Here is a 114,429-nt window from a genome sequence, read left to right as displayed (position 1 = left end):
GGGCGCAGGGCGACCACTTCGGAGCGGTAGCGGACCCGGTCGGCGAACGCGGCGGCCGTCCATTCGAGGTAGTCGTGGAACTCCACCCGGGTCGGGAACATCGTCTTGTGGTTGACGAAGTCGACGAGGCGGCCCCTGGCGTGCAGGTACGCCAGGAACGAGTACGGGCTGGCGGGGTTGCGCAGCGTCACCAGGTCCTTGAGGAAGTGGACCTGCATGGTGGCGCCGTCAATGAGCATGCCCCGGTGCCAGCCGAACTCCGGCTGCTTCTCGAAGAACACGGCGTCCGCGGGCGCGCCGTCCCCGCCGCCCGCGCCGTTGGCGCGGGCGGTGCGGGCCGCTTCGTCGAGCGCGACGGCGAGCGCCAGGTTGGACGGGCCGAACCCGATGCCCACCACGTCATGGACGGGGGTCTGCATGCGCTCCTCCGGCATCTGGCGGGCCTCAGGCGGGCTTGGCCGCGGCGGCCTTGGCGATCTTCGGCACGATCTGCTCGATGACGTACGGGACGGCCAGCGGGGTCGGGGTGCGCAGCGGCCAGAACGACTTCAGGTCGAGCGCCACGTACGAGCCGCGTTTGACGACGGCGAGGTCGGCGAACAGCTTGTTGCCCTCGATCTTCTTCTGCGTGGCCGGGTCGTCGTTGTAGTGGCTGAGCAGGACGTCCACGTCCAGGACGGAGACCTTCTCCATGCTCAGCTCCGCGGCGAAGCCCTCGCCCGGCAGCTTCTTCAGGGGCTCGGGCAGCACCATGCCGAACTGGCTGAGCAGCTTGACGCTGGTGTCGGTGGGGGCCTTCATCACGCCGATGTTCCCGTTCGGGAACACGCTGGTGAACGCGAACTCGGTGCCGTTGAGCTCGGGGTGCGCGGACTTGACCGCGGCGATCTTCTTCTCGACGTCGGCGACGAGCGCCGTCCCGGCCTCGGTGCGGCCGACGGCCTTGGCGACCTGGAGGGTGATCTGCTGCCAGGTGTCCTCGGCGGGCCCGGACTGGTAGGCGACTGTCGGGGCCAGCTTGGAGAGCTTGTCGTAGCCCTTGTCGATGTAGAAGTCGCCGGCGGCGAGGATGAGGTCGGGACGCAGCGCCGCGACCTCCTCCAGGTTGAACCCGGCCTCCCCGGCCTTGAGCAGCTTCGGCTTCTCACCGGTCAGCTTCGGAGCGGTCCAGGGGGTGAGGCCGTCGGGCTGGATGCCGGTCAGCTCCGCCATGGCGACGGGCTTGACGCCGAGGGCGAGCAGCGCGTCCTGGTCGATCTCGCCGAGGGCGACGATCCGCTTCGGCGCGGACTCGATCTTCGCGGTGCCGAGCTTGTGGGTGATCGTGACCGGGAACGCCCCGGCGCCCGCCTTGGCGCCCGAGGCGTCGTCCGCGGGTTCGTCGTCGCCGCACGCGGCGGCCATGCCCAGGGTCAGGACGAGCGCGGCGGTAACCGCCATTCGCCGCATTATGGTGCGCATTGAGGGACCGGTGTCCTTCCAGAATTCCAGGGGGTGATCGAGCGAAATCTTAGGTTAGGCTCACCTAACCATGCAATGGGTGTGCCCGTATGAGCCCCCTCACCGTCGGCGCGGTCAATAGGGCCGCGATCTTCACGGATTCGCATCCGGGCTCTTTCCTGATCCGCCGGACGAGTTTCATCGCGAGCAGCGAGTGGCCGCCGAGATCGAAGAAGTCGTCCTCCGGGCCGACCTCGGGGACGCCGAGCTCTTCGGCGAAGATGCGGCACAGGACCGCCTCCCGGTCGTCGCCGCCGCCGTCCCGGGCCGCGGTCCCGTCCGGGTCCGGGGCCGTCAGCGTCCGGGCGGCGGGCGTCCGCGGGGCGGGCAGCGCGCTCACCTTCACGCCGGGGTCGGCGGCGACGGCGTCCAGCAGCGCGATGAGCCCGTCGGCCAGCGCGGCGACCGTGCCCTCGTCGAACATGTCGGCGGAGTAGTCGACGATCAGCCGCAGGTCGTCCGCGCCCTCGCGGAAGATGAAGTCCAGGTCGAACTTCGCCGCGCCCGGCCCGAACAGCGCCTCCTGCTGCTCCAGGCCGGGGAAGCGCACGTCCCCTGCGCCCTGGTTCTCGTAGCCGACCATCACCTGGAACAGCGGGTTGCGTCCGGGCACGCGGCGCGGGCGAAGCGCCTCCACGACCGCCTCGAACGGCAGGTCCTGGTGGGCGAGCCCGGCGAGGTCGGCCTCCCGGACGCGGCCGAGCAGCTCCCCGAACGACGGGTCGCCGGACACGTCCGCGCGCAGCACGAGCGTGTTGACGAAGAAGCCGACGAGGTCCCGGGTGGCCTGCTCGGTGCGCCCGGCGACGGGGCTGCCGAGCGGGACGTCGTCGCCCGCGCCCGCACGGTGCAGCAGCGCGGCGACGGCGGACTGGCAGACCATGAACATGCTGGCGTTCGCGTCGCGCGCGACCTGGCGCAGCCGCCGCGTGAGGCCGGGCGGGAAGCCGGCGGTCAGCGTTCCGCCGCGCTGCCCGGCGGTGCCGGGACGCGGCCGGTCCGCCGGCAGCGGGATCTCCTCGGGGAGGCCGGCGAGGGCCCGCGCCCAGTGGTCGAGCTGCCGGGCGTGGACGCTGCCGGGGTCGAGCGGGTCGCCGAGCAGCTCGCGCTGCCAGAGGGCGTGGTCGGCGTACTGGACGGGCGGCGGCTCCCAGCCGGGGGCGCGGCCGTCCAGCCGCGCGGTGTAGGCCTCGGCGACGTCGCGCGCGAACGGCCCGAACGACCACTCGTCGAACGCGATGTGGTGGAACACGGCGAGCAGCAGATGCCGCCGCTCCCCTTCGGGGAACACCGCGACCCGCAGCGGGATGTCCTTGGCGAGGTCGAACGGCCGGGCGATGACGTCCTCGGGCGCGCAGGTCGCGACCTCCAGGACCGGGCGCGCCTCGTCCGGGGGAAGGATCCGCTGGTAGGGGACGCCGTCGTGCTCGCCGAAGACGGTGCGCAGGCTCTCGTGCCGGGCGATGACGTCGCCGATCGCCGCCTCGAGCGCGGCGCGGTCGAGGTCGCCGCGCAGCCGGACGGCGAGCGGCAGGTGGTAGGCGCCGCGCGGCCCGTCGTCCTCGCGGAGCAGCTGGTCGAGCATCCACAGGCGGGCCTGGGCGGACGACAGCGGAAGCCGCTCGGGCCGCTCCCTCGGTCCCAGGACGGGCCGGTCCCGCGCGGCGGCGCCGCGGTGCACGCGCTCGGCCAGCTCCGCGACGGTCGGCGCCTCGAACAGCTCGCGGATCGCCAGCTCCGCGCCGAGCGCCGCGCGGACGCGCCCGACGAGCCGCGTCGCGAGCAGCGAGTGGCCGCCGAGGTCGAAGAAGCCGTCGTCGACGCCGACGCCGGGGGCGTCCAGGATCTCGGCGAACAGCGTGCACAGGACCCGTTCGACGGGGGTGCGCGGCGGCCGTCCCGCCCGGCGCGGGCCGTCCCGCCCCGGGTCGGGGAGGGCGCGCCGGTCGAGCTTGCCGTTCACGGTCAGCGGCAGCGCGTCCAGCGTCATGATCGCGCTCGGCACCATGTAGCCGGGCAGCCTTCCCTTGAGCGATTCCCTGACGCGGGCCGCCAGCACGCCGTGGTCGCGGGCGGCGACCGGGTTGTTGGCGTAGGACGCGGGGACGCGTCCGGGCGCGGCGGCCAGGTTGGCGGCGCCGCCGCCGAACACCGCGTCGTAGCATCCGATCTGGTCAGAGGGGGTGAGCACCACGTCCGGGTACCGCGCGTACAGGCTTTCCGGCTCGACGCCTTCGGGCGGCGCGGCGAGGGCCGCGCGGGCCTCGTCCGGCGACGCCCCGTCGCGCAGCAGCCGCAGCGCCGCGACCTCGCCCGACAGCCTGGGGTCGGGGATGCGCCGCACCCGGAGGGGCCCCGTCGGCCTGCCGTCCAGGGTCTCCGGACCGCTCCAGTCGATGACGGGGGCGTCCGGGAGGGCGGGCTCGTCCTTCCACAGGACGACGTCGTAGCGGTGCCGGGTCAGCTCGTTGTGCTTCGTGCCGCGCTTGGCCAGGACGTCGACCCGCGCCGCCCCGTCCAGGGCGGTGAAGAACGCGGGGTCGAGCAGCATCTCCTTCTCCATGCGGACGGCACGTTCCACCGCCTTCAGGTCGCCGCCGCGGCCGAGCTGGACCGCGGCGTGCAGGCACGCCACCGTCCGCAGGTCGCGGACGTCGCCGATGAACAGCGCCCCGCCGGGCGCGAGCAGCCGCATCGCCTTGGTGACGACGTCCTGGAGGTAGGCGGGCCCAGGGAAGTGCTGCGTCACCGAGTTGATGACGATCGTGTCGAAGTGGTTCTCGGGCAGGCCGGTGGTGTCGTGCGCCGGCCGGCAGCTCAGCCGCACAGGCGAGTCGCTCCCGAGGTCGTGCTGCAGCTTGGCGATGACGGGCGCGGAGAAGTCGGTGCCCCAGAACTCCTCGACCTCGGGTGCGATGCGGGTGAGGATGAGCCCGGCGCCGACGCCGATCTCCAGGACGCGGCGGGGGCGGAGCCCGCGGATGCGGTCGAGCGTCGTCGCGCGCCATTCGCGCATGTGGTCCAGCGGGATCGGTGCGCCGTCGTAGCTGCTGTTCCAGCCGGCGAACTCCTCGGCGTGCACGACGGTGCCGATCTCGGTGTACTCGGCGTCGTAGATCTGGCGCCATTCGGCGAGCTGCTCGGCCACCGCGCCCTCGCGCGTCCCGTCCGGGACGATGTACCCGATCAGGCGCTTGACGCCGGGCACGCCGGTGGGGGCGGCGACGACCGCGGCCTGCCCGACGCCGGGCTCGGCCGCCAGGGCGTTCTCGATCTCGGCGGGCTCGACCCGGTAGCCGCGGATCTTGACCTGGTCGTCGGTGCGGCCGAGGAAGTCGATGTTCCCGTCCGCGCGGACCCGGACGAGGTCGCCCGTCCGGTACATGCGGGCGCCCGGCGGCCCCGACGGGTCGGCGACGAACCGCTCGGCGGTGAGGTCCGGACGGCCGAGGTAGCCGCGCGCCAGCCCCGCGCCCGCCAGGTACAGCTCGCCGGGCGCGCCTGGTGGGACGGGCCGCAGCGCGCCGTCCAGGACGTGGCCGCGCGTGTTCCAGATCGGCTTCCCGACGGTCGGGGTGGCGCTGTCGGTGGTGCCGCCGCCGAGCGCGTTGATCGTGTACTCGGTCGGCCCGTACAGGTTGTAGCCGAGGACGCCGTCGGCCTGCGCGAGCCGGTCCCACACCGAGGCGGGGACGGCCTCGCCGCCGAGAAGGACGAGCGGCGGCCGGTGCTCGCCGTCGAGTAGACCTTCGTCAAGCAGCTGCTGTGCGTAGGTCGGGGTCACGTTGATGACGTCGACGCGGTGCTCGGCCAGGTAGGCGGTGAGCGCTTCGGCGTCGCGGCGCAGGTCCTCGTCACAGACGTGCACCTCGTGGCCCTCGATGAGCCAGAGCAGCTCCTCCCACGACATGTCGAAGGAGAAGGACACGGTGTGCGCGATGCGGAGGCGGCGCCCCGCGGACTCCACGACGGGGTCGAAGATGTTGGCGCGGTGGTTGTACTGCATGTTGGTCAGGCCGCGATACGGGGTGACCACGCCCTTGGGACGTCCGGTGGAGCCCGAGGTGTAGATGACGTAGGCGGGATGGTCGAGGCGGCCGGGGGTGCCGGGGGCGAAGCCGGGCAGCTCGTCCGGGGTGAGGGCGGTGCCGGGGAGGGCGGCGAGCGTGCGCGCCGTGTCGGGGTCGTCCAGCGCGAGGGTCACGCCGGGGTGCGTCAGGCCTGAGGCGATGTCGCGGTGCGAGACGAGGCACGCGGGTGCGGCGTCGTCGAGCATGACGTCGAGCCGGTCGGCCGGATAGTCGAGTTCGAGGGGCAGGTAGGCGGCGCCCGTGCGCAGGACGGCGAACAGCGCGACGACCATCTGCGCGGACCGCGGCAGCGCCAGCGCGACGATCCGTTCCGGGCCCGCGCCGTGCGCGAGCAGCAGCCGCGCGAGGCGGTTGATCTCGGCGTCCAGCTCGCCGTAGGTGAGCCGGACGTCCGGCAGCGAGACCAGGGCCAGGTCACCGGGCCGTTCCGCCGCGCGCGCGGCGAGCAGCTCGGCCACCGTCTCCTCCGGGACGTGGTGCGTCGTCTGGTCGCGGTCGCGGCGCAGGCGGTCGTGCTCGTCTGGGAGGAGCAGGTCGAGGCGCTGGTAGAGCGTTTCCGGTGCTTCCGCGAGCGTCCGCAGTACCTGCACGTACCGGTCGGTGATGCGCTCGGCCTCGGCCTGGGTGAACGCGTCGCCCCGGTACATCACGCGCAGCCCGGCGCCCGGCTCGACCACCATGGTGAGCGGGTAGTGGGCGGCGTCGCGGATCTCGCGCCCGAGGACGCGCAGTGCGCCGTCCGGGCCGAAGTCGCGGCCGGTGGGCATGCCGGGGAAGTTCTGGAAGACGAACAGCGTGTCGAAGAGCGTGCCGAGGCCGGTGGCGCGCTGGATCTCGCCGAGCGCGACGAAGGAGTGGTCGAACAGGTCCAGCTGGGCGGCCTGGACGCGGTCGAGCACGGTCGTCAGCGCGTCCGCCGGCCCGGCCTGGACGCGGACGGGAACGGTGTTGAACAGGAGGCCGACCATCGCCTCGACGCCGTCCACGTCGGGGTGGCGGCCGGACACCGATTCGCCGAAGACGACGTCGTCGCGTCCGGTGAGGCCCATCAGGACCAGGCCCCACGCCGCCTTGAACACGGTGCCGGGCGTGACGCCGCGGTCGTGGGCGACGGCGTCCAGGCGCTCGGGGATCCCCGGCGGCAGCGCGCGGTGCAGCTCCGCCGCGGCGGCGCGTTCCGCCGGCCGGTCGACCAGGTCGGGGCGGACGAGCACCGGCTCGTCGAACCCGCCCAGAGCGCGCCGCCACGCCGCCACGGCGGCGCCGGTGTCACGGCCGGTCACCCAGTCCAGGAACGTGCGGAACGACGGGACCTGGCGGGCCGCCGCGGCGGCGGGGTCGGTGTAGGAGTCGAGCAGCGCGGCGACGAGGAGGCCGCCGGACCAGGCGTCCAGCAGGATCAGCTCGGAGGTGAGGATCAGGCGGTGGTCGTCGTCCGCGACGGTGGCGAGCGCGAACCGGATCAGCGGCGGCCGGCCCGGGTCGAACGGCTCGGCGCGCTGCGCGTCGATGAACGCGTCGAGGTCTTCCGGGGCGACGCGGGCGTGCGTCCAGGGGGTGTCGAAGTTCGCCGGGACGAACTGGACGGTGCGGTCGCCGTCCGTCCGGAACCCGGCCCGGAGGTTGGGGTACTTCTCCAGGACGGCGCGCACCGCGTCCGCCATCCGTGCCGGGTCGACCGGCCCGGACAGCGTCACCACGGCCTGCTGCACGTAGATGTCGTGGCCTTCCCCGGCCATCATCAGGTGGAAGAGGAGCCCTTCCTGGAGCGGCGAGAGCGGCAGCTCCCCCGTCTGCTCAGCGGCCTGCGACGGGGCGGCGACGGCGGGCGCGGCCGTCCGGGCCAGGGCCTCGACGGTGCGTTGCTTGAACACGTCGCGGACGGTGAGGGACAGCCCGGCGCGGCGGGCGCGGGCGACGAGGAGCGCGGCGCTGATGCTGTCGCCGCCGGTGCGGAAGAAGTCGTCGCCGGCGCCGACGGCGTCGCGTCCGAGGACGGTCGCGGCGAGCCGGGCGAGGACGCGTTCGGGCTCGGTGGCGGGCGCCCGTCCGGCGGCGGGGCGTCCCGGCTCGGGCAGCGCGCGCCGGTCGACCTTGCCGTTCGGGTTGAGGGGCAGCGCGTCCAGCACGACCAGCTCGGCCGGGACGAGGTAGCCGGGCAGCAGCGCGCGGAGCCGGTCGAGGAGGTTCTCGGCGTCGACGTCCCCGGTGACATAGCCGACGAGCCGTGACCCGTGCGCGGCGACGGCGGCCCGCCGGACCCCGGGCTGGGCGGCGAGCGCGGCCTCGACCTCGCCCGGCTCGATCCGGAAGCCGCGGATCTTGAGCTGCTCGTCGGCGCGGCCGAGGAAGTCGAGCCCGCCGTCCGGGCGGCGCCGCACGCGGTCGCCGGTCCGGTAGAGGCGGGAGCCGGGCGGCCCGAACGGGTCCGCGACGAACCGCTCGGCGGTGCGGCCCGGGTCGCCGAGGTAGCCGCGGGCGAGCCCGTCGCCCGCCAGGTACAGCTCGCCGACGGGGACCTCGCGGAGCGCGGAGTCCAGGACGTGCGCGCGGGTGTTGGCGATGGGGAACAGCCCGCCGCCCTCGTCGATGAGGCTGTCCCCCGCCGCCTCGGAGCAGCCGTAGAGGTTGACGAGCCGGGCCGGAACGCGCTCGGCGAGCGCCGCGGGCAGCGCCTCCCCGCTGCTGATCCACGTGGTGACCGAGGACGGCAGCCCGTTGTCGACCAGCGCGGCCAGCAGGCTCGGGACGAGCGTGACGAGCCGCGCGCCGTGCCGCTCGATGAGTTCGGCGAGCGCGACGGCGTCGGTGGCGGTCGCGTCGTCGGCGATGACGACCGTGTCCCCGGCGACGAGTCCGCCGAGCAGCTCGGTCGTGCCGTCGATGAACGCGGGCGAGCTCTTCGCGACGCGGATGCCGCCACCGGGCCCGGCGAGGTCTGCGCCCCAGGCGAGCCGGTTCGCGAGGGCGCGCTGCGTGCCCGCGACGGCCTTCGGTGTCCCGGTCGAGCCGGAGGTGAAGATGACGTACGACGGGTGCTCTGGGTGCAGGTCGGGCCGTTCGCGGGGCGGCGCGTCCAGGGGCGGCTCGTCCCGGCCGAGGACGAGGAGGGGGCGGACGGCGTCCAGCATCGCCTCCACGCGCGCGGGCGGATACGACAGGTCGATCGGCAGATACGCGGCGCCCGTCTTGAGGACGGCGAGCAGCGCGACCGCGAACTCGTCCGAGCGCGGCAGCGCCAGCGCCACGACCTGCTCGGGCCCGGCCCCGGCGGCGGCGAGCCGGTCGGCGAGCGCCTCCGCGCGGCGGTCGAGGTCGGCGTAGGTCAGGGCGGTGTCGCCGAAGATCACGGCGGTAGCGGCGGGCGTCCGCGCGACCTGCTCCTCGATGAGCGCGGCGACCGTCCGCACGGGGAACTCGCACGCCGTGTCGGGGTGCTCGACGGGTGCGCCCAGCGACGACAGTCTCCGGTGCGGGTCGGCGGTGACCTGGGTGAGGAGGTCGTCGAGCCCGTCCAGAAGCCGCTGGATGGTCGCGGCGTCGAAGAGGTCGGTGGCGTAGGCGGCGAACCCTTCGATCTCGTCGTCGCCTTCGGCGAAGTACACGTCGAGGTCGAACTTGACGCCGCCGGTCTCCGGCAGGAACGGCTCCGCGCGGACGCCCGGCAGCGCGAGGCGCACGTCGTCCAGCCGCTGGTGGACGATCATCACCTGGAACAGCGGGCTGCGGGCCAGGGAGCGTTCGGGCGCGAGCCGGTCCACGACCCGCTCGAACGGGACGTCGGCGTGGGAGAACGCGGCGAGGTCGGCGGCGCGGACCCGGTCGAGCAGCTCGGCGAACGTCGGGTCGCCGGACAGGTCGGTGCGCAGCACGAGCGGGTTGACGAACACGCCGACCAGGTCGGCGAGGTCCTCGTCGGCGCGTCCCGCGATGGGCGACCCGACGGCGACGTCGTCGCCCGCGCCGGACCGCTGGAGCAGCGCGGCGACGGCGGCGTGCAGCACCATGAACACGCTGGTCCCGGTGTCGCGGGCGAGCCGCCGCGCCCCGGCGGCGGGGAGCCGGAACGGGACGAGCCCGCCGCGGTGGCTCGCCTCCGCCGGACGCGGCCGGTCGAACGGCAGGACGGTCTCCTCCGGCAGCCCGGCCAGGGCCTCCTCCCAGTAGTCGAGCTGCGCGGACACGTCGGGCGCGCCGTCGCGCTGCCAGGCCGCGTAGTCGGCGTACTGGACGGGCAGCGGCTCCCAGCCGGGCGCGCGCCCGTCCCGCCGGGCCTCGTAGGCGCGCGCGAGATCGGCGAGCAGCGGTGTGAACGACCATTCGTCGGCGGCGGCGTGGTGCAGGAGGAGGATCAGCGACCAGTCCTCGTCGCCGTTCCGGATGAGGCTGCCGCGGATCGGGAGGTCGCGGCCGATGTCGAAGACGTGGCGGGTGGCCTCCCCTTCGGTGGCCGCGACGGTGAGGTGCACGGGGACGTCCGGTTCCAGGATGCGCTGGACGGGCAGCCCGTCCGGCCCCTCGACGAGCAGCGTGCGGAGCGCCTCGTGGCGGGCGACGACGTCGGCGAACGCGGCGTCGAGCGCGGTCTCGTCCAGCGGGCCGCGGAGCCGGAGGCCGAGTGGCAGCGCGTAGGAGGAGGACGGGCCGCGCAGCCGTTCCTCCAGCCACAGCCCGCGCTGCGCCGCCGACGCCGGGACGATCTCGGGCCGCGCGACGTCGCGGACGCGCACCGTCTCCGCCGTGACCAGCCGGGGCGCGAGCGCGGCGACGGTCGGCGCCTCGAACACGTCCGCGATGGACAGCGACCCGCCGAGGACCGCGCGGGCCTTGGCCGCCACTCGCGTGGCCAGCAGCGAGTGCCCGCCGAGCGCGAAGAAGTCGTCGTCGATGCCGATCCCGTCGACGCCGAGCAGCTCGGCGAAGATCGCGCAGAGCGCGGCCTCGCGGGGGTCGCGCGGGGCCCGTCCCGAGACCCCACCGGCCAGCGGGGCCTCGGGGGCGGGGAGCGCGGCGCGGTCGAGCTTGCCGTTGACGGTGCGGGGCAGCGCGTCCAGGGCGACGAGCGCGGACGGCACCATGTACTCGGGCAGCGCCCGCGCGAGCGCATCGCGCAGTGAAGCCTCGTCAACGGCGCCCTCGGGCACGTAGTACCCGATGAGCCTGTCGTCGCGGACCACGACGGCGGCCTGCGCGATGCCCGGCCGGGCCGCGAGCACCGCCTGCGCCTCCGCCGGTTCGATCCGGAACCCGCGGATCTTCACCTGGTCGTCGGTGCGGCCCAGGTACTCGATCGACCCGTCGCGGGCACGCCGCGCGAGGTCGCCCGTCCGGTACATGCGGGACCCGGGCGGACCGAACGGGTCGGCGGCGAACCGCTCCGCGGTCAGGTCGGGGCGGCCGGCGTAGCCGCGGGCGAGCTGCGCCCCCGCCAGGTACAGCTCGCCGGGAACGCCCGGCGGGACGGGACGCAGCGCCGCGTCCAGCACGTACGCCCGCGTGTTCCAGAACGGCCCGCCGATGCCGGACGCGGGCAGATCCGCGGACGTCGCCCAGACCGTCGCCTCCGTCGGCCCGTACATGTTGGTGGCGAGCGACGCCGACGCCTCCAGCGACTCGGCGAGGTCGGCGGGCAGCGCCTCCCCGCCGACGAGGACCCGCAGCCCCTTCAGCGCGGCCGGGTCGAGCGTGCCGAGCAGCGACGGGGTGCCCTGGACGGCGGTCGCGTCCGCCAGCAGCACGGCGAGCGCGGCCGGGTCGCGGACGTCCTTCCGCCCGGCGAGCACGACGGCCGCGCCGCTGATCAGCGGCGCGAACAGCTCCAGCGCCGCGATGTCGAACGCGATGGTCGTGACCGCGACGAGCCGGTCGGCGGCACCGAGGTTCAGCTGCGAGCGCGTCGCCAGCAGGAAGTTCGTGAGCGCACCGTGCGGGACGGCCACGCCTTTGGGGCGTCCGGTCGAGCCGGAGGTGTAGATGACGTAGGCGAGGTCGTCTTTCCGCGCCCGGTAGGACGGCACCGCCGGGACGTCCTCCAGCGGGCCGTCGAGCACGAGGAGGCTCGCGGTGCCGGGAAGCAGGTTCGCGGTCTCGGCCGTGACGATGGCGCAGAGGGGCCGGGCGTCGTCCAGCATGTAGGCGAGCCGGTCGGCCGGATGGTCGAGGTCGAGCGGCAGATAGGCGGCTCCCGACTTCAAGACGCCCAGCAGCGCGACAACGAGATCAGGCGTGCGCGGCAGCGCCAGCGCGACGACGGCCTCCGGCCCGGCACCCCGCGCCCTCAGGTGTGCGGCGAGCGCCGACGAGCGTGCGTCCAGCTCGGCATACGTGAGGGACCGGTCTCCCGCCTCAACGGCAGTGGCATCCGGGGTGCGCGCGGCCTGCTCCTCGAACAACGCGACGACATCGGTGTCCGGCAGGTCTCGACCGGTGGCGTTGGCGCGTTCGATCAGCGCGCGCTCGCCCGCGTCCATGAGCTCGAGCGCGCCGATCGGGCGGTCGGGATCGGCGAGCGCGTCCCCGAGGAGCGTCTCCAGGTGCCCGAGCAGCGCGTCGATGCGCGCGTCGTCGAACAGCTCGCGGCGGAACGTCGCCTCGACCGTCATGCCCTGCGGCCGGACGAACGCCTCCAGCGACAGGTCGAAGTGCGTGGTGCCGTTGTGGACGTGCGTCCAGCTCGACACGACGCCGGGCAGGTCCAGCTCGCCGATCTCCTGGGCGAGGAACAGCAGCATCGTGTCGAAGAACGCCGACCGCCCGCGCCCCCGCGCCGGTCGGAGTTCCTGCACGATGCGGTCGTAGGGCAGCGACTGGTGCGCGAAGCCTCCGGTGACCGTCCGGCCGACCCGGTGCAGCGCCTCCCGGAACGTCGGCGCGCCGGACAGGTCGGTCCGCATCACCAGCGTGTTGCCGAAGTTGCCGACGAGCCGCTCGACCTCCGCGTGCTCCCGGTTCATCACCGCCGACCCGATCGCCACATCGACGGCGCCCGTGTACCGGTGGAGCAGGACGGCGTATCCGGCCAGCATCACCATGTACGGGGTGAGGTTCTCCTCGGCGGCGAGCTTCCGCATCCCCTCGGTCACGGCGTCGTCGAAGCGCCGCGCCCGCCGCCCGCCGCGCTCGGACACGGCGGCGCCCCGCGCATGGTCGGCGGGCAGATCGAGCGGCGCCGGCGGTGGGTCGAGCCGCTCGCGCCAGTAGGCGAGGGCGTCCTCGTCGAGAGGGCGCCGCTGCTCCCATTCGGCGTAGTCGGCGTACTGGACGTCCAGCGGCGGCAGCCCGTCCGGCTCCCCCGTCACGGCCGCGCGGTAGAGGGCCGACAGGTCGCGCGACAGGGAGCCCCACGTCATGCCGTCCCACGCGATGTGGTGCACGACGAGGACCAGGGCGTGCTGGTCGTCGCCGTCCAGCTTCAGCAGTTCGAGCCGGATGGGCCGCTCACGCTCCAGCTCGAACGGCACGGCCGCCAGCTCCGCGGCCCGCGCGCCGGCATCCGCGCAGGCGACCGGCGTCAGCTCCAGCGCGTCGTCGTCGGTGACGACCTGCACGGGACCGTCGCCCGCGTCCGAGTACACCGAGCGCAGGACCGCGTGCCGCCGGATCAGCCCGCGCAGGGCCTCCCGCAGCGCACCCGCGTCGAGCGTCCCCGACATGCGGATCAGCAGGCAGACGTTGTAGGCGGGACTGTCCGGGAACGAGCGATGATGGAGCCACATGCTCTGCTGCGCGTAGGACAGGGGCGCCGGCCCGTCCGATCCCCGGGGGGCGAGTCCGGCGGTGTCCGGGCCGAGCCCGGCCTCCGCCATCATCCGCCGCATCAGCTCGCGTCGTCGTGCCGTCGTCGTCTGCTCGTGCACGCTCAACTCTCCGTCGTCGGCTTCGCTCGGCCTGGGTTAGGTTAGCCTTGCCTACTAAATTCTTACAAGGTTAGCCTTACCTAAGTTTGGGACCGTTCCCGGCCCGCGAAAGGGAGTTGGCTGCCTTGTCCTTCGCTGTGCGCACTGACACGATCCCCGCCGAGCTGGTCGTCGAGTACACCTCGGACCCGCTCGCGCTGATGGCCCGGCTGTCGGCATCGGGGCTGTACGGCGACTACGTCGTCTACGAGAGATCCGGATCGTGGACGTTCGCCGGCGGGCTGCTCGGCGAGGTCGTCCTCGACGCCGACCGGGTGCACGCCCACTGGCCCGGCCGCCCCCCGGTCACCAGGACCTGGACGGAGGGACGCCCCGCCGACGCGCTGCGCGAGGCGTTCGCCGACGTCCCCCTTCCGGCCTGGAACGCCTACGGCTGGATCGCGTTCGAGTTCGCCGCGTCCTCCCCCCGGGGACGGCTCGCGCACCTGATCGTCCCCCGCGTCGAGGTCCGCGCCGCGGACGGCCGCGCCCACATCACGGCCGTCGACGCACAGGAGGCCGAACAGGTCGCCAAGCTGCTCCTGGCCGAGACCACGGAGGACTCCCCCACCCCCGGCACGCCCTCACCGGTCGACGTCCGGGTCGGCGACGGCCCGTACCGCGCGCAGGTCGCCGACGCCGTCGCCGAGATCAAGGCCGGCCGCTACCAGAAGGTGATCGTCTCGCGGCGGCTGGAGGTGCCCTATCCCGTCGACATCGTCTCGACGTTCGTCCGTGGCCGCCGCGCGAACACCCCGGCGCGCTCGTTCCTGCTCGACATGGGCGGCTTCCAGGCCACCGGCTTCAGCCCCGAGGTCCTGGTGAGCGTGGACGCCGCCGGACACGTCCTGACCCAGCCCCTGGCCGGCACCCGCGCGTTCGGCCTCGGCACCGACGCCGACGCCCGCGGCCGCCGCGACCTGGAGACGGACCCGAAGGAGATCTACGAGCACGCCGTGTCCGTCCACACGTCCCAGCGCGAGCTGTACCGGGTGTGCGACCCGGAGACCGTCCAGGTGCGCGGGTTCATGACGGTCAAGGAGCGCGGCAGCGTGCAGCACCTCGGCTCCACCGTCACCGGCGTCCTCGCCCCCGGCTGCACGGCATGGGACGCCCTGGACGCCCTGTTCCCCGGCGTCACCGCGTCCGGCATCCCGAAGCCCGCCGCGATCGAGGCGATCACCCGCCTGGACAAGCACCGCGGCCTGTACTCCGGAGCCGTCCTCACGGTCTCCCACGACGGCGCGCTCGACTCGGCGCTCGTCCTCCGCGCCCTCTACAACCGCGACGGCCAGGCCTGGCTCCGCGCGGGCGCCGGAATCGTCGGCGCGTCCACCCCCGAACGCGAATACGAGGAGACCTGCGAAAAACTGACCAGCATCGCCCCTCACGTCGTCCCGCTCCCCTAAGGCCGGACTCCGCTGTCGGTGGCCCCGAATACGATCGGCGCCCTCAGCCCGCACCAAGGCTCAGGAGGACTGCCATGCCGCTGACCAACCAGAAGGTGCTAGCGCACGAGTTCCTCAAGGGAATGTACGACGACGGCTACTTCCCCGATCACCTCGTCGACAAGGGAAAAGCCATCCTGCTGAGATTGTGCGAACAGATCGAAACGGACCCACCGAACAGCCTTGAAGCCCTCTACCAGCTGACACACGCCGCGACCGAGGAATTCAACGACCTGGAGGAGGAATTCCTCGAAGCCGACAGCGAGCTAGAGACGGTAGCGCGCGAACTCATCGCAGAGGAGTTCTGGTTCATCGCCACCACCTACGGCTTCTCCGAAGCCGATATGGAGGAACTCGTCGCCACCCGAGACTGGTGACACCGGGCGTCCTCATGCCGGGGGTCAGCGTGTCCGCCTCCGCGTGAGGAGCGCCCTGACCCCCGCCCCGACCGCGAGCGGAATGGTGACCACGGCCGCGAAGAACGGCAGGGCCATGGACGCGGACGTGGAGGCGAGGAGGACCGCCGGTAAGACGGCGGCGGGTGCGACCAGCAACGCCGCGTATCGCCTGCCGACGGCAAGCAGCGCCACACCGCCAAGCCCGATCACACCGGACCAGGCATAGACGTACGGCCGCGCCTCCGCCGCCCGCCGCGCTTCCTCCTCGGTTCCAAAATCCACGAGCGGCGAGGCCCGGCCGATGGCGCCGTACAACTGGTACGCGCCGACGACGATGACGACGAGCGCCACCAGCACCACGGGGTCGACTTCTTTGATCCGGCGACGAATGCCCATAACCATCCCATCCTGACGCCCACAACACTGGCCGGGCTGGGCACTGCCCGGAAACTCGTTCCGCCACTAGAGGTTCCCGCGCCGAGCACTTGTGGGTCGGTACTCGGCGGCAGGGTGTCGGTGTCGCAAGGAGGCCACAAGATCATGGCGCCGGTGTGACGGTCGACGTTAGGACGTTGCCCGCCGCCCCGGACGGCGGCTCGGCCGGGCGGGCGGAGTGGATCGACGTCGACGACGGTCCCGGGACCATCACGGTCCACTGGTTCGCCTGAGCGGTGCACCGGTTCGCGCGTGCGCTCTGACGGGTCGTGTACGAGGCGTCCGGCGTGTGAACATCGCCGCACCATTCTCCACCGCACTGTCGGATTTATACGAGAAAGTGGGCATTTAATAATCCCTCTGATGGCCGCAGTCGGCCATTCGATCGGCAAGGAAATGGGATACACCTCCGCGAAAACCGGTGGGTGCGAAAATGACCCGATTCTTTGCTCTCCTGACTGTGATCACTAGGAGTCCGCAGTGGAACGCCCTCTGGGCAGCAAATACGTCCTTGAAGAGGTCCTCGGCCGCGGCGCCACGGGCGAGGTCTGGCGCGGACGCACCCATGAAGGGGAGAAGCTGGCGTTCAAGGTCCTGCACGACACCCTCGCCCGCGACCGGGAGACGGTGAACCGGTTCCTGCAGGAAGGGTCGATCCTCACCGACGTCGCGCATCCCCACCTGGTGCGGGTGCACGACCTCGTCGTCGAGGGCGACACGCTCGCGATCGCGATGGACCTGGTGACCGGGTCCGACCTGCGCAAGCCGCTGGCCGCGCACGGGGCGATGCGGCCCGCCGACGCGTGCACGGTCGCCGCCGAGACCGCCTCCGCGCTCGCCGCGATCCACGACGCCGGTGTCGTGCACCGCGACGTGAAACCGGAGAACGTCCTGCTCGACGACCGCCGGAGCCCGCCGGCCGTCCGGCTGACCGACTTCGGCATCGCCCGCATCGCCGAGCAGACCGGCAGCAAGTCCACCATGCTCGTCGGCACCGCGCCCTACATCGCGCCCGAACTCGCCGACGGGCAGCCGCCGACGCCCGCCAGCGACCTGTACGCGCTCGGCATCATGCTCTACGAGATGTGCTGCGGCGTCACCCCGTTCGCCGACCGGTCCACCCTGGTCATGTTGAAGCACCACGGCGGCAGCAGGCCGGGCCGTCCGCCGGGCGTCCCGGATCCCGTGTGGGAACTGATCGAAGCGCTGCTCGCCAAGGACCCCGAGGCCAGGCCGGGACCGGCGGGACGGGTGGCGATCCTGCTGGAGGCGCTGGCGCGCGACCTGGACCAGTTGCCCGCCGCCACCACCCTGACCGAGCCGCCGGAACCGGTCCCCGTCGTGCGCGACGCCGCGACCGAGATGTCCATCCGCAACCCGCACCGCGACCCGGCGGGCGGCACGGGCGGCGCTGGTAAGCGCCGCGGCCGCGGGCGCCGGCGCGCGATCGTGTTCACCGCCGGATGCCTCGTCGTGGCCTGCGCGGTGGCCGGCGGCGCGTACGCCGCGACGCGGTCCGGCGATCCGGAGCGGAAGGGTGCGGCCGCGGCCACGCCGCCGCCGAGCGGGGAGTTCTCTCCGGCGCCCAGCCCCGGGCAGAGCAGCGCCCGGCCCTCCTACGGCCCGGGCCTGGTTCCCGCCCTCGTGGGGCTGCCCGAGCAGCAGGCGAGGGCGCTTCTTCCGCCGACGGTCGGCGTGCAGATCCGCAGGGAACAGGCGCCGCCCAACTCCCCGGACGGCGTGGTCCTCGCCCAGGAGCCCCAGCCGGGCGCCGACATGCCCGCCACGATCGCGCTGACCATCTCGTCCAAGCAGGCGATCCAGTACCTCGCCGACATCGAACCCAGCTCCGGCGACGGCACCATCACCGGCACCAACGCCACGAACTACCGGCTGTCCGGGCACGTCCAGGTGCACGCGATCGGCGTCGAGGGGTCGCCGTGCGGCAACGAGGCCGGTGGCGTCGAGTACGACCCCGGGCAGCACTACACGCAGTTGCAGGGCCTCGCCGGCGTCGACGACAACTCGGCGTCCGCCAAGACGCAGGTCACCGTGGAGTTCTACGGCGACGCCCGCAAGCTGAAGTCGATCACGGTGACGCTCGGGAAGGCCAAGGACCTGGACGTGGACGTCCGCGGCGTCCTGCGGCTCAGCATCCGCTGGGCGTTCAGCCACGGCGACGCCTCCCGGTGCGACGGCGGCACCCTTGTCCTCGGCGACGCCCAGCTCGTCGCCGCCGCCGGGTACACGCCGCCGCCCGGCGGGTCCCCGAGCGCGCCGGTGCCGGGCGGGTGAGCGAGCCCGGCGCCGGGCCCGGCGGGCTTACCGTGACCGCCGGCGGGACGGCCCGCGCGTTCCGTCCCGGCGACCGGGTACTGGTCGGCCGCGGCGCCGAATGCGACATCGTGCTCGACGACGCCCGGGTGTCCCGCCGGCACCTGGAGCTCGCGTTCGACGACGGCTGGGTGCTCCGCGATCTGGACACCGCGAACGGCACCTGGCACGAGGAGACCGCGCTCAGCGCGCGGCCGGTGGGCGCGGGGCTCGCCGTCCGCGTCGGCGACCCGCTCGACGGGCCCATCGTCGAACTCGTCGCCGTGTCCGCCCTGCCCGGGGCCACCGGCGGCCACGGTGCGGGCGCGCTCCCCGATCCGGTGCCGCTGGGCCGGTACCTGACGATCGGGCGCGGCCGGGGCAACACCGTCGTGCTGGACGATCCGCTCGTCTCCCGCAAACACGCGCGGATCGTTCTCGGGGCGCGGGGACACGTCGTCCAGGACCTCGGCAGCGCCAACCTCACGTTCGTCAACGGCGACTGCGCGACCCGCGCGGCGCTGCGGGACGGGGACGTGCTGACCTGCGGCCGGACCCGGCTGGTCCGGATCGCCGACCGGCTGCACTTCCTGCCCGGCACCGCCGACACCGGGCTGGAGGCCGACGGCCTCGCGGTGGCCCCGGCGGCGGCCGGGGAGCCGTTCGCGCCGACGCTGACGCTGCGGCTGGCGGGTGGCTCGCTGCTGGCGGTCGTCGGCCCGTCCGGCTGCGGCAAGTCGACGCTGCTGCGGCTGCTCGCCGGACGGCTGCGCCCGTCGGCGGGCCGCGTCCGCTACGAAAGCCAGGACGTGCACGCCAACGCCGAGGTCCGCACCAGGATCGGGCTCGTGCCGCACGAACCCGCGGGCCACCCGCGGCTGACGGTCGGGCAGGCGCTGTCCTACACCGCGGAGCTGCGCCGGCCCCGCGACATCGGCCCCGCCCAGCGGACCGCGGCGGTGCGCGGCGTGCTCACCGAGACCGGGCTCGCCGACGCCGCCGGGCGCCGGGTGGCGGCCCTGGACGAGGATCGGCGCCGCCGCCTCGGCATCGCCGCCGAGCTGATCACCGACCCGTCGCTGCTGCTGGTGGACGAGCCGCTCGCGGGCCTCGACCCGGGACGGGCGCGCGAGATGATGCGGTTGCTGCGCCGCCTCGCCGACGCCGGACGGCAGGTGCTGATCACCACCAGGGAGCCGTCCGAACTCGACCTGTGCGACTCGGTGCTGGTGCTGGCGCCCGGCGCGTACGAGGCCTACCTCGGCCCGCCGTCCGGGCTGCGCCGCCGGTTCGTCTCCACCTCCTGGGCCGACGTGTTCGACGATCTGGCCCGGGTCGCCGCCGCCAGGTCCGGTCTCGCGGGCACGCCGGAGACCGGTCCGTCGAGCGGGGCTCGTCCGTTGAACGGCGGCGGGCGGGACGGCCCGGTCCCCCGTGAGGAGGGAACCCCCGCGCCCGCCGGGGCGGTGGTCCGAGACCCGGCCGTCCGGCGGCGCGTCCTGCGCGACGCCGGTGTGCTCGCGCGGCGCCGGGTCCGGCTGCTGATCGCCGACCCGGCCGAGGCGGCGCTGCTGGTCCTCGTCGTGCCGCTGCTCGTGCTGCTCGGGGTCGCCGTCGCCGACTCGTCCGGGCTGGCCGTTCCCGACGGCGGCGCCCGCCGTGTCCTCGTCGTGCTCGTGCTCGGCGTCGCGGCCGCCGCGGCGCTGCCACCGGCGCGGGACCTGGCGAAAGAACGCGCGCTCTACGGGCACGAGCGGGCGGCCGGGCTGCTGCCCGAGGCGTACCTGCTGGCCAAGACCGCGGTTTTCGGCGGACTGGCGGCCGTCCAGGCGGTGCTCGCCGTGCTGCTGCTGCGCGCCGTGCGGCCGGGACCGGCGGACGCGGTCCTGCTCGGCCTGCCGACCGTGGAGGTCGCCGCCGGGCTGGCCGTGACCGCGGTCGTGTGCGCGCTGCTCGGCATGGCGGTCTCCGCGCATGTCCCCGGCTCCGAGTGGGCGTTGCCTGCCGTCACGCTGGTGACGGCGGTACAGATGGCGCTGTGCGGCGGGCTGGTGCCGCTGGCCGACGAGCCCGTGCTCGCGGGGGCCGCGGTGCTGCTGCCCGCGCGGTGGGGTTTCGCCGCGCTCGCGGCGACCGTCGACCTCGGGCACGGCACCGGCACACCGGACCTGCTGTGGCGGCACTCGGCGTCCATCTGGATGCTCTGCCTGCTCGCCCTCGCCGGGCAGGGCTGCGCCGCGGCGTTGCTCACGCTGCGGCGGCTCCGGCGCTGACGGGCGGCTGCCCGGCGCCGCGTCGCGGCGCCGGGCGGCGCGTCACTCCTGTTCGCCCCCGCGGCCGACGTGCATCACGACGCCCGCCCGCGGCACCGCGCTCAGGGCGGCCACGATCCAGTACCGGATCGTGGCCGAGGGGGAAGGTGGCGTCGTCGGCGCCGAACGCCATGGCGGCGGCCGCGGCGATGAGGCCGAGACGGGTGGCGAGGTCGATCACCACGACGCCGGCGGCGGCCCGCACCCAGCGGAACCGTACTCTCCGGATCATTGTTCCTCCTGCTCGATCGCGCCTTTCGGACGCTTTCCAGCATCGGGAAATGCGGCGATCCCGGCTGCTCCCCGATCAGGGAGTAGCGCGCTCTACTCCAGGCATTGCGCCCACTGGTTCGCCTGGACCTGTTTCCAGTACGCGTTCTCGAACAAGGCGAGATGGCGGTGGCCGAGAATGTCGTAGAGGAGGATGGTGGAGGCGATCGCGGTGTTGCCGAGCGTCCCCTCCTTGGGGAGCAGGGCGCGCGCCACCAGCTTCTTGCGCAGCGCCTTCAGATGGTCGCGGACCTTCTTCTGGAGCCGGTCGCGCAACTCCGGGTCGTTGCGCGCCCGGCGGGCGAGATAGGTCTCGCCCACGGACTCCAGTGCCAGCGGTCCGATCTCGGGTTCGGTCGGGAGCCGGTCCACGCGCGCGGTGTTCCGCAGCCACGGCGCGCACAGTTGCAGCGCCACCATGAACTCGCGCGTCTCCGGGTTCATCGTGATGCCCGCCACCGTGCTCGACCTGCTGCCGCTCCCGCCGGGAAGGACGGGGCCGGCGGCGGGCCCCGGTCCGGGCAGCCGGACGTGGACCGCCCGGAGCTCCCGGAGCATTAGCGCCGAGCCGACGAGCGCGCTGCCCGCCGTCAGCACGCACGCCTCGGCGGGGTCTTCGGGCAGCCTCGGCCGCAGGGTCACCGGTTCACGCAGCGGCGGGACGGTGTCGCCCGGCTCGTACTCCCCACTCTGGATCACCAGGGCGTGCTTGCGGCTCAGGTTGACGACGCGGACGCCGTCCCCGTCCACGGAGATCTCCCCCGCCCGCTTGGACATCCACCGGTCGTCCGGGCCGAGCGGCAGGTCCACGTCCGGGCCGCGGCCGAAGGTCAGCCGGTCGCCCGGCCGCAGCAGGCGCGGCGGCCCGAGCGGGCCGCTGACCACGACGGCCCCGTCGTCGTCCAGGTCATCGGTGTCCACCATCGCACCTCACGGCTCGTCCGGCCCCTGCGGGCACCAGCATCTCGCTTCCGCCGCCCGCACGGGACGGTTCCGGCACGACCCGCGAGGCCGACGGCGGCCACGGCCGCGCCGACCACGGCCTCGCGGGACCACTGGCGCAGCGCCCCTGATGCGGATAGCGACCCCGCACGACGAGATCGGCGACCGTGATGGCGTCAGTCGACTTCCCGCACGCGTTCGGCCCGACGATGACGATGAACGACTCGTCCGGAATCTCCGCGCCGAGGTTCTCGGCGACCACACGCCGCTCGTAGACCGGCGGTGGCCAGCAGCGCCGCGCCGGTCAGCGCGGCCGCCGCGAGTAGGGCCGCCTGCTCCCCGCTCGCTGGCACGCAGCTGCAACGGCTGGAGATTTTCGCCGGGCTGGTCAAGACCTTCATGCCGTGAGACGGGCGGCGAGGCGTTCGGCGGCGTGGCGGAGGTGGGGTTCGGGGTGTTGCATCGCTTCGTGTTCTGAGCCTGCCAGGTCGGTGAGGCTGAGCATCGTTACGCCGGGGCGGTCGGTCGCTACTGTTCCGGCGATCACGGCTGCCGGGACGCTGTGGCGCTCGGCTAGTTCGATGACGTGGCCTGTGATCTTGCCTTGGTAGGACTGCTCGTCGTGGCGGCCCTCGCCTGTGACGACGAGTGCGGCGCCGCGGATGCGGGCCGGGAGGCGGCTCAGGTCGGAGAGGTACCGGGCGCCGGACGTCATCGTCGCTCCCCAGTACGAGGACAGGCCGTATCCGAGGCCGCCTGCGGCGCCCGCGCCGGGGGCGTCCGGAGAGCCGCCGATCACGTCCGCCCATCGGCGTAGGGCGTTGTCCAGGACCTCGATCAGAGCGGGGTCCGCGCCCTTCTGGGGGGCGAAGACGGCTGCGGCGCCGCGTGGGCCGAAGAGGGGGGCGTCCACGTCGCAGAGGAGGAGTACGCCGTCCGGTGGCGGGGGCAGGAGGTTCGTGGCGTCGGTGCCGGTCACGGTTGTGAGGCCGGTCGCTCCGGGTGGGACGTCGCGGCCGTGCCGGTCCGTTGTGCGGAGGCCGAGTTCGCGCAGGCAGCCGGAGCCGCCGTCGGTGGACGCCGATCCGCCGAGGCCGACGACGATCCTGCGGGCGCCTGCGTGGAGGGCCGCGCGGAGGACGGTGCCGAGTGGGGCGCTGTCGGCGCCCGCTGGGTCGGCCGTGCCGACGAGTGGTAGGCCGCAGCATTCGGCCAGTTCTACTACTGCGGTGCCGTCGTTGAGGGTTAGCCAGCGTGCTTTGCGCGGGCCGTTCGGGAGGGTCACCGTTGTGGTTTGGACGGACGCGTCCGGGCGCGCGGCCAAGACCGTGTCGAGTGTGCCCTCGCCGCCGTCCGCTTGGGGCAGGAGTTCGGTCTCGATGTCGGGGCGCACGTGTCGGAAGCCCTCGGCCATTGCTTCGGCGGCCTTCGCTGCCGTGATGGTCGATTTGAACGAGTCTGGTGCGAGCACCACTCGCGGTGTCACGGGCGCGGGTCTCCTTCGGCTAGGAGCGGGGCCACGGCTCGGCGCATGGTCTCGGTCGGGTCGGGCAGGCCCGTCCACCGGCACCATGCGGCGGCGGCCTGCGCTACCAGCATCCCGTCGCCGTTGGACGCTCGCATCCCGCGGGCGCGTGCCTGGCGCACCAGCTCGGTCTCGGCCGGGATGTAGACCACGTCGAACACTGCGGCGGAGGGGGCGAGGAGGTCGACGGCGACCACCGGGCCTGGGGAGAGCATGCCTACGGAGGTCGCGTTGACGAACAGGTCGGCTTCCGCCAGGCGGTCGCGGGCGCGCGGGTCGTCGAAGGCCAGGGGCTCGATCGAGGCGGCGTCGCCTAGCTCGCCCAGGTCGGCTGCGAGGCGGCGCGGCATGTCGGCGTCGAGGTCCAGGACGGTGAGGCTTCCCGCGCCTTCGGTGGCCAGGCCGTAGACGGCGGCGTGGCCGACGCCGCCCGAGCCCGCCACGACCACGGATCGTCCCCGGACGTCCTCGCCCAGGCAGTCGCGGACGCCGGTCATGAAGCCCACGACGTCGGTGTTGAAGCCGATCAGGCGGCCGTCGGGCGCTGCGGCGACGCTGTTGACCGCGCCGATCGCCCGGGCGCCGGGCTCGATCTCGTCCAGGAGGTCCATCACCAGCAGTTTGTACGGTGCGGTGATCTGGAAACCCATCCATTCGTCGCGGCGTGCCTCGGCGATCTGGGCGGCGAGGCCGTCCTCGTCCACCTCGCGCAGCTCGTAGCGGGCGTCGACGCCTGCCGCCTCGAACGCCGCGTTGTGCATGACCGCCGAATGCCGCCGCTGCAAGGGACGGCCGAAGAGGGCGACTGTGCGCATGTCTGCTCCTGTCACTTGCCCGTGAAGCGGGCCGGGCGTTTGGCCAGGAAGGCGGCTGCGCCTTCCAGGGCGTCGTCGGTCGCGAACACGGTTTCCGAGCCGTCGAGTTCGTGGGCGAGGCCGTCCTCCAAGGGGGTCTCAAGCGACAGGTCGAGCAGCCTCTTTGCGACGCGCATCGCGACCGGGCCGCGTGAGGCGAGGGTCTCGGCCATGCCGCGGGCGGCGTCCACCGCCCGGCCGTCGTCGACGACGCGGGTGACCAGGCCGATCGCCAGGGCCCCGGCGGCGTCGATCGGCTCGCCGAGGAGGATCATCTCCTTCGCTCGTGCGAGACCGATCACGCGTGGGAGCCGCTGGGTGCCGCCGCTGCCCGGGGTCACGCCGAGCTTCAGTTCGGGCATGCCGAGCTTGGAGCGGCGGGTCGCGATCCGGAAGTCGCAGCACAGCGCCAGTTCGAGGCCGCCACCGAGCGCGTGGCCCTCGATCGCGGCGATGGTCGGCATCGGGAGCTGCGCGAGCTGGCGGTAGACCAGGCGTTCCAGGAGGAGCTTGTCCTCGGCGACCCGGCCGTGCAGGTCGCGGAACTCGGCGATGTCGGAACCGGCGCAGAAGGCCCTGCCTCCGGCGCCGTGCACGATCACCGCTCTGACGTTGGAGTCGCGCGCGACGGTGTGGAGGGCGGCGCGCAGCTGGCGGGTCAGGTCGCGCGACACGACGTTCATCGGCGGGTTGTCCAGGACGATCTCCGCGCATTCCCCCGGGACCAGGTGCACGAGGTCGGTCATGTCGCCGCCTCCTGAGTTGTGAGGCCGGTCGCCAGGCCCATGGGGGCGGCTGTGAACAGTCGCGCGTCCATGAGGGCGGGGGTGGTGGGGATGGACGGTTCCAGGTCCATGTGGGCCAGGACGTCTTTCTGCACGTCGATGCCAGGGGCCACCTCGATCAGCGCTAGGCCCTCCGGGGTCAGCTCGAAGACGGCGCGTTCGGTTATGTATCTGACTTCCTGCCCCTTTTCTGCTGCCAGGCGTCCGTTGAAGCTGATCTCGGTGACCGCGTCCACGAACTTGCGGTGGCGGCCCTCGCTCAGGATCGTCAGCGTGCCGTCCTCGATGGCGACGCGGAGGCCGCCGGCGGTGAACGTGCCGACGAAGCAGAGGCGCCTCGTCCGGGTGCTGATGTTGATGAAACCGCCGGGGCCGCGCGGACGGTCGTCGAACGCGTGCACGTTCACGTTCCCGGAGCGGTCGACCTGCGCGAACGACAGGCTGGCGATGTCGAGCCCGCCGCCGTCGTAGAAGTCGAACATGGACGGCTGTTCCAGGCGTGCCTGGTAGCCGTGGCCCGCGCCGCCGTCGCCGCCGAAGGCCGGTATCCCGCCGAAGATGCCCTGCTCGACGGTGAGGGTCAGCGCGTCCGCGATGCCCTCCTCGGCGGCGACGGAGCCGATCTGCTGCGAGATGCCGAAGCCCAGGTTGCAGATGTCGCCGCGGCGGAACTCCATGAGCGACCGCCTCGCGATCACCTTCCGGACGTCCAGCGGCGAGGGCGCCACGCCAGCGGACGGGGCGCGCAGCTCACCCGAGTAGTACGGGGAGTACGCCGTCGCGTAGGTCTGGCGTTGGACGGCGTCTACATAGACGAGGTCGACCAGTGCGCCGGGGACGCGGACGTCCGCCGGGCGCAGCGAACCGCGCGCCGCCAGGCGTTCTACCTGGACGACGACCTTTCCGCCGTTGTTGTGCGCGGCCATCGCCAGCGCGAGCGAGTCGCCCAGGATCGGCTCGTGCTCGAAGGTGAGGTTGCCGTCCTCGTCCGCCGTGGTGGCCCGCAGCACTACGACGTCGATGGGCAGCGCGCGGTAGAGGAGCCACTCCTGCCCGGCCAGTTGTACTACCTCTACTAGGTCCTCGGTGGTACGCGGGTTCTGCTTGCCGCCCGTCTGCCGCGGGTCTACGTAGGTCCCAAGACCTACGTGGGTGATGTGGCCGGGGCGTCCAGCGGCCATGTCGCGGCACAGGGCAGAGAGCACGCCCTGGGGTAGCGAGTACGCCTCCAGCGCGCCGTCCGCGACGAGGGTGCCCAGGCGAGGCTCGTTGCCGATGTTGCTGCCGATCGTGCGGCGTGCGAGGCCGGGCAGCCCGAGCTGGGAGAAGCCCTGGTCGGCGAAGTCGCCGATGCCGACGACGCGGACGGTGGTCAGGTCGCGTGGGTGGCCGGTGTCGCGGAACCGTGCCGCGAGGGCGTCGATGAAGGCCTGCGGCACGCCGTGCCCGGCGCCCGAGCCGCCGACCCAGACGGCGGCGCCGTCGCGAACGAGGGCGAGGGCGTCCTCGACGGTCCCGATGGACGGGCTCATGGCATCAGCCCGCCGCTGTTCGGGTTGAGGGTCTGGCCGATGAGCAGCGCGGACGCGTCCGACAGCAGGAAGATCACGCAGTCGGCGACCTCCTCGGGCTCGCCGAACCGGCCCAGCGGCAGCTCGGCCATCCGCTTGCGGCCCACCTCTCCCTCCATGACCGTCCGGCCCATGTCGGTGTTGATGACGCCGGGCGCCACGCAGTTCGCGCGGACGCCGCGCTGCCCGAACTCGCGGGAGATCGACTTGGCGAGCGCGATCAGCCCGGCCTTGGCGCTGGCGTAGTGCGCGACGCCCGGCCAGCCGACCTGGCCCAGGCGGGACGCCACGCTCACGATGCTGCCCGACCCGCGCTCCAGCATCCCGGGCAGCACCGCCTGGCTGGCGTGGAACGCGGCGGTCAGGTCGGTGGCGATGACGCGGTCCCATTCCTGCGGGGTCGTCTCCAGGAACGGCGTCTCGGGCATGATGCCCGCGTTGTTGACCAGGCCGTCGATGCGGCCGAACCGCCGCTCGGCCGCGGCGATGAACGCGAAGACCTGGTCGCGGTCGGTCACGTCGCAGCGGTGGACGTCCGCCTCGGCGCCGAGGGAGCGGGCCTCGTCGGCGACGCTCTTCGCCCCGGCCTCGCTCTCCCGGTAGGCGATCGCGACGTCGGCGCCGGCGGCCGCGGCGGCCAGCGCGATCGACCGTCCCAGCCCGCGGCCGCCGCCGGTGACCGCCACCACCCGGCCGTGCAGCGGACCCGACTCGTTTCTATCCGGCATGCTCATCGTCTCCTGTAAGCGCTTTCAATTTTCCGTTACCATCTCACAGCGTGATGACCACTTCAAGCCCTCACCCGGCTCGGGCCGGCGGACGCGTCGTCGACGTCCACGCGCATGCCGTGCCGGCCGCGTTGCTCGCCGAGTTGGGGCGCGGCGCCGCCGGCCCGGAGTCGCCCGTCCTGTCCGGTGACCGGCGCATCCGGTTCGGTGCGCGGGTCACCGCCCCCATCGCCGACGCCCTCACCGACGTGCGGTCACGGATCGCGGAGATGGACCGGACGGGCGTGGACGTCCAGGTCGTCTCGCCGTGGCTGGAGCTGAGCCCGGACGAGCTCGCCCCCGCCGCCGCGACCGGCTTCCTGAACGTCCTGGACGACGCCATGGCCGCGGTCGTGGCGCTGCGGCCCGACCGGCTGATCGCGCTGTCGCTGCTCGACCGGCACGACCCCGTTTCGGCGGCGGACCGGCTGAGGCGCGCGGCGGCCCGGCCCGGGTTCGCGGGCGGCGAGCTCGCGGCGGGCGGATCCGGCCCCGGGCTGGACGACGAGCGCTGGGATCCGCTCTGGAAGGCCGCGTCCGAGACGGGCGCGCTGGTGCTGCTCCACCCCTGGCGGGCGGCGTCCCCGGCGGGGCTGGACGGCGTCGATCGGCTCGGGGACATCGTGGACAACCCGGCGCAGTCGACGGCGGTCGTCGCCGCGATGATCCTCGCGGGTGTCTTCGACCGGTTCCCCGGCCTGCGGCTGTGCGTCGTCCACGGGGGCGGGTTCCTCCCCTACCAGGCCGGGAGGCTCGACGCGATCGCCCGGCTCCGGGCCGACTGGTCCGATGACCGCGTCCGGCCGAGCACGGCGCTGCGGCGGCTCTACTACGACTCGCTCACCCACTCGGCGGAGTCGCTGTCGTGGCTGGTCGGCTTCGCCGGGAGTGACCACGTGCTGCTGGGCAGCGATTACCCCTTCCCCACCGGCGATCCCGAGGCGGTCGCGGGGGTGGCGGCGGCGCCCGGCCTGACCGGTGCCCAGCGTGCCGACGTGCTGGGCCAGTCCGCGGCCGGGCTCCTCGGGCTCTGAGCCCTACCGGCCTTGACAGTGCCGAATCGCATGAAATAGAAAGCGCTTACAGAAATCAGGGAGGTTCACATGGATCAGGTGCGGATCGGCATCATCATGAACGGGGTCACCGGCCGGATGGGGACGCGCCAGCATCTCGACCGGTCGATCGTGGCGATCCGGGACCAGGGCGGGATCGTCCTCAAGGACGGCCGCCGGCTGGTCGTCGACCCGATCCTCGTCGGGCGCAACCCCGCCAAGCTGGAGGGCCTCGCCCGCCGCTACGGCGTCGAGCGCTGGACGACCAGCCTGGACGAGGCCCTCGCCAACGACGACGACACGATCTACTTCGACGCGCAGACCACGAACCTGCGCGCGGAGGCGGTCCGCAAGGCCATCGCGGCGGGCAAGCACGTCTTCTGCGAGAAGCCGACCGCCGTCTCGCTGGAGGAGGCCCTCGACCTCGCCCGGCTCGCCGACGCGGCCGGGGTCAAGCACGGCGTCGTCCAGGACAAGCTGTTCCTGCCCGGCATCCGCAAGCTGAAGAGGCTGGTCGACGGCGGCTTCTTCGGCACGATGCTGAGCTTCCGCCTCAACTTCGGCTACTGGGTGTTCGAGGGCGACTGGCAGCACCTCAACCGGCCGTCCTGGAACTACCGTGCCGAGGACGGCGGCGGCCTCGTCCTGGACATGTACCCGCACTGGCGCTACCTGATCGACAACACCGTCTCGCCGATCAGGTCGGTGCTGTGCCACAGCGCGATCCACATCCCGAAGCGCTGGGACGAGGACGGCCGCCCCTACGACTCCACCGCCGAGGACGCCGCCTACGGCCTGTTCGAGCTGGAGAACGGCGTCACCGCGCAGTTCACGACGTCCTGGGCCACCCGCCCCTACCGCGACGAGATCGGCGAGTGGCAGCTCGACGGCACGCACGGCAGCGCGATCGCCGGGCTCCGCGACTGCCGGACGCAGTCGCGCGCGAACACGCCGATGCCGGTGTGGAACCCCGACATCCCCAACCCGATCGACTTCCGGGCGGGCTGGCAGGAGGTGCCCGACAACGAGGAGTTCGAGAACGCGTTCCGCGTCCAGTGGGAGATGTTCCTGCGGCACGTGGTCGAGGACGCGCCGTTCGACTGGGACCTCCTCGAAGGCGCCAAGGGCGTCCAGCTCGCCGAGCTGGCGTTGCGGTCGTCGCGCGAGCGGCGCTGGGTGGACGTGCCCGAGCTGACGACGGCCGGGCCGGCGTGATCTCGCTGCTGCTGCCCTCCGGCACGGCGCTGGAGAAGTACACGCTGCGCGGCGCGCCGCCGCGTCCGCTGCCGGGGCGCCGGGACGCGCCGCGGACGCGCCGGGCCTACGCGGCCGCGCACGTCGTCGCCGACCCCCTCTCCACCGTCGATCCGGTGCTCGACCCGGCCGTCGACTGGGACGCGACGCTGAGCTTCCGGCACCACCTGTGGGACCTGGGGCTGGGCGTCGCCGAGGCGATGGACACCGCGCAGCGCGGGATGGGGCTGCCGCACGGGCTCGTCCGGGAGCTGATCGAGCGGTCGTGCCGGGAGGCGGCGGGACGCGGCGCGGCCGTCGCGTGCGGTGCGGGCACCGACGACCTCCCCGACGACCGGCCCGTCACGCTGGAGGAGATCGAGCGCTCCTACCTCCGGCAGTGCCGGTGGATCGAGGACGCGGGCGGGCAGGTCGTGCTGATGGCCAGCCGGGCGCTCTGCCGGACGGCGCGCTCGGCCGACGACTACCTGTCCGTCTACGGGAAGGTGCTGGGCTCGCTGTCGCGCCCGGCGATCCTGCACTGGCTCGGCGACATGTTCGACCCGCGGCTCGCCGGCTACTGGGGCACCCACGATCTCGGCGCCGCCGCGGACACCGTCGTCCGGCTGATGGCGGAGAACGCGGGTTCGGTCGACGGCATCAAGATCTCCCTGCTGGACGCCGGCCGGGAGGTCGCCCTGCGCCGCCGCCTCCCCGCCGGGACGGCGATGTTCACCGGGGACGACTTCAACTACCCCGAGCTCGTCAGGGGCGACGAGCACGGTCACAGCGAGGCCCTGCTCGGGATCTTCGACGCGATCGCGCCGCTGGCCGCCGAGGCCCTGGCCCTGCTCGACGAGGGCGACGCGGACGGCTTCGAGCGGGTGCTGGCGCCGACCGTCCCGCTGTCACGGGCGATCTTCGAGACGCCGACCTACCACTACAAGACCGGCGTGGTGTTCCTCGCCTACCTGCGGGGTCTCCAGCCGCACTTCGTGATGCTCGGCGGGCACCAGGGCGCGCGGTCGCTGAACCATCTCGCCCGCCTGCTCCGGCTCGCCGACCAGGCGGGGCTCATCGAGGACGCCGATCTCGCGGCCGGCCGCATGCTCACCGTCCTCAAGGCGGCGGGAATCGACGGAAGGAGCGCGGCGTGAGCATCGAACGGCTCGCCATCAACCAGATCACGGTGAAGGGATGGTCCTTCGAGGAGACCGTGCGCGGGCTCGCGCGGCACGGGATCGGCTGGCTCGGCGCCTGGGTCGCGCCGGTCGAGGAGTACGGCGCGGAGCGCGCGGCGAAACTGCTGCGCGACCACGGGGTGCGGGTGTCGAGCATGTGCCGCGCAGGGTTCTTCACCGGCAAGAACCCGGACGGTGGCGGGCTCGATCATGACGCCAACCGCCGCGCGGTGGAGCTGACGGCGGCGATCGGCGGGGACGTCCTCTACCTGGTCAGCGGCGGCGTCCGCGACGATCTGGACCTGGAGCGGTCCCGCGCGGCTGTCGTGGAGGGGATCGCAGAGCTGGTGCCGTTCGCGGCGGCGGCGGGCGTGCGGCTCGCGGTCGAGCCGCTGCATCCGATGATGTGCGCGGAGCGGTCGGTCACGGTGACGCTCGACCAGGCGCTGGACGTCGCCGAGAAGTTCGACCCCGCGCACGTCGGGCTCGCCGTGGACACCTACAACGTGTGGTGGGACCCCGGCCTCGGCGCCGCCCTCGCCCGCGCGGGCGACCGGATCATCGGCTACCAGGTGTGCGACTGGCTGGTCCCGCAGCCGCACCCGACGTTCGGGCGCGGCCTGCCGGGCGACGGCGCGATCGACCTCCGCTCGATCACCCGCGCCGTCGACGCGGCCGGGTACGGCGGCCCGATCGAGGTGGAGATCTTCAACGAGAAGGTGTGGGCGGCCGATCCCGACGACGTCCTCGCCGCCGTCGTCGCGGGCTTCCCCCGCCACGTCCTGCCCTGACCGTCGTCCCCCGTCCGCGCCCCGGTGACCTTCGCGCTCACCGGGGCGCGGCGGCGCTTTCCCGGAGGGCGAGCGTCCCCTCGACCTCGACCACATGCCGGGGCGACGGCGGACGCAGCGCGAGGTCCATCGCCGTCTCGCCGACCCGCTCCAGCGGGATCTCGACCGTGGTCAGCCGGGGCACGGCGTCTAGCGCGGCGGGCAGGCCGCCGAAGCCGGTCACCGACACCTCGTCCGGGACGGAGATCCCGTTCGTGCGCAGCCAGGACAGCGCGCCGAGCGCCATCACGTCGGCGATGGCCATCAGGCAGCGCGGCGGGTTCCGGCGGCTCATCAGCGTCTGCGCGCCGGTCAGGCCGCCCTCGCGCGACAGGTCGGTGTAGACGATGTCGTCGCGGCGCAGGACGATGCCGTGGTCTTTCAGCCCCTGCTTCAGGCCCTGGAGCCGGTCGCGGACGGTGAGCAGCCGCAGCGGCCCGGCGACCACGCCGAACGAGGTGTGCCCGAGCTCCACCAGCGCCCCGGCGAGGGCCCGCATGCCGCCCGCGTTGTCGATCTGGACGAGGTGCCCGATGTCGCGCCCGCGCGTCACCGAGACGACCGAGCCGCCGGACTCCTGGTAGTCGCTCAGCTCGGCGCGCATGGCGGCGTTGTGGGCGGTGTCGCGGAACGCGCTGCCGGCGAGGATCAGCGCCCGGACGCGCTGGTCGATGAGCCGCTTGACGTACTCCAGCTCGCGGGCGGGGTCGCGGTAGGCGCAGACCATGTTGACCAGCAGGTCCGCGCGCTCGGCGACCGTCATCACGCCGCCGCTGAGCAGGCCGAAGTAGCTGTCGCGGACGTCGTGGATCACGAGCCCGACGCTGGTCGAGGACGAGGTCGCGAGCGCGCGGGCGTGCGGGTTCACGCGGTAGCCGAGCTCGGCCGCGGCGGCGAGCACCCGCTCGCGGAGCGCGGCCCGGCCGCCGTAGTTCGGGTCGCTCAGCATCCGCGACGCGGTCGCGATCGAGACGCCGGCGTGCGCGGCGACGTCCTGCAGTCGGACCAGATTGCGGTCGGCCATCGGTTTCCGTTCCTCCCGGACGGTCCGCCGCCATCGCGGCGGATTCCGTAAGCGCTTACGACTCTAGCGCGCGCACTGCACCGCACACACCGCACTACACCGCACCATGCCGCCGTCCCCGGGAGGGCTCGGACGGCGGCACGGCCTTCCGGCGTCGTCAGCCGGCGAGGCGCATCAGGCGCAGGATGTTGCGGTGGTAGATGCGGTCGCGCTCGTCGCCGGAGATGTCGAGGGCGTCCAGGACGCGGATCGTCTCGCGGATGTAGAGCGGGCCGCCCTCGGGGTCGAACGGGCAGTCGGTGCCGAACACGACGTGGTCGGCGCCGAAGAAGTCCAGCCCGCACCGGGTGCCGATGTCGGAGCCGGACAGCGAGGTGTCGGCGTAGAACCTCCGGAAGTGGTCGAGCGGGCGGCGCGTCACGTCCCGCAGGCGCTCGAAGTCCGCGCCGGAGGTGCGGCTGCCGAGCTGGGGACCCCAGCCGACCCCGATCCGGCCCTCCAGGTAGGGGATCATCGCGCCCATGTGATGGGTGATGATCTTGAGGTCGGGATGCCGCTCGAACAGGCCGGAGAACACCAGCCGGGCCATGGCGGCGCTGGTCTCGTAGGGCCAGCCGAACGCCCACCAGATCTCGTACCTGGAGGCGTCCTCGGTCGCGTAGTCGGCGAACGCCGCCGTGCGGGCCGGATGCATCCAGACGGGCAGGTCCCGGGCGGCCATCTCGGCGAACACGCCGGCGAACGCGGGATCGTCGAGCGGGCGCCCGTTGACGTTGGTGAACACCTGCACGCCGCGGGCGCCCATCTCGTCGACGGCGAACGCCAGCTCGGTGAGCGCGGCGTCCGGGTCGTCCATCGGCAGGGACGCGACGAAGGCCGGGAACCGGTCGGGGTGCTTGCCGCACAGCTCGCGCATCGAGTCGTTGGCGAGCCGTGCCAGCGCGGGCGACTCGCCGGGGCCCGCGATCAGCTCGATGGGCGGCGAGGACAGCGTGAGCACCTGCTGGTAGCCGTCGCCGAACTCGTCCATGATCCGCAGCCGCTCGCCGAGGTCGTGCAACGCCGGCAGCTCCAGCCACCGCTTGAACGCCGCCGGGTCGGCCAGCTCCCGCAACCGGGCGAAGTACCGCTCGGGCAGGATGTGGCTGTAGGCGTCGATCTTCATCGGTCTCCTCGTGAGGTCTGCGGCACCCACCGGGTGATCCGCCGGTCGACGGCCTGCACCAGCGCCACCGCGCCGAGCGCGACGGCGATGATCACCAGCAGCACGGCCAGGACGCTCGCGCCGTCGAAGCGCCCGCCCGCCTGGGTCACCACGCGGCCGAGGCCGACGACGGCGATGAACATCTCGCCATTGATCATTCCGGTGACGGCGCGTCCGACGCCGAGCCGGACGCCCGCCATGATCATGGGCGCGGCGGCGGGCAGCATGACGCGCAGCAGTACCTGTCCCTCGCCGGCGCCGTAAGAGCGGGCCATCTCCACCAGATGGCCCGGCACGCCCTGGATCGCCGCCGCGGTGTTGATGATCATGACGAACATCGAGTACATGACGACGACCGCGACGATCGAGCCGCGGCCCTCGCCGAGCAGCGAGAAGAAGATCGGCGCGAAGACCAGCGACGGCGCGGTGAGCAGCGCGTAGACGTACACGCCGAGCGCGGCCTCGACCTTGCGGTAGCGGCCCATCGCGACCCCGACGGCCAGGCCCGCGACCAGCGAGATCGCGAAGCCCAGCACCAGGTTGATCAGGCTGTCGCGCAGGCTGCTGAAGATCAGCCCGCTGGAGGCCATCTCGGCGAGCCGGGCCAGCACCGTGCTCAGCGGCGGGAAGAACGACGCGTCCGCGACCTGCCCGATCAGTTCCCACCCGGCCGCGGCGATGGCCAGGCTGACCGGGGCCGCGGGCAGCCGCCGCCACGACAGGCGCGCCCGCGCCGCACCGCCGCGGCGTTCCGCGAGCGCGCTCATCCGGCCGCCTTGGCCCGGCGGTGTTCGGCGTGCATGTCCCGCAGCCGGTCCCACAGGTACGCGGTGATCTCGACGTACTCGGCGGAACGCTCCAGCGCGCCGACGTCGCTGGAGCGCGGGCGCTCCAGCGGGACCGGCACGATCTCGGCGATCTGCCCCGGCCGCGCGCTCATCAGCACGACCCGGTCACCGAGCAGCACCGCCTCCTCCATGCTGTGGGTGATGAACACGACGGTCAGCCGCCGCTCCTCCCAGATGGACAGCAGCTCCTCCTGGAGCAGGCGGCGGGTCTGCTCGTCGACGGCGCCGAAGGGCTCGTCCATGAGCAGGACCTGCGGCTCGACGGCCAGCGCGCGGGCCAGGCCCACGCGCTGCTGCATGCCGCCGGACAGCTCGCCGGGACGCTTGGTCTCGAAGCCCGCCAGCCCCACCGTGCCGATCAGCGCGCGGGCGCGCTCCTCGCGCTCGGCGCGGCCGACGCCGCGCATCCGGAGCCCGAAGGCGACGTTGTCCAGGACGGTCGCCCACGGGAGCAGCGCGAAGTTCTGGAACACCATGGCGCGGTCGGGGCCGGGCCCGCGCACCGGGTCGCCGTCGATGCGGATGTCGCCGTCGTCCCACGGGATCAGGCCCGCGACGCACTTCAGCAGCGTGGTCTTGCCGCAGCCGCTCGGCCCGAGGACGGTCAGGAACTCGTTGGGCCGGACGTCGAGGTCGACGTCGTGCAGCGCCTCGACGAGCCCGCCGTCCTGCCCGGTAAAGGTCTTCCGCAGCCCGCGGATCTCGATCATCGGACGCTCCTTGCGGTGGTGGTGCGTGCCCAGCGGGTCAGCTTGCGTTCGGCCCACCGCGCGACGGAGATCAGCAGCAGCGCCTCCGCCAGGATGATCACGATGGTGCCGTAGAGGAGCGGGGCCTGGAACAGGCCGCGGTACTCCAGGATCAGCCCGCCGAGGGCCTCGGAGACCATCAGCAGCTCGACGATCACCATGCCGGTGACCGCGCGGCCGAGGCCGAGCCGGATGCCCGTCATGATCGCCGGCAGCGCGCCGGGGAGCAGGACGCGCGTCCAGACGGCCCGCTCGTCCGCCCCGAAGGAGCGGGCCATCTCGATCAGCGACGGGTCCACCTGCCGGACCCCGGCCCGCGCGTTCACCACCACCATCACGATCGAGAAGATCGTGACGAGGATGACCCGGGAGGCCAGCCCGAAGCCGACCGACATCACCAGCAGCGGGATGATCGCCGCCATCGGGGTGACGAGCAGGATGTTGAGGTAGACGTCCGCCAGCCGCTCCAGCGCGCGGAACCGGCCGAGCAGGATGCCGAGCGGCACGCCGAGCACGACGGTCACGGCGAACCCGATGACCAGCGCCTGGTTGCTGACGTACATGGCCCGCCACAGCTCCGCGCTGCCGAGCAGCTCGACGGTAGCCCGGACGGTCTCGGTGAAGCTCGGGATCAGCAGCCCGCCCTGCCGCCGGGCGTACAGCTCCCAGCCCGCCGCGAACACGGCGAACGTAAGGATCTGGTAGGGCAGGTTCCGGGCGGCGATGCGACGCAGCAGGCCGGGGCGCCGCGCCGGGCGGGGCCCGGTCCGCGCCCCGGCCCGCCGCGACGGCCGCTGCGAGGACCGCCGCGTGGTCGCCACCGTCATCGGGCCCCGCCCTTCTGGGGGGCGACCCCCAGGCCCCCGGGTGGGCGGCCCGATGATCCTCGCTCCGCTGCGGTCATCGGGCCCCCTCGACGAAGGTCAGGTCGGCGGCGTCCTTCGCGGTCATGCCCTTCTTGATCACGCCGGCGCGGACGAAGAAGTCGATGGTGCCCTGCATGTTCTTCTCTGTCAGTGCCGCCGCGTCGAACAGCCGCGCCTGGGAGTACCGTTCGGCGACCTTCGCCATCTCGGCGCCGTCCTCCTCCGGCAGGTACTTGGCGGCCAGCCCCACCAGGTACCTCGGATCGGCGTTGATCTTCGCGTGCTGCCGGGTCAGCGCGGTGACCAGGGCCTGGGTGACGTCCTTGTGCTTCTTGACGAAGTCGCCGTTGGCGTACACGGTCTGCGGGCGCAGGTCGGGCAGGCTCTGCGCGAAGTCGGCGATCTTGGCGAACTTCGCGCCCTTGGACTCCAGCGCGACGACGTCGGAGACCTCGAGCGCGGTGGCGGCGATGCGTCCGGTGACGAGGGCCTGGGCGCGGACGTCGGAGCCGCCGATCGTCAGGTACTTGGGCTCCTTGCCCGGCGAGCAGGTGGACTTCACCCACTCCTTGACCATCGCGGTCGCGGTCGCGCCCTCGCTGAAGATCCCGAACGGGCTGCCGTCGAGCTGGTCGCAGGAGGAGATGCCGGGCTTGCCGTAGACCGCCCACTGGTTCCCGATGGCATCGGCGATGATCTTGATGGGGGCGCCGCGCTCGACCGCGAGCAGGGCGGGGCTCGTCGCCTCGGCGGAGAGCGCGTAGTCCCCCTTGGCCAGGCCCTCGATGGACAGTTCGGGCTCCGCCAGCTCGACGACCTTGATCGTGTGGCCCTGCCCGCGCAGGTCGTCGAGGGCCGCGAGGATCGGCACGGTCGTGATGTCGGGTTCGGTGAGCGCCACCTTGAACGAGAGCTTCCCGTCCCCGTCGCTGTCGGCCCCGCCACCGCCGCCGCACGCGGTCAGGGTGACGAGGGCCGCGAGCACGGCGAGCCGTCTGAGATGTGTCCCGGCGTACACGTCTCCTCCTTCGGATCGCGCCGGTTTCCTGGGGTTTCGCGTCGAAACCCGAGGTAATCGGCTAGGCAAACGTATGCCTTAGGTCGGCATGGTAGTGAGCGTCACCACAGAAATGTCAAGGGCGAGCCTCAGAAAACCCCCTGGAACAGGCGGGTTCGGTTTGGCGGTCCCGGCACCGCGTGCCATAATCAGGAAAACGTTCTCCTAGGAAGGTGGCCGTGAGCTCACTCGCGGAAGTCGCCAAGGCTGCGGGCGTGTCGGTGTCCACCGCGTCACGGGTGCTGACCGGGTCCAGCCATCCCATCTCGGCCAAGACCCGCGCCAAGGTCATCGCGGTCGCCGAGGAGCTCGGCTACTCGCCGAGCGCGCTGGCCCGCGCGCTGGTCTCGCGCAGCAGCCGGCTCATGGGCGTGCTCGTGAGCGACATCGTCAACCCGTACTTCTCCGTCATCGCCCGCGGGGTGGACGACGTCGCCAGCCGCGCCGGCTACGTCACCATGCTGTGCAACGTCGACCGCCGCACCACCACGGAGATCACCCGGGTCCGGACCATGCGCGACTACCGCGCCGCCGGGGTCATCTTCGCGGGCAGCGGCCACGTCGACGACCCGCGGGAACCGGAGCTCGCCAAGGCCGTCCGGCAGGCGCGGGAGCAGGGCATCCACGCCGTGTCGCTCGCCCACCGCGACATCGGCTGCCCCGTCATCGCCGCCGACGCCCAGGCCGCCGCGCACGACATGACCGACTACCTCGTCTCGCTCGGCCACCGCCGGATCGCGTTCATCGAGGGGCCGGAGGGCATGGTGGCCACCCGGCAGCGCCGCGACGGCTTCCTCGCCTGCATGAGCGACGCCGACCTCACCGGCAGCGCGCAGGTCCTGCCCGGCGGGTTCGACTTCGAGGCCGGGCACGCCGCGGCCATGCGGCTCATCGCGCGCCCGCCGCTGCCCGACGCCATCCTCGCGGCCAACGACGAGGCCGCCGTCGGCGCGCTCAACGCGCTGCGGCAGGCGGGCATCGACGTGCCGGGCGAGGTCTCCGTCGCCGGGATCGACGACCTGCGCGTCGCCCGGTTCGTCGGGCTGACCACGGTCAGCCTCCCGCTGTACGAGATGGGCGCGATGGCCGCCCGCCACATCATCGACACTCCCCCGGAGTCCGCGACGGCCGCCGCCGAGACCACCCCGCTGAGCCACCGCCTCATCCCCCGCGAGACGACGGCCCGCCGCACGCGCCGAACCTGACGCCGTGGATCCCCGACACCGTGGGTAGGGCCATGCCATGCCCGAACTTCCCGATGTCGAGGGGTTCCGCCGGGTGCTGGCCGAGCACACCGGCGAGCCGATCCGGTCGGTGACGGTGCTCGACGCGGGCGTCCTGCGCGGGGTCACCGCCCGGCGGCTGGACGCGGCGCTGCGCGGCCACCCGTTCGGGGAACCGCGCAGGCACGGCAAATGGCTGCTCGCGCCCGCGGGCGGCCCGGTGGTGCTGCTGCACTTCGGCATGACCGGGTCGCTGTCCTGGCACCGGGCGGACGAGCCGCGCCACCGGCACGACCGCGTCGTCTGGCGGTTCCGGGACGGCGAGCTGCGCTACCGCGACATGCGCAAGCTCCAGGGCGTCCGCCTCGCCGCCGACGGCGAGGCGGCGGAGCACGCGCTCGACGGCCTCGGACCGGACGCGTCCGAGGTGTCCCGCGACGGCCTGGCCGATCTCCTCTCCGGGCGGCGCGGGCGGCTCAAGCCGACGCTGACCGACCAGTCCGTCCTCGCGGGCCTCGGCAACCTGCTCGCCGACGAGATTCTCTGGCGGGCCCGGATCAACCCGATGCGCACCGCCGGAGACCTGGACGGCCCGGAGCTCACCGCCCTGCACCGCGCGATGCGCAGCGTGCTGCGCGCATCGATCAAGGCCGGACGGGTCCCGCCGCGCCGCACCTGGCTCACCGGTGCCCGCGACGAGCCCGAAGGCGTGTGCCCGCGCTGCGGCACACCCCTGTCCAGCCGCCGCGTCTCCGGCCGCAGGACCGTCTGGTGCCGCACCTGCCAGCCGAAATGACGCGGGCCTACACCGCGGCCCCGGCGCGGAACGGGCTCAGCACGCCGCCGTCCGGCCGGGAGACCCGGCGCAGCAGCGGTCGCGCGCCGCCGACGAACCCGGCGCCGCCGGCTGCTGTCCGGCCGCCGGTGCGGCTCGCGTGAGGCCGGGGAGTGCGTAGGGATGTGGTGCCGGGTGAGGAGGTCCACCGCCTCCGCGCGGTCCGCCGCGGCATGGTCGAATCCGTCGAGCGTCCCGGGGCCCGGGTCGGGGATCCGGCCGGACGCCCGCGCGCAGGAGTTGACGACCGCGGTCTCTTCGAGGAGGCGACCCCGCTCGTCGACGGTGCGGCTACTGAACGTCGGCGGCCAGGGCCTTCTTGCTGATCTTGCCGACCGGGGTGCGCGGGAAGGCGTCGGTGGTTTCGAGGCGGTCGGGGAACTTGTAGGCGGCCACGCCGCGGGTGCGGAGGAAGTCCTTCAGCTCGCGGAGGCCGGGGGCCCGCTCGCCGTCCCTGATGATGAGGAACGCGCAGGTGCGCTCGCCCATCATCGGGTCGGGGAGGCCGACGACGGCGGCGTCGTGGACGGCCGGGTGCGCGAGCAGGTGGTTCTCCAGCTCCTCGGCGGAGATCTTGTCGCCGCCCCGGTTGATCTGGTCCTTCTCCCGGCCCTCCACGATCAGGTGGCCCGAGGGGAGCTGCCGGACGAGGTCGCCCGTGCGGTAGAAGCCGTCCGGGGTGAACGAGCGGGCGTTGTGCTCGGGCGCGCGGTAGTAGCCGCGGAGCGTGTACGGGCCGCGGGTGAGGAGCTCTCCGGTCTCGCCGGGCTCGACGTCCTTCCCGTCGGCGTCCACGACGCGGATCTCGTCGGCGGGCGAGAGCGGGCGGCCCTGGGTCTGCTCGATGAGGTCGCGGGGGTCGTCGAGGCGGGTGTAGTTGAGCAGGCCCTCGGCCATGCCGAAGACCTGCTGGACCTGGCAGCCCAGGACGTCCGGGACCTCGGCGGCGCGTTCGGCGGCGAACTTGGCGCCGCCGACCTGGAGGAGTTCGAGGGACGAGATGTCCTCGTCCTGCCAGGTCACGGCGTCCAGCCAGAGGAGGGCGATCGGCGGGACGGCCGCGCAGACGGTGGCGCGCTCGCGTTCGATGAGGGGGAACGCCTCGTCCGGGGAGCCTGATGGGGAAAGGACGGCCGTGCCGCCGCTGGCGAACACGCCGAGGATGCCGGGGCAGGCGAGCGCGAAGTTGTGCGCGGCGGGCAGGACTACCAGGTAGACGGTCGCGGACGTGAAGCCGCAGACCTCGGCGCTGGCCTCCAGGTTGTATACGTAGTCGCGGTGGGTCCGCGGGATCAGCTTCGGCAGGCCCGTGGTGCCGCCGGACAGCAGGAAGACGCCCACGTCGGACGGGTCGGGCCGGGGCAGGTCGACCGGGTCGGCGTCGATGGCGGACAGGGCGGTGAGGTCCTGCGCGTCGCCGTCCACGATCACGTGCTCGACCGGGAGGGTGCGGGCCATCGCGCGGTAGTCGAAGTCGCCGTCGCGGTCGGCGCAGACGTAGGCGCGGGCCTCGGACAGCTCGCACAGGTAGCGGATCTCGCTCTCGCGGTGCGCGGGCAGCGCGAGGACGGGCGCGGCGCCGATGCGGACGAGCGCGAGGAACGTGACGACGAAGCCGGTGGTGTTGGGGAGCTGGACGACGGCGCGGTCGCCCGGGCCGATGCCGAGGCGCAGGAACCCGGCGGCGGCGCGGGACGCGCGGTCGTCGAGTTCGGCGTAGGTGAGGCGGTCGGCACCGGCGACCAGCGCGGTCTTGCCGGGGTCGCCGCACAGGACGTCGCCGAGCACGCGGTCGCCCCAGAACCCTTCGGCCTTGTAGCGGGCCTCGAATTCGTCCGGCCAGGGGACGAAGCCTTCCATCGCGGTCACCGGCCTGCGAGCTGGGCGGGGGCGCCGGGGACCGGTTCGGCCGGGTCGGCGCCGAGCGCGACGATGCGGTTGGCACCGTCCACATGGACGACCCGGGGCCGATGGCGGGGGCGGTCGGACTCGGCCACGGCCGTGTAGGTGATGATGATGACCAGGTCGCCGGGCTGGACCAGGCGGGCCGCGGCGCCGTTGATCCCGATGACGCCGGTGCCCGCCTCGCCGGTGATGGCGTAGGTGACCAGACGGGAGCCGTTGGTGATGTCGACGACGTGGACCTGCTCCCCCTCCACGATGTCGGCGGCCGCCATGAGGTCCGCGTCGATGGTCAGCGAGCCCACGTAGTGCAGGTCCGCCTGGGTGACCGTGGCACGGTGGATCTTTCCGTTCATCAGCATGCGCTGCACCCGTACGCCCCCTTTCCCAAGACCAACTAAGGCTAGGCTAACCTTAGCCACTCCCCCGGGCAGAGGAGAACCCCGAGAATGCTCCGCCGACTGGCACTTGCTCGCCGGCTTGCACTGGACGTCGGCCCGCTGCGCGACAGCAGGCCGTTCCGCAACGTGTTCATCGCCCGCACCGTGTCGGTGTTCGGGATCGGGATGCTGGCGGTGGCCGTCCCGTTGCAGGTCTACGACCTGACGGGGTCGACGTTCCATGTCGGCGCGGTGTCGGCGGCGGAGGGGTTCGCGCTCCTGGCCGGGTTCCTGTGGGGCGGGGTGCTCGCCGACCGGTACGACCGGCGGCGGCTGATGCTGCACGCCCGGACCGCCGCAGGCGTCGGGTTCGTCCTGCTGGCGCTGAACGCGTTCCTGCCGTCGCCGTGGCTTCCGGCCATCTACGTGCTCGCGGCCTGGGACGGGCTCGCGACCGGCGTCAGCGTCACCGCGCTGCTGGCCGCGACGCCCGCGCTGGTGGCGCCGGACAAGCTGGTCGCGGCGGGCGCGCTGAACGCGCTGACCGTCCGGCTCGGTTCGATGGCCTCGCCCGCGCTCGGCGGGCTCGTGGTGTCGGCGTTCGGCGTCGGCTGGAACTACGCCGCCGCGGCGGCCGGGACGATCGGCACGCTCGCGCTGCTGACCGGGCTGCCGGCGCTCAAGCCCGACCTCGGGGACGAGAAGCCCGCGAACCCGCTGAAGTCCGTCGCGGACGGGTTCCGGTTCGTCGCGTCGCATCGCGTCGTCGGGTCGCTGATGCTGCTCGGGCTGCTGTTCATGGTCGCGGGCGGCATCCCGGTGCTGATGCCCGCGTTCGCGACGCGGAGCCTGGAGGGCGGCGCGACCACGGTCGGGCTGCTGTTCGCGGCGCCCGCGTGCGGCGCGGTGCTCGCGTCCGTCACGAGCGGATGGGCTGGGACGGTGCGGGCGCCCGGCATGGCGCTGCTCGTCGCGTCCGTCACCGGGTTCGCGACGCTCGCGTGCCTGGGCCTGGCACGTCATCCCGCGCTGGCCGTGGCGATCCTGTTCGCGTACGGGTTCGCGCAGTCGGTCGAGGAGATCCTGCGGTACGGGCTGATCCAGTCCCACACGCCGGACTCGCATCTCGGACGCGTCAACGCGCTGTGGGCCGCCCAGGAGACGGGCGGCGGCGCGGTCGGTTCGCTGGGGGCCGGGGCGCTCGGCCGGTATCTCGCGCCGGGCGCGGCCATCGTCGTCTACGGGACGGTCAGCGCCGTCCTCGCGCTGGCCTTGGCGCTGACCCTCACCGGGCTCCGGACGGCGACGCTGCGCCCGGAGCCCGAACCCGAACCGGGCTGATCCCTCAGCCGAGGCGGGCGGTTAGTTCCTCCTCGCTCATGGCCTCGACCTCCAGCCAGATCGCGGCGACGGCCTCCAGGCGTCCCGGCGTGTCCTGCAGCTCGGCGAAGCGGCGGCAGGCGCGCGCGACGGTCCGCTCGGCGAACAGCACCCGGACGGGCAGCGCGGTCGTGTCGAGCGCCTCCCGCAGCCGCGCGATCACCGTCGTGGCGAGGACGGAGTCGCCGCCGAGCGCGAAGAAGTCGGCGTCCGCGCCGACGCGCTCCTCCCCCACCACATCGCCGATGATGCGGGCCAGGACCTTCTCCAGTGGCGTGCCGGGCTCGACGTAGGCTCCGGCGGCCTCGCCCGCTTCGGCGGCGGCGAGCGCGGCCAGGGCCTTCCGGTCGATCTTGCCGTTGGCGGTCAGCGGCAGCCCGTCCACGCGGACGAGCAGCTCGGGCACCATGTGCGGCGGCAGCAGATCCCGGACGTGCGCGAGCACCGCGTCCCGGTCCAGATCCTCCGGCCCCTCGACGGTGGCGGACAGGCGGCCGCCCGCCAGCAGCGCGACGGCCCGTCCCACGGCGGGGTGGTCGCGGAGCGCGGCCTCGACCTCGCCGAGCTCGATCCGGAACCCGCGGACCTTGACCTGGTGGTCGCGGCGGCCGAGGAATTCCAGCGTGCCGTCGGGGCGGTAGCGGGCGAGGTCGCCCGTCCGGTACCAGCGGGCGCCCTCGTGGACGACGAACCGGCCGGCGGTGCGCCCCGGGTCGGCGGCGTACCCGTCCGCGACGCCGGACCCGCCGATCCACAGCTCACCGGCCACCCAGTCGGGACGGTCGCGGCCCAGCTCGTCCACCACCCGGCACGCGACGCCGCGCAGCGGGACCCCGTACGGGACGGCGTGCCAGTCGGACGGCACCTCCCCAGCGACCTCCTGCACGGTGGAGTGGATCGCGGTCTCCGTCGTCCCGCCGAGCGCGACGAACCGGCAGCCGGGCGCGCGGTCGGCGAGCAGGGCGGGCAGGTGCGTGCCGACCCAGTCGCCGCCGAGCAGCACCAGCCGCAGGCTCTCGGCGCGGCCCGCGTGCAGCAGCATCTCCAGCACGGACGGGACGCAGTTCAGCACGGTCACCGACCACCGCCGGACCAGAGCGGCCCAGCGGGCGGCGTCGCGGCGCTCGTCCTCGTCCGGGAGGACGACCGCGCCGCCCGCCTGCCAGGGCGCGAACAGGTCGAACACCGACAGGTCGAAGTCGAGCGCGGAGATCCCGAAGGTGACGTCGTCCGGGCCGAGCGCGAACCGCTCGACGAGGTCGCCGATGGTGTTCATGGCCGCGCCGTGCGACACCTCGACGCCCTTCGGCTCGCCCGTCGACCCGGACGTGAACAGCACGTACGCCACCTGATCGGGCCGGGCCTTCACCGGCTCGGCCAAGGGCTCGGCTTCGAGGATCCGGTCCGGGGTGAGGGACGCGGCGACGCGCGCCGTCGCGCGGATTCTGGCGCGGCGGGCCTCGGGCTGCTCCACGCCGATGGGGACGTAGGCGGCGCCCGCGGCGAGGACGCCGAGGACGGCCGCGGCCTGGTCCGGGCCCTTCGGAAGCTCGACCGACACCCGGTCGCCGGGCCGCACGCCCTCCCCTGCCAGGCCGGACGCGATGCGCAGCGCGCGGGCGGCGAGCTCGCCGTAGGTGCGCGTGCCGCCGTCGCCCCAGTGCAGCGCCGGGGCGCCCGGACGCAGGCGCGCGTTCTCGAAGAACCCCTCGGTCAGGGTGCGCGGCGGCGGCGCCGGGGTCGCGTTCAGGGCGTGCCGGACGCGGAGCTGCGACGGCGGCGCGGCGATGCCGAGCGGCACGTTCCAATCGGCGCCGGGCGCGCCGAGACGGGTGATCGCGGAGGTGTAGGCGTCGAACATCGCCTCGGCGACGCCGTCCGGGAACGCGGGACGGCGCACGTCCCAGTTCAGCAGCAGGCCGCCGGACACCTCCGTGACCTGCGCGTCCAGCAGCACCTGCGGGCCCTGCGAGACGATCCAGCCCGGCTCGCCGAAGTGCCCGCGGACACGGTCGCCGAACAGCTCGCCCAGGTTGAGCGCGCTGGTGTAGACGATCGGGGCGAGGACCTGCTCGCCGCGCAGCCGGGACAGGTCGCGCAGGACCTCCAGGCCGGAGTAGTCGCTGTGCGCGCCCGCCGTGTGCAGGTTCGCCTGCACGGCGCGTGCGCGGGCGATGAAGGGGAGGTCCTCGGTGAGGTCGGCCTCCAGCATGATCGAGCCGGTGAAGTCGCCGACGACCTTGTCCACGTCCGGGTGGACGGGCTCGCGGTGGAACAGCGGCAGGTTGAGCAGGAACCGGGGCGTCGCCGACCAGGCGCCGATGACCTCGGCGAACACCGCGGCGAGGGCCATCGCCGGGGTGACGCCTTCGGCGTGGGCGCGGGCGATGAGGCGGGCCTTGCCGTCCGGCGAGAGCCAGTGGTGCATGCGCTCGACGCGGTTCCCCGGCTCGGGGACGACGGGCAGCTCCGGCGGGCCCGGCAAGCCGGCGAGGCGGTCGGCCCACCAGCGGCGGTCCTGCTCGCGGGCGGCGGCGCGGGGGTCGTCGGCGAGGTAGCGGGCGTAGCCGTAGCGGATCGGCGCGAGCGTCTCCCCCTCGTACAGGGCGGCGAGGTCGTCCAGCATGACGCGGTAGCTCATCGCGTCGGCGGCGACCATGTCGACGTCCAGGTGGAGGCGGGACGTGCCCCCGGGGATGAGGCTGAGGCGGGCGTCGAAGACGCGGCCGTCCTCGATCGGGAGCCGCTGCTGCGACATCTCGGTGCGGATCGCCTCCAGCCCGGCCTCGGGGTCGGCGGATTCGCGCAGGTCGTGGACGGTCACGGCGGGCCCGGGACGCTCGGGCAGGATGCGCTGTGTCCCGTCGTCGGACACGGCGACGCGGAGCATCGGGTGCCGCGCCACGAGGGCGCGGACGGCGTCCTCCAGCCGGGCGGGGTCGATCTCGCGGCCGTCCAGCTCGACGTACAGGTGCGCGGCGACGGAGCCGAGCGACTGGCCGGAGTCGCGGCCGATCCAGTAGGCGTGCTGCATCAGCGCGAGCGGGAACGGCCCCTCGGGCTCGATGTCGGCCGGGCCGAGCTCGTCCGGCCCCGCTTCCTCCGGGCCGGCGGACGGCTCGACCTGGCCCTTCTCGGCGAGCAGGTCCCACCAGCCGGCGAGCGTCGGGCGCTCGGCCAGCTCGGCGAACCGGATCTCGACGCCGCGGCGGCGCAGCCGCCCGGTCAGCTGCATGAGCCGGATCGAGTCCATCCCGAGCTCGATCAGGTTGTCGTCGGCCCCGGCGGGTTCGCCGAGCACCTCCGCCAGCGCGGCGTGCAGGTCTTCCCAAGTCAGCGCGGTGGACACGAGACTCCCCTCAATTTAGGTAAGGCTAACCTAATTGAGAGTTTTTCCCGCCGTCAACGTCCGCCGCCGGTCGGCCGGGACGATCAGCGGCGTGTCCGTCTCCGGGTCGGGGATGACGCGGCACGGCAGCCCGAACACCTGCTCCACGAGGTCGGCGGTGACGATCTCGGCGGGCGGGCCCTCGGCGAGGATCTCGCCGCCGCGCATCGCGATCAGATGGGTCGCGTAGCGGCAGGCGTGGTTGAGGTCGTGCAGCACCGCGACGAGCGTGCGCCCCTCCTCGTGCAGCCGCGCGCACAGGTCGAGCACCTCGATCTGGTGCGCGATGTCGAGGTAGGTGGTGGGCTCGTCCAGCAGCATGATGCCGGTCTCCTGGGCCAGGACCAGCGCCAGCCAGACCCGCTGCCGCTGGCCGCCGGACAGCTCGTCCACGACGCGTTCGGCGAGATCGGTGACGCCGACGGCGGCCATGGCCGCGGCGACCGCGGCCTCGTCCTCGCGGGACCACTGGCGCAGCAGCCCCTGGTGCGGATAGCGGCCCCGCGCGACCAGGTCGGCGACCGTGATGCCCTCCGGCGTCAGCGGCGACTGCGGCAACAGGCCCAGCCGCTTGGCAAGCCGTTTCGGCGGCAGCGCGGAGATCGGCGCGTCATCGAGATAGACCGTGCCCGCCCGGGGACGGAGGAGGCGGGCCAGGGCGCGCAGCAGCGTCGACTTGCCGCACGCGTTCGGCCCGACGATGACGGTGAACGACTCGTCCGGGATCTCCACGCCGAGTTTTTCGGCGACCACGCGCCGCTCGTAGGCCAGGGTGAGGTCGTCCGCGCGCAACCGGGTCACGCCATCCCCTTCCGTCCGGTGGTCGACAGCAGCCAGGCCAGATACACGCCGCCCAGGACGCCGGTGACGACGCCGACCGGCACGGCGACCGGCAGGTGAAGCGAGATCAGATCGGCGGTGGCCAGCAGCGCGGCGCCGGTCAGCGCGGCCGGCAGCAGGTGCGCGCCGGACCGCCGCGTCATCCGCCGGGCCAGCTGCGGCGCGGCGAGCGCGACGAACGGCACCGGCCCGGCCGCCGCGGTCGCCGCCGCGACCAGCCCCACCCCCGCGACCATGAGCAGCGCCCGGGTCCGCTGGACGGGCACACCGAGCGCCTGCGCCGCGTCGTCGCCCAGCTCACCCATCCCGAGCGGGCGGGCGAGGAGCAGCGCCGCCGGGACGAGCACGGCGAGGGCGATCGCGAGCGGGACGGCCTGGTCCCAGTCCCGCCCGTTCAGGCTGCCGGTCAGCCAGAACGCGGCCTCGTAGCCCTCGCGCAGCTCCGCCCGGGTGATCAGGTAGGAGTTCAGCGCCTGGAGCATCGCCGCCGCCGCGACGCCGATCAGCACCAGCCGGACCCCGTGCACGCCGCCGCCCCGCCGGTAGGCGACCAGGTAGACGCCCACCGCGGTCAGCACCGAGCCCGCGACCGAGCTGAGCGTGATCGCGACCGCGCCGCCGCCGAACACGAGGATCTGCAGCAGCGCGCCGGACGCCGACCCGGTGGTGAAGCCGATCAGGTCGGGGCTGCCGAGCGGGTTGCGGGAGATGCTCTGGAAGATCGCGCCGCTGAGGCCGAGCGCGAGCCCGGCGAGCAGCCCGGTCACGGCGCGCGGCAGCCGCAGCGTCGTGACGATGAAGTCGGTGGCCTTGTCGCCCTGCCCGATCAGGGCGCGCACCACGTCCGGCGGCGAGATCGGGAACTCCCCCGACCCGACGACGAGGACGGCCGCGGACGCCGCGACCAGCGCCAGCGCCCCGCACACCGCCGCGGCCCGCGGCTCCCAGCGCACCGACAGCGCGCCCGCGCGCACCACCCTCACGCGCACCGTTCTCTCGCGCACCGCTCTCATAGGTCGCGCGTCCTTCCCCGCCGGACCATCACCATGAACAGCGGCGCGCCGAGGAACGCGGTGACGATCCCGGTCTCCAGCTCGCCGGGCGTGATGACCCGGCCGATGATGTCCGCGCCGAGCAGCAGGACGGGCGCGAGCAGCAGCGAGTACGGCAGCACGAGCCGCTGGTCGGGCCCCACGGCCGTCCGGACGATGAACGGCACGGCCAGCCCGAGGAACACGATCGGCCCGGCCGCCGCCGTCGCGGACCCGCACAGCACCACGACCGCGAGGGCGCCGAGCGCGCGCGTCCGTCCGGGGCGGGAGCCGAGCGCCCTGCCCGCCTCCTCGCCCATGCCGAGCGCGTTCAGCGGGCGGGCCAGCAGCAGCGCCAGGATCGTTCCAACCAGCACGAACGGCAGGATGCGGAGGAAGACCGACATGTCCCGCCCGCCGAGGCTGCCGACCTGCCAGAACCGGAAGCCGCCGAAGCTGCTCGGGCTGAGCAGCATCAGCCCGGCCGTCAGCGCGGTGAACACGGCCTCGACGGCGGCCCCGGCGAGCACCAGCCGCGCGGGCGACGCGCCGCCGCGGCCCCGCGCGCCGATCATGTAGACGAGCATCGCCGCGCCCGCCGCGCCGAGGAACGCCGCCCACACGTAGACGAGCGGGTCGTCCACCTGGGTGGAGCCGATGACGATGACGACCGCGAGGGCCGCGCCGCCGTTCACGCCGAGCAGCCCCGGCTCGGCGAGCGGGTTGCGGGTGAGCGCCTGCATCACCGCGCCGGCCAGCCCGAGCGCCATCCCGACGGCGATGCCGAGCACCGTGCGCGGCAGCCGCAGCTCGTGGACGATCAGGTCCGGCCGCGAGGTGTCGTCCGGGGAGAACGTTCCAGGCAGGACGCGGCCGAGCGGGACGTCGCCCGCCCCGATCGCGAGGCTCGCCACGACCGTCACCAGGAGCACCGCCGTCAGCAGCGCCAGCCGTCCCAGATGGGCGGCGGGGCCACGCCGCGCGGCCGCCTTCGGCGGGGTTGGCGGGGGTCGCCTGCGCACGGGGGACAGCACCAGATAAGGCTAGCCTAAGCTAAACCGGATTGATAAGGGACGTGCGGCCGTCGCGGCGCCGGCCCGGCCGGTCCGGTCTCGGCCACCGGAACGCCGCATGACCTGCGCTGTCACGGGTAGGCGAGATGCCTGCGCGATGACAGAAGGTGATCAGTGTGTCGCACGACGCGGAGGGTCGGCCGGGCGCCCCGCGCCCCGACCGGCTGCGGATCCGCAGCGAGGTCCGCGGGCCGTGCCTGCTCGTGGAGGCCGACGGCGAGATGACGCTCCCGACGGCGGGCGGGCTGCGCGAGCGCGTCCTCGCCGACATGGCCAGGCTGGACGGGCGGCCGCGGGTCGTCCTGGACGTCGGCGGGGTCGGGTTCTGCGACTCCTCCGGGCTCAACGCCCTGATCGTGCTGTGGAAGGCGGCGCGCGCGGGCGGCGGCGAGCTCGTCCTCGCCCGGCCGGGGCGCCGGTTCCGCACGATCATCGAGCGCAGCGGCCTGGACCGCCACCTCGTCGCCTACGAGACGACCGAGCTGGCCCTCGCCGCTCTGATCGAATCCTGACCCGCACCGCCTGGGGGCCGGTGAGGCCCCCAGGCGGGGTCGATCGGTCAGGGGCCCTCGGGGTCGACGATGTCGCGGTCCGCCCAGAACGGCTCCATCAGGGACCGGAGCCGGTCCGCGCCGACGCGCTCCAGCACGTCCAGCGCCGCGATGTTGTCGGTGAGCTGCCGCATGCTCGTCGAGCCGAACAGCACGGTGCTCGTGGACGGGTGCGTGAGCGTGAACGCGATGCACAGCTGCGCCGGGCTCGCGTCCAGCTCCCGGCCCAGGTCGGCGAGGCCCTTCGCGGCCTCCTGGATACGGCCCCGGATGTCCCCGGGGTCGCGGCCGATCTGCCGGGACTCGCCCGACTTGCCGGCCAGGATGCCGCCCTCCAGGACGTCCGACGCCTGCAGCGACACGCCCGCGGCGAAGACGGCCTCGAACGGCTCGCCGTCCGGGATGGCGCGGCGGCACGGGCTGTACTTCAGCTGCGCGAGCTGCGGACCCGGCGACCCCGCCGCCAGGGCGTGCTCGCGGATCGTCCGGATGGCGGTGGCCGACCAGTTGTTGACGCCCCAGCAGCCGAGCAGGCCCTCCCGCTCCAGCGCGGCGAGGTCTTCGGCGAGGACCTTGAGGTCGAGGTCGTCGCTGCGGATGTCGCCGAGGACGGCCACGTCCGCGTGGTCGGCGCCGACCCGGAACAGCGCGTTGGTCAGCTGGTCGCGCATCGAGTGCTCGGGGTACCCCTCCAGCCACAGCTTCGTGGACAGCAGGTAGTCGTCCCGGGCGACGCCGGCGGCGCGGACCATCGCGGAGAACAGCACGTCGGTGAACACCGGCGGGTGAACGCCGGGGATGCCGTACACGGCGACGTCGAACAGGTTGATGCCGGAGTCGATGGCGTGGCGGAGCATCTTGACCGCGTCGCCGAAGTCCATCCGGTCGTAGGTGTGCCAGGAGCCGAGCGACAGGACGGACACCTCCGGCCCGGCCGAGCCCAGGCGGCGGTGGGCGACATTCTGTGGAGACACGATGGGGGGCGTTCCTTACCGGTTGGGGTTGATGACGGCCTTGACCTGCTCCAGCCTCGACATGGCCGACAGCGCGCCGGACGCGCCGTCGAGGCCGTCGGGGGCGCTGAACAGGTCGTCCCAGGGGAAGCGGTCGCGGGATCCGCGCAGGAACTCGATGCTGCGGTACAGGTCGCCGACGTCGCCGTTCAGCGAGCCGAGCACGTTCAGCTCCTTGCCCATGATCGCGCCGAGGGCGAGCTGGTCCGGCTGGAAGCCGGTGCTGCCGACGATGACGAACCGGCCGCCGAACGCGGCCATGCCGACCGCCTCCGCGCCGATGCCGGGCGCCCCGGCGAGGTCGAGGACGAGCTCGGCGCCGCGGCCCTGCGTGGCCTCCATGACGGCGGCGACCCGGGAGTCGCCGTCACCGTCCAGCCCGATGGTCTCGTCGGCGCCGAAGCGGCGGGCGAGGTCGAGCCGGGCGTCCGGCGCGCCGATCGTGATCACCTTGCCGGCGCCCGACAGGCTCGCCACGGCCGTCGCGACGATGCCGAGCGCGCCCGCGCCCTGCACCACGACCGACGACCCGGGGCGCACTCCCCCGGCCCGGTCGAAGGCGTGCAGGACGGTCTTGACCGCGCACCCCGCCGACGCCGCCCAGGTGTCCTTCACCTCGTCGGGCAGGACGAGCTTCAGCGCCCCCGGCGTCACGTAGTTGTGCTGGGCGAGCCCGCCCGTCGCGTACGGGAAGCGGTCGGCGCGGAGCAGGAAGCCGTAGCCGCGCTCGGAGCACGCCACGGGGTTGCGCAGGACGGTGCAGCCGTAGCAGTGCCCGCACACCGATTCCGACCACCCGATGCGGTCACCGACCTTGACGTCCCGGCCGAGGGCGTCGCGGGTGCCGGAGCCGACGGCGACGACGGTGCCCATCGTCTCGTGGCCGAGCACGATCGGCAGCATCTCCGGGAACGCCATCGCGCCGGACCACAGGTGCACGTCCGTCGCGCACAGCGTCGCGCAGTCGACCCTGACGAGCGCCGCGCCCGGCTCGCACTCGGCGGGCAGCGGCAGCTCCTCGATGCTCAGGTCCGCGCCGTGCTCGCGGAGCACGGCCGCCCTGGTAGAGGTCGGGTGGAGCATTCTTCCTCGTTTCTCTATCTCTACCGCGCTCAGCGGCTGTGCGCGGTGTCCCAGACCTCGCGGCGGCTGCGCCACCACAGGAGCACGAGGATCACCAGGAAGGGCACGACGCCCTGGTACTTCTGGATGGAGTCCACGGAGGACGACATGCCCTCCAGGCATCCGACGATCAGGCCGCCGGCGAGCGTCAGCGGCAGGTTCTTGAACGCGCCGACCATCGCCACCGCCATCGCGGTGCTGATCAGCCCGGCCAGGGTGCCGAAGTCGCCGCCGAGCCGCGGCGCGACCAGCACGATCACCAGCATCGTGATGGCGCCGACGCCGGACCAGACGCCGACGGCGAGCAACGGCGCGGGGATGCCGACCACCTGGGCCGTGCCGGGGCGCTCCGACAGCGCCTGCAGCTTCAGCCCGACCCGGGTGCGGGTCAGCATCAGCCCGACCAGCACCGTGATGAGCACCGCGAACGCCAGCGACACCAGCACCGACTGCGGGACGACGACACCGCCGACCGTGAAGACGGGATCGCTGAACGGGTCCGGGAACCGGCGCGCGCCGGTGGAGTTGCCGCCGAACAGCCGCAGCCCGATCGCGGTCAGCGCCACGAACAGCGCCACCGTGACGGCGGCCTTCGTCCCCTCGCGGTGGCCCGCGAACCAGCGGGCGAGCGCCGCGCCGAACACGCCGGACAGCACCGCGGCGGAGACCGCGCCGATCAGCAGGGCCAGCCACACGTTCAGGCCCTCGTCGGTGAGCGTCACCATCACGAACGCGCCCATCGCGCCGACGGCCGTCATCGCGAAGTTGACGACGGCGACGAGCCGGTAGGTCAGCACGACGCACAGGCCGAGCAGGGCGTAACCGCCGCCGCTGCTCAGCCCGGCGATCACAGAGTTCAGCATCGGATACCTCCGGTGGGCCCGGGCGCGCGGGGAGGCCCCGCGCGCCCGGTGCGCACGGCTACTTCTTGGTGGGGACGGTGAAGCCGCCGGGCAGGACCTTCCAGGCGCCGTTCTCGGCCTTGACGAACTGGCTGCCCTTGATCGGGTTGTGCTCGTTGCCGGGGCCGAAGACGTACGGGGTGCCGACCATCGGGTAGTTGATCGGCTTCATCTCCTTGAACGCCTTGGTCACCGACTCGCGGGTGATGTCGCCCTTGATGCCCTTGAGGACCTGGACGAAGATGTCCGCCGACATGACCGCGCCCTGGCTGAACGCCGTCTTCTGGATGCCGTTCTTCTCGACGATCTTGGACCAGCGGTCGTTGCCGGGCAGCGTCGGGTCGGTGTACGGCTGCCACTCGGTGCCCGCGTAGGCGTTCATGCCCGCCGGGATCACCTTGGCGTTGGCGTCGGAGTAGCTGTTCGCCGCCAGGATGAAGTCGACGTTCTGCATGCCCTGCGTCTTGGCCTGCTGGAACCACGGCCCGACGGTCGCGTTGTAGGCCACGGCCTGGCAGCCGGCGTTCTTCAGCTGCACCAGGTAGCGGGTCGGGTCGCCCTGGCCGACGGCCAGGTTCTTGACCGTGAGGGTCTTGCCGGTGAGGTTCGTCCACTCCTTGATGGCGTTCTCGATGCCGCCGCCGCTGCCGGGCAGGACGGTGTAGGCGAGACAGACCTTGTCGCGCTTCAGCGTCTCGGACGCGTAGTACAGCATCGCCGTGGTGAGCGTGTACGGACCGGGGTTGACCGGCGCGATGTTCGGGCTGGTGAAGCAGGACGGGTCGACGCCGATCGCCGGCACCGAGACGATCTTCTCCTTGGAGTAGGTGGCGCGGTTGACGCTGCAGTCCACCGCGCTGGACGAGCCGGCGAGCGCGACCACCTTCTCGGACGTGATCAGCTGCCGGGCGGCCTGCCCGGACCGCGCCGGGTCCATGGCGTCGTCCTTGCTGACCAGCTCCAGCTTCCGGCCGTTGATGCCGCCGGCCGCGTTGACCTCGTCGAAGACCGCCTTGACGGCCTTCGGGACCTCGGGCGTCTGGAACAGGCCCGTGACGCCGTTGATGGAACCGACCTTGATCGGCCCGTCGCTGCCGCCGGAGTCGGAGCAGCCGGCGCCGGCGATGGAGATGAGGAGCGCGGCCGCGGCCGCTCCTGTGGCAGTGCGCGAGTATGTGCGTTTCATCGATGGGCCCTTATTTCACGGGGGATGGTGGGTGGTTTGTCGGAAGGCTCAGGACGCCGGGACGTCCGCGGCCCCCAGATAGGCGGCCCTGACGGCGGGGTCCTCCAGCACCTCGCCGGTCGGGCCTGAGGCGATCACATTCCCGAAGTCCAGGACGGTGACCTCCTCGCACACCGCCTGGACCAGCTCCATGTCGTGCTCGACCAGCAGGATCGACACCCCGAACGTCTCGGGGACGGCGGTGAGCCGGGCGCCGAGCGTCAGCGACTCGGCCGCGGACTGCCCGGCGGCGGGCTCGTCCAGCAGCGCGACCTTGGGACGCGCCGCGATCGCCGCCGCGACGTCGAGGAGCCTGCGGCTGCCGGCGTCCACGATGGACACCGGGACCTGACCGGGCGGGCAGCCGAAGAACTCGAGCAGCTCGTCGGCCTCCGCGCGGGTCAGCCGACGGCCCGCGCCGATCGTCAGGTACTCGTACAGGGTGAGCTCGGGGGCGATGACGGTGGTCTGGAAGGTCCGGCGCAGCCCGAGCGTCGCGCGCTTGTTCGGGGAGAGCCGGTCCAGCGGCCGTCCGGCCAGCTCGACCGCGCCCTGGTAGCCGACGAACCCGCTGACCGCCGCGATGAACGTGGACTTGCCGGCGCCGTTCGGGCCGATGAGCCCGACGACCCCGCCCTCCGGGACGGTCAGGTCGACGTTGTCGAGCGCGACGACCTCGCCGAACTTGACGGTCATCCCCTTGACGGTGAGCAGCGGCGCCCGGTCCGCCGCGGGACGCGGCGAAGGCACGACGGCGGGCGCCTCGGCCTTCCCGCCGGCGGCGACCTTGCCGGCCGCGGCTTCGGCGGACTGCTCCTCGGAGGCCTTGTCGTCGGCGGCCTTCAGCAGCTTGCGGGCGCCGGCCTCGCGCTTGCGCATCCGGGTGAGGTCGGTCTGGCTCAGCCCGCTGCGCAGCGCCAGCAGCGCGCCGACGCCGAAGAGCACGCCGCCGAAGTCCTGCGGCAGCGAGATCTTCTCCATGATCGTGCCCATGATCGCGCCGAAGATCCCGCCGAGCACGGCGCCCTCCGGGTGGTGCGGGCCGATCATGATCGCGACCGCGAACAGCGCCAGGGACTGGCCCATCGCGAAGTTCTGCGGCACCACCAGGCTGAGCTGGCCGACCAGCAGCCCGCCGCCGATCCCGGCGACGAACGCGCTGATCGCGAAGGCGGCGAGCTTGCTGCGCGCCACCGAGATGCCGTGCGCGGCGGCGGACCGCTCGGAGTGCCGCAGCTCGTACCAGGACAGCCCGAGCCGGGTCTTGCCGATCATCCCGAGCGCGACGGCCAGGATGGTGAACACGATGACGCAGAAGACGAAGTAGCCGCTGTCGGTGTCGAACGGCGCAGGCCGGTCGAGCATCTTCAGCTCTTGGGCGCCGGGGAACGGGTTGACGTTCAGCACGATGTCGGTCGACACCGCGAACCCGAACGTCACCACGGCCAGGTTGACGCCGCGGATGCGCAGCGCCGGCAGCCCGATCGCGATGCCGACGGGCACCGCGGCGAGGCCGCCGAGGACCAGCCACAGGTAGAAGCCGCCCGGCGCGTCCGCCACGTTGAGCCGCAGCATGACCCACGCGCCGATCGCCGCGAACGACATCTGGCACAGCGACATGACGCCGGCCCGGCCGACGATCACGCCGAAGCTCTGCATGATCACCGCGCTGACGGCCGCGCTGATCGCCAGGTAGATCCAGTACGGCGGCAGCACCACCGGCAGCACCGCGCACGCGAGGACCGCGGCGCCGAGGCCGGCGCCGAGGCTCCGCTTGTCCAGCACGTTCATTCAAGCTCGCTCTCTGTCTTGCCGGCGTCCGCCCCGTTCTGGGAGGCGGTCTCCCCGCCGCCTGCGGCCGTACCGGCGGCGGCGCTCTGCGGCGGCCCGCCGAAGTAGAGCCGGTGCAGGCGCTGCTCGTCACCGCGCAGCTCCTCGCACGGGCCGGAGAAGACCACGCCGCCCTTGCGCAGGACGTAGACGTGGGTGCCGATGTCGAGGGCCAGGTTCGCGAACTGCTCGATCAGCACGACCGCGATGCCCATCCCGGCCAGCTCGCCGACCGTGCCCATGAGCCGGCGCACCACCAGCGGCGCGAGGCCCAGCGACATCTCGTCGATCACGACGACCTTCGGCGCCGAGACCAGCGCCCGGCCGAGCACGAGCATCTGCTGCTCGCCGCCCGACAGGTGACCGGCCTGCAGGGTCCGCCGCTTGTCCAGCTCGGGGAAGAGCTTGTAGACGGTCCCGAGGTCGCCGTCGCCGGACTGGGACACGAGCAGGTTCTGCTCGACGGTCAGCGTCCGGAAGGTGGTGCGCGCCTGCTCGACGTAGCCGAGCCCGGCCTTGGCCCGCTTGTAGGGCGGGAGCTTCTCGATGGGCGAGCCGTCCAGCTTGATCGTGCCCGCCTTGACGGGGGCCAGGCCGGCGATGCCGTCCATCAGAGTCGTCTTGCCCGCGCCGTTCGCGCCGAGCACGACGGTGACCGCGCCCGGGGCGGCGTCGAGCGTGACGTCGTGAATGACCGGGACCTCGGCCCGATTCACCTTGACGCCTTCCAGGGCGAGTGCCGGTGCGGTCATCAGTCGCCTTCCATGCCGAACGCGGAGCGGAGTGCGGCCGCGGCCTTGGCCTGGGCCTCCTTGGCGGCCGTCAGCTCGGTGGCGAGCGGGCCGAAGAAGGCGTGGATGATGCCGTCGTAGCGGACGAGCTCGGCCGGTACGCCCGCCTCCTTCAGCCGCGCGGCGTATTCCTCGCCCTCGTCGCGGAGCACGTCGCACTCCGCCTCCAGGACCAGTGCCGGAGCCAGGCCCTTGAGATTATCCGAACGCAGGGGCAACAGATACGGATTGTCCAGGTCATCCGGGCTGGTCGGGTAAGTGGTGAAGAACCAGTCCATGCTCGACTTGGAGAGGAAGTACCCTTCGGCGTAATCGGCGTAGGAGGCGCGTCCGTCGTCCGGGTGGCCGAGGACGGGCGAAACGAGGACCTGGAGGGCGAGTTCGGGGCCGCCGAGGTCGCGGGCCTTGAGGGCGGCGACGGCGGCGAGGTTGCCGCCCGCGCTCTCACCGCCGACGGCGATGCGGGAGGGGTCGGCGCCGATCTCCCTGCCGTGCTCGGCGACCCAGGCGACGGCGGCGTAGGCGTCCTCGGCGGCGGCCGGGAAGGGGTTCTCGGGTGCGAGCCGGTAGTCGACGGACAGGACGATCACCTCCGCCGCGGCGCAGACCGCGCGGCAGGAGTACTCGTTCTCGTCGAGGCCGCCGATCGTCCAGCCGCCGCCGTGGTACCAGACGAAGGTGGGGAACGGGCCGGGGCCCTTGGGGGTGTACACGCGGACGGGCAGCTCAGCGGCCGGGCCGGGGATGGTGGTGTCGGCGACGGAGCCCACCTCGGGCAGGTCGTCGGGCATGACCCACATCTGCGCGAACCCCTCGCGCATCGCGACGACGTCGAGCGGTCCTGAAGCGTTCGGGTCCTCGGCAGGGGTGCGGTCGATGATCCGCTGCGCCTCGGGATCCAGGGGCATCGTTTACCTCCGAAGGCCCGGTGTGTCCGTGCCCGTCGGGCCGGACACTCCAAAATCGTATCTGATTCCGTGTACGTTAATTGCATACCATCGACGCTGTCCAGAGTTGAGGCAGGATATGCCGGATGTTTCCTTTGCTGACCTTGTCCTGACCGGTGGCCGGGTCCACACGGTCGACGGGCGCGACCGCGTGGCCGAGGCGGTCGCCGTCCGCGGCGGCCGCATCGCGCGCGTGGGCGCGGCCGAAGAGATGGCCCCGCTGACCGGTCCAGCCACCCGCGTGGTCCGGCTGGAGGGCCGGTCGGTCCTACCCGGCATCAACGACTCCCATCTGCACGGATTGTGGCTCGGATCGATGTGGCCGAACCTGCTGATGGATCAGCTGGCCGGATCCGGCGCCGACGGCTCCAACGGGGGCCACCCGCACGCCGACCACTCCCACGGGGGCCACTCGCACGAGCCCCCGCCGGCGCCGCCGGCCTCGTCCCGGCTGGAGAGCACCGACGACCGGCGCCGGGCCATCCTGCGCACCGCCGACCTGCTCGCCTCGTTCGGCATCACCAGCTACACCGAGCCGGGCCTCGGGCCGGGCGAGGACGACGGCGCCACCGGCTGCTTCGGCTCCGCCGCGCTGTACGACTACGCCGACCTGGCCGCGCGGGGCCTGCTCAAGGCGCGGGTGACCGCGCTGCTGCTGTTCGGGGAGCTGGACGGCCGCAGCACGGCGCAGGACCTGCTGGACGGGCTGCGCGACTTCAAGCCGCCCGCCGGCGTGCCGGGACGGTTCCGCGTCGCGGGCGTGAAGATATTCGCCGACGGGATCCCGCCGATGCGCACGGCGTGGACGGACCGTCCCTACACCGACGGCTCGCACGGCGCCCTGCTCATCGACGGCCGCTCGGACGACCGGCGGGAGGAGGCGCTGCGCGCGATGATCGACGCCGCGCACGCCGCCGGGCACCAGATCGGCGTGCACGCGACCGGCGACGCCACCACCCGGGTCGTGGCCGACGCGCTGGCGGCGGCGCTGCGGCGCGACGAGCGCGACGCCCGGCACTACGTCATCCACGGCGACCTGCTCTCGCCGCGGACGCTGACCGTCATGTCCGCCGCCGGGATCGGGCTGAACACGCAGGCAGGGATCCCGGTAGCGACCGAGCCGATGCTCACCGACGCCCTCGGCGAGGACGCGCTGCGGGACGCGTGGCCGACCCGCGATGCGCTGGACGCCGGCGTCCGGCTGTGCCTCAGCTCCGACTCCCCCGTGCTGACCCCGGACTGGCGGGCCGGGGTGGCGGCGGCGGTCACCCGCCGCGGCCTGGACGGCTCCGTCCGCGGGGAGGCGCAGCGGCTCGCGCTCGCCGAGGCGCTGCGCGCCTACACGATCACGCCCGCGTGGCAGGACGGCGAGGAGGACGTGAAGGGCTCCATCGAGCCCGGAAAGGTCGCCGACCTGTGCGTTCTCGACGGCGACCTGTACGGGACGGACCCGCAGGACCTGCCGTCGGTGCCGGTGCTGATGACCGTCCTGGACGGCGACGTCGTGTACGAACGCTGAGCGGGCCGGGCGGGCCGCGCCGGCGGCCCGCCCGGTCAGCGGCTCGTCAGCGGCACGGGACGGCGTCGTCGCGGACCGCGGAGGGCGCGTCGGTTCCCCAGGAGGCCGCGGGGTCCACGACGCCCTCGTCCAGCCACAGCCCGGCCACGGCGGCGCGCAGCTCGTCGCCCTGCCGGGCGCAGAGGCCGAGCGCGGCGAGGTTGTTCTCCAGCTGCTCGGCTTTGCTGACACCGACCAGGACGTTCGCGACCGACGGGTGGGCCAGGCAGAACGCGATGGCGAGCTGCGCGGGCGTGACGCCGAAGTCGTCGGCGATGCGGCGGATGTCGGGAAAGGCGGCGCGGATCCGGTCACGGATCCCGCCGGGGTCGGCGCCGATCTTGCGTTCCGGGTCGAGCTTCCCGGCGAGGATCCCGCCCTCCAGCACGTCGGAGGCCTGCAGCGCGAGGCCCTCCTCGGCGAACAGCCGGGCATACAGCGGACCCTCGGGCACCGAACGGCGGGCAAGGTTGTACTTGAGCTGGGCGAACGAGGGCGGCACCAGGCCCTCGGCGGCGGCGAACCGGCAGGCGAACAGCACGTCGCAGGCCGACCAGTTGTTCACGCCCCAGGACGCGAACCGGCCGGCGCGGACGAGCTCCGACACGTCCGTCACGACCGCCTGCAGATCGGGCCGCTCCATGAAGTCGCCGACCACCACCGTGTCCGCGCGATCGGTGCCGATGCGGCCGAGCGACACCGTGATCTGCTCGGCGAACGAGGACGCCGGATATTCCCACAGCCAGAGCTTCCCGCACAGAAGGTAGTCTTCGCGTGCGATTCCGGCATCTCGGATCGCCTGCCCGAACAGGACGTCCGTGACGGCGTTCTCGGCGTGCGGGCCGAAGTTGTAGTGCGCGACGTCGAACATGTTCACGCCGCGGTCGACCGCGAGACGGACGAGCTCCGCCGCGTCCTCGGGATCCATGCGATCCCAGGTGTTCCAGGAGCCGAGCGCGAGGAGCGGGACCTCCGGGCCGTGCACGCCGAGTCGGCGCCTCGGCACCCGTTCTGCGAACTCCATCGTGAGCCTCCGGTGAGGGGTGGGGTCGGTCTCCGGGGGGCGAACCCCTGGCCGTCTCTATGTTGGATCGTATAGCATCCTGCATATTCTCACCGCGAAGGAGAAAGTTTGATGTCGCATCCCTCCCCGGGCGCCGACCCCTCGTCCATCCTCGGCGTCGCCACCGGCTACATGGCCGCCAAGCAGTTGTTCGCGGCGAGTGAGGCCGGCGTGTTCGCCGCGCTGGCGGACGGCCCCGCGACGGCGGGCGAGCTGGCCGGCCGGGCCGGGCTGCCGGAACGCACCGCCCGCATCCTCGCCGACACCATGTCCGGTTTCGGCCTGCTGAAGCGCGAGAACGGCCGCTATGCCAACTCTCCGGCCACCGCCGCTTACCTGGCGGGCGAGGAGGGCATCGACCTGCGCCCGTTCCTGGCCTTCCTCGACGCGATCAGCTACCCGCACTGGCTCGGCTTCGCCGCCACCACGGCCAGCGCGGAGCCGCAGCCGCTCGATTTCTCGGGCGACCGGATGCAGACGTTCATGACGGGCGTGATGACCTACAACTCGCTGCACGCCAAGATGCTCTCAGAGAACTTCGATTTCACCCCCTTCTCCCGCATCCTGGACTTCGGCGGATTGTCGGGCGCCTTCCTCGTCGAGGCGCTGCGCACCGCGGAGAAGGCGCACGGCACCTTCGTGGCGCCCGGCGACTTCCTGGAGTTCACCCGCAAGGCCCTGGAGGACGCCGGCCTCGGCGACCGCAGCGAGGTCCTCGAGTCCGACCCGCTGACCGGCGAACTCCCGGACGGCTTCGACTGCGTCCTGCTGGAGCACGTCGTCCACCGCTTCGACGCTGAGCAGAACAAGATCCTCATCGAGAAGGCCCGCCGCGCCGCCGCGCCCGGCGCCACCCTCGTCCTGCTCGACTTCTTCCTGGACGACGACCCCGAGCAGCGCGCCATCGACGCCCTGCACGCCGGCGAGTACCTGGTCATCGACGGCACGATCGTCTACCCCGAGGACGAGGTCCGCGGCTGGCTGAGCGCCGCCGGCTGGGAGCCGGTCGAGACCCGCGCGCTGCCCGGCAGCCCGCGCATCATCATCGCGGAGGCGAAGTGAGCGGCAGGATCGTCCTGGTCACCGGCGGCGCGAGCGGCATCGGCCGCGGGGTGGCGGCCGCGTTCGCCGCCGCCGGGGACCGCGTCGTGATCGCCGACCGGGACGCCGAGGCCGCCGCCAAGGCGGCCAAGGAGCTCGACGGCCACGCCGTCACCATGGACATCACCGACCCGGCGGCGGTCGCCGCCGGCGTCGCGCACGTCGCCGACACCCTCGGCCCGGTGGAGATCCTGGTCAACAACGCGGGCCTCGTCGCGGGCGGCGGGCCATTGACCTCCCTGCCCATGGAGGTCTTCGACACGGTCGTCGCGGTCAACCTGCGCGGCACGTTCACCGTCACCCAGGCGGTGGCGAACCAGATGATCGAGCACGGCACCAAGGGCCGCATCGTCAACATCAGCTCGATCGGCGCCCGCCAGCCCACCCCCGGCCTCGGCCACTACGAGGCCACCAAGGCGGCCGTGGACGCCCTCACCCGCACCGCCGCGCTGGAGCTGGCGGGGCACGGCATCCGTGTGAACGGCGTCGCGCCTGGACCGGTCCACACGCCGATGACGGCCGGGCTCATGGAGAACGCGGAGGCCCGCGCGGCCTGGGAGTCCCGCATCCCGCTGAGCAAGATCGCCACCACGGACGACGTCGCCCCCCTGGTCCTGTTCCTGGCCTCCGACCAGGCCAACCACATCACCGGAGCGATCATCCAGGTAGACGGCGGCCAACTCCTAACCTGACCACAAAACCCGAAAGCGCAGTTCCCCCACCAGTCGCCCGGAGGGGAACTGCGCTTTCGCCGTCCAAAGCCCGCAGACCGAACCGCGGTCACGGGTCGGGCGCCCGGAGGGCCCCGGCACGGAGGTCTGAACCTAAGCCGAGGTCACGGGTCGTGCGGCCGGGGGGCGCCCAGCGCCCGGAGGTCGCACGACCCGAGCACGGCGGGTGCGTTTCGCGGGACGCGCCAGCGGCCCGGGAAACGTGCCCGTCGTGCCTGACGGGGGTTCCAGGGGGTCGCCCCCTGGGAGTTACTTATGGGGGACGGCGCTGTGGAGGGCGTCGGCCGTGGCGTTCTTGTGGGCGCAGGCGACGCGTTCGATCTCGCCCGGCTCGGCGCCGCTGGAGATGAGTTCCAGGATGCGCTCGTGCTCGACGACGGAGCGGCGGGCGCGGCCGGGGACGTAGGTGAAGGTGGAGCGGCGCATGTGGTCGAGGCGCGTCCACTCGGCCTCGAGGAGGGCCTTCAGGTGCGCGTCGGGGCAGTGCTCGTAGATGGAGAAGTGGAACTCCCGGTTGAGCGCGGTGAACGCGGTGGGGTCGAACTCCTCCAGCGCCTCGACCATGCGGTCGTTGATCTTGCGCGAGCGGCCGATCTCGCCGGCCTTCATGAACGGCGCGGAGATGGCGGTGGCGTAGCCCTCCAGGCGGGCCAGGATCTGCAGCGTGTGCTCCACCTGCTCGGCCTCGAAGACCGCGACGCGGGCGCCGACGTTGCGCACCACCTCGACGAGCCCGTCGGACTGGAGGCGGCGCAGCGCCTCGCGCAGCGGGATGGTGCTGACCCCGGTCTCCTGGGCGAGCTGGTTGATGACCAACCGGTAGCCGGGCACGTAGGTGCCCTCCAGAATGCGCGACCGCAGCAGTTCGTAGCAGAACTCGGCCTTGCTCTCCTTGGTCTGGTCCTGCTTCTTCGCGGCAGTCACCCGGTTCTCCTCATCTTCGGCCCCACACCCCCCGGAACGACCCTGTCACCGCGACAGCGCGTCCAGCACGGCGGCGCGGAAGGCCGAGCCGCCCAGCACCTCGTGGTGGGCGCCCGGCACCGTGACCAGTCGCGCCTCGCCGAGCTCTTCGGCGAGGTCTCCGATTCCTCGTGTCAGCTCATCATTGTCGCCGACGACGAACACCGGAAGGACTTTGGCATTCCAGGCACCGCCCGCGAACGGCGTCGAGCGCAGGCCCTCGACGCACAGCGCGAACCCGGCCGCGCGGTCGCCATGGGAGGTGATCATGCCGGCGATCATCGCGGTGAACGGGTCGGCGGGCTCGGTGCCCTCCCGGACGGCGCGGTGCAGCGCCTCGATGTCCACGGCGGTGAACGGCTCGGCGGGGGCGAGCCCGCCCAGCACGGTGCGTTCCACCCGGTCGGGGGCCGTCGCGGCCAGTTCCCATGCGATCCTGGCACCGAGCGAGTAACCGGCCGCGTCGACGGTGGTGCACCCGGCGCGGTCCAGGACGGCGATGAGGTCGGCGGCGATGGCCGGAGCGGTGGCCTCCGCGGAGGCGGCGGGCGGCGCGCTGTCCCCGTGGCCGGGCAGGTCCGGGACGATGACCGTCCGCCCGGCGGCGGTGAGCGCGTCGACGATGCCGGTGTCGACCCAGTCGGCCTTCCCGTCCGAGCAGATGCCGTGCACGAGGAGCACGGGCGGCGCGTCCACCGGATCGGCGGACGTGAACGTGCGAACGGCGAGGTCGGCCATCCGTCAAACACCTCCTAGAGGATTTCGCATACGATTTGCGATCATACTGCACGGGAACATCGAGTCCGGCGCCCGGTCGTCTCGCATCTTGGAACGGTTGAAGCGAGATGCAATGCACTCTCGTCATCGTGCATGACTTCATATACGATTTGCTCAGACCTGATGCCAGGTTGGTTCCCGTCCCGTCACAGGAGAGCTCGCAGTGCCGCACCCGCTGGGCGACCGGCCCTCGAAGATCATCGCCGTCCACCTCAACTTCCCGTCGCGCGCGAGGGAGCGCGGGCGGATCCCCGCCGAGCCCTCGTACTTCCTCAAGCCGCCCTCCTCCCTCGCCGGGACCGGCGATCCGCTGGCCCGCCCGGCCGGCTGCGAGCTCATGACGTTCGAGGGCGAGATCGCCCTGGTCATCGGGCGGCGCGCGCACCGGGTCGCGCCCGAAGAGGCGTGGGAGCACGTCGGCTGGGTGACGGCCGCCAACGACGCGGGCGTGCACGACATGAAGTGGGCCGACCGCGGCTCCAACCTGCGCTCCAAGGGCGCGGACGGGTTCACCCCGATCGGGCCGCGGCTGCTCGACGCCCGCGCGCTCGACCCGGCGGCGCTGCGGATCCGCACCTGGGTGAACGGCGAGATCGTCCAGGACGACACCAGCGACACGCTCCTGTTCCCGTTCGCGGCGCTCGTCGCCGACCTGTCCCGGCTGGTCACCCTCGAAGCGGGCGACGTGATCCTCACCGGGACACCTGCGGGCGCTTCGGTGGCCCGTCCCGGCGACACCGTAGAGGTCGAAGTGACCGCGGGCCCTGAATCTACCGGACGGCTGTCCAACGCGGTGGTCGAGGCGGGCCCGCTCGACGGCTGGGGCGCGATGCCGCGCGCCGACGACGCCGCCCGCGCCGACGCCTGGGGCTCGGCCTATGTGGCGAAGCCCACGCTGGACGAGGCCGTCGCGGCGGCGCTGCGCGGCCTGTCGACCGCCACGCTCAGCTCCCAGATGCGCAAGCGGGGGCTCCAGCACATGTCGATCGACGGCGTCCACCCGGCGGGCGGGGACGGCGTGAAGATGGTCGGCACCGCCCACACGCTCCGCTACCTGCCGCTCCGCGAGGACCTGTTCGAGCGCTACGGCGGCGGCATGAACGCCCAGAAGCGCGCCATCGAGGAGCTGCGGCCCGGCCAGGTGCTGGTGATGGACGCGCGCCGCGACTCCTCGTCCGGGACGATCGGCGACATCCTCGCGCTGCGGGCCGAGAAGCGCGGCGCCGCGGGCGTCGTCACCGACGGCGGGCTCCGCGACAGCGCGACCGTCGCCGCCATGGACCTGCCCGTCTTCCACGCGGGCGCGCACCCGGCCGTGCTCGGCCGCCGCCACGTCCCCTGGGACACCGGGCTGCCGATCTCCTGCGGCGGCGCGCTCGTCCAACCCGGGGACATCCTGGTCGGCGACGCGGACGGCGTCGTCGTCATCCCCCCGGACATCGCCGAGAGCCTCGCCGCCGACGCCGCCGAGCAGGAGGCGCAGGAGCGCTTCATCACCGAGCGCGTCGCCGAAGGCGAGGCCGTCGACGGCCTGTACCCGCTCGGGCCGCGCTGGCGCGAGCACTACGAGACCTGGCGCCGCGACCACAGCTGACCATTCGAGGAGCAACGTTGAAGTTCCGCACCGACCCGGCCACGATCCGCGGGTCCATCGCGCCCGTCGTCACGCCGTTCACCGCCGAGGGCGCCGTCGACCATGACGCGCTGCGCGGCCTGATCCGCTGGCAGCTGGAGTCCGGCTCGCACGGGATCTCGCTCGGCGGCTCGACCGGCGAGCCGAGCGCGCAGACCGCGGCCGAGCGCATCGCCGCGATCCGGACGGCCGCGGACGAGGTCGCCGACCGCGTCCCGTTCCTGCCCGGCACCGGCTCGGCGAAGCTGGACGAGACCCTGGAGATCACCGCGGCGGCCCGCGACGCCGGCGCCGACGCGGCCCTGATCATCACCCCCTACTACGCGCGGCCCACCCAGAACGCCCTCTACGACTGGTACGCGGCCGTCGCGCGCGAGTTCCCCGACCTGCCGCTCGTGATCTACAACGTCCCGTCCCGGACGGCCGTGGACATCGCGCCGGATACCGTCCGGCGGCTGTTCGCCGACTTCGACAACGTCGTCGGGATCAAGGAGACGACCAAGGACTTCGAGCACTTCTCCCGCGTCCTGCACGCCTGCGGGCCCGAACTGCTCGTCTGGTCCGGGATCGAGCTGCTGTGCCTGCCGCTGCTCGCCCTCGGCGGCACCGGGTTCATCAGCGCCGTGGCCAACCTCGCGCCCTCCGCCGTCGCGCGGATGTACGAGCTGTGGACGGCCGGCGACCACGCCGCCGCCCGCGACCTGCACTACCGCCTGCACCCCCTGGTGGACCTGCTGTTCGTCGAGACCAACCCGGCGCCCGCCAAGTGGGTGCTGGAGCGGCAGGGCCGGATCCCGTCCGGGCACGTCCGGCCGCCGCTCGCGGCGCCGACCGGCGACGCCCAGGTGCGCATCCGCGCACTGCTCGACCAGGGCGGCGACCTCACCGCCGGGATCTGACGACACGATCCCGGCGCGCGGCGCCGTCCCACAACGAACCGGAAGAGAGCACGATGTCCCTCCCCTCCTCCCCCGACCGTCCCGACGGACTCCCGGAGCGCATCCGGCACTGGATCGGCGGCGAGTTCGCCGACAGCGCCGACGGCGCGGTCTTCGACGTCGTGGACCCCGTCTCCAACGCCCCCTACGCCACCGCCGCCGCGGGCGGGCCCGCCGACATCGACCGCGCCGTCGCGGCGGCCGGCGCGGCGTTCCCCGCCTGGTCCGCCATCGGCAACCGCGAGCGCGCCACGATCCTGAACCGGATCGCCGACGCCGTCGAGGCGCGCGAGGACCGGCTCTCGGCGTTCGAGTCGTTCGACTCGGGGCTGCCGATCACGCAGGCGCGCGGCCAGGCCCGCCGCGCCGCCGAGAACTTCCGCTACTTCGCCGACGTGATCGTCGCGCTCGGCGAGGAGGCGTACCGGGTCGGCGACCAGCAGCTCAACTACGTGGTCCGGACGCCGACCGGCGTCGCGGGGCTGATCACCCCGTGGAACACGCCGTTCATGCTGGAGAGCTGGAAGCTCGCCCCGGCGCTCGCGGCCGGCTGCACGCTGGTGCTGAAGCCCGCCGAGTGGACGCCGCTGTCGGCGACCCTGTGGGCCGAGATCTTCACCGAGGCGGGGGTGCCCGCCGGGGTGGTCAACATCGTGCACGGCATCGGCGAGGTCGCCGGCCAGGCGCTGGTCGACCACCCGGACGTGCCGGTGCTGTCGTTCACCGGCTCCACCGACACCGGCCGGCACATCATGCGGTGCTCCGCCGACGGCCTGAAGGCGCTGTCGATGGAGCTGGGCGGCAAGTCCCCCGTCGTGGTGTTCGCCGACGCCGACCTCGACGCGGCCCTCGACTCGGTCGTCTTCGGGGTGTTCTCGCTGAACGGCGAGCGCTGCACGGCCGGGTCCCGGGTGCTGGTGGAGCGGCCGGTCTACGAGGAGTTCTCCCGGCGGATCGCCGAGCGGGCCGAGCGGGTCAGGGTCGGGCTGCCGTCCGACCCCGCGACCGAGGTCGGCGCGCTCGTGCACACCGAGCACTACGCGCGCGTCCTGGAGTACGTGGAGATCGGGCAGCGGGAGGCCAAGCTGATCGCGGGCGGCTCGCGTCCCGCGCACCTGCCCGAGGGCAACTACCTGCAGCCCGCCGTGTTCACCGACGTCCCCCGCGACGCCCGGATCTTCCAGGAGGAGATCTTCGGCCCGGTGGTGGCGCTCGCGCCGTTCGACGACGAGGACGAGGCGATCGAGCTCGCCAACGCCACCCGCTACGGCCTCGCCGCCTACGTCTGGACGAGCGACCTGCGCCGCGGCCACCGCATCGCCCACGGCGTCGCCTCGGGTATGGTCTGGATCAACTCGCACAACGTCCGTGACCTGCGTACTCCCTTCGGCGGCGTGAAGGACTCGGGGGTCGGCCGGGAGGGCGGCGCGCACAGCATCGACTTCTTCTCCGAGTCCAAGATCGTCCACGTGATGCTCGGCGAGGTGCACACGCCCCGCTTCGGTGTTCAGGAGAAATGATGAGCACTCCTCCCCCCGACGTCGTCCGCTCCGCGTACGCGCAGCTGGCCGTCACCGACCTGGGCGCGGCCCGGTGGTTCTGGGTCGACATGCTCGGCCTGCACGTCCAGCACGAGGACGCCGACGCCCTCTACCTCCGCGGCACCGACGAGCTGACCCACCATTCGCTGGTGCTGCGCACGGGCCCGGTCGCGGCCCTCGACCACCTCGCCTACCGGGTCCGGACGCCCGAGGACGTCGACCGCGCCGAGAAGTTCTTCACCGAGCTCGGCCGTCCCGTCCGGCGCGTCCCCGCGGGCGAGGGCACCCACGGCGTCGGCGACGCGGTCCGCGCCGTCGACCCGCTCGGCTTCACCGTGGAGTTCTTCCACGACATCGCCCGCGGCGAGCGCCTCATCCAGCGCTACGACCTGCACCGCGGCGCGCAGGTCGCGCGGCTCGACCACTTCAACATCTGCACGCCCGACATCCCCGCCGCCTACGAGCACTACAAGTCGCTCGGGTTCGGCTGCTCGGAGACGATCGAGGGCGACGAGCACGAGCTGTACGCGGCGTGGATGTACCGGAAGCAGACCGTCCACGACGTCGCCTTCACCGGCGGCGCCGGGCCGCGCCTGCACCATCTCGGGGTGGCGACGCACGAGTCCCACCAGGTGCTGCACACCGCCGACATCTTCGGGTCGCTGCGCAAGGAGCACCACATCGAGCGCGGCCCCGGGCGGCACGGCGTGTCCAACGCCTTCTACGTCTACCTCCGCGACCCCGACGGGCACCGGGTGGAGATCTACACCTCCGACTACTACACCGGCGACCCCGACCACGAGACGTACCGGTGGAACGTCCACGACGACCGCCGCCGCGACTTCTGGGGCAACGCGGTGATCGAGTCCTGGTACAAGGAGGCCAGCCCCGTCCTGGACCTCGACGGGCAGATCCAGCCGGTCTCCGAGGCGGCGCTGGACGAGTCGGCCGTGCAGGTCGGCGCCGACGGCCTCGGGATCATCGAGCCGTCCTGACGTTCAGTCCGGCAGCATCGGGACGGACATCCCCTGGTCGCGGCCCAGCAGGACGGCCCGGGTGATCGCGGCCGGCCCGAACCGCTCGCGGACGCCGTCGACCGCGCCGTCCACCGCCATGGCCTGATCGAACGGCAGCGCGAGCTGGACCGCCCGGTTGTCGTGGAGGTTGCCGAGCGAGACGCCGATCAGGGTCAGCCCCCGGGTCTCGATCATCGGCGTGGCGGCCGCGAGGAGGCCCCGGGCCGTCTCCAGGATGCGCGGGGTGTCGGCGGTCGCCTGCGGCAGCGTGCGCGAGCGGGTGGCGCGGGCGAAGTCCTCGAAGCGGAGGCGGAGCGTGACCGTCCGGCAGACCCGCCGGGCCTTGCGGAGCCGCCCGCCGAGCCGGTCGACGATCCCGACGAGCAGGGCGTCCAGCTCCGCGGGCGAGCGGCGCCGGCGGCCCAGCGCGCGCTGCGAGCCCATCGACCGGCGCCGCACCCCGGTCCGCACCGGGCGCGGGTCGCGGTTGCGGGCGAGGGCGTGCAGATGCCGTCCGGCGCCGGGGCCGAGCAGCGTCACCAGCGTGGACTCCGGCATGTCGGCCACGTCCCCGACCGTCGTGACACCGAAGCGCGCGAGCTTCTCGGCGGTGGCGCGCCCGACGCCCCACAGCCGCCGCACGGGCAGCGGGCGCAGGAACTCCAGCTCGCCGTCCGGCGGCACCACCAGGAGCCCGTCGGGCTTGGCGACGCCGCTGGCGACCTTGGCGAGGAACTTGGTGCGCGCCACCCCGACGGTGATCGGCAGCCCGACCTCCTCGGCGACCTCCCGCCGGAGCCGGACGGCGATGTCCACCGGCGGGCGGCGCAGCCCGTCCACGTCGAGGAACGCCTCGTCGATCGACAGGCCCTCCACCAGCGGCGTCGTGGCCCGGAACACCGCGAACACGGCCTTGCTCGCCGCGCTGTAGGCGCTCATCCGCGGCGGGACGACGACCGCCCGCGGGCAGAGCCGCCGCGCCTGCCCGCCGCCCATCGCCGTCCGCACCCCGTACGCCTTGGCCTCGTAGCTGGCCGCCAGCACCACCCCGCCGCCGACGATCACCGGCCGCCCCCGCAGGCCGGGATCGTCGCGCTGCTCGACCGACGCGTAGAACGCGTCGAGATCGGCATGCAGGATCGTGGCGCCATCTGACACGAACATATGTTCGCATACGGCGCCCCCACCTGGCGATATCGTCAGCCGGCCGCGAGGGCCTCGGTCGGCGGGAGGCGGGCGGCCCTGATCGCCGGGTAGAGGCCCGCGACGCCGCCGATGAGCAGGGTCGCGACGATCCCGCCCGCCATCGCCCACGCCGGGACGACGGTCGGCCAGCCCTGCGCCACGGCGAAGACCGCGGTGACGGCGATGCCGAGCGCGACGCCGCCCACCCCGCCGAGCGCGGCGAGGAGCTGCGACTCGGTGAGGAACTGGAGCCTGATCTGGCCGCGGGTCGCGCCGAGCGAGCGGCGCAGGCCGATCTCGGCGCGCCGCTCCAGCACCGAGATCACCATCGTGTTCGCCACGCCGACCCCGCCGACCAGCAGCGCGACGCCGCCGAGGCCGAGGAGCAGGCCGGTGAACGCCCGGTCGGTGGCCTCCCGCGCGGCGAGCGCGTCCGACGGGCGGCTCACCTCCACCTCGTTCGGGGCCTGCGGGTTGGCGGTCGCGGCGAGCAGGCCCTGCACCTTCTCGACCGCGTCCTCGCGGGCCCGGGTGTAGACGGTGGTCGGGTGACCGTCGAAGCCGAGGCGGGACATGGCGGCGTCCCAGCCGACGAGGGCGGCGGAGTCCAGCTCGGGCGCGAGCCGGTTCGGGTTCAGGATCCCGACGACGGTGAACCACTGCGAGCCGAGCCACACCTGGACGTTCGGCGCCGCGACGCCGAGCCGCTCCGCCGTCTCCGCCCCGAGGACCACGGCCGGATATCTGGCCGTGCCCGCGTTGAGCCAGGTTCCGGAGGCCATGGTGAGGCCGGCCGTGCGGGGCAGGTCGAGGCGGGCCGCGCGGACGCCGATGCCGCCGCTCTCCCCCTCCGGGATGTGGTCGTTGCGGTAGGCCTTGACGTCGTCGAGCTCCGCCGTGGCGGACGCGGACTCGACGTCCGGCATCCGCCCCACCATCCCGACCGACTCCTTCGGCAGCCTGGCGTCCTCGCCGAAGAAGTCCTTGCCGGGCCCGGCGGTGAGCAGGTTGGTGCCGAGCGCGTCGAGGGTGGCCTGGAGCTCGGCGCGGCTGGACGTGGAGATCCCGACCACGCCGATCATCGCGGCGATGCCGATCGCGATGCCCAGCGCGGACAGGAAGACCCGGAGGGGGCGGGAGCGCAGCCCGGCCGCGCCGACGCGCAGCACGTCCGCCGGGCCGAGCCGCGCGGGGGTGTCGGCGTGATTCATCTGGTGGCCTCCGCCATCGCGTCGTCGTGGACGATCCGGCCGTCGCGCATCCGCACCTGGCGGGGCAGCAGCGCGGCGATGTCCCGGTCGTGGGTGATCAGGACGACGGTCGTCCCGCCGCCGGACAGCTCGCTCAGCAGGTCCAGGACGCCCGCCCCCGAGGCGGAGTCGAGCGCGCCGGTCGGCTCGTCGGCCAGCAGCAGCGCGGGCTCCCCCACGACCGCGCGGGCGATCGCGACCCGCTGCCGCTCCCCGCCGGACAGCTGGTGCGGGCGGTGCCCGAGCCGGTGCCCGAGCCCGACGCGGTCCAGCGCCAGGCGGGCCCGGCGGCGGCGCTCCGCCGCGGGCGCGCCGCCGTACAGGAGCCCGTCCGCGACGTTGTCCAGCGCGGTGACCCCGGCGGCGAGATGGAACTGCTGGAACACGAACCCGATCCGGCGGGCGCGCAGCGCCGACAGCCGCCGGTCGGTCAGCCGGGACACCTGCGTGCCCTCGACCAGGACGGTGCCCGCGCTCGGCCGGTCCAGGGTGCCGAGCAGGTGCAGCATCGTCGACTTGCCCGACCCGGACGGCCCGACGATCGCGACGAGCTCGCCCGCCCCGGCCGTCAGCGACACCCCGTCCAGCGCGGTCACCCCGCCCGGGTAGGTCTTGGAGACGTCCCGCAGCTCCACCACCGCGCTCATCTGGGGATCCCCACCTTCATGCCTTCGGCCAGGCCGGCCCCCGAGATCTCGACCTGCCCTTCGGTGAACACGCCCGTCTCCACGGGCACGGTGCGGACGCGCCCGTCCTGGACGACCTGGACCGCGTACCCGCCGTCGCCCTGCGCGAGCAGCGCGCCGACGGGCACGGCGAGGACGCCGTCGTGCCGGTTCGCGGTGAGCCGCACCTCGACCGGCGCCTTGTCGTAGGAGCCGAGTTCCTTTTGCTTGCCGACCGCGATCGTGACCTCGATCGTCGTCGGCTCCTCCGCGCCGCCCTCCCTGGCGACCTTCCCGACCGACGTGATCTTCCCCTTCGTGGTGTCGCCGGACGGCAGCTCGATCTCGACCGCGGCGCCCTTCCTCGCGAGCCGCTGGTACCGCACGTCCAGGTCGACGCTCACGACGCGGGTCGTCCCGGTGTAGGTGAGGACGGCCCCGCCGATCCGGTCGCCGACGTCGGCCTTGCGCTCCGCCACCCGGATCGGCCCGGACGCGATGACGGCCGCCCCCGGCTGCACCCGCCCGGTCTCCGCGACGCCCAGGTCGTCCTGCCAGCGCCGCACGGCGGCGGCGGTGGTCGCGCTGTAGGTCTCGTCGACGGTGAAGCCGGTGTACCCGAGGGCCCGGAGGTTCGTCTCGAACTGCCGGACGTCGTCGCCCTCGGTTCCGGTGGAGAGCGTCCGGTAGAGCGGGAGCTTGCCGTACAGCAGCGGCACGGGCTTGTCGTCCGCGCGGTAGACCGGGCGCCCGCGCGAGATCACCGACCCGGCGGCGGCCAGCCAGGTGAGCGTGCCGCCTCCCGCGCCGGCCGCCGTGCGGGTGCCGCCGTAGCCGAGCGTGCCGTCCACGTCCTGGGTCTCGACCAGCGTGGTCCGCTCGATCGGCGCGGTCGCGGGCGGCAGCGGGCCGTGCGCGGCGGCCGGTTCCCCGGAACCGCCGCCCAGGCCGGCGGTCGCGAGGCCCGCGCCGCCGACCACCACGACCCCCGCCGCGCCGAGGACGGCGGCGCGCCTGCCCGCCATCACTCCTTGCCCTCGATGGGCGGCGGGCCCTTGCGGTCGCCTTCCGGCTGGAACTTGGCGCAGGCCTTCTGCGCGTTCCTGAACTTCGGGTTCTGCGGGTCCATCTCGGTGCCCTCTTTCGCCTTGATCAGCATCCCGCCGTCGGGGCCCGGGTCGGGGAAGGAGCGGATGCCGTTGTCGCGCATGCACTTCGCGTAGGCGCGCAGCTTGGCGATCTCCTCCGGCTTGGGCTTCTCCGGCTTGCCGCCGTTCGGCATCAGGTGCCGGCACTTCTTCTGCGCCGCGTCGACCTCGTTGTCCACCTTCGGGCCGGCGCCCTTGGCCTTCCCCGGCGGCTCGCTGTGCCGGATCGTGACCTCGCCGTCCCCGCCCGGGTCCTCCATGTCGACGCCGTTGTCGCGCATGCACTTGGCGAAGTCGCGCATCTTCTGCTGGTCGCTCACGGCCTTGGCGGTGCCGCCGGATCCCGCGCCCGTGCCCTCGCTCCCGCAGCCCAGCGGGCCGAGGGCGAGCGCCGGGACGAGGGCCAGCGCCGCGAACGTCCGTCGTCGTCGCATCGGTCGGTCTCCTCTTCGTTCCCCCGCCGGCGGTGCGCCGGCGGCGAGCGCAAGTCCAGCCGGGGACCGGTAACCCCGGCGTAACCGGTTCGCGTTATGCCGGCGTTACGCCCGCTGCCCGATGCTGGGGCCCGGCAGGGCGCGCGGGGCGCGTCTCGGAGGACGGCAGGGGGCGGCACGGGTGCGGGTTCTGATCGCCGAGGACGAGCGGATGCTCGCGGACTCGATCGCCGACGGGCTCAGGTCCGAGGCCCTGGCCGTGGACGTGGTCTACGACGGCGACGCCGCGCTGGAGCGGCTCGGCGTGAACGACTACGACGTGCTGATCCTCGACCGCGACCTGCCCGTCGTGCACGGCGACGACGTGTGCCGCGCGGTGGTGGAGTCGGGCGCGCTCGTCCGGGTGCTGATGCTCACCGCCGCCGTGACCGTCCCGGCGCGGGTCGACGGGCTGCGGCTCGGCGCCGACGACTACCTGACCAAGCCGTTCGCGTTCGAGGAGCTGGTGGCGCGGGTCCAGGCGCTCGGCCGCCGGGCCCGCCCGGCGGCCCCGCCGACGCTGGAGCGCGCCGGGATCCGGCTCGACCCGTCCCGCCGGGAGGTCGTCCGCGACGGGCGGTACGTGCACCTGGCGCGCAAGGAGTTCGGGCTGCTCGCCGAGCTGCTCCGCGCGGACGGGGCGATCGTGTCGGCCGAGCTGCTGCTGGAGAAGGTGTGGGACGAGCACACCGACCCGTTCACCAACACGGTCCGGGTGACGCTGATGAAGCTGCGCCGCAAGCTCGGCGATCCCCCGGTCATCGAGACCGTCCCGGGAACGGGGTACCGGATCCCATGACCTTCACCGAACGGCTGCGGCCGACGATCAGGATGCGGCTCACGCTGCTGTACACGGGCCTGTTCATCGGCGCCGGCGTCCTCCTGCTGGGCCTGACCTACTTCCTGGTGAAGAACAACCTCGACAACCAGGCCGTCCCGAAGGCGGCCCGGATGCTCGACGGCACCTCGAAGGCCCCGCTGCCGCCGCCGGAACAGGGCGTGGAGGCCACCGACCGGAGCGTCGAGGTCGCGATGGTCAGGGTCCGCGACGACTACCAGCGCAAGACGCTCAACGCGCTGCTGACGCAGGGCGGCATCGCCCTCGGGCTGGTGGGCGCGGCCGGGATCGGGTTCGGCTGGCTGCTCGCCGACCGGGCGCTGCGGCCCGTCCACAAGATCACCGAGACGGCGGGGCGGGTGGCGCGCAGCCACGACCTCACCGAGCGGATCGGGTACGAGGGGCCCCGCGACGACGTCAAGGAGCTCGCCGACACCTTCGACACGATGCTCGGCCGGCTGGCGCGGGCGTTCGACGGCCAGCGGCGGTTCGTCGCGAACGCCTCGCACGAGCTGCGCACCCCGCTCGCGATCAACCGGACGCTCATCGACGTGGCCGTGCGCCGCCCCGACGCGACCGGCGACGTCAAGCGGCTCGGCGAGTCGCTGCTGGTGGTGAACGGGCGGCACGAGCGGCTCATCGACGGGCTGCTCACCCTCGCCGGCACCGAGGGCGTGGCGGTCGACGCGGGCCCGCTCGACCTGGCCGACGTCGCGGGCCACGTCCTCGACCAGGCGGCGCGCGAGGCGCGCGAGCGCGGGCTGACGCCGCGGCGCGACCTCGGCCGGGCCGTCACCTCCGGCGATCCCGTGCTCGTCGAGCGGCTGGTGCAGAACCTGGTGGAGAACGCGGTGCGGCACAACCGCGACGGCGGTGCGCTGTCGGTCACGACGCGGAGCCGGGACGGCTGGGCGGAGGTCGTGGTGTCCAACACCGGGCCCGTCGTGCCCGGCTACGAGGTCGAGACGATCTTCGAGCCGTTCCGGCGGCTCGGCAACGACCGGCTGCGCTCGGACCGCGGGTCCGGGCTGGGGCTGTCGATCGTCCGCGCGACGGCGAGCGCCCACGGCGGGACGGTGACGGCCGTGCCGCGCCCCGGCGGCGGCCTCGACGTCACCGTCCGCCTCCCCTCCCGGGCCCCGGTCCCCGTCCTCGGCGCCTCCGTGGAGCCCGCCGCGCGGCACGTGAATGCGGTGCCGGGACCGGGGTAGCGTCTGATCAATGACCAGTGCGCTCCTTCTCACCGACGCGTTCGACCGCATCCGGCAGCAGGTCGCCGAGACGGCCGGCGGGCTCACCGCCGACCAGCTCGCCTACCGCGTCGACGACGACGCCAACTCGATCGCGTGGCTGATCTGGCACCTCACCCGCGTCCAGGACGACCACATCTCCGACGTCGCGGGCACCGCCCAGGCGTGGACGGACGGCGGCTGGGCCGGCCGGTTCGGCCTGCCGCTCGACCCGTCCGACACCGGCTACGGCCACACCTCCGAGCAGGTCGCGTCGGTGCGGGTCGGCTCGCCGGATCTGCTGATCGGCTACCACGAGGCGGTGTACGCCGCCACGGCCGACTATGTGGCCTCGGTGACCGACGCCGACCTGGAACGCATCGTCGACCGTGCGTGGGATCCGCCCGTCACGCTGGGCGTGCGGCTGGTCAGCGTGATCTCCGACTCGCTGCAGCACGCGGGTCAGGCGGCGTTCGTCCGCGGCATCCTCCAGCGCGCTTGAGGCGGGCAGTCAGCGGTCGCTGCCGGAGACGCTCAGATCGGTGCCGTCCGCGACCGGCCCGGCGTCCCGCGACGCCCTGGCGGACGGATGGAAGCCGGACAGCAGCCGCGACCACTGCGGCCCGATGCGCTCCAGGTCGTGGGCGCGCGCGGACACGACCGCCTGCTCGCCGAGCCGATCGCGCAGACCGCGGTCGGCGATCAGCTCGCGGAGCGCGGCGGTGAACGCGCCCGCGTCCCCGTTCGGGACGAGCAGCCCGTCGCGGCCGTGCTCGATCAGCTCGGCGGGGCCGTGCGGGCAGTCGAACGACACGACCGCCAGCCCCATCCCCATCGCCTCGATGATCACCATCGGCATGCCCTCGCGGCGCGAGGTCAGCGCGTAGATCGACACGCGGGCCATCTCGCCGTGCAGGTCGCGGGTGACGGGACGCAGCTCGACCCGCCCGGCGAGGCCCAGCTCGGTGATCAGCGCGTCGAGTTCGTCGCGGCGCACGCCGCGGCCGAAGATCCGCAGCGTCCAGTCGGGCTGCTCGGCGGCGATCGGCGCGAACGCGCGGATGAGCGTGTCGAAGCCCTTGTTGGCGACGAGCCGCCCGGCGGCCAGCACGACCTTGTCCTCGCGCCGGGACGGGCGCCCGGGCAGCGGCGGCGCGGCGTTCGGGATCCGCACGACGCGGACACCGCTACCGGCGAGGGCCTTCGCGTACCCGGCGCGGGCGGCCTCGGTCAGGGCGGTGACGACGGTCAGCCGCCGGTACCCGCGGACGACCTGCCGGTGCAGCGCGGGCCGGTAGGAGTCCAGGCTCATGTGGTCCTGCCCGATCGTCACGGCGCCGCGCGGCGCGAGCTCGGCCGCGAGGAGGTTCAGGGACGGCCGGGTGCCGATGACGACGTCGGCCGGCGAGCGGTACAGGGCGCGCAGGAGACAGACGTCCGTCCACATGCTCATGAGGCGGAAGGACGCCTCGTCCACCGGCGTCAGGACGCTCGGCAGCCGGGCCAGGAGCCGGGCCGCCCTGCCCTTGGGCACGAACCGGTCGTCAGCGTAGGTGACCGTCGCGCCGAGCGGGACCGCGAAGAACGGGCGCCTGCTGCGCCGCAGCGCGCTGACGATCTCGATGTCGTGGTCACGGGTCAGGTGCCCGCACAGGTTCAGCACGGTGCGGATCGTCCCGCCCGTCCCGTGCGCGTTCTGGAGCAGGACGCGGACACGGAGCCGCTCGCCAGGGCCCGGGACACTCCCCCTGCGCCGCCAGCGCAGCGGGCGCAGGGACCACAGCGCCACGCGGCGCATGACGCGATGCACCGCGCGGCGCAGACGGCGCCTGAGTCTCGGCGGACGGCCCTTTAAATCGCTCACCCGATTCCCCATCGCGGACGACGGCTTTGTCGGGCTTGTTCCCCTAGACGCGGAACGTCAACATCATCCCGTGGTCACGGGGCGGTCGAGGGCGCCGCCCTTGACCCACTTGCTCCACGACATCTGGTAGAAGCTCCAGCCGTTCCACGCGTCGAGCCCGCGCTTGCTGCCGGTGATGATCACCGGGTCGCCGCGGTAGGAGAAGTTGTAGAACCACTGGGCGTCCTTGGGCGGGGAGTTGATGCAGCCGTGGCTCACGTTTTGGCGGCCCTGCGCCCAGACCGTGCCGGCCATCGAGTGGATGTACTCGCCGCTGTTGGAGATCCGCACCGCGTGCGGGATGACCTCGCGGTACCCGCCGTTCTTCTTGTCCTTCGGGTCGACGCCCATCCACTCCGACGTCATGATCGCCGGATTTTCCTTGCCCATGGTGAGGTGGATGCCGCTGGTGGTGAGGTAGGTGTCGACGCCGTTGACGACGCGGCCGCCCTTGCCGGCGCTGATGGGCCAGGTCCGCACGACGCGGCCGTTCTTCTTGACGACGGCCTTCTTCTTCTTGGTGCTGATGGTGACGATGTGCGAGTCGCCGATGCGGAACTTGCGGGAGAAGTCGTCCACGCCGTAGGTCTTCTTGCCCGACTTCACGCCGGACAGCTTCGCCGAGAACGTGACGTTCTGGTTGGGCTGCCAGTACTCGCCGTTCTTCGTCCGGAAGATCACCGTGGTGTCGTTCGCCCAGTGCCACGCGCCGGTGGCGGGCTTGGCCGACTTGACGTCCAGGACCTTCTCCACGGCCTTCTTGTCGTCGACCGGGCGGTTGAAGACGACCTGGATCGGCATGCCGACGCCGACCTTCTCGCCCTTGCCGGGGGTGACGTCGAGGATGTCGAGCTCCTTCGCCGCCTTGAGGGTGGCGAAGGCGGCGTTGACCGTGGCGGTCTTGCCCTGCGGGCTCCTGGCGATGGCGGTGACCTGGTACGAGGAGCCGGGCCGGAGCGTGCGCGACTTCCAGCTGGCCTTGTCGGCGGCCATCTCGCCGTCGACCGGCTTGCCCTTGAACGTGACCGTGACCTGCTCGAGGGTGCCGCCCGCGGCGGTCACCACGACGCCGTCCTCCGGCTCGGCCTTCTTGTTGCCGTCGCCGGGGCTGATCGTCACCTGTGGAGCGCCCGCGTCGGCCTTCTCGCCGACGGTGACGCCGCCCTCCTTCTCTCCCCCGCTGCACGCCGCCGTCGTGAGCAGCAGCACGATCCCCGCCATCCCCGCACCAGCCCGAACCCCTGCGGAAATCCTCCGCTGCACTGCGACCTCCCGAACCCGCCGTCTACCAGGGAGACAATAACGACAAAAACCGAGGATCATGTCATGACCCGGGGTTTTGGCGGGCGTCCGAGATCAAAGCGTTGCATGGGGCGGGACGGGTCACCGCAGCGCGCTGCCCTGCGCCCACTTGTCGAAGGACAGCTGCCAGAAGCTCCAGCCGTTCATCGGCTCGACCTCGCGGTCGGTTCCGGTCAGCTCGATCACGTCGCCGCGCTGCATGGTGTCGTAGTACCACTTGGCGTTGGCGGGGCTGACGTTCAGGCAGCCGTGGCTGACGTTCGCCGAGCCCTGCGAGCCGACCGACCACGGCGCCGAGTGGACGTACTCGCCGCTGTTGGAGAAGCGGACCGCGTGGTTGACGACCGTCTTGTAGTAGCCGGGGTCGCCTTCCTTGCGGCCCGGGGACGTCATCGTGACGGGGTTGCCCTTCTCCATCAGCAGGTGGACGCCGCTGGTGGTGGTGAACTCCCGCGTCTGGCCGTTGCCGGCGCTGAACGGGATGGTCCGCAGCTTCTTGCCGTCGCGGGTGACCGTCATGTGGTGGTCGCCGATGTCACCCTTGGTGATCTGGGCGGCACCGATGGTGAGGGTGGCCTGCTCGTCCTCGGCGCCGTAGACGCCGCCGCCCGCGTTCACCCCGGCGAGGCTCGCGTGGAACCGGACGGTCTGGTGCGGCTGCCAGTACGTCTTCGTCCGGTAGATGACCTGGTCGGCGGCGACCCAGTTCCACGCGCCCTCGACCGGCCTGTCCGGGGTGACGCGCAGCGCCCGCTCCACGGCGGCCTTGTCGGTGACCGGGCGGTCGAACCGGACCATGATCGGCATGCCGACGCCGACCTTCTCGCCCTTGAGGTTCGGCGTGACGTCGGTGATCGAGAGCGTCTTGTCCGCCTTGAGGGTGGTGAACGCACTGGTCGCGGTGCGGGTCTTGCCGTCGTCGCTCGCCTGCGCGGTGACCGTGTAGGACGTGCCCGGCGTCATCGTCCGGTTGGAGCGCCAGGTCTTGTGCCCGCCGCCGAACGTCCCGGTGATGGTGGCGCCCTCGCCCTGGACGGTGACCTTCTGCAGTTTGCCGTCGGCGGCCTTGACCTCGATCGTCCCGTCCGGCCTGACCTGGGCGGTCCCGTTGGCCGGCGTGATCGTCACGGCGTCGGCCGAGTTCCCCGAGGCCAGCTTTCCCTCCTCGCCGGCCATGCAGCCGGCCGCGAGCAGCGCCAACGCGCCCGCGCCGCCGGTCAGCGCCACCCGCATGCCCCGCCCACCGTGAGTCACGACAAACTCCCCCAAACCCCGTGAATTCACCCCAAGTTGGTGAATGTACCTGTGAAGGGAGACGCCGCGAACCGCCCGGAAGTTCGGCCCGCCGGGCGGGAGAATCGCTGCTCAGCCGGTATGGATCAGTCAGAACCGGTCAAAGTGGAACCGGTCGGGTCGATCCGGTCAGGCGGCCGAGGGCTCGCGGTTGACGTGGCGGACGACGCGCCTGAAGCCCCACACCGAGACGGCGACGCCGATCGCGCCCAGCCCGGCGACGATGCCGGTGCGGAACCACAGGTACATGCCGATCGACTGGTTGAACAGCATCCACAGGCTGACGGCGACGTTCGTGAACAGGACCATCGACCACAGCAGCGAGATGCGCAGGAAGAACTGGTGCACCCTGGCGTGCTTGAGGAACGCCTCGGGGATCGGCGCCATGTCCCTGGCCAGCTTCATGGCCAGGGGCCGTCCGAGCGGGACGGAGGCGAGGAACGACATGCTGACGATCAGCGTGCCGAGCGTCGGCTGCAGGAAGTAGATGACCGCGCTGCCCGTGGCGGCGGCCGTGGCCGCGCGGACGGTCACGCCGACCGCGGCCAGCAGCAGCATCCCCGACACCGGGTGGCCGCGCAGGAACCGGTAGGCGATGCCGCCGTACACCCACGCGACGGCGGCGATGAGCGCCCCGTTCAGCCCCAGCAGGGTCAGCGCGGCGTAGAACACCGCGACGGGCGCGATCACCCCTTCGACGAAGCGTGGGAGCGCGTGCATGAGCAGCGCCGTCACCCGTGGCAGCTCGAAGACGTGGTGCCCTTCGGGGGCGGCGTCCTTCGCGAAGGCGGCGTGCGCGCCGCCCTCGCCCGGAACCCCGGGCGCGTCGGCGGCCTGTGCCGCCGGCGCGGGGGTCTCCGCCGCCTGGAAGGCCGCGGCGGGAGGTTTCGCCGGTCGATCCATCGAGCGCTGTGCTCCCCGATCGGTGTCCATGGAGTCGGTCGTGGTCACGATTCGCACCACCGTACGTGAAGTTCGGCACGCGTCTGTCCGTTTTCGAGTGATCCGGTCCGCGTGCTCGCGGTCTCCCATTGGTTCGGATTCGCCGTGCGTCCGGTGCGGGCGGCGGCCGGATGCGGCCGGCGTTGAACCTGCGTGACCCAGGTCTCACTTCCGACGGTAGCCGGTGGTCCGCTCACCCCTCAGGCGGGGCCGGCTGAACGTCGCGAGCCGCTCTGTGGACGGCCCTGAGGGTCTCCGCCACCGACGGCCGGCGGACGCTCGCGGCCCTGGTCACGGCGTAGACCTCGCGGGCCAGCGTGCATTCCGGGATGCGCCGGACGGCCACGCCCTGATCACCGGCGGCGAGCGCCAGCGCGGGCACCGCGGTGATCCCGATGCCGCGCGCCACCAGGCTGAGGATCGTGTGCAGGCCCTCGAACTCCCACGGGACGGGACGGGCCCCGCCAACGGTGTCCATGAGCCGCTCCAGGGCCTGCCGGGACGGCTCCCCGGGCGGCGCGGCCATCCACGGCTCGTCCCTGAGCTGCTGCAGGTCGACCGGCCGCTCCGGATCCGACATCCGGTGCCCGGCCGGGACGACCAGCACCAGCGGGTCGCGGAGCAGGCGGAAGAACTTCAGCGCGGCGGGCGACTGCTCGGGGACCTTGCCCGTCCAGTCGTCGATGAGCGCGATGTCGACCTCGCCGTTCTGCACCTGCCGGATGCCGTCGCCGGGCCGGGTCTGCCGCAGCACGAACGTCAGGCCGGGATGCTCGCCGAGGCTCTGCGCCAGCGCGGGCGCGAACGCGACGGCCGCGGTGGGGAACGCGGTGACCACGACCCGGCCCATGGGCGTCTCGGAGTGCGCCGACAGCTCCGCCTCGGCGGTCTCCACGAGGCCGAGGATCTCCTCGGCGCGGTCGGCGAGACGGCGCCCGGCGTCGGTCAGCTCGGCGCTGCGGGCGGTGCGGTCCAGCAGCGGCACGCCGCCGGCCTCGCGTTCGAGCGCGGCCAGCTGCTGGGAGACGGCCGAAGGCGTGTAGCCGAGGGCGGCGGCGGTCGCGGCGATGCTGCCACGGCGGCCGAATTCGGCGAGAAGCCGCAGGCGGCGGAGTTCGAGCATCAGATCAGCTTACTGTCACCATCGATGAGACTCGCTTGTAATGATGCTAATCGGGGGAAAGGATGAGATCGAACCCGGCCGGGTCGTCCAGGGGGACTCCGCTCTCACCCACCGCTGATCTCGCATGCCCATGGAGCGTTCATGCCTGCCCAGAAAGAGTCCGAACCCGTCCGGCCGCTACCTTTCGCGCCGCGTCCCGTCGCCCTCTCGGCGACGCTCGCGGTGAACGAGGCGATCGCCCGCAAGCGCAGGGAGGGCGTGCGCGTCCTGCCGCTCGGCTTCGGGGAGGCCGGGATCCCCATCCACCCGGCCCTGACCCGCGAGCTCGGCGCCGCCGCGGGACGGGGCGGCTACGGGCCGGTCGCCGGATCGGCCGCGCTCCGCGGCGCCGCGGCCGGGTACTGGGCACGGCGCGGGCTGCCCACCGACCCGTCCATGATCGTCGCGGGGCCCGGCAGCAAGCCGCTGCTGTACGCGTTGCTGACCTCGATCGGCGGCGACGTCGTCGTGGCGTCGCCGAGCTGGGTGAGCTACGCGGCGCAGGCGTCGCTGGTCGGCGCCGAGCCGATCCGCGTCGCCACGCCGCGCGGCGAGGGCGGCGTGCCGAGCCCGGCGCTCCTGGCCGATGCCGTGGTGCGGGCCCGCGCGCGGGGACGCGAGGTGCGGGCCGTGGTGGTGACGCTTCCGGACAACCCGACGGGGACGATCGCGTCCGAGGAGACCGTCCGGCGGCTGTGCACGGTGGCGCGCGAGCACGGACTGGTGATCATCTCGGACGAGATCTACCGCGATCTGGTGCACGAGCCCGGCCGGAAGATCCCGAGCCCGGCCCTGTACGCGCCGGAGCGGACCGTGGTGACGACCGCGCTGAGCAAGAACCTGGCGGCGGGCGGCTGGCGGCTCGGCGTCGCGCGGCTGCCGGAGGGCCCGTTCGGCCGCGCGCTGCGCGACAGCCTGCTGGGCGTGGCGAGCGAGATGTGGTCCAGCGCGCCCGCGCCGATGCAGCACGCGGCCGCGTACGCGTTCGCCGAGCCGCCCGAGCTGGTGGAGCACGTCGACCGCAGCAGGCGGCTGCACGCCGCGATCACGGGGGCGGTCGCGGACCGGTTCGCCGCTGCGGGAGCCCGCGTCACGCGTCCGGAGGCCGCGTTCTACGTCTACCCGGACTTCGGCCCGGTCCGCGACAGGCTGCTTGAGAACCACGGCGTCGAGACGGCGGCCGACCTCACAGACCTGCTATTGGAACGTTACGGAGTCGGCGTCCTGCCTGGCAGTTCGTTCGGGGACGCCCCGTCTGCGCTGCGGATGCGGGTGGCGCCGAGCCAGCTCTACGGCGACGACGACGAGCAGCGCCTCGCGGCCCTGGCCTCGCCGAACCCGGCGGGCCTGCCGTGGATCGCGGACGCCCTGGACCGCCTCAGCGACGTGCTCGCCGACCTCGCCGAGACGATCACCGCCGGAGAGCCTGTGCCCGCCTGAGCGAAGCGAACCGGGGGGCGTGGGGGGTCGTCCCCCCACAGAGACACGCCTGAGCCTGAATTCCGTTACGAATTGCGGAGGGTAAGGGAGTCGAACCCCTTCGAGTGTCACCTCGACGTCAGTTTTCGAAACTGCTGCCTTACCGTTCGGCCAACCCTCCAGAGACACGCCGCGGGCCGTCTTCCGCGAGACGGCCCGCGGCGCCTGACGTGAGTGGACCAGCAGGGAGTCGAACCCTGATCGCCTCCTTGCAAAGGAGGTGTGCTTCCGTTACACCACAAGCCCATCGTCCGTGCTCAGCAGGGGCGGTAGGAGTCGAACCCACTTTCCGCCGGATTTGGAGACCGGCCGCCTAACCGGTGGCTCACCCCTTCGTGCTTTGTCGCAATCGTTCGACGTGTTCAATGATGCGGAGGCTCCCTGGCGGACACAAAGTATTTTCTCCGTAAAGGCTCGGATGCGCACCGTCATCACCCCGTGATGGTGCGCTGATGGGCGCCGCCCCGGGACGACCGGCGCCTATAAGCGTGGTGTAAGGTCCAACGACGCGCGGGGCGAACGTCGCGAATCGGCCGGGGGCAGGTCAATGGGACGCCCAGTCCGCCCTGCCCGTGGTAAACCCGAGACAAGGCACGAAGTCACGCGAGTGATGAAGAAGGCGAGGGGGCCCGCCATGAGGCATGCACGGGATGGCGCTGCCGCGGCGATGAGCGCCGCCTCGAGGATTCTCGTCGCGCGGGGCAAGAACGAGCCGCAGGAGATGGAGAACCCGGACGTCGCGTGGGGCCAGCGCGCCCGCGACGGCGTGTGGGTGCCGACCAAGGACGGGCAGCGCATCCACCTCGGCATCGACGTGGCCGCCGCCGACACCCTCGCGCAGGTCCTGCGGCCGAGCCTGCGGGTGTTCGTGGGCGTGCACGTCGACACCGACATCGTCGCGCAGACCACCGCGAGCGGGGTCCGGCTGCTCACGGTGATCCACGGCCCGGACGCCCCCTCGGAGTTCCGGTTCCCGGTGTCCCTCGCCGACGGGCTGGCGCTGGAGTCGATGCCGTCGGGCGGGTACGACGTCGTCCACCTGCGCTACGGCGCGACCGTCGGCCGGCTCTACAGCCCGTGGGCGAGCGACTCGATGTTCCGGCAGGTGAAGGCCGACTACACCCTTGAGGGGACGGCCGTCACGATGCGCGTCCAGCACACCGACGCCTACTACCCGGTCGTCGCCGACCCGAACTACGAGCGCTGACCGCCCGGCCTCCACACGGCCCGCCCCGGCCGCACCGGTTGCACCACCTCCAGGCGTCAGGACCTGTCCTCTTTCCCCGTTGTGCTCCCGCCCGAAATGCGGGACCGTACGCGCCGCATCACGGGGTGCGCATGGACGTGCCGGATTCTCGTCATATGGTTGTGCACCACGGGCCGCGTCCCCGGCCCCGGCGGCACGGTCTCCTGCGGTGCGGCCGGGCACACGACCGCCCCGGGTCCCGAGACTGGAGCCATCGTGATCTTCACCCATGACACCGAGCACGCGCTCGCCGTCGTCGTCGACCTGATCAACACCGGCCCGGCGGCGTCCGGGGCCGAGGACCTCGCCGGGCTGCCCGGCCTGCACGCCTTCGTGGACCGCAACGACTTCAGCGACATCGGCGAGCTGGACGGCGCCGACCTCGCCCGCGCGCTGGACCTGCGCGAGCGGTTCCACGCCGTGTTCCGCGCCGCGGACGTCCCGGCCGCCGTCCGGCAGATCAACGCGATCGTCGGCGAGGTCCGCACCACCCCGCACCTGACCGACCACGACGGCTACAGCTGGCACGTGCACTACTTCGCGCCGGGCGCGCCGCTCGGCGAGCACCTCGCCGCCGACTGCGGGATGGCGCTGGCGCACGTGGTCGCGGCCGGCGAACTGGACCGGCTGCGCACCTGCGAGGCACCCGGCTGCTCACGCGTCCTGGTGGACCTGTCCCGCAACCGCTGCCGCCGCTACTGCGACAGCCGAACCTGCGGAAACCGCATGCACGTCGCCGCCTACCGGGCCCGCCGCCGCGAGGTCGCGCACTAGTTTTATTGCTTTTTTCTCCTCCTTCGGGCCCTGGGGGCCCTCCATCGTCGAAAAAAGCGCGCGATCGCTGCATCGCTTCGTCTCGCCTGGCGGCTCGCTTCGCGATCAGGTTTCTCGCAAGCTCGAAACCTGCCTTCGGACGCGATCGCAGGCGTTGAGGTCGTTGCGGGGTTGCGGTGGTGGCTGAGGTCGCCGAGGTCAGGTCAGGACGTCACGGTGGTCACGGCGGCGAGGGCCTGGCGGGCGGCCTTGACGTCGTGGACGCGGAAGACGCGGGCGCCGAGCAGGGCGGAGACGCCGAGGACGGCCATGGTGCCGACGCCGCGCTTGTCGACGGGGCGGCCGAGGGTCTCGCCGATGAAGTCCTTGTTGGACACCGCGACCAGGACCGGCCAGCCGGTCGCGGTCAGCTCGCCGAGCCGCCGGGTGATCTCCAGTGACTGGCGGGTGTTCTTGCCGAAGTCGTGGGCGGGGTCGATGAGGATCGCGTCCCGGCGGACGCCGAGCGCCGCTGCGCGCTTGGCCTCGGTGGTGACGTGGGCGATGACGTCGCTGACGACGTCGTCGTAGGCAATGCGGTGCGGGCGGGTGCGCGGGGCGAGGGCCCCGGCGTGCGCGCAGACGAGGCCGATGCCGTGGCCGGCGGCGACCTCGGCCAGCCGCGGGTCAGGCCCGCCCCAGGTGTCGTTCAGCAGGTCCGCGCCCGCCCGCGCGACGGCCTCGCCGACCTCGGCCCGCCAGGTGTCGACGCTGATCACGACGCCCGGATGCCGTTCCCGGACGGCGGCGACGAGCCCGACGACGCGGCGCAGCTCCTCGGCGACGCCGACGTCCTCGCCGGGGCCGGCCTTCACACCGCCGATGTCGACGATGTCGGCGCCCTCCGCGACCGCGCGGTCGACGGCGGCGAGCGCGGCGTCGAAGCCGTAGGTGGCGCCCTTGTCGAAGAACGAGTCCGGCGTGCGGTTCACCACGGCCATGATCGCGTGCGGGCCGAGTTCGCGCCCGTTCAGCCGCAGCGGCGTCTCTGGAGGGCTCATGATGGTCTCACCGTGGCACATCGGCGGCGGACCGTCGAACGAAGCTCGTCACTCGAATGGTGGGGGGCGGCCGCTGGAGGACGGTAAACAGAAGCGAATTCGGTTCAAAGGGCGCCCTCCCTCGTCAGCGTCGCGGCAAGGTCGCTAACCTCATATTTCACGTCCACCAAGGGTTCACCCGTGGTGGACGGCATCGGACCTAATCCATGGAGGATCCGCTGTCCAGGCGAGCACTCATCACCGGTATCACCGGACAGGACGGCTCGTATCTGGCCGAGCATCTGCTCGCGCTGGGGTACGAGGTCTGGGGCCTGGTGCGGGGGCAGGCGAACCCCCATGTGTCGCGGCTGCGCAAGCACATCGGCGATGTGCGGATCACCACCGGCGACCTGCTCGACCAGGGCAGCCTGATCTCGGCGGTGGAGCACGTCCAGCCGGACGAGGTCTACAACCTGGGCGCGATCTCCTACGTGCCGATGTCGTGGCAGCAGGCCGAGCTGACCGCCGAGGTCACCGGGATGGGCGTGCTGCGGACGCTGGAGGCGATCCGGGTCGTGTCGGGCATCAGCCCGTCCCGGACGCCGGACGGCGAGCAGATCCGCTTCTACCAGGCGTCGTCGTCGGAGATGTTCGGGATGGTCCGGGAGACGCCGCAGACCGAGGCGACGCCGTTCCATCCGCGCAGCCCGTACGGGGTGGCGAAGACCTACGGGCACTACATCACGCAGAACTACCGCGAGTCGTACGGGATGTTCGCGGTCAGCGGGATCCTGTTCAACCACGAGTCGCCGCGCCGGGGCGCCGAGTTCGTCACCCGGAAGGTGTCGCTCGGCGCGGCCCGAATCAAGCTGGGCCTGGCCACCGAGCTGCGGCTGGGGAACCTGGACGCGCGCCGCGACTGGGGCTTCGCGGGCGACTACGCGCGCGCGATGCGGCTGATGCTGGCGCAGGACGCCCCGGAGGACTTCGTCATCGGGACGGGCCACACCCAGTCGGTGCGGGAGCTGGTGGAGTTCGCGTTCCGCACGGCGGGCCTCAACTGGGAGGACCACGTCGTCCTAGACGCGAGGTACACGCGCCCGGCCGAGGTCGACCTGCTGTGCGCCGACCCGAAGCGGGCCCGCGAGCAGCTCGGCTGGGAGCCCGCGGTGACGTTCGAGGAGCTCGTCACGATGATGGTCGAGTCGGACCTGCGGCTGCTGTCGGAGTCGGCCCGCCCCGAGGACGAGCCCTTCAGCCCCGACCATTGGTGATCCCCGGGGACGAAGATCATCGGTGATCCCCCGGACCCGGCTCATTGGTGATGCCGTGACCGGGGCCGTGGCACGATTCAGGTATGGCCACTTGCGAACATGTGCAGAGCCTCCCGGTGGAGGACCCGTCGCCGAACACCCCGCAGGGATGCGAGGAATGCCTGGCGGAGGGCACCAGGTGGGTCCATCTGCGGCTCTGCCTGGGCTGCGGGCACGTGGGCTGCTGCGACTCCTCGCCCATGAGGCACGCCACCGCGCACTTCAACAAGGAAGGGCACCCGATCGTCCGCTCGTTCGAGCCGGGCGAGGACTGGCGCTGGTGCTTCGTCGATGAACTGATCGTCTGATGCCCGACGTGCGGCTGGGCACCGGGCCGGGCCGCTGGATCCTGCTGGCGACGGTGCTCGGGTCGAGCGTGGCGATGCTCGACTCCACGGTCGTGAACGTCGCGCTGCCGAGGCTGGCGCGCGACCTGGACGCCGACATGGCCGGGCTGCAGTGGACGGTGAACGCCTACACGCTGACGCTCGCCGGGTTCATCCTGCTCGGCGGCTCGCTCGGCGACCGGTACGGGCGGCGGCGGATCTTCCTGGTCGGCGTCGTGTGGTTCGCGATCGCGTCGGTGCTGTGCGGCCTGGCGATGAACATCGAGATGCTGATCGTGTCGCGGGCGTTGCAGGGCGTGGGCGGGGCGCTGCTCACCCCGGGCTCGCTGGCGATCATCCAGGCGTCGTTCAGCGCCGACGACCGGCCGCGCGCGGTCGGGGCCTGGTCGGGGCTCGGCGGCGTGGCGGGCGCGATCGGGCCGTTCGCGGGCGGCTGGCTGGTGGAGGCGGCCGGGTGGCGGTGGGTGTTCCTGCTGAACGTGCCGCTGACGGCCGTGGTGGTGCTGGTCGCGGTCCGGCACGTCCCGGAGAGCGTCGACCCGGAGGCGCACGGGCGCTTCGACGTGCTCGGCGCGGCGCTGGCGGCGCTCGCGCTGGCCGGGACGACGTACGCGCTGACCGAGGCGCCGGGCGGCAACGCGCCCCCGATGGTCATCGTGGCCACGGCCGCGGCGGGCGTCGCGGGAGCGGTCGCGTTCGTGATGGTCGAGAGGATCCGCGGCAGAGGCGGCGGGGGACGCGCCGGGCGGGAGGCGCCGCGCCCGATGCTCCCCCTGGACGTGTTCGCCTCCCGGCAGTTCACCGCCATCAACGTCATCACGTTCATCATGTACGGCGGGATGGGCGTGATGTTCTTCCTGTTCGTGCTGAACCTCCAGGTCGTCGGAGGGTTCTCGCCGATCGCGGCGGGCACCGCGCTGCTGCCGGTCACGGTGCTGATGCTGCTGCTGTCGGCGCGGGCGGGCGCGCTCGCGCAGAAGATCGGCCCGCGGCTGCCGATGACGGCCGGGCTGGTCGTGGCGGCGGTGGGCATGCTGCTCGTCGGCCGGATCGACGCGGACTCCTCGTACGTGCGCGACGTCCTGCCCGCCGTGGTCGTGTTCGGGCTGGGCCTGGCGGCGGTGGTCGCGCCGCTCACCGCGACCGTCCTGGCCACGGCGGACGTCAACCACGCGGGCGTGGCCAGCGGCGTCAACAACGCGGTGGCGCGGGCGGCGGGGCTGCTGACGGTGGCGGCGATCCCGCCGCTGGCCGGGCTGACCGGCGCCGCCTACGACGACCCGGCCGAGTTCTCGCACGGGTTCCGGCTCGCGATGATCGTGTGCGCCGCGATGCTCGCCGCCGGGGCGGCGCTGAGCTTCCTGACGGTCGACGACGGCGCCCTCCGCACCCCGTCCGGGAAGGCCGTCGAGCCGGAGTGCACCAGCCACTGCGGGGTCGGCGCGCCGCAGCTGCAGCCCGAGCCGGAGCCCGCCGCCGCCAAGGCCACCGGGAACCCGCCCGCTTGATCACCAGGTCGGATCGCGTCCAATCTCGGTCCGATTCCGGCTATGTCCAAGACCGAATGGGTTGGTTGGCATACGGTCGGTGCATGAATCTGCGGCAGCTGCGCTATGTCGTGGCGACCGCCGACCACGGCACGATGACGTCGGCGGCCCAGGCTCTCTACGTGGCCCAGCCCGCGCTCTCGCGGGCCGTCCGCGAGCTGGAGCGCGAGCTCGGCGTCGAGCTGTTCCAGCGCTCCGGCCGCGGCGTGGCCCTCACCGAGGTCGGCGAGCAGGTGGTCCGCAAGGCCAGGGTCGCGCTGGACGCCGTCGACGCGATCGAGGGCCTGGCGGTGACCCGGTCCAACGGGCGCGGCGCCGACCTGCGCATCGCCGTCACCGCGACGCTGGAGCCGGAGCTGACCGGCCGGCTCCTGCCCCGCTTCGCCCGCGACCAGCCGGCCGTCCGCGTCCGGGTGATCCGCTGCGAGGACCGCGACGGCGTCGCGGCGGCGCTGCGCGCGGGCCGCGCCGACCTCGCGCTCACCGACCTGCCCGTGCCCGGCGACATGACCGCGCATCCGTTCGAGCAGCGTGAGGTCGTGCTGATCTCGCCGCCGGCGCTGAAGATGCGCGAGCCGGTGCCGGTGCACGCGCTGGACGGGATGCGGCTGGTGCTGCCCGCCCGCGGCAGCGCCCGCCGCGCCGAGATCGACACCGTGCTGCGCCGGGTCGGCGCCACCCCGGTCGCCGCGGTGGAGTCCGACGAGCGCGGCGCGTGGATCGGCTGGGTCCGCGCCGGGATGGGCTCGCTGCTGTGGTACCGCAACCAGATCGACGACACCGAGGGCGTGACCGTCCGGTCGTTCATGCCGCCGATCACCCGGATGACCGGGATCGTCCACGCGCACCGCAAGCTGCCGCCCGCCGCCCGCGACTTCCTCACCTTCGCCAAGGACACCGGCCGCGACGCCCACTGACCGTACTTCCGGGGGTCTGGGGGGTCGTCCCCCCAGAGGGGATACAAGCCCTGGGAAGGGCGCGTGCGATCATTCGGCGAGTGGAGACGACGCACGCACTCTGGCTGCTGGCCGTTCCGGTCACCGCCCTGGTCGTGGCCGCGGGAGCGCGGCGCGCCGGGGTCTCGGCGCCGCTCGTCCTGGTGATCGCGGGCCTGGCCGTCGCGTTCGTGCCCGGGGTCCCGGAGTTCGAGCTCGACCCGGAGATCGCGCTGTATGTGTTCCTGCCGCCGCTGCTGTTCGCCGCGGCCTGGAAGAGCTCCTACGCGGGGCTGCGCGAGAACGCCTGGTCGATCGGGTTCCTGTCGGTCGGGCTGGTGCTGTTCACCACGTTCGCCGTAGGGTACGCGGCGTACCTGCTGGTCCCCGATCTGCCGCTGGCGGCGGCGTTCGTGCTCGGCGCGATCGTGGCGCCGCCGGACGCGGTCGCGGCGGTCAGCGTCGCGCAGCGCCTCGGCCTGCCGCGCCGGACGGTGACGATCCTGGTCGGCGAGAGCCTGTTCAACGACGCGACGGCGCTGACGGCGTTCCGCGTCGCGCTGATCGCGGCGACCGGCGCGGGCTTCACGCTGCTGGACGGCGTGTGGCGGTTCCTGTTCGCCGCCGCGGCCGGCGCCGCCGTCGGGCTGCTGCTCGGGCCGCCGCTGCACTGGCTGCGGACGCGGCTGAACGATCCGCTGGTGGAGAACGGCGTCGCGGTCGTGACGCCGTTCGCCGCGTACCTGATCGCCGAGAGCGTGCACGCGTCCGGGGTCATCGCGGTGGTGGTCAGCGGGCTGTACCTGGGGCACCGGGCGACCGAGTCGGCGGCGGCGAGCCGGCTGATCGGGCATTCGTTCTGGAAGGTCGTCGTCTTCATCCTGGAGTCGGTGGTGTTCCTGCTGATCGGCCTGCAGCTGCCGCCGGTGATCGACGGGCTGGCCGGGCGGAGCGTGCCGGAGCTGGCCTGGTGGGCGCTGGCGATCTTCGCGGTGACGGTCGTCGCGCGGTTCGTGTGGGTGTTCCCCGCCTCCTACATCCCGCGGCTGCTGTCCAAGCGGCAGCGCGAGCGCGAGGACCCGGGGTGGCGCGGCCGGACGATCGCGTCGTGGGCGGGCATGCGCGGCGTGGTGTCCCTGGCCGCCGCGTTCGCGATCCCGTTCGCGACCGCCTCGGACGAGCCGTTCCCCGGCCGCGACCTGATCCTGTTCCTCACGTTCACGACCGTCCTCGGGACGCTGCTCGTGCAGGGGGTGACGTTCCCGCCGCTGATCCGCGCGCTCGGCGTCGCCAGTGACCGCGAGCGGTACGCCGACACCGTCGCGGAGGCGGGCGCGCAGCACGCCGCCGCGCGGGCGGCGCTGGAGCGCCTGGACGAGCTGACCGCCGGTCAGGACCTGGACTCCGACGTCGTGGAGCGGCTCCGGCAGCTCGCCGAGCACCGGCAGCTGCGCGCGTGGGAACGGCTCGGCGGCGGGACGGGCCCGGAAGGCGAGGAGGTGCCGACGGCGACGTACCGGCGGCTGCGGCGGGAGATGCTCGCGGCGGAGCGGCGGGTGTTCGTCCAGATGCGGGACGAGCGCCGCATCGACGACGAGGTCCTCACCCGCGTCATGCACGAGCTGGACCTGGAGGAGGCCGCGCTCCACCGCGAGTAGACCCCGCGCGGAGCGGGGCAGGCGGCCGAGCCCGTGTCCCCGGCCACGACTGGGCGCCGTAGCCGGGGCGACAAGGTGAGGCGGTGGTGTCAGGCCGACCCGTTGAGGGGTTGCTCGGGCAGCTCGACCGTGTAGGACTCCTTGACCACGTCCAGGTGGTGCCAGGACTCCCGGACCGTCACGCCGGGCACGGACCGGATGGCGTCCAGCACGGCGACCAGCTCGCTGCGCGAGGCCGCCTCGGCCTGCCCGACGATGTCGTAGCGGCCGAAGCCGGTCGCCAGGTAGCGGATGCCGTCCTGCGCGGCGACCGCGTCGGCGGCCTTCCGCAGCCCGCCGGTGACCACCAGCCCGAACCCGCCGAGCTCGGCCGCGCCGAGGGCCAGCGGATCGGCCAGGCCGGTGACCTGGATGACGCCCGAGCGCATCAGCCGGACCACCCGGGCGCGGGTGGCGGCCTGCGACAGGCCGATGATGTGCGCGAGACGGGTGTAAGGGGCGCGCCCGTCGCGCTGCAGCTCCTGCAGGAGCCGCCAGTCGATGCCGTCGAGGGTGACCTCGCCGAGCTCGCGCACCACCGCGTGCGTGTCGCGCACGGTGGCCACCGACCGGAACACCTCCGCCGCGCGGACGCCGGGGACGGACCTGAGCTGGTCCACCTCGGCGGCGAGCGCGGCGTCGTCGCGGGTGCGCACCTGCGCGACCAGGTCGTACGGGCCGGCGGTCAGGGCGGCGAAGCTGACGGCGGGCCGCTCGGCGACGGCAGCGGCGACCTCCCGCGCGGAGCCGTCCACGGTGACCGAGAGGTGCCCGACCGCCTCGGCGCCGACGACGGCGGCGTGCACGATGCCGACGACGCGGACGACCTGCGTCTCGAGAAGGTGCTGCACCCGTGCCCGCACGGCCGTGCGGGAAAGCCCGACGCGGTCGGCGAGCGCCTGGAACGTCGCCCTGCCATCCCGCTGGAGCTCGCGGACGAGCACGGCGTCGACCGCATCCAGCACGGCTGTCCTCCTCGACATGTGATGGAGATGAATCGGTTTGTCGACAACTGCAAGATCATTCCATTTCAGGACGGTATAACGTCAAATATTGATCTTGCTCGTGTTCACCGCGCCCGGCGGCCGTCGAAGCGTCTGCGGCGGGTTGCGCGCGGCGCCGTTTCCGGCGCCGGATAATCCCGTCCGAAAGCACAACGCGGCCGGCTCACAACGCGCACCGGGCGCGGCGGGGAGCGGCGGCGGGCGCGCACGGTGGCAAGGCTCGCTCCGCTGATCGCTCCGTTGATCACTGCGCGGATCGGTTCGCGGATCAGTTCGCGGATCACTGTGCCGATCGCCGCGCGGCCAGGACGGCGGCCCGCGGCGCGGGCGAGCGCGGCTGACCGGGTCCACGTGCGTGACCTGCATGCGCTCTCCCGGTGTTCTGCTGTCACGCCCCTACGGCGGTTCCGCCGTCCGCGTGAGGCACATGTAAGAAAAGTGCATCGAGGGCGCAGTTACGTCAAGAGGTAACTTTACAGAGAGCCAAGCCTCACGTTGCACCGTTTTCACCACGTCGCGAAGTTCGCTTCGATCAGCCTGCCGTAAGGGGACGGTGCGCGGCGTGTCCGGAGCACGGCCGGGTATGGCCGACAATGTACGGTGGCCCAGCCACCCTGACCCGCGATTGGTGTGTAGTACAGCCGTGCGCCTGCTGAACGGTGAGCATTCCGCTCACGACCTCACCTATAACGACGTCTTCATGGTCCCGCGCCGCTCGTCGGTCGGGTCCCGCCTGGAGGTCGACCTGTCCACCGTGGACGGGAGCGGGACGACCATCCCGCTCGTGGTGGCCAACATGACGGCCGTCTCGGGCCGCCGGATGGCCGAGACCGTCGCGCGGCGCGGCGCCCTCGCGATCCTGCCGCAGGACATCCCGGTGGAGGTCGTCGCCGAGGTGATCGGCTGGGTCAAGACACGCGACCTGGTCGTCGACACCGCGATCCGGCTCGGCCCCTCCAGCACGGCCGGGGACGCGCTCGCGCTGCTGCCCAAGCGCGCCCACAACGCCGTGATCGTCGTCGAGGACGACCGTCCCGTCGGCGTCGTCACCGAGGCCGACTGCCAGGGCGTCGACCGGTTCGCGCAGCTGCGCGACATCATGTCCCGCGACCTGGTCACGGTGCCGGACGGCGTCGACCCGCGCGAGGCCTTCGACCGGCTGCACGAGCGCGGGCACCGCCTCGCGCCGGTCGTGGACGCCTCCGGGCGGCTCGCGGGCGTCCTCACCCGCACCGGCGCGCTGCGCGCCACGCTCTACAAGCCCGCCGTCGACGGCGCCGGACGGCTGCGCATCGGCGCAGCCGTGGGCGTGAACGGCGACGTCGCGGGCAAGGCGAAGGCGCTGCTGGAGGCGGGCGCCGACCTGCTCGTCGTCGACACCGCGCACGGCCACCAGGACAAGATGATCAGCGCGCTGGCGGCCGTCCGGTCGCTCGACCCCGCCGTCCCGGTGGTGGCCGGGAACGTCGTGACGGCCGAGGGCACCCGCGATCTGATCGAGGCGGGCGCCGACATCGTCAAGGTCGGCGTGGGCCCGGGCGCGATGTGCACGACGCGGATGATGACCGGGGTCGGACGGCCGCAGTTCTCCGCCGTCCTGGAGTGCGCCGCCGAGGCGCGGCGGCTGGGGCGGCACGTGTGGGCGGACGGCGGCGTCCGGCACCCCCGCGACGTGGCGCTGGCGCTCGCGGCCGGGGCGGCGAACGTGATGGTCGGGTCCTGGTTCGCCGGCACCTACGAGTCGCCGGGCGACCTGCAGCGCACCGCCGACGGGCGGCCGTACAAGGAGAGCTTCGGGATGGCGTCCGCGCGGGCGGTGCGGCTGCGCACCGCCGACGACTCGCCGTTCGACCGGGCCCGCAAGGCGCTGTTCGAGGAGGGCATCTCCACGTCCCGGATGTACCTGGACCCGCAGCGCCCCGGCGTGGAGGACCTGATCGACTCGATCGTGGCGGGCCTGCGCAGCTCGTGCACCTACGCGGGCGCCCGGACGCTGGAGGAGTTCCACGAGCGGGCGACCGTCGGGGTCCAGGGGTCGTCGGGCTTCGTCGAAGGCATGCCGCTGTCCAGCAGTTGGTGAAGGCTTCCCCATGATCAGCGTGGCATTCGCGACACGCCGCCTTCGCCGCTGATCTTTCCCCGCTCTGACCTGCACGCTTTTAGCAGTGGGGCGGAGAAGGGGGTCTTCGTCCCCGAAGGGGGCGGAGCATGGCCGATGTCCGGCTGGAGCAGGACGCACAGCACGAGAAGGACCCACAGCACGAGAAGCTCGCACAGCACACACCGGACGCAGAGCACGAGCCGGACGGACGGCACGAGCGGGACGCCGCGCTGCGGGGCCTGGTCCAGGCGCTGCTGATCGCCGCGGTGTCCCCGGCGCTGCCGGGCATCGCGCACCTGCGGGCGGGACGGGTCCGGCTCGGCGCGGCGCTGGTGTTCGCGCAGGCGCTGCTGATCACGGGCGCCGCGACCGCCGCGGGCGAGGGCAGATCGCTGTTCCTGGAGCTGTCGGTGCGGCCCGGCTGGCTGCTGGCGGTGGCGGCCGGCGCGGTCGTGCTGGCCGGGCTGTGGACGGCGCTGATCGTCCACTCCTACGCGGTGCTGGTCCCGGACGGCCTGTCACCGCTGTGGCGGCTGGCCGGGGGCACCTCGGTGTCGGTGCTGTGCCTGCTCGTCGTCGTCCCGCCGCTGACCGTCGCGCACTACGGGTACCTGCAGCGCGACCTGGTCGACAGCCTGTTCACCGAGGGCGCGGCGGGCGGCCCGGCCGCGCGGGCGGGCGCACCGGCGGCGGGCTCCCCCGGCCTGTGGGCGGGGACGCCGCGCCTCAACGTGCTGCTCATCGGCGGCGACGCCGACGTGGGCCGCCCTGGCGTCCGCACCGACAGCATGACGCTGGCCAGCATCGACACCAGGACGGGCGACACGCTGCTGATGAGCCTGCCGCGCAACCTCCAGCGCGTGCCGGTGTGGTCGGGCGAGAAGCGGGTCCCGTTCGCGCCCGAGCGGCTGCTGAACGAGGTGTACGAGCACGGCACCGGGAACCCCTCCGTGCTGGCGGGCGGCGGGCACGTCCGCAATCCGGGCGCGGAGCTGCTGAAGCGAACGGTCACCCACATCCTCGGGCAGCCCGTTGCGTACTACGCGATGGTGGACATGCGGAGCTTCCGGCAGATCGTGGACGCGGTCGGCGGCGTCCGGGTCTGCGTGGCGGGCGCCGTGCCCGTCCCCCGGCAGCAGGTGCCCTCGGGGGTGCTGAGGCCGGGCTGCCGCAAGCTCAGCGGGCGGGAGGCCCTCTGGTACGGGCGGTCCCGGACGGGCAGCAGCGACTACGCCCGCATGAGCCGCCAGAAATGCCTGATGTGGGCGCTGGCCCGGCAGGCGGGGCCGCTGACCGTGCTGCGCAGCTTCCAGCGCCTCACCGAGGTCTTCAAATACTCCGTCAACACCGACCTGCCGCAGCGATTGCTCCCGGCCCTCGTCGGCCTCGCCGCGAAGATCAGGACCGCCGAGATCACCAGCCTGCAGTTCGTGCCGCCGGTCATCTCGACCGGGCGGCCGGACTATCCGCAGATCAGGAGGATGGCGGCGCGGGCCGTGCGGGACTCCGGCGCGGGCGCCCAGAGCGCGGAAGGGCTGCACATCCTGAGCAACGACTGCACCTGACGCCACGCCGGTATGCCAGAGGCCGTCTCCTACGCAACCTTTGCCCGGTTCCGAGCGTCCTTAAAGTGAGCCGGGGCTTAATCCGGCGTGGGCGGGAATCGGAGCGTACATGGGATCGGCGAGGCGGCGCGCCCGGACGGGGGACGCGGATCGTGCGTCCGGCGGCGGGGGGCTGGCCCGCGCGCTGGCGCTGACGCTCGCATCAGCCCTGGTCTGGGGGGTGGCGCACTTCGTCACCGGCCGCCGCGCCGCCGGCGGCGTGCTGCTGGCCCTCTACCTGGTGGTCGTCGTCGCGTTCGCGGGCGCCGCCACCGTCTACCGCTCCGAGCTGCCGACGCTCGCCGTCCAGCCGGACATGCTGCAGCGGCTGACCGCCGCGCTCGTCGCGCTCGGCCTGCTGTGGATGGTCGTCGTGGTCTGGTCCTATCTGGTGCTGCGGCCCGTCCGGATGACGAACGCCGCCCGCACGCTGGGCGTGTCCTCGGTGGCCGTGATGTGCCTCGCCGTCGCCGTCCCCGCGGCCTGGTCGGCGCACAAGAGCTATGTCGCCAGGGACGCGCTGACCAGCATCTTCCGCACCGGCACCGAGAACGGCAGGCAGGTCGACGCCGACGACCCGTTCGACGGGCAGCCGCGCGTCAACATCCTGCTCATCGGCGGTGACGCCGCCGAGAACCGCACCGGTGTGCGCACCGACAGCATGACCGTCGCCAGCGTCGACACCAAGACCGGCGACACGGTGCTGCTGAGCCTGCCCCGCAACCTGGAGAACGTCCCGTTCCCGCCGGGCCCGGCCCGCGACCGGTTCCCCTACGGCTTCACCGGCGACGGCGCGGGGACGCCGGGCCTGCTGAACGAGGTGTACCAGTACGCCGAGGAGCACCCGGACGTGGTGCCCGGCGTCCCGAAGAACCACCGCGGCCCCGAGCTGCTGAAGGCCACCATCGCCGGTGTGCTCGGCCTGCGCGTCGACTACTACATCCTCGTCGACATGTTCGGGTTCGCCGACATCGTCGACGCGATGGGCGGCGTCACGATGAAGGTCGACCAGCCGATCCCGTACGGGCTGGAGGGTGCCGTGCTGGAGCCCGGCCACCGGAAGCTGTCGGGCAAGGAGGCCCTTTGGTACGGGCGGTCGCGCACCAACAGCAGCGACTACGTCCGGATGGGCCGGCAGAAGTGCCTGATGCGCGCGATCGCCGAGCAGGCCGACCCGCAGACCGTCCTGACCAGCTTCGACAAGCTCGCCGCCGCGGCGAAGCGGACCCTGTCGACCGACATCCCGCAGGAGCTGCTGCCCGCGCTGGTGAAGCTGTCCAACAGGGTCAAGGACGGCGCGAAGATCAACAGCCTGCAGTTCGTGCCGCCGCTGATCTACACCGGCAGCCCCGACTTCGACCTGATCCGCAAGCTGACGTCCGAGGCGATCAACAGCGATCCCCGCCAGGTGAGCAGCCATCCGACCACGACCGCGAGCGCGTCGCCCGGGGCGACGCCGTCCGCGACGGAAGATCCGGACGGCGGCGGGACGCCGAAGGTCCCCAGCAAGCCGGTCTCCCTCGATTCCAGCTGCCCCAAGTGATCCCCCCGCCGGGGGCGCGGCGGGCGACACTGGTGAGGTGAAGAGGGCGCATCGGGTTCGCCAGGTCGTCAACGCGGTCAACCTCTCGACGGGGCTCGGGCTCCTGCTCGCCGCGACCGGCACGCCCGGTTCCCGCCGCCTCCGCCGGCTCCCGGACGGTCTGCTGCTCGCCGGCGGGTACCGGCTGCCGTTCCCGATCGCGCCCGCGTTCACGGTCGGCAACGTCGTCCTGGTGCGCGGCGACGCGTCCCGCCTGGAGAGCGTGTCCCGCGAGGCGGGCCGGTCGCGGCTGCTGCGGCACGAGGGACGCCACGCGACCCAGTACGCCTGGTGCCTGGGCCCCGTCATGATCCCCCTCTACGGGGCGTGCGCGGGCGTTTCGATGCTGCTGTGCGGGGACTGGGCTTCCTACAACCCCTTCGAGCGCCTCGCGGGCCTGGACGACGGCGGCTACGAGCGGCACCCGCTGCGCCCGTACCTGCGCACTCGGCGGCGGGGGGAGAATTGAGGAGGACGACTTCCTCGAAAGGCGGGTGCGGGTGCCCCAGATCCATGGCTGCGACGCCTACCGCGTGGTGATGGCGCGCGGACGGCGGCCGGAGAGCGTCCTCGTCCGCCTGGCCGGCGGCGACGCGGTCGGGTGGGGCGAGATGGCGGTCCCCGCCGGGCCGGGCGACGCCGGCGGCGCCTGGGCCGACATCGAGGAGCGCATGGGCCCCGCCCTCATCGGGCTGGAGTGGGAGCGTCCGGAAGACGTGTCCGCCGCCGCCGACCTCGGCGCCCGCGAGGCCGCCGCCGCCATCGACACCGCCTGCTGGGACCTGTGGTGCCGGACGCGGGGCCTGCCGCTCGCGCACGCGCTCGGCGGCACCCGCACCTCCATCGTGACCGGCGCGCGGATCTCGCCGGAGGCGACCCTCGACACGATCTCGGGCCGCGTCAACCAGGCCGTTGGAGCGGGCCACACCCGCGTCACGCTGGACATCCGTCCCGGCTGGGACATCGAGCCCGTCCGGGCGATCCGGCAGGCGTACCCGGCGCTCGCGCTCGTCGCCGACGCGGGCCACGCCTACACCGAGTCGCCCGAGCACCTGGACGTCCTGGAGGCGCTCGACTCCTACGGCGTCGCGGTGATCGAGCGCCCGTTCCCCGGCGGCGACCTCGCCGCGCACGCCCGGCTCCAGCTGCGCCTCAGCAGCGCGGTCGCGCCCGCGGTCGGCGACCTGGAGACCCTCGACGCGGCGCTGTCGCTGGACGCGGGCCGCGCGCTGCACCTGCGCCTCGACCGGCTCGGCGGGCTGACCGCCGCCCGCAGCGCCCACGACCTGGCGTACGCGGCCGGGTGGGACGTGTGGTGCAGCGGCTCGGGCGCGTTCGGCATCGGCCAGGCCGCGGCTGTCGCGCTGGCGTCGCTGCCGGGCTGCACGCTGCCGAGCGACGTGTCCGACCCGGCGGGCGGGCCGGTGTTCGTGACGCCGCCGGTCCGCTCGTCCGGCGGTGTCGTCGGCGTGCCGCTCACCCAGCCGGGCCTCGGCCACGGGATCGACGAGGAGCGCATCGAGCGGCTGGCGACCCGCCGGATGCGCCTGTCGGCGTGACGCCCGGCGCGGTCGCGGGCGCCCCGGTGTGGGTGGTGGCGGGGCCGCCCGGCTGCGGGAAGACGACCGTGGCGGAGCTGCTGCTGGCGCGGCTGCGTCCCGTCCCCGCGCTGCTCGACAAGGACACGCTCTACGAGCCGTTCGTCGAGGCGATCCTCGCGGCGTCCGGCCGTGACCCGGGCGAGCGCGAGGGCCCCTGGTACGACGAGCACGTCAAGCGGCACGAGTACGCCGGGATGACGGCGACGGCCCGGGAGATCCGCGCGCACGGCTGCCCGGTGCTGCTGAGCGGCCCGTTCACCGGCCAGATCCGCGCGCCGTCCCGCTGGGCGGAGTGGATTCGCGACCTCGGCGGCCCGCCCGTGCGCCTCGTCTGGATCAGGACCGACGCCGCCACGCTCCGCCACCGGCTGGAGCGGCGCGGCTCGCCCCGCGACACCGGCAAGCTCGCCGCGTTCGGCGCGTTCACCGCCCGGATGCGCCCGGACGAGCCGCCGCCCGTCCCGCACACCGCCGTCGACAACCGCCTGGCGGCGGAAAGATCACTGGCCGCCCAGCTGGACGATCTCCTCCCCTGACCCGCTAGTAGGACTTGGGGAGCCCCAGGGAATGCTGCGCGACGAAGTTGAGGATCATCTCGCGGCTGACCGGCGCGATCCGCATCAGCCGGACGACGCCCGCCAGCATCCCGACCCCGTACTCGGTGGTGAGCCCGTTGCCGCCGTGGGTCTGGATGGCCTGGTCGACGCAGTGGACCGCCGCCTCCGCGGTCGCGTACTTCGCCATGTTCGCGGCCTCGCCCGCGCCCGCGTCGTCGCCCGCGTCATAGAGCCAGGCCGCCTTCTGCGCCATCAGCCGCGCCAGCTCCAGCTCGATCTTGGCGGCGGCGAGCGGGTGCGCGAGGCCCTGGTGCGCGCCGATCGGCGTCTTGAAGACCTGCCGGTCGTTGGCGTAGGCGACGGCCTTGCCGAGGGCGAGCCGGCCGATCCCGGCGCCCATCGCGGCGGCCATGATCCGCTCGGGGTTGAGGCCGGCGAACAGCTGCAGGAGCCCGCCGTCCTCGTCGCCGACGAGCGCGTCGTAGGGCAGCCGGACGTCGTCGAGGTGGCAGATGAACTGCTTCTCCGGCGACACGATCTCCATGGAGATCGGCGTCCAGGTGAAGCCGGGCGCGTCCGTGGGGACGATGAACAGCGACGGCCGCAGGTTGCCCTTCTGGTCGTGGCTGCGCGCGACGAACAGGACGGCGTCCGCCTCGTCCACCCCGGAGATGAACGTCTTCTGGCCGCTCAGGACCCAGCCGTCGCCGTCGCGGCGCGCGGTGGTCGTGATGCGGTGGGAGTTGGATCCGGCGTCGGGCTCGGTGATCGCGAACGCCATCGTGACGGAGCCGTCCGCGAACCGCGGCAGCCAGTCCTTCTTCTGGCCGGCGGTGCCGGACCGCGCGATGATCGTGGCGCAGATCGCCGGGGACACGACCATGAGCAGCAGCGGGCAGCCCGCCGCGGCCAGCTCCTCGCACACGGCGGCGAGGTCGCCGATGCCGCCTCCTCCGCCGCCGTACTCCTCGGGCACGTTCACACCGAGGTAGCCGAGCCGCCCCGCCTCGGCCCACAGCTCCTCGGTCTTCTCCCCCGCCTTGGCCTTCTCCACGTAGTACGACGGGCCGTACTTGGCACCCAGCTCGGCCACGGCCGCCCGGAGCGCCCGGCGCTCCTCGCTCTCGACGAAGCTCATTCCGCGTTCCCTTCGGTATCGGCCGCCTTGCCGCTCGCCTCGATGACGGCGAGGACGGCACCGGATTCGACCTGCTGTCCCGCCGCGACGTTGAGTTCGGCGACCGTGCCGGCGGACGGGGCGGCGATGCGGTGCTCCATCTTCATCGCCTCCAGGACGACGAGGGTCTGCCCGGCCGCGACGTCCGCGCCGGGTTCGGTCTCGACGCGGACGACCGTCCCCGGCATGGGCGCGAGGAGGGAGCCGGGGGCGATCCGGCCGCTCGGATCCGCGAAGCGCGGAACGGGCCGGAGCGTCACGGCGCCGAGGCGGGAGTCGACGTGCACCGCGTCCCCGGCGATGGTCACCGCGAACGTCTCGCGCAGGCCGTCATGCTCCAGGACGACCCGCTCCGGCGCCGCGCTCACCAGCGACGTGCCGGGGCACAGCTCGGAGACCAGACCGTCCCTGTGCAGGTAGTAGTCGACGACGACCTGCCCGGACGGGCCCTCGAACGTCCTGCGCTGCGGCTGCGACCGGACGTTGCGCCAGCCGGACGGCAGCCCGCCGAGCACCCCGGCCGCGGACCGGTCCGCCGCGGCCTGCGCGAGCGCGGCGGCCAGCGCGGACACCCGGACGGCGGCCTCCCCGGCGAGCGGCGCGGCGAGCCGGTCCAGGCCGATGCGGTCGAGGTAGCCGGTGTCGGTGTCGCCGTCCAGGAAGCCGGGTTCCTCCAGGATCCGGACGAGCAGGTCGCGGTTGGTCGGCAGCCCGTGGACGCGGGCGCCGCGCAGCCCGGCCGCCAGCCGCCTGGCCGCGGCCGCGCGGGTCGGCGCCCACGCGATCAGCTTGGCGAGCATCGGGTCGTAGTGGACGCCGACCTCGCCGCCGGTCTCCACGCCGCTGTCGAGCCGCAGGCCCGGCCCAGGGGACGCGGGGACGGCGAACTCGACGTCCACGCCCGGTACCTCGAAGGTGTGCAGGACACCGCTCGCCGGACGCCAGTCGCGCGCCGGGTCCTCGGCGTAGAGGCGGACCTCGATGGCATGGCCGCGCGGCTCCGGCGCGTCGGCGGCGGGCAGGCGGGCGCCTTCGGCGATCTCGATCTGCAGCCGGACGAGGTCCACCCCGTACACGCACTCGGTGACCGGATGCTCGACCTGGAGGCGCGTGTTGACCTCCAGGAAGAAGAACCGGCCGTCGCGCGCGAGCAGGAACTCGACCGTCCCGGCGCCGACGTACCCGATCGCGCGGGCCGCGTTCGCCGCCGCGTCGCACAGCTCGGCGCGCAGTTCGGGCCCGACCGCCGGGGACGGCGCCTCCTCGACGATCTTCTGGTGGCGGCGCTGGATCGAGCATTCGCGCTCGCCGAGCGTCCAGACCGTCCCGTGCGCGTCGGCGAGGACCTGCACCTCGATGTGCCGGGCGCCCTCCAGCAGCGGCTCGCAGAACACGGTCGGGTCGCCGAACGCCGACTCCGCCTCGCGGCGCGCTCCGGCGACGGCTTCGTCCAGCTCGCCCGGCGCGCGGACGATCCGCATGCCGCGCCCGCCGCCGCCCGCGGACGCCTTCACCAGCAGCGGGAAGCCGGCGTCGCCCGCCTCGGCCGGGTCGAGTTCCGGCAGGACGGGGACGTCCGCGGCGGCCATCAGCTTCTTCGCCTCGATCTTGGAGCCCATCGCGGCGATCGCCTCCGGCGGCGGCCCGATCCAGGTCAGGCCCGCGTCGGCGACGGCCCGCGCGAAGCCGGCGTTCTCCGACAGGAACCCGTAGCCCGGGTGGACGGCGTCGGCCCCGGCGCTCTTCGCCACGGCCAGGAGCCGCTCGGCCGACAGGTACGTCTCCGCCGGGGACGCGCCGGGCAGCCGTCCGGCCACGTCCGCCTCCCGGACGTGCGGCGCGTTCGCGTCCGGGTCGGAGTGGACGGCGACCGTCCCGATGCCGAGCTCCCGGCAGGCGCGCAGCACCCGGCGCGCGATCTCGCCCCGGTTCGCGACCAGCACACTCTTGATCATTTCTCGCTCACCCGCTCACATCCGGAAGACGCCGAAGCCGCCGGCCCCGCGCACGGGCGCGTTGTGGACGACCGACAGGCACAGCCCGAGCACCGTGCGGGTGTCGCGCGGGTCGATGACGCCGTCGTCGTAGAGCCGTCCGGACAGGAAGAACGGCAGCGACTCGGCCTCGATCTGCGTCTCGACCATCTCCCGCATCGCGCGGTCCTGCTCGTCGTCGTAGGCCTGCCCGCGCGCTTCGGCGGCCTGCCGCGCCACGATCGACAGGACGCCCGCGAGCTGCTGCGGCCCCATCACCGCCGACTTCGCGGACGGCCAGGTGAACAGGAACCGGGGGTCGTACGCCCGGCCGCACATGCCGTAGTTGCCCGCCCCGTACGACGCGCCCATCACGATCGAGATGTGCGGGACCGTGCTGTTGGCCACCGCGTTGATCATCAGCGCGCCGTGCTTGATGATCCCTGCCTGCTCGTACTCCCTGCCGACCATGTAGCCGGTGGTGTTGTGCAGGAACAGCAGCGGCGTGTCGCTCTGGTTGGCGAGCTGGATGAACTGCGCCGCCTTCTGCGCCTCCGCGCTGAACAGGACGCCCTGCGCGTTGGCCAGGACCCCGATCGGGTAGCCGTGGACGCGCGTCCAGCCGGTGACGAGGCTCGTCCCGTACAACGGCTTGAACTCGTCGAAGCGCGAGCCGTCCGCGATCCGGGCGATGACCTCGCGCGGGTCGAACGGCACTTTCAGGTCTTCGGGGACGATCCCGGCGAGCTCTTCCGCGTCGTACAGCGGTTCCTCGACCGGGCCGGGACCGGTGCCGGGGCCCGGCGGCGGGCCGGGCTTGCGATGGTTGAGGTTCTTGACGATCTGCCGTCCGAGACGGAGCGCGTCGGCCTCGTCCTCGGCCATGTAGTCGGCGAGCCCGGACGTCCGCGCATGCATTTCAGCGCCGCCGAGTTCCTCGTCGCCGGCCTCTTCCCCGGTCGCCATCTTCACCAGCGGCGGCCCGCCGAGGAACACTTTCGCGCGCTCCTTGACCATGACGACGTAGTCGCACATTCCCGGAATATACGCACCACCCGCCGTGGAATTCCCGAACACGAGCGCGATCGTCGGGATCCCGGCCGCCGACAGCCGCGTGAGATCGCGGAACATCCGCCCACCCGGAATGAAGATCTCTTTCTGGGTCGGCAGATCGGCACCGCCCGACTCCACCAGGTTGAGGACGGGCAGCCGATTCTCCAGCGCGATATCGGACGCCCGGAAGCTCTTCTTCACCGTCCATGGATTGCTCGACCCGCCCCGCACTGTCGGATCGTTCGCCACGATCATGCACTCGACGCCCTCGACCACGCCGATCCCGGTGACGACGCTCGCGCCGACGGGAAAGTCGCTGCCCCACGCGGCGAGCGGGCTCAGCTCCAGAAACGGCGAGTCGGGGTCGAGCAGCAGCTCGATCCGCTCCCGCGCCAGCATCTTCCCGCGCTTGCGATGCCGCGTGACATACTTCTCGCCCCCTCCCTCCAGCGCCTTCGCGTGCTCGGCGTCGAGGGCCGCGAGCTTTTCCAGCATGGCGCGGCGCCGTTCCCGGTATTCCGGTGCGCGCGTGTCAAGGGTGCTCTTCAGCGTCAAAGGACAGCCTCCGGAATGTCGACGAGCCGTGACCGCAGCCACTCCCCCAATGCCTTGCCTTGCGGATCGAAGCGAGTCGATGCGGAAACCCCTTCTTGCAGCAGCCCTTCAACAACGAAATTCACCGCACGAAGATTGGGCAGCACATACCGCCGGACGACAAGCCCACGGGTTTCAGGCAGAAGCTCCTTGAGCCGCTCGACGCTGAGAAAAGGCTCCAGCCAGCGCCACTGATCATTCGTACGGGCCCACACGCCGATATTGGCGTCCCCGCCCTTGTCCCCGCTCCGCGCCCCGGCCACACGCCCCAGCGGCGCCCGGACCGTGAGCCTGCTGTCCACTGGTTCACCCGCCTCGACCGCGCCATCCCCGTTCGGGGTGTCGATCGTGGCCGGCGGAGGAGGGATGGGAACGCGGCGGCCGTCGTGGGTCACGGCCACATGCTCGACCGCCTCGTTCGGAACGAACGCAGGGGTGTAGACGCCATAGGGGCTCGCCTTGCCGGGCGGGGCCGTCATCGTGAAGCCGGGGTAGCCCGCGAGGGCCAGCTCCACCGCCGCGCCGCTGAAGGCCCGTCCGACCTTCTCCGGATCGGGGTCGAGGACGGCGCACCGGAGCAGCGCGGTCGCCTCGCCCTGCGTCGCGGGATCGGGCTTCGCGGCCCCGAGAAGCGTCCACTCGACGCGCGAGGGCGCGGCACCGCCGAACGCGGCCTCCATCTGCGCCTTGGCGAGATCCGCCTTCGCCTCGATACCGAGCCCCGTGAGGACGAACGTCATCTCATTGCGGTGGCCGCCGAGGTGGTTGAGGCACACCTTGGTGGTCGGAGGCGGCGCAGTCCCCCGCACACCGCTGATGCGCACGCGGTCGGGACCGTCCTGCGCCAGCTCGATCGTGTCAAAGTGCGTCGTCACGTCCGGACCGGCGTAGGAGGGCCCGCCGATCTCGTACAGAAGCTGCGCCGTGATGGTCTCGACGGTCACCGCTCCGCCCGTGCCGTTATGCTTGGTGATGACGCTGGACCCGTCGGCATGGATCTCAGCCACCGGAAAGCCCGGCGCCTTTACGTTGTAGATCTCTTCAAAGAAGGCGTAGTTGCCGCCCGTGGCCTGCGTCCCGCATTCCAGGACGTGCCCGGCGACGGTCGCGCCGGCCAGCGCGTCCCAGGCGTCCCGCCCCCAGCCGAAGTGCGCGGCGGCGGGCCCCACGACCAGGGAGGCATCGGTGACGCGCCCGGTCACCACGACGTCGGCGCCGTCTCGCAGGCACTCGGCGATCCCCCACGCGCCCAGATAGGCGTTCGCGGTCAGCGGCGCCCCGTACCGCTCGTGCCCGAAGCCCAGCTCCTCCGCCCGCGCGAGCAGATCGTCGCCCTCCACATGAGCGACCCGCACCTCTAGGCCGAGCCGTCCGGCCAACTCGCGCAGCCGTTCCGCGAGCCCCCGCGGGTTGAGCCCACCGGCATTGGCGACGATGCTGACGCCCCGCTCCACGGCGAGCCCGAGGCACTCCTCCATCTGCCGCAGGAACGTCGTCGCGTACCCGGCATCGGGATCCTTCAGCTTGCCGCGCCCCAGGATCAGCATGGTCAGCTCGGCGAGATAGTCGCCGGTCAGGACGTCCAGCGGCCCGCCCTCCAGCATCTCCCGCATCGCGGAGAACCGGTCGCCGTAGAAGCCCGAGGCGTTGCCGACCCGCAACGGTTGGCTCATGGCCCGAACCTTGCCAGCCTGGAAACAGAAAATCAATCACGCATGATTGTTCTTGCGGTCACAGGCGCACGACGACCCCGGCGGTAGCCCGCCGGGGTCGCCGAGGGGGTCAGAGATCGTGTTCGCGGGACGGCCGGCCGTTGTGACCCGCGAGACCTGCCATCCGACCGCGCCTCGATACGGATCAAATCGGCACTACAGCGTATCTACACCATTTAATCACTTAGGATGAATTACGGCCAATCGTTGAGTCGCGCTCACCGGGAGGCGGCTCGAAGCAAAGCGGCGCTTCTGAAGAAACCCAGCGTCGACTCAAGATCTCCCTATTACACTGTTGGCACATGAGTGAGCGCAGAAGAAGGGGCTCCCGGCGTGCGGTCGATCGCAGGCGGAAACTCTCCTGGCTCTTAGGTCGGCACAGAAAGCGGTCTGAGGCAGAACAGCAAGGCGATTCGGTAACTCGCGACACCAGGTATCTGGCCAGGGCGACAATCTTGGGGGCCATCATCGGCGCCCTCGCCGTCATTATCGCAGCGGTCATCAGGTTCATACCGGATTCCCGGCCCTCAGAGGGCGCCCAGATCGAACCGGTACCGACGACACCAACAGTTGTCCCAGCCACCCCAGTCCCGCCCACAACCCCCTCACCCTCGAAGACGAGGATTTCGCGTACCACGCGCCCACCCTCACCTCGAACTCCAGAAACACGACGCGCTCCGCCACCCAAACCAAAAGTGATCGTTTGCCGCATTCGATACTTCGTGAACATGAAGGGCGAAGTATTCAACGATGCCGAACAGGATATCGGTGGCGTAGAAGCGGGAGATGAGTTCCTCCGGGACCCGTCCAAGAAACCACCCTCGCGCGCTTTGGCCTATCGCTGGTTCGGCACCGTGAACCCAGGCACTTCCGAAAGTGTGACCGGCTGGGTCAAGAAGGAGAAGGTCGACGAAGCCGACAGGGTCTGCAAATAATCGGTCGGCAGGCAGGAAGCCGCCCACGACCCGGATCAGGAATCAAGCGCTCACGCTTGTTTCTCGCCGGCACCTTTTGGTTGACTGGGGGCCCACCGAGCCGAGGACTCCATGACCACGCAGGCACTCCGCGAACCGCGGCAGGACCGCAGCCGCGCCACGCGCCGCCGTCTGCTCGAGGCGGCCGTCGAGTGCCTCGCCTCGGTCGGGTGGGCCGGGACGACCGTCGCGGTCGTCGCCGCGCGCGCCGGCGTTTCCCGGGGCGCCGCGCAGCACCACTTCCGGACGCGCGAGGAGCTGGTGACGGCGGCGGTCGAGTACGGGTCCGAGGTGCGGGTTGCGCAGATGCGCAAGCGCCTGGACGTGCCGTCCGGGCACCGCCCGTCCACCCTGGACGTGGTGATGATGCTCGGCGAGATGTACACGACCCCGCTGTTCCGGGCCGCGCTGCAGCTCTGGGTCGCGGCCAGCTCCGACGAGCAGCTCCGCGCGCGGGTCCTTCCACTGGAGGCACGGGTCGGACGGGAGGCGCACCGCCTCACCGTCGAGGCCCTCGGCGCGGACGAAAGCGTCCCCGGCGTCCGGGAGACGGTCCAGGCGACACTCGACCTCGTGCGCGGCCTGGGCCTGGCCGACCTCCTCACCGACGACTCCGCCCGCCGCACCCGGCTGCTGCGCCAGTGGGCGACCACCCTCGACACGGCCCTGTCTCGCTGACCTCTAGGCTCACCGACCCCGGGGCAAGGATCTCGGGGTCAGACGGTCAGTTCGCGTAGCGGGTCACCGCCGTCGATGAAGACCCGCCCGCCCGGCGCCAGGGCCGCGGCGATGCACCGCTTCGCGGCCCGACCCGCCTCCGGGTGGCGGCCGTCGAGGGCGCCGACCCGGACCGCGAACACCAGGTCGAAGGGGGCCTCGCCGGGCTCCAGCGCGAAGTCCTCGATCGCGGCCTGCCGGACGCTCATCCGCCCCGACGCGATCTCGTCCGCCCCGGTGGCCTGCGCCTGAGCGACCGCCTTCGCGGACCGGTCGATCGCGAGGAGGTGCCCCGTTTCGAGCCGCGCCGCGACGGCCCGCGCGGCGGCGCCGGGCCCGCAGCCGATCTCCAGGACCCGCATGCCGGGTTCGAGCGGCAGCGCGTCCACGATCTTCGCCAGGCGAGGTGAAAGCGGCATGCCCCCGACGATATCGGACCAACCCGTTTCCTGAAGCATGGTTGACATGTGACCTTTTGGTCACCTATTTTCCAGGTGTGAAGGACGACGATCTGGCGTTCAAGGCGTTGGCGGACCCGACCCGCCGCTTCCTGCTCGACCTGCTGTTCGCCCGGGACGGGCGGACGCTCGGCGAGCTGGAGTCGGAGGTGGAGATGACCCGGTTCGGGGTCGCCAAGCACCTGCGGGTGCTGGAGGAGGCCGGGCTGGTGGTCGCGCGCCGCTCGGGCAGGGAGAAGCTGCATTTCCTCAACCCGGTGCCGATCCGGCTGATCCACGACCGGTGGATCGGCAAGTACACCGAGCGGCCCGCCGCGGCGCTCGCCGACCTCAAGAGAGAACTGGAGTCCGGTATGACGACGACCGAGACGAGCACCGGCGACGGCCGGACCGTCCACGTGTACCGCGTGTACATCAAGGCGACCCCGCAGGCCATCTGGGACGCGATCACCAAGCCGGAGTGGGCCGTGAAGTACGGCTACCAGGCGCCGGTCGAGTACGACCTGCGTCCCGGTGGCGTGTTCCGCGGGCTGGCCAGCGACGCCATGAAGGAGCACGGCGCCCCGGACGTGGTGCTCGACGGCGAGGTCATCGAGGCGGAACCGCCGCGCAGGCTCGTCCAGACGTGGCGCGCCCTGTACCTCGACGAGCCCGCCACCCGCCTCACCTACGAGATCGAGGACGACGAGCAGGGCATCTCGCGGCTGACCGTCACCCACGACGTCACCGGCGCGCCGCAGACCGCGGCGCAGACCAACGGCGAGCTACCGGGCGCCGGCGGCGGCTGGAGCCAGACGCTCAGCGACCTGAAGACCCTCCTGGAGACCGGCACCCCCCTCTACACCTGACGATTTCAACGGCTTTGGAGGCCGCCATGACCACCGACACGCTGAACTCCGCGGCCACGCCCCGGCTGGCGGTCCCCACCCGCGTGCTGCTCGGCTGCGGCGCAGTCGCGGGACCGCTGTTCGTCCTGCTCATCGCCGCGCAGGCCCTGACACGCGACGGGTTCGACGCCGCCCGCCACCCGCTGAGCATGCTCAGCCTCGGCGAGCACGGCTGGATCCAGACCGTCAACTTCCTGGTCAGCGGCGTGCTCGTGCTGGCCTCCGCCGCCGGGCTCCGCCGCGTCCTGGCACCGGGCTCCGCGGGGCGCGCCTGGGGCACCGCGCTCATCGCCGTCTATGGCGCGAGCCTGGTCTGGGCGGGCGTGTTCCCCACCGACCCGATGGACGGCTTCCCCGCCGGGACCCCCGCCGGCGCCGGCGAGGTCAGCTGGCACGGCATGCTGCACAACCTCGCTCCGGTCGGGATGGGCCTCGCGCTCAGCGCCGCGTGCCTGGTGTTCGCCCGCCGCTTCGCCCGCGAGGGACGGCGCGGCTGGACGATCTACAGCGTCGCCGCCGTGGCCGTCTATCTCGTCCTCGGCCTGGCCGCGTTCCCGGCGGGCGAGTACCGCCTGATGCTCGCCGGAGGCGCCGCCATCTGGACGTGGGCCGCGATGCTCTCCCTCACGTTCCTGATCGAGCCCGGCAACGACCGCCGCTCGTCCTGACCATTGACGGGACGCCGCGCCGAGCGCACTCTGAACACATGTTCAGAACAAGCGTTCAGATGGATCGTCCGCCGCGAGCGGCGCGGTTCCCGGCGTCGTGCGACGTGGCCGTGCTCGGCGGCGGGCTCGCCGGGATGGCCACGGCGGCGCGGCTCCAGGCGGCCGGGGTGTCCACGCTCGTGATCGAGGCGCACGGCCATGTCGGCGGCTGCGCGGGCTACTACCGGCGGCGCGGCTTCTCCTTCGACGTGGGCGCGACCACGATGGTCGACTTCGAGCCAGGCGGCGTCGGCGCGGAGCTGCTCGACAGCATCGGGATGGATCCCGTGCCCGGCGAGGCGCTGCCCGGCTACGTCGGCTGGCTGCCGGACCGCAAGGTCACCCTCTACCGCGACACCCGGGCATGGCACCGCGAACGGCTGCGGGCGCTCGGCGACGGCCCCGGGCATCGGGCGTTCTGGGCGCGGCTCGACCGGATCGCGCAGGTGTTCTGGGACGCGAGCCGCTCCGGCGTCCGGCTGCCGATGCGCCGCCCCGCCGACGCCGTGCACAACCTGCGGGCGCTCGGCCCGCGCGGCCTCCCGCTCGCCCGCCACCTGAACACCACGCTCGGGGACGCCCTCGCCCGGCACGGGCTGCGCGGCGACGCGCCGCTGGTCGGGCTGCTGTCGATGCTGGTGGAGGACACGGTGCACAGCACCGTCGACCGGGCGCCGCTCATCAACGCCGCGCTCGGCGTCACGATCCGCGGCGCGGGCCTGACCCGCGCCGACGGCGGCATGCGCGGCTTCTGGCGGCGCTTCACCGCGCACTACCGCGCGATGGGCGGACGGCTCCGCGTCGGCTGCCGGGTCGAGCGGGTATCCGGACGGCACGGGGCGTTCACCGTCCACACCGCCCGCGGCGCCGTCCACGCCCGGCAGGTGGTGAGCGCGCTGCCCGCCGCCACGACCGCGCGCGTCGTCCCCGATCTCGCCGGCCCGCTCCGCCCCTACCTGGAGCGGGACGCGAACGAGCTGGGCGGCGCGATCGTCGTGTTCCTCGGCGTCCCGGACGCCGAGGTCGCCGGACAGGAGTTCACCCACCACCAGCTGTTGCACGACTACGGCCGGCCGCTCGGCGACGGCAACAACATGTTCGTGTCGGTGTCCGCGCGGGGCGACACCGACAGCGCACCGCCCGGCGAACGCGCCGTCATGATCTCCACGCACACCTCGCTCGCCGGCTGGCAGGACCTGCCGGACGCCGACTACGAGGCCCAAAAGCACGCGATCGGGGAACGTCTCGTCGGCCTGGCGCGCCGCGTCCATCCGAATCTCGGCGAGCGGGCACGCGTGTGGGACGTCGGGACGCCGCGCTCCTACGAGCGATTCGCGTTCCGGCCCGGCGGCGCGGTCGGCGGGCCGCATCAGACGCCGGGCAACGCCAACCAGAACGCCGTCCCGCATTCGCTGGGCGTGCCGGGGCTATGGCTAGTCGGCGACTCGACCTGGCCCGGCCTCGGCACCGTGGCATGCGCGCTGGGCAGCAGGATCGTCGCGGACGAGGTGCGCAAGGTCGCGCGGCGGGCGGCGGTGACCCGATGACGCTGCCGAAGCTGTCCGAGCTCGGCCCCGACCTGCTCGTCACGACACGCCCGCGCCGCGCCCTCACGCTGTCCCTGCCGTATGCCGGGATCGCCCTGTTCGTCGCGGCGTGGCTCGCCGGATGGTGGTGGACGACGCCGCTCATCGCATTCGGGATCTTCGTCGCGGTGGTGACGGCGACGCACGACGTCGTCCACCGCTCCCTGGGCCTCGGCAGACGCGCCACGGAGTCGGCCCTGTTCCTGCTGGGCGCCGTGCTGCTGGAGAGTGGTCACGCCTACCGCACCACACATCTGCAACACCACCGGACGTTCCCCAGCGACGACGACCCGGAGGGATATCCTGCTGACCTGTCCGCGCTGGGCGCGATCCTCTACGGTCCGGTCTTCCTCGCCCGCCTGTGGTGGTGGGCGTATGGACGCAGCCGGGCGGGCCAGCGGCTGTGGCTGCTGGCGGAGGCGGCGCTGCCGTTCGCGGCGGTCGCGGCCGGCGTCGCCTGGTCGCGCGGGCTTCTCGCGTACGCCGTGATGATGATCGTGGGAAGCTGGGTGTATCCGCTGCTGACCGTCCACCTGCCGCACCGGCACTACGGGGACACGCCGCTCACGCAGACCCGCACGCTGCGCGGACGCGTCGTCCCCGCCCTGTTCCTGGAGTTGACGTACCACTTGGAGCACCATCTGTACCCGCAGGTGCCGAGCCACCATCTCGCGCGGCTCGCGCGGCGCCTCGACCCCGTCCTCGACGAGGCGGGCGTGAAGCCCTGGAAAGTGATCTGAGCGCATGGCGCCACGGGCGGAGACCAGGAACCGTCTCCTCGACGCGGCCATCCGGACGCTCGCCGTCGAGGGCTACGGCGGGACGACCGCCCGCTCCATCGCCCGTACGGGCGGCTTCGCGCCGGGCGTCATCTACTACCACTTCGACGACCTGGAGGCCCTGCTCGTCACGGCCCTCCGGCACACGAGCCAGGCCAGGATGGCGCGCTACGAGGAGGCCCTCGGCTCCTGCACGGACGCCGCCGACCTCATCACCCGCCTCCGCGCGCTGTACGCCGAGGACATGGCGGACAAGGGACACATCGACGCCGTCCAGGAACTCGTCACAGCGTCGGCGACATCACCGCGGCTGCGTGCGGAAGTGCTCGCGCACGTCGATTCCTGGTCGGATTTCGCCGCTTCCGCAGTGGCGCGTCTCGTCGAGGGAACGGCGTTCGAGGAACTGGTGCCGTCACGCGACATCGGCATGATCGCGGTCGCGATGTTCCTCGGCATCCAGACCCTCATCCACCTGGACGGCGACCGCTCCCGCATCGAGTCCCTCTTCGCCATCGCCGAACCCGCCGCCATTCTCTGGGACACCTTCACCGGCGGCGGCCACAAACCAAACCCCGACAAATAAGGAAGGCCCCGCCGTTGTCGGCGGGGCCTTCCCCATAGGAAATGTCCGGCGGTGTCCTACTCTCCCACACAGTCTCCCATGCAGTACCATCGGCGCTGAAGGGCTTAACTTCCGGGTTCGGGATGGGAC

At 72.8% G+C, this 114,429-nt stretch carries 93 protein-coding genes, 3 tRNA genes and 1 rRNA gene (1 of these 97 only partly in view); 43 read left to right on the top strand and 54 right to left on the bottom strand.

From position 1 onward, the window contains the following. The 3 genes from ACH34S_RS22280 to ACH34S_RS22270 form a co-directional block, all read right to left on the bottom strand. Positions 1 to 419: the 5' end (the start) of a lysine N(6)-hydroxylase/L-ornithine N(5)-oxygenase family protein gene (locus ACH34S_RS22280; protein WP_395954663.1), read on the bottom strand. It extends 886 nt beyond the left edge of the window; the window shows 419 of its 1,305 coding nt (coding positions 1-419); the start codon lies at positions 417 to 419; its stop codon lies off the left edge, out of view. A gap of 25 nt (positions 420 to 444) precedes the next feature. Further along, entirely contained in the window at positions 445 to 1,440 is a 996-nt protein-coding gene (locus ACH34S_RS22275) for an iron-siderophore ABC transporter substrate-binding protein (protein ID WP_395954662.1), read from the bottom strand. 85 nt (positions 1,441 to 1,525) lie between these two features. Beyond that, positions 1,526 to 13,447, bottom strand: a complete 11,922-nt coding sequence (locus tag ACH34S_RS22270; RefSeq protein ID WP_395954660.1) for an amino acid adenylation domain-containing protein — start codon at positions 13,445 to 13,447, stop codon at positions 1,526 to 1,528. A 125-nt stretch (positions 13,448 to 13,572) separates the two neighbouring features. Between ACH34S_RS22270 and ACH34S_RS22265 the strand changes: the two genes are divergently transcribed. After that, a complete protein-coding gene (locus ACH34S_RS22265) occupies positions 13,573 to 14,895 on the top strand; it encodes a salicylate synthase (RefSeq protein WP_395954659.1) in 1,323 nt (440 codons plus the stop codon). Between the two features lie 74 nt (positions 14,896 to 14,969). Continuing rightward, positions 14,970 to 15,311, top strand: coding sequence for a DUF5713 family protein (locus ACH34S_RS22260; protein WP_395954658.1), 342 nt, complete (start codon positions 14,970 to 14,972; stop codon positions 15,309 to 15,311). A 24-nt stretch (positions 15,312 to 15,335) separates the two neighbouring features. Here the strand turns inward: ACH34S_RS22260 and ACH34S_RS22255 are convergent, their stop codons facing one another. Next, on the bottom strand, positions 15,336 to 15,728 hold the full coding sequence (locus ACH34S_RS22255) for a hypothetical protein (protein ID WP_395954656.1): 393 nt from the start codon (positions 15,726 to 15,728) through the stop codon (positions 15,336 to 15,338). A gap of 519 nt (positions 15,729 to 16,247) precedes the next feature. Here ACH34S_RS22255 and ACH34S_RS22250 point away from each other — a divergent pair. Both ACH34S_RS22250 and ACH34S_RS22245 read left to right on the top strand, forming a co-directional pair. Beyond that, the gene (locus tag ACH34S_RS22250; protein WP_395954655.1) at positions 16,248 to 18,062 is read left to right on the top strand and encodes a protein kinase; all 1,815 of its coding nucleotides are present in this window, start codon (positions 16,248 to 16,250) and stop codon (positions 18,060 to 18,062) included. Then, complete coding sequence (locus ACH34S_RS22245) at positions 18,059 to 20,353, top strand: FHA domain-containing protein (protein WP_395954654.1); 2,295 nt, start codon at positions 18,059 to 18,061, stop codon at positions 20,351 to 20,353. The genes ACH34S_RS22250 and ACH34S_RS22245 overlap by 4 nt, the downstream gene beginning before the upstream one ends. Here the strand turns inward: ACH34S_RS22245 and ACH34S_RS22240 are convergent. From ACH34S_RS22240 to ACH34S_RS22210, 7 genes are all read right to left on the bottom strand, one after another. Further along, positions 20,328 to 20,624 (bottom strand): hypothetical protein, encoded by a 297-nt coding sequence (locus ACH34S_RS22240; RefSeq protein ID WP_395954652.1) that lies wholly within the window; start codon positions 20,622 to 20,624, stop codon positions 20,328 to 20,330. The two genes, ACH34S_RS22245 and ACH34S_RS22240, sit on opposite strands and share 26 nt — an antisense overlap. 92 nt (positions 20,625 to 20,716) lie before the next feature. Next, the gene (locus ACH34S_RS22235; protein WP_395954651.1) at positions 20,717 to 21,586 is read right to left on the bottom strand and encodes a hypothetical protein; all 870 of its coding nucleotides are present in this window, start codon (positions 21,584 to 21,586) and stop codon (positions 20,717 to 20,719) included. Between the two features lie 415 nt (positions 21,587 to 22,001). Continuing rightward, a complete protein-coding gene (locus ACH34S_RS22230) occupies positions 22,002 to 23,090 on the bottom strand; it encodes a glycerate kinase (protein WP_395954650.1) in 1,089 nt (362 codons plus the stop codon). Then, a complete protein-coding gene (locus ACH34S_RS22225; protein WP_395954649.1) occupies positions 23,087 to 23,944 on the bottom strand; it encodes a shikimate dehydrogenase family protein in 858 nt (285 codons plus the stop codon). Before ACH34S_RS22225 ends, ACH34S_RS22230 begins: the two co-directional genes overlap by 4 nt. An 11-nt stretch (positions 23,945 to 23,955) precedes the next feature. Further along, on the bottom strand, positions 23,956 to 24,729 hold the full coding sequence (locus tag ACH34S_RS22220) for an enoyl-CoA hydratase/isomerase family protein (RefSeq protein WP_395954648.1): 774 nt from the start codon (positions 24,727 to 24,729) through the stop codon (positions 23,956 to 23,958). Then, complete coding sequence (locus ACH34S_RS22215) at positions 24,726 to 26,300, bottom strand: acyl CoA:acetate/3-ketoacid CoA transferase (protein ID WP_395954647.1); 1,575 nt, start codon at positions 26,298 to 26,300, stop codon at positions 24,726 to 24,728. The genes ACH34S_RS22220 and ACH34S_RS22215 overlap by 4 nt, the downstream gene beginning before the upstream one ends. Further along, the gene (locus ACH34S_RS22210) at positions 26,297 to 27,067 is read right to left on the bottom strand and encodes an SDR family NAD(P)-dependent oxidoreductase (RefSeq protein ID WP_395954646.1); all 771 of its coding nucleotides are present in this window, start codon (positions 27,065 to 27,067) and stop codon (positions 26,297 to 26,299) included. The genes ACH34S_RS22215 and ACH34S_RS22210 overlap by 4 nt, the downstream gene beginning before the upstream one ends. Before the next feature lie 53 nt (positions 27,068 to 27,120). Between ACH34S_RS22210 and ACH34S_RS22205 the strand changes: the two genes are divergently transcribed. The 4 genes from ACH34S_RS22205 to ACH34S_RS22190 all read left to right on the top strand — a co-directional run bounded on the left by ACH34S_RS22205 (position 27,121) and on the right by ACH34S_RS22190 (position 31,363). After that, positions 27,121 to 28,140 (top strand): amidohydrolase family protein, encoded by a 1,020-nt coding sequence (locus tag ACH34S_RS22205; protein WP_395954645.1) that lies wholly within the window; start codon positions 27,121 to 27,123, stop codon positions 28,138 to 28,140. 69 nt (positions 28,141 to 28,209) lie between these two features. Continuing rightward, positions 28,210 to 29,373, top strand: coding sequence for a Gfo/Idh/MocA family protein (locus tag ACH34S_RS22200; protein ID WP_395954643.1), 1,164 nt, complete (start codon positions 28,210 to 28,212; stop codon positions 29,371 to 29,373). Next, positions 29,370 to 30,548: a dihydrodipicolinate synthase family protein gene (locus ACH34S_RS22195; protein ID WP_395954642.1), complete on the top strand. Its 1,179-nt coding sequence runs from the start codon at positions 29,370 to 29,372 to the stop codon at positions 30,546 to 30,548. The genes ACH34S_RS22200 and ACH34S_RS22195 overlap by 4 nt, the downstream gene beginning before the upstream one ends. Continuing rightward, the gene (locus tag ACH34S_RS22190; protein WP_395954641.1) at positions 30,545 to 31,363 is read left to right on the top strand and encodes a sugar phosphate isomerase/epimerase family protein; all 819 of its coding nucleotides are present in this window, start codon (positions 30,545 to 30,547) and stop codon (positions 31,361 to 31,363) included. Before ACH34S_RS22195 ends, ACH34S_RS22190 begins: the two co-directional genes overlap by 4 nt. 37 nt (positions 31,364 to 31,400) lie before the next feature. Here ACH34S_RS22190 and ACH34S_RS22185 read toward each other — a convergent pair whose 3' ends face one another. From ACH34S_RS22185 to ACH34S_RS22160, 6 genes are all read right to left on the bottom strand, one after another. Next, the gene (locus ACH34S_RS22185; RefSeq protein ID WP_395954640.1) at positions 31,401 to 32,426 is read right to left on the bottom strand and encodes a LacI family DNA-binding transcriptional regulator; all 1,026 of its coding nucleotides are present in this window, start codon (positions 32,424 to 32,426) and stop codon (positions 31,401 to 31,403) included. A gap of 157 nt (positions 32,427 to 32,583) precedes the next feature. Beyond that, positions 32,584 to 33,591: an amidohydrolase family protein gene (locus tag ACH34S_RS22180; RefSeq protein ID WP_395954639.1), complete on the bottom strand. Its 1,008-nt coding sequence runs from the start codon at positions 33,589 to 33,591 to the stop codon at positions 32,584 to 32,586. After that, entirely contained in the window at positions 33,588 to 34,397 is an 810-nt protein-coding gene (locus ACH34S_RS22175) for an ABC transporter permease (protein ID WP_395954638.1), read from the bottom strand. Before ACH34S_RS22175 ends, ACH34S_RS22180 begins: the two co-directional genes overlap by 4 nt. Beyond that, positions 34,394 to 35,188: an ABC transporter ATP-binding protein gene (locus ACH34S_RS22170; RefSeq protein WP_395954637.1), complete on the bottom strand. Its 795-nt coding sequence runs from the start codon at positions 35,186 to 35,188 to the stop codon at positions 34,394 to 34,396. Before ACH34S_RS22170 ends, ACH34S_RS22175 begins: the two co-directional genes overlap by 4 nt. Then, complete coding sequence (locus ACH34S_RS22165) at positions 35,185 to 36,054, bottom strand: ABC transporter permease (protein ID WP_395954636.1); 870 nt, start codon at positions 36,052 to 36,054, stop codon at positions 35,185 to 35,187. Before ACH34S_RS22165 ends, ACH34S_RS22170 begins: the two co-directional genes overlap by 4 nt. A 73-nt stretch (positions 36,055 to 36,127) precedes the next feature. Further along, positions 36,128 to 37,111 carry an ABC transporter substrate-binding protein gene (locus tag ACH34S_RS22160; RefSeq protein WP_395954635.1) on the bottom strand — a complete coding sequence of 328 codons (984 nt, stop codon included), beginning with the start codon at positions 37,109 to 37,111 and terminating at the stop codon, positions 36,128 to 36,130. Positions 37,112 to 37,329: 218 nt separating this feature from the next. On the opposite strand from ACH34S_RS22160, the gene ACH34S_RS22155 reads away from it, so the two are divergent. Both ACH34S_RS22155 and ACH34S_RS22150 read left to right on the top strand, forming a co-directional pair. Next, the gene (locus tag ACH34S_RS22155; RefSeq protein ID WP_395954634.1) at positions 37,330 to 38,355 is read left to right on the top strand and encodes a LacI family DNA-binding transcriptional regulator; all 1,026 of its coding nucleotides are present in this window, start codon (positions 37,330 to 37,332) and stop codon (positions 38,353 to 38,355) included. Positions 38,356 to 38,392: 37 nt separating this feature from the next. After that, positions 38,393 to 39,169, top strand: a complete 777-nt coding sequence (locus ACH34S_RS22150; RefSeq protein ID WP_395954633.1) for an Fpg/Nei family DNA glycosylase — start codon at positions 38,393 to 38,395, stop codon at positions 39,167 to 39,169. 330 nt (positions 39,170 to 39,499) lie between these two features. Here ACH34S_RS22150 and ACH34S_RS22145 read toward each other — a convergent pair whose 3' ends face one another. Further along, positions 39,500 to 41,068, bottom strand: a complete 1,569-nt coding sequence (locus ACH34S_RS22145) for a (2,3-dihydroxybenzoyl)adenylate synthase (protein ID WP_395954631.1) — start codon at positions 41,066 to 41,068, stop codon at positions 39,500 to 39,502. A gap of 5 nt (positions 41,069 to 41,073) precedes the next feature. Then, positions 41,074 to 41,481 (bottom strand): aspartate 1-decarboxylase, encoded by a 408-nt coding sequence (panD, locus tag ACH34S_RS22140; protein WP_395954629.1) that lies wholly within the window; start codon positions 41,479 to 41,481, stop codon positions 41,074 to 41,076. Between the two features lie 78 nt (positions 41,482 to 41,559). Here panD and entS point away from each other — a divergent pair, with 78 nt between their 5' ends. Beyond that, positions 41,560 to 42,831, top strand: coding sequence for an enterobactin transporter EntS (gene entS, locus ACH34S_RS22135; protein ID WP_395954628.1), 1,272 nt, complete (start codon positions 41,560 to 41,562; stop codon positions 42,829 to 42,831). Between the two features lie 4 nt (positions 42,832 to 42,835). Here entS and ACH34S_RS22130 read toward each other — a convergent pair whose 3' ends face one another. The 4 genes from ACH34S_RS22130 to ACH34S_RS22115 are packed head-to-tail and all read right to left on the bottom strand — an operon-like array spanning position 42,836 to position 49,163. Next, complete coding sequence (locus tag ACH34S_RS22130; protein WP_395954627.1) at positions 42,836 to 46,219, bottom strand: amino acid adenylation domain-containing protein; 3,384 nt, start codon at positions 46,217 to 46,219, stop codon at positions 42,836 to 42,838. A 30-nt stretch (positions 46,220 to 46,249) separates the two neighbouring features. Next, complete coding sequence (locus tag ACH34S_RS22125) at positions 46,250 to 47,059, bottom strand: ABC transporter ATP-binding protein (protein WP_395954626.1); 810 nt, start codon at positions 47,057 to 47,059, stop codon at positions 46,250 to 46,252. Continuing rightward, entirely contained in the window at positions 47,056 to 48,081 is a 1,026-nt protein-coding gene (locus ACH34S_RS22120) for a FecCD family ABC transporter permease (protein ID WP_395954625.1), read from the bottom strand. The genes ACH34S_RS22125 and ACH34S_RS22120 overlap by 4 nt, the downstream gene beginning before the upstream one ends. 26 nt (positions 48,082 to 48,107) lie before the next feature. Next, positions 48,108 to 49,163 carry a FecCD family ABC transporter permease gene (locus tag ACH34S_RS22115; protein ID WP_395954624.1) on the bottom strand — a complete coding sequence of 352 codons (1,056 nt, stop codon included), beginning with the start codon at positions 49,161 to 49,163 and terminating at the stop codon, positions 48,108 to 48,110. A gap of 155 nt (positions 49,164 to 49,318) precedes the next feature. Here ACH34S_RS22115 and ACH34S_RS22110 point away from each other — a divergent pair, with 155 nt between their 5' ends. Beyond that, entirely contained in the window at positions 49,319 to 49,714 is a 396-nt protein-coding gene (locus tag ACH34S_RS22110; RefSeq protein WP_395954623.1) for an STAS domain-containing protein, read from the top strand. A gap of 47 nt (positions 49,715 to 49,761) precedes the next feature. On the opposite strand, the gene ACH34S_RS22105 is transcribed toward ACH34S_RS22110, so the two are convergent. The 7 genes from ACH34S_RS22105 to ACH34S_RS22075 are packed head-to-tail and all read right to left on the bottom strand — an operon-like array spanning position 49,762 to position 57,544. Continuing rightward, positions 49,762 to 50,727, bottom strand: coding sequence for an aldo/keto reductase (locus ACH34S_RS22105; protein WP_395954622.1), 966 nt, complete (start codon positions 50,725 to 50,727; stop codon positions 49,762 to 49,764). 15 nt (positions 50,728 to 50,742) lie between these two features. Next, positions 50,743 to 51,849 carry a zinc-binding dehydrogenase gene (locus tag ACH34S_RS22100; protein WP_395954621.1) on the bottom strand — a complete coding sequence of 369 codons (1,107 nt, stop codon included), beginning with the start codon at positions 51,847 to 51,849 and terminating at the stop codon, positions 50,743 to 50,745. A gap of 29 nt (positions 51,850 to 51,878) precedes the next feature. Beyond that, the gene (locus tag ACH34S_RS22095; protein ID WP_395954620.1) at positions 51,879 to 52,751 is read right to left on the bottom strand and encodes a branched-chain amino acid ABC transporter permease; all 873 of its coding nucleotides are present in this window, start codon (positions 52,749 to 52,751) and stop codon (positions 51,879 to 51,881) included. Positions 52,752 to 52,809: 58 nt separating this feature from the next. After that, complete coding sequence (locus ACH34S_RS22090) at positions 52,810 to 53,976, bottom strand: ABC transporter substrate-binding protein (protein WP_395954619.1); 1,167 nt, start codon at positions 53,974 to 53,976, stop codon at positions 52,810 to 52,812. Positions 53,977 to 54,024: 48 nt separating this feature from the next. Beyond that, the gene (locus tag ACH34S_RS22085) at positions 54,025 to 55,806 is read right to left on the bottom strand and encodes an ATP-binding cassette domain-containing protein (RefSeq protein WP_395954618.1); all 1,782 of its coding nucleotides are present in this window, start codon (positions 55,804 to 55,806) and stop codon (positions 54,025 to 54,027) included. Continuing rightward, positions 55,803 to 56,597: an ABC transporter ATP-binding protein gene (locus ACH34S_RS22080; RefSeq protein WP_395954617.1), complete on the bottom strand. Its 795-nt coding sequence runs from the start codon at positions 56,595 to 56,597 to the stop codon at positions 55,803 to 55,805. The genes ACH34S_RS22085 and ACH34S_RS22080 overlap by 4 nt, the downstream gene beginning before the upstream one ends. Continuing rightward, positions 56,597 to 57,544: an alpha/beta hydrolase gene (locus tag ACH34S_RS22075; protein ID WP_395954616.1), complete on the bottom strand. Its 948-nt coding sequence runs from the start codon at positions 57,542 to 57,544 to the stop codon at positions 56,597 to 56,599. Before ACH34S_RS22075 ends, ACH34S_RS22080 begins: the two co-directional genes overlap by 1 nt. Before the next feature lie 118 nt (positions 57,545 to 57,662). Between ACH34S_RS22075 and ACH34S_RS22070 the strand changes: the two genes are divergently transcribed. Then, on the top strand, positions 57,663 to 59,102 hold the full coding sequence (locus tag ACH34S_RS22070) for an amidohydrolase (protein WP_395954615.1): 1,440 nt from the start codon (positions 57,663 to 57,665) through the stop codon (positions 59,100 to 59,102). Between the two features lie 46 nt (positions 59,103 to 59,148). On the opposite strand, the gene ACH34S_RS22065 is transcribed toward ACH34S_RS22070, so the two are convergent. Continuing rightward, a complete protein-coding gene (locus ACH34S_RS22065) occupies positions 59,149 to 60,165 on the bottom strand; it encodes an aldo/keto reductase (protein WP_395954614.1) in 1,017 nt (338 codons plus the stop codon). 111 nt (positions 60,166 to 60,276) lie between these two features. Between ACH34S_RS22065 and ACH34S_RS22060 the strand changes: the two genes are divergently transcribed. Beyond that, positions 60,277 to 61,266, top strand: coding sequence for a methyltransferase dimerization domain-containing protein (locus tag ACH34S_RS22060; protein ID WP_395954613.1), 990 nt, complete (start codon positions 60,277 to 60,279; stop codon positions 61,264 to 61,266). Beyond that, entirely contained in the window at positions 61,263 to 61,997 is a 735-nt protein-coding gene (locus tag ACH34S_RS22055) for an SDR family NAD(P)-dependent oxidoreductase (RefSeq protein WP_395954611.1), read from the top strand. The genes ACH34S_RS22060 and ACH34S_RS22055 overlap by 4 nt, the downstream gene beginning before the upstream one ends. A 288-nt stretch (positions 61,998 to 62,285) precedes the next feature. Here ACH34S_RS22055 and ACH34S_RS22050 read toward each other — a convergent pair whose 3' ends face one another. Both ACH34S_RS22050 and ACH34S_RS22045 read right to left on the bottom strand, forming a co-directional pair. Beyond that, complete coding sequence (locus ACH34S_RS22050) at positions 62,286 to 62,960, bottom strand: GntR family transcriptional regulator (protein ID WP_395954610.1); 675 nt, start codon at positions 62,958 to 62,960, stop codon at positions 62,286 to 62,288. A 45-nt stretch (positions 62,961 to 63,005) separates the two neighbouring features. After that, positions 63,006 to 63,737, bottom strand: a complete 732-nt coding sequence (locus ACH34S_RS22045) for an alpha/beta fold hydrolase (protein ID WP_395954608.1) — start codon at positions 63,735 to 63,737, stop codon at positions 63,006 to 63,008. A 202-nt stretch (positions 63,738 to 63,939) separates the two neighbouring features. Here ACH34S_RS22045 and ACH34S_RS22040 point away from each other — a divergent pair, with 202 nt between their 5' ends. From ACH34S_RS22040 to hpaD, 4 genes are read left to right on the top strand one after another with little or no spacing between them, the layout of a single operon-like run. Then, a complete protein-coding gene (locus tag ACH34S_RS22040) occupies positions 63,940 to 65,370 on the top strand; it encodes a fumarylacetoacetate hydrolase family protein (RefSeq protein WP_395954607.1) in 1,431 nt (476 codons plus the stop codon). 17 nt (positions 65,371 to 65,387) lie between these two features. Then, positions 65,388 to 66,308 carry a 4-hydroxy-tetrahydrodipicolinate synthase gene (gene dapA / locus ACH34S_RS22035; protein WP_395954605.1) on the top strand — a complete coding sequence of 307 codons (921 nt, stop codon included), beginning with the start codon at positions 65,388 to 65,390 and terminating at the stop codon, positions 66,306 to 66,308. A 53-nt stretch (positions 66,309 to 66,361) separates the two neighbouring features. Continuing rightward, positions 66,362 to 67,867 carry a 5-carboxymethyl-2-hydroxymuconate semialdehyde dehydrogenase gene (gene hpaE, locus ACH34S_RS22030; RefSeq protein ID WP_395954603.1) on the top strand — a complete coding sequence of 502 codons (1,506 nt, stop codon included), beginning with the start codon at positions 66,362 to 66,364 and terminating at the stop codon, positions 67,865 to 67,867. After that, the gene (gene hpaD / locus ACH34S_RS22025; RefSeq protein ID WP_395954601.1) at positions 67,867 to 68,883 is read left to right on the top strand and encodes a 3,4-dihydroxyphenylacetate 2,3-dioxygenase; all 1,017 of its coding nucleotides are present in this window, start codon (positions 67,867 to 67,869) and stop codon (positions 68,881 to 68,883) included. The genes hpaE and hpaD overlap by 1 nt, the downstream gene beginning before the upstream one ends. Before the next feature lie 3 nt (positions 68,884 to 68,886). Here hpaD and dinB read toward each other — a convergent pair whose 3' ends face one another. The 5 genes from dinB to ACH34S_RS22000 are packed head-to-tail and all read right to left on the bottom strand — an operon-like array spanning position 68,887 to position 73,586. Further along, the gene (dinB, locus tag ACH34S_RS22020; RefSeq protein WP_395954600.1) at positions 68,887 to 70,068 is read right to left on the bottom strand and encodes a DNA polymerase IV; all 1,182 of its coding nucleotides are present in this window, start codon (positions 70,066 to 70,068) and stop codon (positions 68,887 to 68,889) included. A 35-nt stretch (positions 70,069 to 70,103) separates the two neighbouring features. After that, positions 70,104 to 71,300, bottom strand: a complete 1,197-nt coding sequence (locus ACH34S_RS22015; protein WP_395954599.1) for an ABC transporter permease — start codon at positions 71,298 to 71,300, stop codon at positions 70,104 to 70,106. Continuing rightward, the gene (locus ACH34S_RS22010; protein WP_395954597.1) at positions 71,297 to 71,986 is read right to left on the bottom strand and encodes an ABC transporter ATP-binding protein; all 690 of its coding nucleotides are present in this window, start codon (positions 71,984 to 71,986) and stop codon (positions 71,297 to 71,299) included. Before ACH34S_RS22010 ends, ACH34S_RS22015 begins: the two co-directional genes overlap by 4 nt. Further along, positions 71,983 to 73,029 carry a peptidoglycan-binding protein gene (locus ACH34S_RS22005; protein ID WP_395954596.1) on the bottom strand — a complete coding sequence of 349 codons (1,047 nt, stop codon included), beginning with the start codon at positions 73,027 to 73,029 and terminating at the stop codon, positions 71,983 to 71,985. The genes ACH34S_RS22010 and ACH34S_RS22005 overlap by 4 nt, the downstream gene beginning before the upstream one ends. Continuing rightward, positions 73,029 to 73,586 carry a hypothetical protein gene (locus tag ACH34S_RS22000; protein ID WP_395954594.1) on the bottom strand — a complete coding sequence of 186 codons (558 nt, stop codon included), beginning with the start codon at positions 73,584 to 73,586 and terminating at the stop codon, positions 73,029 to 73,031. Before ACH34S_RS22000 ends, ACH34S_RS22005 begins: the two co-directional genes overlap by 1 nt. A gap of 181 nt (positions 73,587 to 73,767) precedes the next feature. On the opposite strand from ACH34S_RS22000, the gene ACH34S_RS21995 reads away from it, so the two are divergent. From ACH34S_RS21995 to ACH34S_RS21985, 3 genes are read left to right on the top strand one after another with little or no spacing between them, the layout of a single operon-like run. Next, complete coding sequence (locus ACH34S_RS21995; protein ID WP_395954593.1) at positions 73,768 to 74,424, top strand: response regulator transcription factor; 657 nt, start codon at positions 73,768 to 73,770, stop codon at positions 74,422 to 74,424. Further along, positions 74,421 to 75,674, top strand: a complete 1,254-nt coding sequence (locus ACH34S_RS21990; RefSeq protein ID WP_395954592.1) for a sensor histidine kinase — start codon at positions 74,421 to 74,423, stop codon at positions 75,672 to 75,674. Before ACH34S_RS21995 ends, ACH34S_RS21990 begins: the two co-directional genes overlap by 4 nt. Positions 75,675 to 75,684: 10 nt before the next feature. Next, positions 75,685 to 76,194, top strand: a complete 510-nt coding sequence (locus ACH34S_RS21985) for a DUF664 domain-containing protein (protein WP_395954591.1) — start codon at positions 75,685 to 75,687, stop codon at positions 76,192 to 76,194. A 9-nt stretch (positions 76,195 to 76,203) separates the two neighbouring features. Here ACH34S_RS21985 and ACH34S_RS21980 read toward each other — a convergent pair whose 3' ends face one another. The 5 genes from ACH34S_RS21980 to ACH34S_RS21960 all read right to left on the bottom strand — a co-directional run bounded on the left by ACH34S_RS21980 (position 76,204) and on the right by ACH34S_RS21960 (position 82,255). After that, the gene (locus ACH34S_RS21980) at positions 76,204 to 77,556 is read right to left on the bottom strand and encodes a glycosyltransferase family 4 protein (protein WP_395954590.1); all 1,353 of its coding nucleotides are present in this window, start codon (positions 77,554 to 77,556) and stop codon (positions 76,204 to 76,206) included. Between the two features lie 63 nt (positions 77,557 to 77,619). Then, positions 77,620 to 78,816: an Ig-like domain-containing protein gene (locus ACH34S_RS21975; protein WP_395954589.1), complete on the bottom strand. Its 1,197-nt coding sequence runs from the start codon at positions 78,814 to 78,816 to the stop codon at positions 77,620 to 77,622. 162 nt (positions 78,817 to 78,978) lie between these two features. After that, entirely contained in the window at positions 78,979 to 80,151 is a 1,173-nt protein-coding gene (locus ACH34S_RS21970) for an Ig-like domain-containing protein (protein WP_395954588.1), read from the bottom strand. Positions 80,152 to 80,319: 168 nt separating this feature from the next. Continuing rightward, on the bottom strand, positions 80,320 to 81,141 hold the full coding sequence (locus tag ACH34S_RS21965) for a VC0807 family protein (RefSeq protein WP_395954587.1): 822 nt from the start codon (positions 81,139 to 81,141) through the stop codon (positions 80,320 to 80,322). 184 nt (positions 81,142 to 81,325) lie between these two features. Further along, positions 81,326 to 82,255, bottom strand: a complete 930-nt coding sequence (locus ACH34S_RS21960; protein ID WP_395954586.1) for a LysR family transcriptional regulator — start codon at positions 82,253 to 82,255, stop codon at positions 81,326 to 81,328. Between the two features lie 141 nt (positions 82,256 to 82,396). Here ACH34S_RS21960 and ACH34S_RS21955 point away from each other — a divergent pair, with 141 nt between their 5' ends. Beyond that, a complete protein-coding gene (locus ACH34S_RS21955) occupies positions 82,397 to 83,734 on the top strand; it encodes a pyridoxal phosphate-dependent aminotransferase (RefSeq protein WP_395954585.1) in 1,338 nt (445 codons plus the stop codon). Between the two features lie 75 nt (positions 83,735 to 83,809). Here ACH34S_RS21955 and ACH34S_RS21950 read toward each other — a convergent pair. The 3 genes from ACH34S_RS21950 to ACH34S_RS21940 all read right to left on the bottom strand — a co-directional run bounded on the left by ACH34S_RS21950 (position 83,810) and on the right by ACH34S_RS21940 (position 84,106). Continuing rightward, positions 83,810 to 83,894, bottom strand: a tRNA-Ser gene (locus tag ACH34S_RS21950). Positions 83,895 to 83,948: 54 nt separating this feature from the next. After that, a tRNA-Ala gene (locus ACH34S_RS21945) sits at positions 83,949 to 84,019 on the bottom strand. Between the two features lie 15 nt (positions 84,020 to 84,034). Further along, positions 84,035 to 84,106, bottom strand: a tRNA-Trp gene (locus ACH34S_RS21940). A 334-nt stretch (positions 84,107 to 84,440) separates the two neighbouring features. Between ACH34S_RS21940 and ACH34S_RS21935 the strand changes: the two genes are divergently transcribed. Both ACH34S_RS21935 and ACH34S_RS21930 read left to right on the top strand, forming a co-directional pair. Further along, entirely contained in the window at positions 84,441 to 84,980 is a 540-nt protein-coding gene (locus tag ACH34S_RS21935; protein WP_395954584.1) for a hypothetical protein, read from the top strand. 255 nt (positions 84,981 to 85,235) lie between these two features. Further along, positions 85,236 to 85,793 (top strand): CGNR zinc finger domain-containing protein, encoded by a 558-nt coding sequence (locus tag ACH34S_RS21930; protein ID WP_395954583.1) that lies wholly within the window; start codon positions 85,236 to 85,238, stop codon positions 85,791 to 85,793. Between the two features lie 203 nt (positions 85,794 to 85,996). On the opposite strand, the gene folP is transcribed toward ACH34S_RS21930, so the two are convergent. Next, a complete protein-coding gene (folP, locus tag ACH34S_RS21925; RefSeq protein WP_395954581.1) occupies positions 85,997 to 86,833 on the bottom strand; it encodes a dihydropteroate synthase in 837 nt (278 codons plus the stop codon). A 218-nt stretch (positions 86,834 to 87,051) separates the two neighbouring features. On the opposite strand from folP, the gene ACH34S_RS21920 reads away from it, so the two are divergent. From ACH34S_RS21920 to ACH34S_RS21900, 5 genes are all read left to right on the top strand, one after another. Continuing rightward, positions 87,052 to 88,086 carry a GDP-mannose 4,6-dehydratase gene (locus ACH34S_RS21920; protein ID WP_395955077.1) on the top strand — a complete coding sequence of 345 codons (1,035 nt, stop codon included), beginning with the start codon at positions 87,052 to 87,054 and terminating at the stop codon, positions 88,084 to 88,086. An 83-nt stretch (positions 88,087 to 88,169) separates the two neighbouring features. Then, the gene (locus tag ACH34S_RS21915) at positions 88,170 to 88,433 is read left to right on the top strand and encodes a ubiquitin carboxyl-terminal hydrolase 14 (protein WP_395954580.1); all 264 of its coding nucleotides are present in this window, start codon (positions 88,170 to 88,172) and stop codon (positions 88,431 to 88,433) included. Beyond that, positions 88,433 to 89,980 carry an MFS transporter gene (locus tag ACH34S_RS21910; RefSeq protein WP_395954578.1) on the top strand — a complete coding sequence of 516 codons (1,548 nt, stop codon included), beginning with the start codon at positions 88,433 to 88,435 and terminating at the stop codon, positions 89,978 to 89,980. Before ACH34S_RS21915 ends, ACH34S_RS21910 begins: the two co-directional genes overlap by 1 nt. A gap of 83 nt (positions 89,981 to 90,063) precedes the next feature. Next, positions 90,064 to 90,936: a LysR family transcriptional regulator gene (locus tag ACH34S_RS21905; RefSeq protein ID WP_395954577.1), complete on the top strand. Its 873-nt coding sequence runs from the start codon at positions 90,064 to 90,066 to the stop codon at positions 90,934 to 90,936. 80 nt (positions 90,937 to 91,016) lie between these two features. Further along, positions 91,017 to 92,612, top strand: coding sequence for a Na+/H+ antiporter (locus ACH34S_RS21900; protein ID WP_395954576.1), 1,596 nt, complete (start codon positions 91,017 to 91,019; stop codon positions 92,610 to 92,612). A gap of 89 nt (positions 92,613 to 92,701) precedes the next feature. Here the strand turns inward: ACH34S_RS21900 and ACH34S_RS21895 are convergent, their stop codons facing one another. Continuing rightward, entirely contained in the window at positions 92,702 to 93,616 is a 915-nt protein-coding gene (locus tag ACH34S_RS21895) for an Lrp/AsnC family transcriptional regulator (RefSeq protein WP_395954575.1), read from the bottom strand. 682 nt (positions 93,617 to 94,298) lie between these two features. Between ACH34S_RS21895 and ACH34S_RS21890 the strand changes: the two genes are divergently transcribed. The 6 genes from ACH34S_RS21890 to ACH34S_RS21865 all read left to right on the top strand — a co-directional run bounded on the left by ACH34S_RS21890 (position 94,299) and on the right by ACH34S_RS21865 (position 101,079). Then, positions 94,299 to 95,735, top strand: coding sequence for a GuaB1 family IMP dehydrogenase-related protein (locus ACH34S_RS21890; protein WP_395954574.1), 1,437 nt, complete (start codon positions 94,299 to 94,301; stop codon positions 95,733 to 95,735). A gap of 128 nt (positions 95,736 to 95,863) precedes the next feature. Then, positions 95,864 to 97,321: an LCP family protein gene (locus tag ACH34S_RS21885; RefSeq protein ID WP_395954573.1), complete on the top strand. Its 1,458-nt coding sequence runs from the start codon at positions 95,864 to 95,866 to the stop codon at positions 97,319 to 97,321. A gap of 109 nt (positions 97,322 to 97,430) precedes the next feature. Beyond that, complete coding sequence (locus ACH34S_RS21880; protein ID WP_395954572.1) at positions 97,431 to 98,903, top strand: LCP family protein; 1,473 nt, start codon at positions 97,431 to 97,433, stop codon at positions 98,901 to 98,903. A gap of 37 nt (positions 98,904 to 98,940) precedes the next feature. Next, a complete protein-coding gene (locus ACH34S_RS21875) occupies positions 98,941 to 99,411 on the top strand; it encodes a hypothetical protein (RefSeq protein ID WP_395954571.1) in 471 nt (156 codons plus the stop codon). A 31-nt stretch (positions 99,412 to 99,442) separates the two neighbouring features. Continuing rightward, positions 99,443 to 100,501 carry an enolase C-terminal domain-like protein gene (locus ACH34S_RS21870; RefSeq protein WP_395954570.1) on the top strand — a complete coding sequence of 353 codons (1,059 nt, stop codon included), beginning with the start codon at positions 99,443 to 99,445 and terminating at the stop codon, positions 100,499 to 100,501. Continuing rightward, the gene (locus ACH34S_RS21865) at positions 100,498 to 101,079 is read left to right on the top strand and encodes an AAA family ATPase (RefSeq protein WP_395954569.1); all 582 of its coding nucleotides are present in this window, start codon (positions 100,498 to 100,500) and stop codon (positions 101,077 to 101,079) included. Before ACH34S_RS21870 ends, ACH34S_RS21865 begins: the two co-directional genes overlap by 4 nt. Positions 101,080 to 101,083: 4 nt before the next feature. On the opposite strand, the gene ACH34S_RS21860 is transcribed toward ACH34S_RS21865, so the two are convergent. Genes ACH34S_RS21860 through ACH34S_RS21845 form a run of 4 tightly spaced genes read right to left on the bottom strand, consistent with a single transcriptional unit; the run spans position 101,084 to position 107,570 of the window. Then, a complete protein-coding gene (locus tag ACH34S_RS21860) occupies positions 101,084 to 102,238 on the bottom strand; it encodes an acyl-CoA dehydrogenase family protein (protein ID WP_395954568.1) in 1,155 nt (384 codons plus the stop codon). Beyond that, positions 102,235 to 104,232 carry a biotin carboxylase N-terminal domain-containing protein gene (locus ACH34S_RS21855; protein ID WP_395954567.1) on the bottom strand — a complete coding sequence of 666 codons (1,998 nt, stop codon included), beginning with the start codon at positions 104,230 to 104,232 and terminating at the stop codon, positions 102,235 to 102,237. The genes ACH34S_RS21860 and ACH34S_RS21855 overlap by 4 nt, the downstream gene beginning before the upstream one ends. Positions 104,233 to 104,247: 15 nt before the next feature. Beyond that, positions 104,248 to 105,858, bottom strand: coding sequence for an acyl-CoA carboxylase subunit beta (locus ACH34S_RS21850; protein ID WP_395954566.1), 1,611 nt, complete (start codon positions 105,856 to 105,858; stop codon positions 104,248 to 104,250). Further along, positions 105,855 to 107,570, bottom strand: coding sequence for an acyclic terpene utilization AtuA family protein (locus tag ACH34S_RS21845; RefSeq protein WP_395954565.1), 1,716 nt, complete (start codon positions 107,568 to 107,570; stop codon positions 105,855 to 105,857). Before ACH34S_RS21845 ends, ACH34S_RS21850 begins: the two co-directional genes overlap by 4 nt. 767 nt (positions 107,571 to 108,337) lie before the next feature. Between ACH34S_RS21845 and ACH34S_RS21840 the strand changes: the two genes are divergently transcribed. Beyond that, positions 108,338 to 108,544: a hypothetical protein gene (locus ACH34S_RS21840; RefSeq protein ID WP_395954564.1), complete on the top strand. Its 207-nt coding sequence runs from the start codon at positions 108,338 to 108,340 to the stop codon at positions 108,542 to 108,544. Between the two features lie 111 nt (positions 108,545 to 108,655). Beyond that, complete coding sequence (locus ACH34S_RS21835) at positions 108,656 to 109,261, top strand: TetR/AcrR family transcriptional regulator (protein WP_395954563.1); 606 nt, start codon at positions 108,656 to 108,658, stop codon at positions 109,259 to 109,261. A gap of 38 nt (positions 109,262 to 109,299) precedes the next feature. Here the strand turns inward: ACH34S_RS21835 and ACH34S_RS21830 are convergent, their stop codons facing one another. Next, on the bottom strand, positions 109,300 to 109,719 hold the full coding sequence (locus tag ACH34S_RS21830; protein WP_395954562.1) for an SAM-dependent methyltransferase: 420 nt from the start codon (positions 109,717 to 109,719) through the stop codon (positions 109,300 to 109,302). 77 nt (positions 109,720 to 109,796) lie between these two features. On the opposite strand from ACH34S_RS21830, the gene ACH34S_RS21825 reads away from it, so the two are divergent. Genes ACH34S_RS21825 through ACH34S_RS21805 form a run of 5 tightly spaced genes read left to right on the top strand, consistent with a single transcriptional unit; the run spans position 109,797 to position 114,300 of the window. Further along, positions 109,797 to 110,606, top strand: a complete 810-nt coding sequence (locus ACH34S_RS21825; RefSeq protein WP_395954561.1) for a metalloregulator ArsR/SmtB family transcription factor — start codon at positions 109,797 to 109,799, stop codon at positions 110,604 to 110,606. A 26-nt stretch (positions 110,607 to 110,632) separates the two neighbouring features. Then, positions 110,633 to 111,313 (top strand): DUF998 domain-containing protein, encoded by a 681-nt coding sequence (locus ACH34S_RS21820; RefSeq protein ID WP_395954560.1) that lies wholly within the window; start codon positions 110,633 to 110,635, stop codon positions 111,311 to 111,313. A gap of 59 nt (positions 111,314 to 111,372) precedes the next feature. Beyond that, positions 111,373 to 112,899, top strand: a complete 1,527-nt coding sequence (locus ACH34S_RS21815) for a phytoene desaturase family protein (protein ID WP_395954559.1) — start codon at positions 111,373 to 111,375, stop codon at positions 112,897 to 112,899. Further along, positions 112,896 to 113,678 carry a fatty acid desaturase family protein gene (locus ACH34S_RS21810; protein WP_395954558.1) on the top strand — a complete coding sequence of 261 codons (783 nt, stop codon included), beginning with the start codon at positions 112,896 to 112,898 and terminating at the stop codon, positions 113,676 to 113,678. The genes ACH34S_RS21815 and ACH34S_RS21810 overlap by 4 nt, the downstream gene beginning before the upstream one ends. 4 nt (positions 113,679 to 113,682) lie before the next feature. Next, complete coding sequence (locus tag ACH34S_RS21805) at positions 113,683 to 114,300, top strand: TetR/AcrR family transcriptional regulator (RefSeq protein ID WP_395954556.1); 618 nt, start codon at positions 113,683 to 113,685, stop codon at positions 114,298 to 114,300. A gap of 43 nt (positions 114,301 to 114,343) precedes the next feature. Here the strand turns inward: ACH34S_RS21805 and rrf are convergent. Beyond that, positions 114,344 to 114,429: ribosomal RNA gene (gene rrf, locus ACH34S_RS21800) — 5S ribosomal RNA — on the bottom strand; the annotation flags it as partial.

This window comes from Actinomadura sp. 3N508, assembly GCF_044326375.1.
GTDB lineage: Bacteria > Actinomycetota > Actinomycetes > Streptosporangiales > Streptosporangiaceae > Spirillospora.
This window is presented reverse-complemented; position numbering and strand designations above follow the sequence as displayed.

What these genes read in the sequence shown, in the direction of transcription:
- ACH34S_RS21860 (WP_395954568.1), bottom strand. Translation starts at nt 102,238, where the DNA reads ATGAGCTTCGTCGAGAGCGAGGAGCGCCGGGCGCTCCGGGCGGCCGTG.
- ACH34S_RS22000 (WP_395954594.1), bottom strand. Translation starts at nt 73,586, where the DNA reads ATGCGACGACGACGGACGTTCGCGGCGCTGGCCCTCGTCCCGGCGCTC.
- ACH34S_RS22225 (WP_395954649.1), bottom strand. Translation starts at nt 23,944, where the DNA reads ATGCGCACAGTCGCCCTCTTCGGCCGTCCCTTGCAGCGGCGGCATTCG.
- ACH34S_RS21990 (WP_395954592.1), top strand. Translation starts at nt 74,421, where the DNA reads ATGACCTTCACCGAACGGCTGCGGCCGACGATCAGGATGCGGCTCACG.
- ACH34S_RS21955 (WP_395954585.1), top strand. Translation starts at nt 82,397, where the DNA reads ATGCCTGCCCAGAAAGAGTCCGAACCCGTCCGGCCGCTACCTTTCGCG.
- ACH34S_RS21885 (WP_395954573.1), top strand. Translation starts at nt 95,864, where the DNA reads ATGGCCGATGTCCGGCTGGAGCAGGACGCACAGCACGAGAAGGACCCA.
- ACH34S_RS22145 (WP_395954631.1), bottom strand. Translation starts at nt 41,068, where the DNA reads ATGGAAGGCTTCGTCCCCTGGCCGGACGAATTCGAGGCCCGCTACAAG.
- ACH34S_RS22045 (WP_395954608.1), bottom strand. Translation starts at nt 63,737, where the DNA reads ATGGCCGACCTCGCCGTTCGCACGTTCACGTCCGCCGATCCGGTGGAC.
- ACH34S_RS21855 (WP_395954567.1), bottom strand. Translation starts at nt 104,232, where the DNA reads ATGATCAAGAGTGTGCTGGTCGCGAACCGGGGCGAGATCGCGCGCCGG.
- ACH34S_RS21815 (WP_395954559.1), top strand. Translation starts at nt 111,373, where the DNA reads ATGGATCGTCCGCCGCGAGCGGCGCGGTTCCCGGCGTCGTGCGACGTG.
- ACH34S_RS21880 (WP_395954572.1), top strand. Translation starts at nt 97,431, where the DNA reads ATGGGATCGGCGAGGCGGCGCGCCCGGACGGGGGACGCGGATCGTGCG.
- ACH34S_RS22210 (WP_395954646.1), bottom strand. Translation starts at nt 27,067, where the DNA reads ATGCCGGATAGAAACGAGTCGGGTCCGCTGCACGGCCGGGTGGTGGCG.
- ACH34S_RS22255 (WP_395954656.1), bottom strand. Translation starts at nt 15,728, where the DNA reads ATGGGCATTCGTCGCCGGATCAAAGAAGTCGACCCCGTGGTGCTGGTG.
- ACH34S_RS22165 (WP_395954636.1), bottom strand. Translation starts at nt 36,054, where the DNA reads ATGACGGTGGCGACCACGCGGCGGTCCTCGCAGCGGCCGTCGCGGCGG.
- ACH34S_RS21805 (WP_395954556.1), top strand. Translation starts at nt 113,683, where the DNA reads ATGGCGCCACGGGCGGAGACCAGGAACCGTCTCCTCGACGCGGCCATC.
- ACH34S_RS22185 (WP_395954640.1), bottom strand. Translation starts at nt 32,426, where the DNA reads ATGGCCGACCGCAATCTGGTCCGACTGCAGGACGTCGCCGCGCACGCC.
- ACH34S_RS21835 (WP_395954563.1), top strand. Translation starts at nt 108,656, where the DNA reads ATGACCACGCAGGCACTCCGCGAACCGCGGCAGGACCGCAGCCGCGCC.
- ACH34S_RS22010 (WP_395954597.1), bottom strand. Translation starts at nt 71,986, where the DNA reads ATGAGCGCGGTGGTGGAGCTGCGGGACGTCTCCAAGACCTACCCGGGC.
- ACH34S_RS22060 (WP_395954613.1), top strand. Translation starts at nt 60,277, where the DNA reads ATGTCGCATCCCTCCCCGGGCGCCGACCCCTCGTCCATCCTCGGCGTC.
- ACH34S_RS21830 (WP_395954562.1), bottom strand. Translation starts at nt 109,719, where the DNA reads ATGCCGCTTTCACCTCGCCTGGCGAAGATCGTGGACGCGCTGCCGCTC.
- ACH34S_RS22205 (WP_395954645.1), top strand. Translation starts at nt 27,121, where the DNA reads ATGACCACTTCAAGCCCTCACCCGGCTCGGGCCGGCGGACGCGTCGTC.
- ACH34S_RS22220 (WP_395954648.1), bottom strand. Translation starts at nt 24,729, where the DNA reads ATGACCGACCTCGTGCACCTGGTCCCGGGGGAATGCGCGGAGATCGTC.
- ACH34S_RS22080 (WP_395954617.1), bottom strand. Translation starts at nt 56,597, where the DNA reads ATGACCGCACCGGCACTCGCCCTGGAAGGCGTCAAGGTGAATCGGGCC.
- ACH34S_RS22150 (WP_395954633.1), top strand. Translation starts at nt 38,393, where the DNA reads ATGCCCGAACTTCCCGATGTCGAGGGGTTCCGCCGGGTGCTGGCCGAG.
- ACH34S_RS22240 (WP_395954652.1), bottom strand. Translation starts at nt 20,624, where the DNA reads ATGATCCGGAGAGTACGGTTCCGCTGGGTGCGGGCCGCCGCCGGCGTC.
- ACH34S_RS22215 (WP_395954647.1), bottom strand. Translation starts at nt 26,300, where the DNA reads ATGAGCCCGTCCATCGGGACCGTCGAGGACGCCCTCGCCCTCGTTCGC.
- entS (WP_395954628.1), top strand. Translation starts at nt 41,560, where the DNA reads ATGCTCCGCCGACTGGCACTTGCTCGCCGGCTTGCACTGGACGTCGGC.
- dinB (WP_395954600.1), bottom strand. Translation starts at nt 70,068, where the DNA reads ATGTTCGTGTCAGATGGCGCCACGATCCTGCATGCCGATCTCGACGCG.
- ACH34S_RS21810 (WP_395954558.1), top strand. Translation starts at nt 112,896, where the DNA reads ATGACGCTGCCGAAGCTGTCCGAGCTCGGCCCCGACCTGCTCGTCACG.
- ACH34S_RS22170 (WP_395954637.1), bottom strand. Translation starts at nt 35,188, where the DNA reads ATGATCGAGATCCGCGGGCTGCGGAAGACCTTTACCGGGCAGGACGGC.
- ACH34S_RS22005 (WP_395954596.1), bottom strand. Translation starts at nt 73,029, where the DNA reads ATGGCGGGCAGGCGCGCCGCCGTCCTCGGCGCGGCGGGGGTCGTGGTG.
- ACH34S_RS22095 (WP_395954620.1), bottom strand. Translation starts at nt 52,751, where the DNA reads ATGCTGAACTCTGTGATCGCCGGGCTGAGCAGCGGCGGCGGTTACGCC.
- ACH34S_RS21840 (WP_395954564.1), top strand. Translation starts at nt 108,338, where the DNA reads ATGAAGGGCGAAGTATTCAACGATGCCGAACAGGATATCGGTGGCGTA.
- ACH34S_RS22235 (WP_395954651.1), bottom strand. Translation starts at nt 21,586, where the DNA reads ATGGTGGACACCGATGACCTGGACGACGACGGGGCCGTCGTGGTCAGC.
- ACH34S_RS22065 (WP_395954614.1), bottom strand. Translation starts at nt 60,165, where the DNA reads ATGGAGTTCGCAGAACGGGTGCCGAGGCGCCGACTCGGCGTGCACGGC.
- ACH34S_RS22175 (WP_395954638.1), bottom strand. Translation starts at nt 34,397, where the DNA reads ATGAGCGCGCTCGCGGAACGCCGCGGCGGTGCGGCGCGGGCGCGCCTG.
- ACH34S_RS22180 (WP_395954639.1), bottom strand. Translation starts at nt 33,591, where the DNA reads ATGAAGATCGACGCCTACAGCCACATCCTGCCCGAGCGGTACTTCGCC.
- ACH34S_RS22015 (WP_395954599.1), bottom strand. Translation starts at nt 71,300, where the DNA reads ATGAATCACGCCGACACCCCCGCGCGGCTCGGCCCGGCGGACGTGCTG.
- ACH34S_RS21905 (WP_395954577.1), top strand. Translation starts at nt 90,064, where the DNA reads ATGAATCTGCGGCAGCTGCGCTATGTCGTGGCGACCGCCGACCACGGC.
- ACH34S_RS22200 (WP_395954643.1), top strand. Translation starts at nt 28,210, where the DNA reads ATGGATCAGGTGCGGATCGGCATCATCATGAACGGGGTCACCGGCCGG.
- ACH34S_RS22260 (WP_395954658.1), top strand. Translation starts at nt 14,970, where the DNA reads ATGCCGCTGACCAACCAGAAGGTGCTAGCGCACGAGTTCCTCAAGGGA.
- hpaD (WP_395954601.1), top strand. Translation starts at nt 67,867, where the DNA reads ATGAGCACTCCTCCCCCCGACGTCGTCCGCTCCGCGTACGCGCAGCTG.
- hpaE (WP_395954603.1), top strand. Translation starts at nt 66,362, where the DNA reads ATGTCCCTCCCCTCCTCCCCCGACCGTCCCGACGGACTCCCGGAGCGC.
- ACH34S_RS21915 (WP_395954580.1), top strand. Translation starts at nt 88,170, where the DNA reads ATGGCCACTTGCGAACATGTGCAGAGCCTCCCGGTGGAGGACCCGTCG.
- ACH34S_RS22085 (WP_395954618.1), bottom strand. Translation starts at nt 55,806, where the DNA reads ATGAACGTGCTGGACAAGCGGAGCCTCGGCGCCGGCCTCGGCGCCGCG.
- ACH34S_RS22090 (WP_395954619.1), bottom strand. Translation starts at nt 53,976, where the DNA reads ATGAAACGCACATACTCGCGCACTGCCACAGGAGCGGCCGCGGCCGCG.
- ACH34S_RS21845 (WP_395954565.1), bottom strand. Translation starts at nt 107,570, where the DNA reads ATGAGCCAACCGTTGCGGGTCGGCAACGCCTCGGGCTTCTACGGCGAC.
- ACH34S_RS21935 (WP_395954584.1), top strand. Translation starts at nt 84,441, where the DNA reads ATGAGCGCCGCCTCGAGGATTCTCGTCGCGCGGGGCAAGAACGAGCCG.
- ACH34S_RS21985 (WP_395954591.1), top strand. Translation starts at nt 75,685, where the DNA reads ATGACCAGTGCGCTCCTTCTCACCGACGCGTTCGACCGCATCCGGCAG.
- ACH34S_RS22100 (WP_395954621.1), bottom strand. Translation starts at nt 51,849, where the DNA reads ATGCTCCACCCGACCTCTACCAGGGCGGCCGTGCTCCGCGAGCACGGC.
- ACH34S_RS21910 (WP_395954578.1), top strand. Translation starts at nt 88,433, where the DNA reads ATGCCCGACGTGCGGCTGGGCACCGGGCCGGGCCGCTGGATCCTGCTG.
- ACH34S_RS21820 (WP_395954560.1), top strand. Translation starts at nt 110,633, where the DNA reads ATGACCACCGACACGCTGAACTCCGCGGCCACGCCCCGGCTGGCGGTC.
- ACH34S_RS21960 (WP_395954586.1), bottom strand. Translation starts at nt 82,255, where the DNA reads ATGCTCGAACTCCGCCGCCTGCGGCTTCTCGCCGAATTCGGCCGCCGT.
- folP (WP_395954581.1), bottom strand. Translation starts at nt 86,833, where the DNA reads ATGAGCCCTCCAGAGACGCCGCTGCGGCTGAACGGGCGCGAACTCGGC.
- ACH34S_RS22275 (WP_395954662.1), bottom strand. Translation starts at nt 1,440, where the DNA reads ATGGCGGTTACCGCCGCGCTCGTCCTGACCCTGGGCATGGCCGCCGCG.
- ACH34S_RS21975 (WP_395954589.1), bottom strand. Translation starts at nt 78,816, where the DNA reads ATGGCGGGGATCGTGCTGCTGCTCACGACGGCGGCGTGCAGCGGGGGA.
- ACH34S_RS22070 (WP_395954615.1), top strand. Translation starts at nt 57,663, where the DNA reads ATGCCGGATGTTTCCTTTGCTGACCTTGTCCTGACCGGTGGCCGGGTC.
- ACH34S_RS22075 (WP_395954616.1), bottom strand. Translation starts at nt 57,544, where the DNA reads ATGCCCCTGGATCCCGAGGCGCAGCGGATCATCGACCGCACCCCTGCC.